The sequence below is a fragment of the Streptomyces sp. NPDC044571 genome, from assembly GCF_040647115.1.
Lineage (GTDB): Bacteria > Actinomycetota > Actinomycetes > Streptomycetales > Streptomycetaceae > Streptomyces.
Genome location: NZ_JBEZBN010000006.1, coordinates 55,713 through 164,434, shown reverse-complemented (window position 1 = coordinate 164,434; position 108,722 = coordinate 55,713). Strand labels below are relative to the sequence as shown.

The window sequence follows — 108,722 nt, the reverse complement described above, 5'->3', positions numbered from 1 at the left end:
CCCGTCACCGCGGTTGCGGTGGCGGGGCGCCGTCGCGCGGCCGTCACGCCGGGTGCGGCTGCGGGCCGTGCGGCTCCAGGAACTCAAGCCGGTTGCCCACGGGGTCCTCGGAGTAGAAGCGGCGGTGGCCCGGCAGGTCGTCGTCCCAGACGACCTTGGCGCCGCGCTGTTCCAGCCTGCTCGCGTACGCCTCGATGCCGGTCACGCGCAGGCCCGGGTGGGCTTTGCGGGCGGGCCGGAAGTCCTCCTCGACGCCCAGGTGCAGCTGCACGGGCCCGGCGGCGAACCAGCAGCCGCCGCGGGCGGCGAGGACGGGCGGCTTGGGGATCTCGGTCATGCCGAGGACGTGCGTGTAGTAGGCGCGCAGGTGGTCCTCCGAGCCCGGTGGCGCCGCGAGTTGGACGTGGTCGACTGCGGTCAGCATGCTCAGGGCTCCTTGCGGGCGACGGCGAAGATGCGCCGGAAGGGGAAGACGGTGCCGCGCGGGCCGGGCGGGTAGGCGGCGCGCAGCAGGTCGCGGTACTCGGCGACGAAGGCGTCGGCGGCGTCCTTGTCGTCGCCGAGGGCGGTCAGGACGGGCCGCATGGCGGTGCCCTTGACCCAGTCGAGTACGGGGTCGGGGCCGGACAGCATCTGGTAGTAGGTCGTCTCCCATGTGTCGGCGGCGCAGCCCAGCTCGGTGAAGCGGGCGAGGTATTCGGCAGGTTCGAGGATGTGGACGTAACGGGCGCCGTGCCCGGCCAGGCGGCCCCGCCAGCGCGGGGTGTCGCAGAGTTCGGCGAGGAGGGCGTGGCTGGGGGCGGTGAAGTTGCCGGGGATCTGGAAGGCGAAAGTGCCGCCGGGGCGCAGTCCGTTGATCCAGGCGGCGAAGGAGCCGGGATGGCTGGGGACCCATTGGAGGGCGGCGTTGGAGACGATGAGGTCGTAGGGCTCCTCGGGGAGCCAGTCGGCGATGTCGGCGTGGCGGAAGTCGATGCTGCCACCGCCGGGGGTGGGTCCGGCGTGCTCCTCGGTGGCGCGCAGCAGCATGTCCGGGGAGAGGTCGAAGCCGGTGATGCGGGCCTGGGGCCAGCGGTCGGCGAGGAGGGCGGTGACGTTGCCGGGGCCGCAGCCGAGGTCCGCGATGCGGGCGGCGGGGGTCTCCCCGGACGAGGTCCGGGGGAGGGCGGGGAGTTCGGGTATCCGGCTCAGGAGATCGAGGAAGGGGCGGGTTCGGTGTCCGGCGTGCCGGAGGTACTGCTGGGGGTCCCAGGTGGGCGCGGCGTGGGCGGTGGCGGTGGGGATCCGGGCCGACGCGATATCGGAATGCATGTTCGAGCCTCCCTGCTGGCGGGGCGGGCGGAAGCGGAAGCCGTTCCGGCCCCCTCCATGCCCATCGTCAGCCAAAATATATCTTGATGTCAAGATTCATGGTATCGAGATATCCACTGTCGAGATCCTTGCTTTGAAGAGACTTCACATCGACAGACCCCTTACACTGATCGGCATGGAGGACGAGGTCGACCGATTGGTCGCGGCATGGCGGCGGGAGCGCCCTGACCTCGACGTGGAACCGCTCGAAGTACTGAGCCGCGTCAGCAGGCTGGCCCGGCACCTCGACCGGGCCCGCAGGCTCGCCTTCTCCGAGCACGGCCTGGAGCCCTGGGAGTTCGACGTGCTGACCTCCCTGCGGCGCGCCGGCGCGCCCTACCAGCTCTCCCCCGGCCAGTTGCTGACCCAGACCCTCGTCACCTCCGGCACCATGACCAACCGCATCGACCGGCTCGCCAAGAAGGGCCTCGTCGAGCGGCTGCCCGATCCCAACGACCGGCGGGGCGTCCTCGTCCGCCTGACGCCCGAGGGCCGCGACCGCGCCGACGAGGCGCTCGCCGGCCTGCTGGCCCAGGAACGGGCGATCCTGGCCCAGCTCTCACGGGCCGAGCGCGGCGATCTCGCCGGGCTGCTACGCCAGTTGACCGCTCCGTTCGACAACATCCCCGGCTAGCTCCGCCGGCCGCACCCCGGCCCGCCGGGCCAGCGCCACCGCCGCGAGCGTGGAGTGCACCCCCAGCTTGCCCAGCACGTTCTGCATGTGCGTGCGGACGGTGTGCGGGGACAGGAACAGCCGCGCGGCCACGTCCTTGCGGCCCAGCCCCGCCACCATGCAGCGCAACACCTCGTGTTCGCGCGGCGTGAGGGACTCCACGAGCCGCTCGCTGTCACTGCGGTGCTTGCGCGCGGCCGTCAGCTCGCGCAGCACGCCGGTCAGCAGCGCGGGCGGCAGGTGGGTCTCCTCGCGCAGCACCCCCCGGATGACGGCGAGCAGCCGCGAGAGCGAGCAGTCCTTCGCCACCCAGCCGGAGGCACCCGCCTGCAGGGCGAGCGCCGCCCGGCGCGGATCGTCGCGCTCGGCCAGCACCACGGTGCGCACCCCCGGGTGGGAGGCCCGCACCCCTGCGACCAGCGCGATCCCGTCCGGACCGGGCGCGCCGGGCGCGCCCGGCGGCAGCGGGCCGGAGCCCGCCTCGCGCTGCGCGGGCACGGCACCGGCTGCGGCGCCGAGGTCGGAATCGACCAGCAGGACGTCGAAGCGGCGGCCCTCCGCCACCGCCCGTTCGAGACAGCGCAGCGCGGCGGGACCGCTGCCGGCCGCGGACACGTCCACGTCGGGCTCGGCCGCGAGCGCGGCGGCGAGCGATTCGGCGAAGATGCGGTGATCGTCGACCACGAGAACCCGGATACGAACCACAAAACCCCCAAGGGTCGGGGAACGGACGGACGACTGCGAGTACGGCGCACGGACCGGGTGATCCGCAGCTGCCGCGGCCGCCGCCGAGACACCTCTGCACTACCCCGGACCGGACGCCGTACCCGGCGTGTCTCGACCCCTGAAACAACACCGGCCCCCACCGGTGTCACGCATCAGCGTAGAGCGGGTCTCCCCTCGCGGTTGGCCGAATAGCAGAAGTTTTCCCCGCGATTTTCCGGCTCGAACCTGCCGAACGGGCGTGGCGGTGGCCTGAATTCGATGTCCGGGGGTGGCCCGTAAACGGGCCGGGCCCCCGGAGCGTGCCACGGGCAGGTGCGCGGGGGTCGGTTCACCCGGCGTGTGCACGCCGGGCGCCCGCGCACGGCGCCCGCCCGCGGCGCCGGCCGCCCTGCGCACGCCCCTGGCACAGCGCCCGTACGGGCCGCACGCCCTGCCGGTTGCCCGTACGCACCGCGCCCCCCGCACCGGTGCGGTGCGGGGGGCGCGGTGAGCGGGTGCGGCGCGGGAGGTCAGGAACAGTGGGCGCGGGTGAAGTTCCAGGCGTCCGTGATGATGCCGGTGAGGTCCGCGCGGGTCGGCGTCCAGCCGAGCCTCTCGTGCGCCCGGCGCGCGGAGGCCACGAGGACCGCGGGGTCGCCGGCCCGGCGCGGGGCGACGACCTCCGGGATCTCCTTGCCGGTGACCTTGCGGACGGTCTCGATGACCTCGCGGACCGAGAAGCCGTTGCCGTTGCCGAGGTTGCAGATCAGGTGCTCGCCCGCGGTGGCGGCCCGCAGCGCGGCCAGGTGGGCCTGCGCGAGGTCGGCGACGTGGATGTAGTCGCGTACGCACGTGCCGTCCGCGGTCGGGTAGTCCTCGCCGAACACCGAGATCGACTCGCGCCGGCCCAGGGCGACCTGGAGCACGAGCGGGATCAGGTGGGTCTCGGGGTCGTGGCGCTCGCCGAACTCCCCGTACGCCCCCGCCACGTTGAAGTAGCGCAGCGACACCGCCGCCACCCCGTGCGCCGCGCACTCCCCGGCGATCATGTGGTCGACGGCCAGCTTCGAGGCGCCGTAGGGGTTGGTGGGCTTGGTGACCGAGTCCTCGGTGAGCAGGCCCTCGGTGGGCTCGCCGTAGGTGGCGGCGGTGGAGGAGAAGACGAGGGTGCGCACGCCGGCGGAGCGCATCGCGGCCAGCAGGGCGAGGGTGCCGCCCACGTTGTTGTCCCAGTACTTGCCCGGGTTCACGACGGACTCGCCGACCTGCGAGGAGGCCGCGAAGTGCAAGACGCCGTCGTAGGAGGAGTCGAGGTACTTCTCGGCGTCCTGGATGCGGCCTTCGATGAAGGCGGCGCCGGCGGGGACGCTCGCGCGGAAGCCGGTGGACAGGTCGTCGAGGACGGTGACCTCGTGCCCGGCCTCCAGGAGGTGGGCCGCCACGACACTGCCGACGTATCCGGCGCCGCCGGTGACCATGTACTTGGAAGACGCCGTCTCACTCACTCGCCTACTACCTCTCCGAGGGGGATCGCACGCGCCGTGCGTGCACGTGCCGGTCACTGGCTTACCGGATTCCGGCCCTCCGGGGAAATCGGCGGGCGTCTCACTCCGGCGCGGAGGCCGCCCGCGGCAGGACCACCCGGTCCAGCAGACCGGTCCGGGCGGCCAGGGCGGCCGCCTCCAGCCGTGAGCCGACCCCCAGCTTCATCAGCACCCGCTGGACGTGCGTACGGGCCGTGCTCGGGGCGATCTCCATGCCCGCCGCGATGAGCCGGGTGTCCTCGCCGTCGGCGACCCGCAGCAGGACCTCCACCTCGCGCGGGGTGAGCAGCCGCAGCAGCCGGCTGCCCTCGTCGTCGGGCTGGACGGCGGGGTTCAGCAGCTCGGCGAAGGCCCCCTGGAGCAGCTGCGGGGAGACGGCGACTTCCCCCGCCCGGGCCTTGGCCAGCGCCCGCTCCACCCCTTCGATCCGCTCGTCGTGGCGTACGTAGCCGGACGCCCCCGCGGCGAAGGCGGCCGCGATCCCGCGCGGGCTGGGCACCGGTCCCAGGACGACGACGGCGATCTGTGGGCGCTCCCGCTTGATGCGGACCACCGGTTCGAAGACGCCCGGCTCGGCGGGCGTGGCGGTGCCGAGCAGGCACACCTCCGGGGACCGGCTGATGACCAGCTCGGCGGCGCCCGCGGCCGGTGCGGCCGCCGCGAGCACCCGGTGCCCGCGCAGTTTCAGGGCAGAGGCCAGCGCCTCGGCCAGCAGCCGGTGCTCGTCGACCACCATGACCCGTACGCCCATTGGGCACCCACCCCCGACCCTTCTGCCCCGGCAAGCTACACGCTTGTTCGACGGTGCGCGGCGGATACCGCGCAGAAGCCCCCGGAAGGCGGACCTTCCGGGGGCTCGGGGTGACTGCGCGGCTGACGGCGGGTGACCGCGTGGGCGGCCGGGGATCAGCTTGCGGTGAAGGAGACGAACAGGTACTCCGGGTCGCCCGTGGACGAGTACGGCTTGCGGGCCGTGGTACGGGAGATGAAGAGCTTGCCGTTGTGGTAGCGGTACTCGGAGTACTCGGGGGAGAAGGCGGTCTCGGCGGCCCGGCTGGTCTTCTCGGCCGGGTTCTCCATCAGGACGGTCTCCTTCATCGTCGTGCCGTCGATGCTGACGACCTGGCCGCCCTTGTCGTACGGGGGCTCCTTGTAGGCAATGATGTTCGACCCGTCCATGCGCAGCGGCCACATGGTGTACCGCTCGCCGGCGTCGGCGCGGTCGGTGGTCTGCTTGCCGGTCTCCAGGTCGAAGGAGAGGATCTCGTTGGTGCGGCCGACGGCGGCCTGGCCCTGGTGCTCGTACGAGGGCAGGTAGACCTTGCCGTTGCCGACGACGAAGCCGCTGCACTTCTCGACCTCGGTGGCCCCGCACTTGCCGGCGAAGTTGCCGGAGGCGAGCGAGATGCGCGTCTTCAGTTCGCCCTTGGCGTCGACGACGAACAGGTCGCTGACGCCCGTGGCGTTCTTCGCCGTCTTGCCGACGTCCGCGGCGACGATCAGGGGCTTGGTCGAGATGAGGGAGGCCCACTCGATGCCGGGCGAGAGCTTGTAGGAGGCGGTGGGGGCTCCGGTGGCCGGGTCCAGGCTCTGCGCGTACAGGGTCTGGGCGCTGCCGCGGCCGCACTTGCGGATCACGCCGAGGGCCTCGCCGCCCGCGTAGCCCATGTCGTAGCAGCCTTCGCCGTCGACCTTGGGCGTCCACAGGGGCTTGCCGTCGGCGAGGTTCCAGGCGGCGCCGCCGCTGGTGCCGCCCGCGGCGACGGTCTGGCCGCTGAGGGTGACCTCGTAGTAGGCGGCGGGCTTGTCGCCGGTGGTGGCGCCCTTGGCGTTGCCGGACCAGACGAGCTTGCCGGTGTTCAGGTCGATGACGCCGACCTCGGTGCACGGCGGGTACTTGTTCTCGGGCGTGGCCTGGGCCGGGCGGAAGAGCACCGCCGTCTTGTTGTCGGTGATGTGCTTGGTGGCGCCGCAGAGCTCGCCGGGGAACGGCAGCTCCCACTTCTTGCCGCCGTCGACGACGTTGTAGCCGACGACCTTGGCCACGTCGGACTTGATGTAGGTCGTGTCGGTGAGCCAGGAGCCCGCGACGCCGACGACGTCTTCCGGCGTCGGGTTGGGCTGGTTGAACAGCGTCTTCGACTTGGGGTTGGAGGGGACCTTCTCCGACCCGGGCGTGCCGCCGACCGGCTTGTCACCGCCGGTGCCGCCGCCGTTGGCGCTGGGCCGGGTGCCGCCGCCGTCGTCGCCGGAGACGTACCAGAACCCGCCGGCGATGATCAGGACGATGGCCAGGAGGGCCGCGCCGACGATCAACAGCTGGGTGCGCTTGTCGTTGCCGCCGCCCGTGGCGCCCGCGGGTGCGGCGGGCTGGGGGACGTACGTCGGCGCCTGCTGCTGGGGCGGGTAGGCGTAGCCCTGCTGGGGGTATCCGTACGCCGGCTGCCCGGGCGGGCCCGCGGGCGGCGCGGCCGGTACGGTCGGCGGCTCGGCCGGCGGCTGCGGGGGCCCCGGCGGTACGGGCGGCACCGGCGGCGGCGCGCCGAAGCCGCCGGGCGTGGGGGTCCCCCCGGCGTTGGCTGGGGGAGGATCCTGCGGTGCTCCGAAGCCGCCGGCGGGCGGCTGGGGCGGGGGCGGCGGGGTACTCATGGGTTGCTAAGCCTCTCGGTGGGCGGCTCGTTGGACGCGTTCACTTGCCGAAGACCATCAGGAGCTTCTCGTCCTTGCCCTTGGCGAGCAGGCGGGAGGCGGAGATGTACAGCCGGCCGCCCACGTAGTCGACCTTCGGGGCGTAGAAGGAGCTCTCGATCGGCGCGGCGGCGCCCGACGGGTTGCGCAGCAGCGCGGTGGGCTGCCCGCCGGCGGCGGGGATCGAGACGACCTCGCCGCCCTGGTCCTGCTCGGCGTGGCGGTAGGCGATCAGCTGCCCGTTCGCGGCGCCCAGCGGGGTGAGGGTGCGCTTGTCCCCGGCGGGGGTGCGCCACTTGACCTTGCCGGTGCCCAGGTCGAAGGCGACGATCTCGTTGGCCTTGCCGGGCTCCGCGACGGTCGGCAGGTAGAGGGTGTTCGCGTCGACGGCGGTGGTGGAGCAGACCTCGACGGACCGGAAGAGGCCGCCGCTGCAGTTGGTGGCGAAGCTGCCTTCGCCGCTGACGGTGGTGCGCTGCTTGCCGTCGGGTCCGAGGACCACGATGGAGCGTTCCTTCTTGTCCTCGTTGCCGACGTCGAGGACGAGCGGGTCCAGCGAGTAGACGGCGGTGACCTTGTACTTGGCGGGGAGCCGGTAGGTCCAGGTCTTCTTGCCGGTGACCGGGTCGGCGTCGGAGACCTCGGCGGTCATGTCGTCGTCGTAGCAGGTGGAGATGGCGATCATCTTGCCGCTGTGGGCGACGTAGGAGTCGGGCTTGCAGCCCTCGGCCGTGGCGCTGCCGAACAGCTTGTCGCCGGTGCTGACCTTGAAGGCGCTGGCCGTGCCGCTGCGGCTGACGGCGACGGTGTCGCCGGTGATGCCGAGGCTGGGGCTGGTCATGATGTCGAAGAGGCCCTCCTTGGGCACCTCCTTCGTCCAGCCCTCCTTGCCGGACTTGAGGTCGACCTGCCGCATCTGGTTGCAGCTGGCGCTGTCGCCTTCGCCGTCCTTGAACATGACGACGGTCTTGGCTTCGGCGGTGGTCTGGCGGGTGACGGCGCAGATCGGCGTGGGGAAGGCGAGCGTCCACTTCTCCTTGCCGTCGGTGGAGCCGTAGGCGGTGAGGTTCTTCCAGACGCTCTTGACGACGGTGTCGCCGACGACCCACTGGCCTTCGGAGTCCACGCCCAGGCCGGGGCCGTCGACCTTGGCGGTCTTCAGCCACAGGACCTTGTCCTCGCCCTGCTTGCGGCCGGCGTTGAGGTCCTCGTCGTCCTTCGAGCCGTTGCCGCTGCCGTCGCCGGTGTCGGCGGAGTTGGACGGCTTGTCATCGGGGCCCGGACTCTGCGCTACGGGCTTCTTCGGGTCCTTGTCGTCGCCGCCGGCGAAGGCGGCGTACGCGCCTGCGCCGAGGACGAGCACGCCGGCGACGGCCGCGGCGATGATGACGGTCATCCGCTTCTTCGGCGGCATGCCCTGGCCCTGCGGGGCCCCGGGCGGCGGATAGCCGTAGCCCGCCGGGGGTGCGGCCGGCTGGGGCCCCCAAGCAGGCTGGTGCATGGGCTGGGTGGGGGGCTGCTGGGCGTACGGGTTCTCGCCCTGCGGCGGGTGGCCGTAGCCGGGCGCGGACTGCGGCGGGCCGGGCAGGTGACCGTAACCGGACGGCGGGGGCGGCTGGTTCGGCGGCTGGGGCGGCTCGGTCATCAGCGCATACCTTCGGCGTCGGGTGATCGTGGAGGATCACCTTTGTATCACTGACGCCGTCCATACATCGGGCCGGTCCTGCCCCTGTTCCCAAGGGAGGACCGGCCCGTGACAACGCTGTTATCGGCCGGCGGGCTACGCCTCCTCGGCCAGCTCCAGCCAGCGCATCTCCAACTCGTCCCGCTCCGAGATGAGTTCGCGCAGCTCCGCGTCGAGCTTGGCGACCTTGTCGAAGTCGGTGGCGTGCTCGGCGATCTGGGCGTGCAGATTGCTCTCGCGGTCCGACATCTTGTTGAGCTGCCGCTCGATCTTCGCCAGTTCCTTCTTCGCGAGGCGGGAGTCCCCGGAGGCCGTCGACTTGGGGGCGGCGGGGGCCGGTGCCGGGGCGGCCGCCTCGATCATCTTCCGGCGGCGCTCCAGGTACTCGTCGAGCCCGCGCGGCAGCATCCGCAGCGTGGCGTCGCCGAGCAGGGCCATCACCGTGTCGGTGGTGCGCTCGATGAAGAACCGGTCGTGGGAGATCACGATCATCGAGCCGGGCCAGCCGTCGAGGAGGTCCTCCAGCTGGGTGAGGGTCTCGATGTCGAGGTCGTTGGTGGGCTCGTCGAGGAACAGGACGTTGGGCTCGTCCATCAGCAGCCGCAGGATCTGCAGGCGGCGGCGCTCACCGCCGGAGAGGTCGCCGACGGGCGTCCACTGCTTCTCCTTGGTGAAGCCGAACTGCTCGCACAGCTGACCGGCGGTCATCTCGCGGCCCTTGCCGAGGTCGACCCGGTCGCGTACGCGCTGCACGGCCTCCAGGACGCGCAGGGACGGGTCGAGTTCGCCGACCTCCTGGGAGAGGTAGGCGAGCTTGACGGTCTTGCCGACGGTGACGGTGCCCGCGACGGGCTGTACGTCGCCCTGGGTGCGGGCGGCTTCGGCCAGCGCGCGCAGCAGGGAGGTCTTGCCGGCGCCGTTGACGCCGACGAGGCCGACGCGGTCACCGGGGCCGAGGTGCCAGGTGAGCTGCTTGAGCAGGATCTTCGGGCCGGCCTGGACGGTGACGTTCTCCAGGTCGAACACGGTCTTGCCGAGGCGGGCGTTGGCGAAGCGCATCAGCTCGGACTTGTCGCGCGGCGGCGGCACGTCGGCGATGAGCTCGTTGGCGGCCTCGATGCGGTAGCGGGGCTTGGAGGTGCGGGCGGGGGCGCCGCGGCGCAGCCAGGCCAGCTCCTTGCGCATCAGGTTCTGCCGCTTGGTCTCCTCGGTGGCGGCGATCCGCTCGCGTTCGGCGCGGGCGAAGACGTAGTCGCTGTAGCCGCCTTCGTACTCGTAGACGGAGCCGCGCTGGACGTCCCACATGCGGGTGCAGACCTGGTCGAGGAACCAGCGGTCGTGGGTGACGCACACGAGCGCGGAGCGCCGCTCCTGCAGGTGGCGGGCGAGCCAGGCGATGCCCTCGACGTCGAGGTGGTTGGTGGGCTCGTCGAGGACGAGCAGGTCCTGGTCGGCGATGAGCAGCTTGGCGAGGGCGATGCGGCGGCGTTCGCCGCCGGAGAGCGGGCCGATGACGGTGTCGAGGCCCTGCGCGAAGCCGGGCAGGTCGAGGCCGCCGAAGAGGCCGGTCAGGATGTCGCGGATCCTGGCGTTGCCGGCCCACTCGTGGTCGGCCATGTCCCGGATCATCTCGTGGCGGATGGTCGCCGCGGGGTCGAGGGAGTCGTGCTGGGTGAGGACGCCCATGCGCAGGCCGCCGCTCTGGGTGACCCGGCCGGTGTCGGGCTCCTCCAGTTTGGCGAGCATGCGGATCAGGGTGGTCTTGCCGTCGCCGTTGCGGCCCACGACACCGATCCGGTCTCCCTCGGACACGCCGAGGGAGATGCCGTCGAGCAGGGCACGGGTTCCGTACACCTTGCTGACTGCCTCGACATTGACCAGATTGACGGCCATCAGACGCGCTCCAGGTGGGGGTCCCCCCGGTCCGGGCCCGGGGGGAAAATGTGGATCAGCCCCCCAGCCTAACCCTCCGGGCCGGGCCGCAAGGCGCCGCGGGCGGCCGGGCGACGGGGGACGCTAGGGCAGGACCACCGCTCCGGGGGACGGGCTGGTGGCCACCCGGGTGGTGCGGCAGGTGCCGGAGGCTTCGAGGGCCGCCGCCACCTTCAGGGCCGCTTCGGGATCGCGGACCAGGAACGCCGTGGTCGGGCCGGAGCCGGAGACCAGACCCGCCAGGGCGCCCGCCTCGGTGCCCGCGGCCAGGGTCTGCGCCAGCTGCGGGCGCAGCGACAGCGCGGCCGGCTGGAGGTCGTTGGCCAGGGTGGCGGCGAGGGCGTCCGCGTCCCCGGAGGCCAGGGCCGCCAGCAGGGCCGGCGAGGCCTCGGGCGCCGGGACCGGCCGGCCCGCGGCGAGCCGGTCGAACTCCCGGAACACCGCCGGGGTCGACAGGCCGCCATCGGCCACGGCGAACACCCAGTGGAAGGAGCCCGCCTCGACCGGGGTCAGCAGTTCCCCGCGTCCGGTGCCCAGGGCGGCGCCGCCCACCAGGCTGAACGGCACGTCGCTGCCGAGCTCGGCGCAGATGTCCAGGAGGTCCTCGACGGGGGTGTCCAGCCCCCACAGGGTGTCGCAGGCCAGCAGGGCCGCCGCGCCGTCGGCGCTGCCGCCGGCCATGCCGCCGGCGACGGGGATGCTCTTCGCGATGTGCAGGTGGACGTCGGGGGCCAGGCCGGCCCGGGCCGCCAGGAGCTCCGCGGCCCGCGCCGCCAGGTTCGTCCGGTCCAGCGGGACCTGGTCGGCGTCCGGGCCCGTGCAGCCGATGGTGAGGCCGTCGGCCGGCGTGGCGGTCACCTCGTCGTGGAGGGACACGGCGAGGAAGACGTTGGCGAGGTCGTGGAAGCCGTCGGGCCGGGCCGCGCCGACCGCCAGCTGGACGTTGACCTTCGCGGGGACCCGTACGGTCACCCCCGCGGCCGGTGCCGCGCTCACAGCGCCGGCCTTTCGGCGGCGGGCTTGTGCTCGGCGATCGCCGCGAACTCCTCGACGGTGAGGGACTCGCCGCGTGCCTGCGGGGAGATCCCGGCGGCGACGAGCGCCGCCTCGGCGGCCGCCGCGGAGCCGGCCCAGCCGGCCAGGGCCGCCCGCAGCGTCTTGCGGCGCTGCGCGAAGGCCGCGTCGACGACGGCGAAGACCTCCGCCTTCGAGGCGGCCGTCTTGATCGGCTCGGCGCGCCGCACGAGCGAGACGAGACCCGAGTCCACGTTCGGCGCGGGCCAGAACACGTTGCGGCCGATCGACCCGGCCCGCTTCACGTCCGCGTACCAGTTCGCCTTGACCGAGGGCACGCCGTACACCTTGTTCCCGGGCTTGGCGGCCAGCCGGTCGGCGACCTCCGCCTGGACCATGACGAGCGTGCGCTCGATGCTCGGGAACCGGTCCAGCATGGTGAGCAGCACGGGCACGGCCACGTTGTACGGGAGGTTCGCGACGAGTGCCGTGGGCGGCGGCCCGGGCAGTTCCTCCACCAGCATCGCGTCGGAGTGGACCAGTGCGAAGCGGTCCTTGCGCTGCGGCATCCGCGCCTCGATGGTGGCGGGCAGCGCCGCGGCCAGGATGTCGTCGATCTCGACGGCGGTGACCCGGTCCGCGGCCTCCAGGAGGGCGAGCGTCAGCGAGCCGAGCCCCGGCCCGACCTCGACGACGACGTCGTCGGGCCGCACCTCGGCGGTGCGCACGATACGGCGCACCGTGTTGGCGTCGATGACGAAGTTCTGGCCCTTCTGCTTCGTCGGCCGTACGCCGAGTACGGCGGCCAGTTCCCGGATGTCTGCCGGGCCCAGGAGGGCGTCTGAGGTGGTGCTGTCGGGCTGCTGCTCTGCGGTGCTCACCGGTAAAGCCTACGGCCGCAGTGCGGCCAGGGACTCGCCCCCCGCTGTACGTAGAGCTTCTTGGCCCGGTACGTCTGCTCGGCGGCCGATGCGTCCTGGGGGCGGCCGCTGCCGCCGAGGCTCTGCCAGGTGTGTACGTCGAACTGGTACAGCCCGCCGTAGTTGCCGGACGCGTCGGTGGCGGCGGGGCGGCCGCCGGACTCGCACTGGGCCAGCGCCGCCCAGTCCAGGCCGTCCGCGCCGGCGACGGAGGACGGCAGCGGCTTCGTGCCGACCTTGACGAGCTGGGTGACGGGCTCGCGGACGGTCTCCTCGGCGACCTGGCGGGGTTTTTGGCGGACGCCGTTGACGGTGCGCAGGACGTAGGTGACCCGGCGGGCACCGGGGCGGCCGATCCGTTCGACGACTTCGGTCCCGGCGAACAGGCTGTCGTCCTCGACCCTCTCCGTCGCGTACGGGATGCGTTCTTCGCGGACCTCGCGGGTGCCGGTGACGCGCAGGACGGTGACGGTCTGGCCGTCGCGGGGGAAGGAGGCGGGCGGGACGGAGGTGGTGTCCTGGCCGCGGAGGGTGATCCCCGCCTGGGCGAGGGCTTCCTGGACGGTGGCCGCGTTGGTGCGGATGGTGGTCTCCGCGCCGTCGGCCATGAAGGTGATGCTGCGTTCGGTGCGGACGGCGAGGGCGAGGCCGGTGCGGGGGACGGGGGCGGTGCGGGCAGTGGAGAGGTAGGCGCCCTCGACGCGGATCCCGAACTGGCGCAGTGCGCCCTCGACGGTGCGGGCGGTGGTCCACACCTGGCGGCTCTGCCCGTCGAGCGTGAGCTTCAGGGGGCGCCCGTAGTGGACGACGACCTCGTCCCCATCGCCGATGGCGGCGTTGCGGGCGGGGGCGACGAGGTCGTGGGGGCCGACTCCGAGTCCTTCGGCGGCGAGGAGTTCACCGACGTCGTCGGCGAAGGTGTGCAGGGTTCTGGGCTGCCCGTCGACGGTGAGCCGTACGGACTTGTCCGCGGCGACGAAGGCGGTGGTGCCGCCTGCGAGGACGGCGACGACGAGCGCCTGCGGCACGATCCGCCGCCAGTTGTCCCGCCCCGCGACCGCGGCTCCCGGGAGCCCGGCTCCCACGGCCCCGGCGGCTGCGAGCCCCGCTGCTGCGGCCCCGGTTGCTGCCGCGGTGGCCCCCTCACGCCGCCGCCTTCCGGTGCCGGGCTGGTCGGGGGCGGGGTCCCCGCTGCGGCGCCGCCCCGTGCCGGGCCCTGCGGGGGCGCTCCCGTACGCGGCCGGTCCGGCACCGGCGGCGGACTCGGGACCGCGGCGCCGCCCGGTGCCGGGCCCGGCGGGGGCGTACGCCCGGTCCGGCCCGGCGGGGGCTTCGGCCGCCGCCCTGCGGCGCCTGCCGCCGCGCCTCTCGCCGGGGCGGGGCGCCGGCACGCCGGGCTCGGGCTCGGCTCCGCCCTGCGCGGCCCCCGGATCCGCGGGCGGGCCGCCGGCCGGCTCCGGCCAGGGGTACGCGGGGCCGCCCGGCGCGAGCCACCGGGCGGCGGCGGCCGGGCCGGGATCGCCCTCCCGGGCGGGCTCCGACCAGGTCGCCGGCGCCGGCTCCGGGCGAGGGGCGGCTTCGGGCCACGGGCGGCGGGCCTGCGCGGCGGGATCCGGGTCTGGGCCCGGCCAGGGCAGGGCCGGCGCGGGCTCCGGGTCGGGCCACGGGGCCGGCTGCGGCGGTGCTTCGCGGTTCAGGTCCGGCCAGAACAGGCGCGGGTCGGACTCGCGTACGTACACCCCGGTGAAAGGAATCTCGCTCACGACGCTCGCTCCACTGGTCCGGCCCCATCGGTTCGGGCACGGCACCCTAGCGGAGCCTTCGTCACTCACCCAAGTCGACCGGCTACGCAGTGTGGCGAACGGTGGTTCAGTAGCCGAAGGCCCGCGCCGTGTTCGCCGCCAGGGCCGTGGCCATCGCGTCCTCGTCGATCCCGCGGACCGCGGCCATCGCCCGTACCGTCAGCGGAATGAGGTACGGCGCGTTGGGCCGTCCGCGATACGGCGCCGGGGTCAGGTACGGGGCGTCGGTCTCGACGAGCACCAGCTCCAGCGGGGCCACCGCAAGGGCGTCGCGCAGCGGCTGGGCGTTCTTGAAGGTGACGGTGCCCGCGAAGGACAGGTAGTAGCCCGCGGCGGCGCACTCCCGGGCCATGTCGGCGTCGCCCGAGTAGCAGTGGAACACCGTCCGCTCCGGGGCGCCCTCCTCGCGCAGGACGCGCAGGACGTCGGCGTGGGCCTCGCGGTCGTGGATGACCAGCGCCTTGCCCTGCCGCTTGGCGATCTCGATGTGCGCGCGGAAGGACCGCTCCTGCGCGGCCATCCCCTCGGGTCCGGTGCGGAAGTAGTCCAGCCCGGTCTCGCCGACGGCCTTCACGTGGTCCAGCTGCGCGAGGGCCTCGATCTCGGCCAGCGCCTCGTCGAGCGCGGCCTCGCCGCCCCCGGCGCGCGCGCCCTGCCGCGACCAGCCGTCGGGGTCCCCGTGCACGATGCGGGGCGCCTCGTTCGGGTGGAGGGCCACGGCGGCGTGGACGTTCTCGTACGCGGCGGCGGTCTCGGCCGCCCACCGGGAGCCCTTCACGTCGCAGCCGACCTGGACGACCGTGGTCACGCCGACGGAGGCGGCCTTGCGCAGGCCCTCCTCGACGGTGCCGGCCTGCATGTCCAGGTGGGTGTGGGAATCCGCCACCGCCACCCGGAGGGGCTCGGGCAGCGGCGGCGGTGCGTCCTTGGAGGCGTTGCTCATACGGCCGATCTTATGACCGGCCCCCTTGGCCCGCGGTCACCGGCGGAACAGGGCCGCCAGCCGGGACAGCCAGCCCCTGCGCTCCCCGATGTCGGCGTTCACGGGCACCGGCCCGGGAGCGTCGTGCAGCGGGGCCTTGCGCTGCTTCGGGGCGCGCGGCAGGTTCGCGCCGGCCGGCACGGGCCCTGCGATCCCGGGGGATATGCGGTGGTGGTAGAGCTTGTCGATCGTGCCGAGCACCGACGAGACCTGGCCCTCGCGCATGATCCGCACCACGTGCCCGCCGCAGTTGTGGCAGGTCGGGTTCGACAGCGGGGAGGGCACCCGCTCGCCCTTGACCGTGTAGATGATGAAGGGCTGGCCCTTGCCGTCGACGTGGTGCTCGATCTCGTAGCCCTGCTCCCAGGCGTAACCGCACTTCATGCACGCGAACGAGTACGCCTCGTGCACGGTGTGCACCCCGGGCGCGGTCTGCGCGGTCGGTGCCGTCGGTGCGGTCTGCGCGGTCGGTGCGATTGCGGGGGCCGGGGCGGGTGCCGAGGTGTCTGCGATCTCACTCATGCCAGCTCCTCTTGTTCCACTGGTGCCGTTGCCAGTGGACGCCTCTTCGGGCGGGAGCGCATCAGGCCCTGTCTACTGTTGGACGGACTTTGGGCGACTCATGCCCAAAGCGCCCGGTGCGCGGTCTGAGCTTTGCTTTTCAGGTTAGCTCTTTACCGTCTTACGGCGCCTTTTGTGTCGCATTCTTTGCCGCGACGACCGCGTCGAAGACCTCGCGCTTGGGTACGCCGGCCTCGGCCGCCACCGCCGCGATGGCCTCCTTGCGACGCTCCCCCGCCTCCTCGCGCACCCGCACCCTGCGCACCAGCTCCTCGGCGTCCACGTCGCCCGGTCCGGCCGCGGGGGCGCCCTCGACCACGATGGTGATCTCGCCGCGTACGCCCTCGGCGGCCCAGGCGGCCAGCTCGCCGAGCCCGCCGCGCTTGACCTCCTCGTACGTCTTGGTCAGCTCGCGGCAGACGGCGGCCCGCCGGTCGGCGCCGAAGACCTCGGCCATGGCGGCGAGGGTGTCGTCGAGCCGGTGCGGGGCCTCGAAGTAGACGAGCGTGCGCCGCTCGCCCCCGACCTCGCGCAGCCGGCCGAGGCGCTCGCCCGCCTTGCGCGGCAGGAACCCCTCGAAGCAGAACCGGTCGACGGGCAGCCCGGACAGGGCGAGTGCGGTGAGCACCGCGGACGGCCCGGGGACGGCGGTGACCTTGATGTCCTTCTCCACGGCGGCGGCCACCAGCCGGTAGCCGGGGTCGGAGACCGAGGGCATGCCCGCGTCGGTCACCAGCAGCACCCGCCTGCCGTTCTCCAGTGCCTCGACCAGCTCCGGGGTCCGGGCCGACTCGTTGCCCTCGAAGTACGAGACGACGCGTCCGGTGGTGTGCACGCCGAGCCCCTGGGTCAGCCTGCGCAGGCGCCGGGTGTCCTCGGCGGCGACCACGTCGGCGCGCTCCAGTTCGGCCGCGAGCCTGGGCGGGGCGTCGGCGAGGTCACCGATCGGGGTGCCGGCGAGCACGAGCGTGCCCGTCAGGCCTGCGGCCGGGCCTGCGGGCGTGGCTGCGGTGGCGGGGGTTTCGGGGCGGCGGGGCTGGTCAGTGGTCACCCGCCCATCCTCTCAGCCGTCCCGCCCGGCACGTCATGCGTCCCGTCCGGCGCACACCGGCCCGCCCCGGAGCTGGGGTTCGCACAGGCGCGTTCCCTACGATGACCCGGTGACCAGTACCGCGACGCCGCCGCCCAGCCCCGCGGGGGCCCCGCCCGCCCCCGTGGCGGGGCGCGAAGACCAGCCGTCCACCTGGCTGCGCCGCCTGCGCGCCTTCGGCTACGTGCCCCCCGCCCGGACCGGGCGCGGGGACGTCCGCTCCCGCCTGGTGCCCCCGTACGCCCGGCCCTCCGGCCAGTTGTGGACGGCGCTCGGCATCCACGAGTCGGCGGCGGACGGCTGGCAGCGCTTCCTGGCATGGGCCGGGCCGCTGCTGGTGGCGCTGGTGGCGGGAGTGCTGCGCTTCGTGCACCTGGGCAGCCCGAAGGCGGTGATATTCGACGAGACGTACTACGCCAAGGACGCCTGGGCCACCATCAAGCAGGGCTACGAGGCGAGTTGGCCCAAGGACATCGACAAGTCGATCCTCGCCAACCCGGACGGGGTGGCACTCCCCGTCGACCCCGGCTACGTCGTGCACCCGCCGGTCGGCAAGTGGGTCATCGGACTCGGCGAGTGGATGTTCGGCTTCACGCCGTTCGGGTGGCGCTTCATGACGGCCGTGCTCGGCACCCTGTCGGTGCTGATGCTGTGCCGGATCGGGCGGCGCCTGTTCCGGTCCACCTTCCTGGGCTGCCTGGCGGGCGCGCTGCTGGCGGTGGACGGCCTGCACCTGGTGATGAGCCGGACCGCCCTGCTCGACCTGGTGCTGATGTTCTTCGTACTGGCGGCCTTCGGGGCGCTGCTGATCGACCGGGACCGGGCGCGGGCCCGGCTCGCCGCCGCGCTGCCGGTGGACGAGGAGGGCCGTACCCACCCGGACGTGCGGATCGCGGAGACGCTGCGGCTGGGCCGGCGTCCGTACCGGATCCTGGCGGGGGTGTGTCTGGGCCTGGCCTTCGGCACGAAGTGGAACGGCCTGATCGTCCTGGCCTTCTTCGGGGTGCTGACGGTGCTGTGGGACGCGGCGGCGCGGCGCACCGCGGGCGCGGGCACCCCGTACGCGGCGATGCTGCGCCGGGACGCGCTGCCGGGCTTCCTGTCCACGGTGCCGGTGGCGGTCGCGGTGTACCTGGCGTCGTGGACGGGCTGGATCCTGAGCCCGGACAACGGCAAGGGCGGCTACTTCCGCGACTGGGCCGCCAAGCAGGACCAGCACAGCGCCCTGTCGTTCCTGCCGGAGTGGCTGCGCAGCCTGTGGCACTACGAGACCGAGGTCTACAAGTTCCACGTCGGTCTGACCTCGGGCCACACGTACGACTCGAACCCGTGGAGCTGGCTGGTCCTGGGGCGTCCGGTCTCGTACTTCTACGAGTCCCCCGAGCCCGGCACGGACGGCTGCCCGGCGACGGAGGCGGGCAAGTGCGCCCGCGAGGTGCTGGCCCTGGGAACGCCGCTGCTGTGGTGGGCGGGCTGCTTCGCCCTGCTGTACGTGCTGTGGCGGTGGTTCTTCCGCCGCGACTGGCGGGCGGGCGCGATCGCGTGCGCGCTGGGAGCGGGCCTGCTGCCCTGGTTCAACTACCAGGAGCGGACCATCTTCTTCTTCTACGCGGTGGTCTTCGTCCCGTACCTGTGCCTGGCGGTGGCGATGATGATCGGCGCCCTCCTGGGCCCGTCGGGCTCGACGGAACGCCGCCGCGCCCTGGGCGCGATCGCGGCGGGCGTACTGGTGCTGCTGATCATCTGGAACTTCATCTACTTCTGGCCGATCTACACGGGCCAGACGATCCCGATGGACTCCTGGCGGAACCGCATGTGGCTGGACACCTGGGTCTAGCAGGCAGAACGACGGGCCCGGCACCTCCTGGTGCCGGGCCCGTCGTGGTCGTCAGCGGTGGTCGCTGGCCGTCATGGGCCGCCCCTGACGGCCCACAGACGGCCCCGGCCGCCCCGGGTAGATGACCCTGTCGGCGCCACCGGGCAGCCCGACTTCCGACACTTCAGGCACCACCGCGATGTCACCCCTCACCGGTACCGCCCCCCTACGCCACCGTCGCCGACGGCCGTAAATCCGGGGGAGATGGAAAGCGGACCAACCGTGACCGACCGCCTCCTGATCCGTAGGCGCGGGCCACCGAGGCAAGTCCCTCCCCGGGTCTGGCCAGCCACGTGGCGCGGGCCGTACGAGCAGCGCCATGTTCATGGAGATCCACGGATGTACGGCTACGTTGATGTCAGGATGTCACCCGGCTGATGCGCGGGCGTGGTTTGCCCCCAATGTGCACCGAGAGCAATCGGCGATCAGCAAGGGCCCGACCCCGGTGCGCCCGGGCTCATCCCTGCGAATGCACGGAGCACGCCACGCGCCAAGCTCAGCGGCTTTCACCCGAGGCACAACTCCATCATGGATCCAGTCTGTACTCAACGCTGCTTGTGAATCCCCGACTGACGACGAAAGGGTCGATTTCTCCCAGCTGCGCGATTCCACGCAACCCCTTCTCATCAGCAACCTCACGATCGACGTATTGAAATCTCGTTTGCATGTACGGCTGGCCACGAGAAGGCTCCATGGGAAAAATTACTGCCGTGCGCGCAACGGGTCGGTCACCAAGCTCCAAACGAAGCCAGCTCTGCGCAGGTACCGCGGTCTGAAAGCATGCCTCCGGGAGCGTGATCTCCGGGTTCACTTTCGCCCCGTCCCGCCGCACATGCGATTCGCACGGCTTGAATGGCCCCAGGTCACTGCCGATACGAGTAAGCAGAGACAGGTGAACGGTTAGCCGGAGTTTCTCCTGCGCATCATTCTTCACATCAAATACAAACGATGTAGAAAACTTCTGACCGGGAGTCAAGTGGCCGCCGGGTCTCACCAGGCGACCGATTTTAACCAACCCTTTAAAAGGACTCAAATCTGCCGACGTCACACGCCAGGGCATACCTAGGTTGGCGCTCAACTCCCCATTCGTCAACACGTGGTCTGGCGACTCCACAGCGTGCCCTGTCACCGTGTACATGGCGCCGAGAACGTTCACCTCGGCTGCTCCGATATTTTCCAACTCCACGGTTGCGCGCATGTGAGTGACACCCTTATACCGACCCACATCATCAAGATGGGCGACCACATTTACCCGCGGGCGCTCGTAAGTTGGCTTGAAGAAAGTCAGATACCAAAACTGGATCGCCCCAGCCAACGGGAGAAGTGCCACGACTACCACCCACGCACCTTTCAGCAGGCCGGCCGGGTGCTCCATAATCGCACCAAAAAGCACGACAACTGCAACAATTAGCAATAGTAAAGTGATGCAGAATACGCCAATGTCCCAGCGATCGTGAACGCGACTGCTCAGCTCGATGCTGATTGGGATGAACAGGAGGGGGAGGGCGGACGCCTGGCTGGCAACAACGCTTGGAAACTCCCACGGTTTCCGCTGCCGACCACGCGAAAGCCGACCGACATCACGCCAGGCGACCAGACTGATGATCCCTACAGCGAATCGTAGTAGAATAGTGGCGGCTTGGGCGTCCCAGAAGCGAACAGTATCGACGAGAGCAGTTCCCGAAAAGGCGAAAAAATCAGACAAGAGGGCAAATCGAAGCGTCGCCAGAACTTTAGGAGAGTTCAGAGCCATGCCGTTATGTTAAAGGGTCGGATATGCTTCTACATAAGACGTCAGGCACGGCAAGTCTTTGGCCTTGCGTTCGTGGGGACGGCGAAGCGGGCGGCAGCCGCGAACTCCTCTTCGCATCCGGGCTGCCGTATGTGTTTTGTCGGGTTCACCGCCGCCCTCATGCTGGCCGTTCTCGGCGCCGCGGTTCCTGTTGCGCAGGCTGTCGTACCGGCCGTCACCGGGCCGACGTGCGTGAAGGCCAAGGGAAGTGTGGAGTACGACTCCGGTACCGGCCTGTGGACTTGCATAGGCGGCGAGTACGACGGCCAACCCATCACCACGAGCTGAGCGCCGGCCCGGCCCCGGGGGTTCGGGGCGGGCAACTCGGCGTACAGGCAGATTGACGGTGCGTCATCTCTGCAACTCGCGTGGCCGCAGGGGAGGCAGGAGTGCCCGGGGTGGTCGGGACGCAAGGGGCGGATGTTCCGGTCCGGTAACAAGAGTGACACCGTTCGCTCGCAGCGCGTAAGGTCTGCACCTGAGGTTCTTTGAACGCGTTCAGAGAACGGGGGATCCTGGGGAGGGGACGCAGTGAACGGGGCGGCGAAGGGTGCCATCGTCGGCGGGGTGTTTCTCGCGATGGTGGGCGGGGCCGGGTACGGGGTGTACGCCCTGGTCGGGGACAGCGGCCAGGGGCACGGCAAGGACGGCGGGGCAGCCGTCCGGGAGGAGAAGGCGAGCGGGCCGGTCACCGACAAGGAGGCCGCGCAGACCGCGAAGGCCTTTCTCGCCGCCTGGGCGGCCGGCGACGCGCGCGCGGCCGCCGACCTGACGAACAACGTGCAGGCCGCGCAGACGGCGGTGGCCGACTACCGGGCCAAGGCGTACGTGTCCAAGGCCGTGATCACCCCGGGGGCGCAGACGGGCACGACCATCCCGTTCGCTGTCGCCGCCGAAGTCACGTACGAGGGGGTGAGCAAGCCGCTCGCGTACGAGTCCAAGCTGACCGTCGTGCGCGGGCTCACCAGCGGCAAGCCGCTGGTCGACTGGCAGCCCTCGGTCATCCACCCGCAGCTCGGCAAGGACGAGAAGCTGCGCGCGGGGGCTCCAGCGGCCCCGCCGGTCAAGGCGGTCGACCGCTCCGGCGAGGAGCTGACCGCCGAGAAGTACCCCTCGCTGCGGCCGGTCCTCGACCAGCTGCGCCAGACCTACGGCGGCAAGGTGGGCGGCAAGCCGGGCGCCGAGCTGTGGATCGAGCCGACCGCGCAGGACGCGCCGAAGCGGACGCTGCTGACCCTGGTCGAAGGTGAGCCGAGCACGCTGAAGACGACGCTGGACGCGACGGTGCAGGCGGCCGCGGAGAAGGCCGTCGCCCGCTACCCCGAGTCCTCGGTGGTGGCCGTCAAGCCGAGCAACGGGCACATCCTGGCCGTGGCCAACAACCGCAAGGACGGCTTCAACGCGGCCATGCAGGGCACGCGGGCACCCGGCTCGACGATGAAGATCGTGACCTCGGCCATGCTGATCGACCGCGGCAAGGCGGCGGCCGACAAGCCGGCCGAATGCACCAGGGAAGCCTCCTGGGGCGGCCGCACCTTCCACAACCTGGACAACTTCGAGCTGCCCGGCGCCACTTTCGCGACCAGCTTCGCCAAGTCCTGCAACACCGCCTTCATCAAGCAGATCGACGACGTCAAGGACGACGCGGCGCTGTCGAAGGAGGCCCGGGAGGTCTTTGGCATCGGCCTGGACTGGAAGACGGGCATCAAGTCCACCGACGGCAAGGTCCCGGTGGCCGGCGGTGCGGAAGCGGCCGCCGCGTACATCGGGCAGGGCCAGGTCACCATGAACCCGCTGAACATGGCCTCCATCACGGCGACCGCGCGCAGCGGACAGTTCCACCAGCCGCTGCTGGTCGCGGCGGACCTGGACGGCCGTACGCTCGCGACCGCGGAGCGGCGCATGAAGCCGTCGGTGCAGCAGCAGCTGGTGCAGATGATGCGGCTGACGGCGACGAACGGCACCGCGGCGCAGGTGATGCGGTCGGTCGGCGGCTCGGACAAGGGCGCGAAGACCGGCTCGGCGGAGGTCGACGGCGCGGGCAGCCCCGACAGCTGGTTCACCGGCTACAGCGGTGACGTCGCGGCCGCCGCGATGGTCGAGGGCGGCGGCCACGGCGGGGACGCGGCGGGCCCGATCGTCGCGGCCGTGCTCAACTCCTGAGCCGGGGACCGGGTCCTGCGCCGAGCGGCAAGCAGGGCGCGGGCCACGCGGCGAAGGGTTTCGGGGCCCCGGAGGGGCACAGCGCCCCGGACCCGCGCTGCGACCGGGCCGCGTCAGAGGCTGGCGCGCACCGCCCGGACCAGTGCCTGGGCGCGGGGGTCGGCGGTGACCGACGTGGCGTGGGCGTTGGTGACGTAGCCGAAGCCGATGCCCGCCTCCGGGTCCGCGAAGCCGAGCGACCCGCCGCGGCCCGGATGACCGAAGGAGGCCGGGGACAGCAACGGCGAGGCCGGGCTGTGCAGCATGTAGCCGGGGCCGAAGCGGGTGTTGACCACGAGCACCCGGTCGGGCCCGGACGAGAGCTCCGTACCCGCCAGGCGGACCGTCTCCGGGGTGAACAGGCGCGGCCCGTCCTGCGTGTCGCCGAGCAGCGCCGCGTACAGGCCGGCCAGGCCGCGGGCGGTGCCGATGCCCGCCGAGGCCGGGAGTTCGGCGGCCCGGAACTCCGGGGCGTTCTCGTCCGCGAGCGGGGTGATCGCGGCGAAGGCGCGGCGGGTCAGCGAGGTGGGGTCCGCGTACGCCTCCGAAACGTTTCGCCGGGGCCGCGTCCGAAGACCTGCCGCCGTCTGCGGCGGCTCCACCGGACCCACCCGGCCCACCCGGCCCGACTCCGCCTCCGCCTCCGGCAGGCCGATCCAGAACTCCAGCCCCCTCGGGCCTGTCACCTCCTGCGCCAGCCACTGGCCCAGCGAGGCCCCGGTCGCCCGCAGCACCAGCTCCGACAGCAGCCAGCCGTACGTCTGCGCATGGTAGCCGTGGGCCGTGCCCGGCTCCCAGAAGGCCCGCTGCTCGGCGACCGCACGCGCCCCCGAGCTCCCGTCCACCGCCTCGGCGGGGGTCAGCGGCACGTCCAGCGCCGGCACCCCCGCCCGGTGGGCGAGCAGGTCCCGTACGAGGGCGTGCTCCTTGCCGCCCGCCTTGAACTCGGGCCAGTACGCCCCCACGGGCGCGTCCAGGTCCAGCAGCCCGCGCTGGTGCAGCAGCAGCGGTACGACGGCGGCCACGCCCTTGGTGGCCGAGCGCACCACCTGCGCGGTGCCCGCCGCCCAGGGCCGGCCGCCCTCCCCGCCGTCGACGTCCTGGGGGCCAGCCCACAGGTCCACGACCTTGCGGCCGTCCCGGTACACGGCCACCGCCGCGCCCCGGTCCCCGAGCACCTCGAAATTGCGTACGAAAGCGTCCCGGACGGCCTCGAAGCCCTCCGCCACCACACCCTGGATGTTCACGAGCGGTCCAACAATCGCCTGATCCGACTTATGCCACCGATACCGAACGCGGGTCGAAGCCGAAGGGCAGCTCCAGCCGGTGCGCCCGCATCAGCTCCTCGTCGCACAGCAGGTCCTGGGTGCGCCCGTCCGCGGCGATGACCCCCTCGCTGAGGATCACCGAGCGCGGGCACAGCTCCAGCGCGTACGGCAGGTCGTGCGTGACCATCAGCACGGTCACGTCCAGGGAGCGCAGGATGTCGGCGAGCTCGCGCCGCGACGCCGGGTCCAGGTTGGAGGAGGGCTCGTCGAGCACGAGGATCTCCGGCTGCATGGCGAGGACGGTCGCCACGGCGACCCGGCGGCGCTGGCCGAAGGACAGGTGGTGCGGCGGCCGGTCGGCGAAGGCCTCCATCCCGACCTGTTCGAGCGCCCCGCGCACCCGCGCCTCCAGTTCCGCACCCCGCAGGCCCGCGGCCGCCGGGCCGAAGGCCACGTCCTCCCGGACGGTCGGCATGAACAGCTGGTCGTCCGGGTCCTGGAAGACGATCCCCACCCGGCGCCGGATCTCGGCGAGGTTGCGCTTCTCCACCGGGAGCCCGGCCACCGCCACCGTGCCGACCCCGCCGTCGAGGATGCCGTTGAGGTGCAGCACCAGAGTGGTCTTCCCGGCGCCGTTGGGACCGAGCAGCGCCACCCGCTCCCCCTGTCCGACGGTGAGGTCCACGCCGAAGAGGGCCTGGTGGCCGTCCGGGTAGGCGAAGGCGAGGCCGCTGACCTCCAGGGACGGAGGAGAGGACGGGGGAAGGGAGGACGGAGGAAGGGAGGCGGAAGGAGTCACAGCGTCCATCCCATCAGACAGACGGCGAGGGCCGTCACGGGGAGGGCGGCCGCGTACGCCCACTGGGCGCGCGTGGCCGCGACGTCGTCGATCACCGGCATGGATCCGGTGTAGCCCCGGCTGACCATGGCGAGGTAGACCCGCTCGCCGCGCTCGTAGGAGCGGATGAACAGGGCTCCGGCCGTCTTGGCCAGGACCCCCCAGTGCCGGATGCCGGAGGCCTCGAACCCGCGCGAGCGTCGGGCGATCGACATCCGGCGCAGCTCGTCGGTGATCACGTCACCGTACCGGATCATGAACGAGGCGATCTGGACGAGCAGCGGGGGCAGCTTGAGGCGCTGCAGCCCGAGCAGCAGCGACCGCAGTTCGGTGGTGGAGGCGAGCAGGACGGAGGCGGCGACCCCGAGGGTGCCCTTGGCCAGCACGTTCCAGGCGCCCCACAGGCCGGAGACGCTGAGCGAGAGGCCGAGCACCTCCACCCGCTCGCCCTGCGCCACGAAGGGCATCAGCACGGCGAAGGCGACGAACGGGACCTCGATCAGCAGCCGGCGCAGCAGGAAGGCCGCCGGGATCCGGGCGGTCGCCGTGACCGCGGCGATGAGGACCGCGTAGAGACCGAAGGCCCACACCGCCTCGCGCGGTGTGGACACGACAACCACGACGAAGCCGAGCGCCGCGGCGATCTTGCAGTGGGGCGGCAGGGCGTGCACCGGCGAGTGGCCGTGCCGGTAGAGCTTGTGGGCGTGGCCGGCGCCCATGTCAGCCCGCCGCGGAGGGGCTCGCGGGCAGGGCTGCCGACTCGTCCGCGCGGCGACGGCGCACGGTCCAGAAGATCCCGGTGCCGACGGCGACGGTCGCGCCGACGCCGATGACCCCGGCGAGGCCGCCGGAGAGGCGGACGTCGTCGACGTCCTTGACGCTGTAGTCGGCGAGCGGGGAGTCGGCGGCGGCGTGCTCCTGGACCTTCTGGTCGATGCCCTGGTCGGCGGCGACCTTCTCCAGGCCGTCGGGGCTGGCGGAGGCGTAGAAGGAGACGAAACCGGCCAGCACGAGCGCGGTGACCAGGCCGGTGGCCCACACCTTCCGGGTCGAGCCGCCGGGGCGGGCCGCGGCGGCCGCGGGGGCGGCGACCGGGGCGTCGACCAGCTCGCCGCCCACGCGCAGCTTCAGCGGGGAGGCGAGCGTGCGGGCCCCGTGCACCAGGTCGGGCCGTACGGCGAGCACGGCGGCCACGGTCGCGGCGGTGATCACGGCCTCGCCGATGCCGATGAGGACGTGCACGCCCACCATCGCGGTGAACACCTTGCCGACGGACACGTCGGTGGTGCCGCCGAGGGCGTAGAGGAGGGTGAACGTGACGGCCGCGCCGGGCACCGAGAGCAGCGCCCCGGCGAAGGCGGCGACGGTGACGGAGCGGCGGGTGTCCGGCAGGAGCTTCAGCAGACCCCGGAAGACCGCGTAGGCGACGACCACGGTCACCACGGCCATGTTCACGACGTTCACGCCGAGGGCGGTCAGGCCGCCGTCGGCGAAGAGGACGCCCTGCATGAGGAGGACCACCGACACGCACAGCACGCCGGTGTAGGGGCCGACGAGGATCGCGGCGAGGGCACCGCCCAGCAGGTGTCCGCTGGTGCCGGCCGCGACCGGGAAGTTCAGCATCTGGACGGCGAAGATGAAGGCGGCGACCAGCCCGGCCAGCGGCGCGGCGCGCTCGTCGAGCTCGCGGCGGGCACCCCGCAGGCTCACGGCCACGGCTCCCGCGGCGGCGGCACCTGCGGCCAGTGACACGGGGGCGTCGATGAATCCGTCGGGCACGTGCATGGATGGGCTCCGCTTCTCCCCCGGACTCCTCCGGGGGGTACCCCGGGGCTGTCCGGGCCTTGACCTGAAAAACCTTTAACCGCTCAAGAATAGTGCCCTATTGCAAACCGTTGGCAAGAGCGTCCACCTCACAAAGACCGACGCGCGCAATGGTGGGAATGTGCGAGGCTGGGGGCAATACGGACGGATACGTTCCGATCTGAGGAGTCTTCTCGTGTCAGCCACCGCCGAGAATCCCCCCGCGACCGCAGCGACAGCGACCACGGCGACCGCGACCTCCCGGGCCGACGCCCCCGCGGCCCCCGCAGGCGCCACGGCCACGGCCACGGCCACCCCCACCGCCACTGCCACCGCCGTCGAGGAGCGCGTCGTCGCCCGTGTGATCAGCGACGATCCGCTCTACCGGAAGATCCCGGTCGCCCTGCGCTTCACTCCCACGGAGCCCCTGGCCGTCCGGATCGTCTTCCCCGCGGGCCTGTCGCCCGAGGGCACCGACAACGAGTGGGTCTTCCCCCGGGCCCTCCTGGAGTCCGGCCTCCAGATCCCGACGGGGACCGGGGACGTACGCGTCTGGCCCTGCGGCCGGGTCCAGGCGGTGGTCGAGTTCCACTCCCCCGAGGGTGTCGCCGTGATCCAGTTCGACATCGCCGCCCTGCGCCGCTTCCTGCGCCGTACGTACGCGCCCGCCGAGGCCGCTGCCCCCACCGCCACCCGGTAGGCCCAGCGGGCCGCAGGCAAAAACGGGCCCGGCCCCGCACCCGGTCATCGGGTGCGGGGCCGGGCCGTTCGCCACAGGGCGCGCGGGCGTCAGGCGTTGACCAGCTCGCGGTCCTTGTCCGGGCCCTCCGTGTCCTGCGCCGCTTCGCCGAGGTGCTTGCGCAGGCTCTCGCCCTCCACGTCCACGTTCGGCAGCAGCCGGTCCAGCCAGCGCGGCAGCCACCAGGCCTTGTGGCCGAGCAGCGCCAGCACCGCCGGGACGATCGCCATGCGGACGACGAAGGCGTCGAAGAAGACGGCGACGGCCAGGCCGAAGCCGATCATCTTGATCATCTGCTCGCTGGCGCCGATGAAGCCGGAGAACACCGCGATCATGATGACGGCGGCGGCGACGACCACCCGGGCGCTGTACTGGAAGCCGGTGACGACCGCCTGGCCCGGGCGCTCGCCGTGGACGTAGGCCTCACGCATCCGGGTGACCAGGAAGACCTCGTAGTCCATGGCCAGGCCGAAGACCACGCCCACCATGAAGATCGGCATCATGCTCATGATCGGGCCGGTCTGCTCCACCCCGAACAGCGAGCCGAGCCAGCCCCACTGGAAGACCGCGACGACCGCGCCGAGGGCCGCGACGACCGACAGCAGGAAGCCGAGGGCCGCCTTGAGCGGGACCAGGACCGAGCGGAAGACCACCATCAGCAGCAGGAAGGCGAGGCCGACCACGAGCGCCAGGTAGGGCAGCAGCGCGTCGTTCATCTTCTGCGAGAAGTCGATGTTCATCGCGGTCGCGCCGGTGACGAGGACGTCGTCCCCGCTGCCGTCGCGGATCGTGTGGACCAGGTTCTCGGTCTCCACCGAGGACGGGCGGTCCTTCGGGATGACCGTGATCACGGCGGCGTCGCCGGCCTCGTTGGGAGCCGGCGGGGTGACCGCGGCGACGCCCTCCAGGCCCTTGATCCGGCCCTGGGTCTCGTCGGCGAGCTTCTTGTCACCGTCGACGACCACGAGCAGCGGGCCGTTGAAGCCCGGACCGAAGCCCTCCGACAGCAGGTCGTACGCCTTGCGCTGGGTGGTGGAGACCGGCTGGGCGCCGTCGTCCGGCAGGCCCATCTCCAGCTTGCTCGCCGGGATGGCGATGGCGCCGAGGCCGATCACACCGACGAGCAGGACCATGACCGGGCGGCGCAGTACGAAGCGGGCCCAGCGAGTGCCGCCGTTGGGCTTGGGCGTGGCGCCGGCCGGGCGGCCCTTGCCGAACAGCCGGCTCTTCGTGCCCGCCGGCAGCACCTTCTTGCCCGCGAAGCCGAGGATGGCCGGGACCAGCGTCAGGGCGACCAGGACCGCGATCACCACGGTGGCCGCGGCCGCGAAGCCCATCTTGGTCAGCATCGGGATGTTGACGACGGCCAGGCCCACCAGGGCGATGACCACGGTCAGACCGGCGAAGACCACCGCGGAACCAGCGGTTCCGGCAGCGCGGCCCGCGGCCTCGTCCCGCTCCCGGCCCTCGGCGAGCTCCACGCGGTAGCGGGAGACGATGAAGAGCGCGTAGTCGATGCCGACCGCGAGGCCGATCATCATCGCGAGCGTGGAGGTGGTGGATCCGAGGTCCAGCACGTTGGCGAGCGCGGCGATCGAGGAGACGCCGATGCCCACACCGATCAGCGCGGTCAGCAGCGGCAGCCCGGCCGCGATCAGCGAGCCGAAGGTGATGACGAGGACGATCCCGGCGATCAGGATGCCGACGATCTCGCCCGAGCCCGTCTCGGGGGCCGTCATCAGCGCGTCGCCGCCGATCTCGACGGTCAGTCCCGCGGCCTTGGCCTGCGTGCCCGAGCCCTTGAGCGCATCGCGCGTCTCGTCCTTGAGCTCCATGCCGCTGACGTCGTACTTGACGCTGACGTAGGCGGTGGAGGCGTCCTGGCTCACGGCCTGGGCCTGGTACGGGTCGGTGACCGAGGCGACCTGGGCCGCGCCGGGACCGGACTTCAGGCCGGAGACGATCTTCTCGACCTCGGCCTTGTTCTTCGGGTCGTTGACCGTCGCGCCCGCGGGCGCCTTGATCACGATGCGGGCGGTGGCGCCGTCGGCGGCCATGCCCGGGAACTTCTTGTCCAGCAGGTCGAAGGCCTTCTGGGCCTCCGTGCCGGGTATCGAGAAGGAGCCCGACGTGGGGGCGGACGCCGTCGCGGCGCCGAAGCCGGCGGCGAACAGCAGCGCCACCCAGACGAGGGCGACGAGACCGCGGCGCCGGAAGGCGCCCCTGCCGAGTCGGTAGAGGAAGGTGGCCACTGAGGTGGTTCTCCCGTTCAGGTCGTGGGATGGATCCGGGATGGATCAGGGCGTGGAAAGCCGGCCCGACGACGAGAGCGGCGTGTCAGGAGCAGCAGAGGGACGTGCGCGAAGACTCAGACGCCGAGGGCGGGGAAGACCACGGCGTCGATGAAGTCCCCGAGGAAGGCCCGGTCGACGGACCGGTCCTCGATCAGCGGAAGCGCGATGAACGCGCCGACGAGCATGTGCGGGACGAAACAGAGGGCCGGACAGTCCGGGGCGACCTCGCCCCGGTCCACGGCCCGCTGGAGCATCAGCTGGAGACCGGTGATCTCCGGGTCGACCAGCAGGTCCCGCAGTGCCTTGTGAAGCTCCGGGCTCTCGTGGACCGCATGGGCCAGACCCCGCATCAGCGCGGTGTCCTTGGCCATCTGCGCATCGTCGGAGTGCTCGACCATGAGGTGGAAATCGCCGCGCAGGCTACCCGTGTCGATCTCCCGCAGGGACATCGGCTGGGTGCACCGCAGGGCCTTGGCGACCAGCTCCGGCTTGCTCCCCCACTGGCGGTAGAGGGTGGCCTTGCTGGACTTCGTACGGGCGGCGACCGCATCCATGGTCAACGCCTCGTAGCCGACCTCGCGCAGGAGGTCGAGGACCGCCCCGTGCAGCTCGGCTTCCCGCTCGGGGGTGATCCGGCTGCGCCGCGAGGGAACTTCGTCGATCATCTGCGACACCTCCTTGTCCATCCATCCGAACGAAACTGTTTCGTACGCCTCGATACTACTCCCCTCCCCTAGCGAAACGAAACCGTTCCGTTTCGCTGGAGGATGTGGCATGGATCACGTGTACGAGTTGCCAGGCCCCTGTCGCCCGGAAAGCATTGTGGGGTGAGTCACGACGCCGCGTACCTCCGATTCCCGCACCTGCACGGCGATCTGCTGTGCTTCGTCACCGAGGACGATCTTTGGGTAGCGCCCTTGGTTCCGCCTGGAGAACCGGTCGGCCGGGCCTGGCGGATCACGGTCGACCGGACCAGAGCCGGCCATCCGCGCTTCTCGCCGGACGGGCGGCACATCGCCTACACCACGTGGCGCAGCCTCGATCCGGAGATCCACTTGGCCCCCGTCGACGGCGGCCCGGCGCGCCAGCTCAGCTACTGGGGCTCCACCGACACCCGCGTCTGCGGCTGGACCCCGCCCGACAAGGACGGCCGCAGCGACATCCTCGCGGTGTCCTCGCACGGTCAGCCCTTCTCCTACTACGCGTGGGCCTACAGCCTGCCGGCCGACGGCTCCCCCGGCGGCCAGCTGCCCTGGGGCCCGGTCTCCGACATCGCCGTCCACGAGGAACCCGGCGGCGAGCGCCGCACGCTGCTGCTGACGGGCAAACCCCCGCACGAGCCCGCCGCCTGGAAGCGCTACCGCGGCGGCGCCACCGGCCGGCTCTGGCTGCACGGCACACAACTGCTGGAGCACATGGAGGGCCACCTCGACGCGCCGATGTTCGTGGACGGCAGGATCGCCTTCCTCTCCGACCACGAGGGCATCGGCAACCTGTACTCCTGCCTGCCCGACGGCACCGACCTGCGCCGGCACACCGACCACGAGGAGTTCTACGCCCGGCACGCCTCCAGCGACGGCTCGCGGGTCGTCTACCAGTGCGCCGGCGACCTCTGGCTCGTCGAATCCCTGGCCCCCGAGGCCGTCCCGCGCAAGCTCGACGTCCGGCTCGGCGGACCCCGCCCGGGCCGGCGCACCTACCAGGTCCCGGCCGCGCACCACGTCGACTCGCTCTCCGTCGACGCCACGGGGCGTGCCAGCGCGGTCGTCGTACGGGGCAGCCTGTACTGGCTCACCCACCGCGACGGACCCGCACGGACCATCGCCGACACCCCGGGCGTACGGGTGCGGCTGCCCGAGATGCTCGGCAGCGGCGGGCAGGTCGCGTACGTGACGGACGCGGAGGGCGAGGACGCGATCGAGATCGCCTACCTGCCGCGGGCCTCGGGGGAGCGGGAGCCCCGGCGGCTGGCCTCGGGGAAGCTGGGCCGCGTACTGGAACTGCTGTCCGATCCGGACGGCGAGCGGCTCGCCATCGCCTCCAACGACGGGCGCCTGCTGCTCCTCGACGCGGCGGAGGAGTCCGACGGCGAGGTGACGGAGCTCATCCGGTCCGTCAACGGGCCCGTCACCGACCTGGCCTTCTCCCCCGACGGAGCCTGGCTGACCTGGTCGCACCCGGGTATCGGGCGCTCGCTGCGGCAGATCAAGATGGCCAGGATCTCCGGCCCCGGGCCGCGCACCGTCGTGGACGTCACCAACGGCCGGTTCGAGGACGACCATCCGGTCTTCACCCGGGACGGACGCTATCTCGCGTTCCTGTCCTGGCGCGGTTTCGACCCGGTGTACGACGTCCACACCGGCGACCTGTCCTTCCCGCTGGGCTGCCGCCCCTACCTGGTGCCGCTGTCCTCGGCGACCCCCTCGCCCTTCGCGTACACGCCCCACGGCCGGCCGGCGGCGGGCGGACTCGACCCGGTGGAAGGCGAGTCGAGCGAGGGCGACGGCTCGGTGATCGTGGAGGTGGAGGGGCTGGAGAGCCGGGTCACGCCGTTCCCGGTCACGGCCTCGAAGTACTCCGCGCTCTACCCGGTGCACGGCGGCGGCCTGGTGTGGCTGCGCTGGCCGATCTCGGGCGCGCTCGGCGAGACCTTCGCCAACCCGGCCGACACCAGCGGCAAGCCGACCCTGGAGCACTTCGACATCACCAAGGCCCGCAAGAGTGAACTGGCCTCCGGGCTGGACTGGTTCGCGGTCAGCGGCGACGGCACCCGGCTGGTGATCAACGACGACGGCGACCTGCGCGCGGTCCCGGCGACCGAGTCGGGCGACAGCGACTCCACCGTCTACCTGGACCTGCGGCGCATCCACCACGAGGTGGACCCGGCGGCCGAGTGGCGCCAGGCCTTCGAGGAGGCCGGCCGGCTGATCCGTGCGTACTTCTGGGAGCCGAAGATGTGCGGCATCGACTGGGACGGGGTGCTGAGCCAGTACCGCCCCCTGGTCGAACGGGTCGCCTCACCCGACGAGTTCGCCGACCTGATGCGCGAGGTGCTCGGTGAACTCGGCACCTCCCACGCCTACGTCTCGCCCCCGCGCCGCAACGAGGGCCCGCCGCACTACCAGCGTCCGATCGGCCTGCTCGGCGCGAACCTGGTGCACCGCGAGGAAGGGTGGATGGTCAAGCGGATCCTGCCCGGCGAGTCCTCCGACTCCAAGGCCCGCTCGCCGCTGGCGGGGAGCGGGATCCGGGAAGGCGCCATCCTCACCCACGTGGACGGACGGCCGGTGGACCCGGTCACCGGGCCCTACCCGCTGCTCTCGGCGGCCGGCGGCACCACGGTCGAGCTGACCTTCCGGCCCGCCGACGGCGAGGGCCGGCCGCGGCGGGTCGCGGTGGTGCCGCTGATCGACGAGCGGCCGCTGCGCTACCACGACTGGGTGTCCAAGCGGCGGGCGGTGGTCCGCGAGCTCAGCGGCGGCAAGTGCGGTTACCTGCACATCCCCGACATGGGCGGCTCGGGCTGGGCCCAGTTCAACCGGGACCTGCGCATGGAGATGTCCCGGCCCGCCCTGATCGTGGACGTACGCGGCAACGCGGGCGGGCACATCAGCGAGCTGGTGGTGGAGAAGCTGAGCCGCTCGATCCTCGGCTGGGACCTCACGCGCAACGCCCAGCCGGTCAGCTACGCCTCGAACGCGCCGCGCGGTCCGATCGTGGCGCTCGCCGACGAGGCGACCTCCTCGGACGGCGACATGATCACCGCGGCGTTCAAACTGCTGGGGCTCGGCCCGGTCGTGGGCCAGCGCACCTGGGGCGGGGTGGTCGGCATGACCGGCCGGCACACCCTGGGCGACGGAACGGTGATCACGGTGCCGATGAACGCCGCCTGGTTCCCGGAGTACGGCTGGTCGGTGGAGAACCACGGCGTGGAGCCGGACCTCGCGATCATGCGCACCCCGCTCGACTGGGCGGAGGGACGGCACGCCCAGCTGGACGACGCGGTGTTCCTGGCGGTGGAGTTGCTGGAGCAGGAGCCGGCCGCGGTGCCGCCCGGCTATGCGGACGTACCGGACCTGCGGCGTCCGAAGCTGCCGCCGCGCGAGTAGGGCGTGCCCGAGGCGCCGGGGCATGCCCGAGGGGCGCGATCCGCGGCTGCGGGTCGCGCCCCTCGGCTCTGCTCCGGCCAGGGCTGCCGGCGACTCCCCTCCGCTACCGCGGGGAGGCGCCCCCGGTGCGCTCCTTTTCGTCGGCGGCGCCCCCGGCGCCCACGAGCCCCTTGGAGACGCCGGCGAGCCTCGGTTCGAAACGCTTCATCTCCCGCTGCCCGACGGTCGCGATGATCCCGGGCAGATAGCCGCGCACCCCCTGCATCCCGCGCAGCCACCCCTGCGCGTACACGTGCGCGGAGCGCCGCTCGATGCCCGCCACGATCCGGTCCACGGCCGGGCCCAGCGGGTACGTGCGGTTCGCCGGCCAGGGCAGCCGCCGGCGCAGCTCCCGCATCACCTCGTCCCGGTCGGCACCGCGCACCATGTCGGTGTCGGTCCAGGAGAGGTAGCCGACGCCCACCTTGACGCCCTTGTAGCCGACTTCGGCGCGCAGGCAGTGCGCGAAGGCCTCCACGCCGGACTTGGAGGCGCAGTACGCCGTCATCATCGGCGCCGGCGTGATCGCGGCGAGCGAGGCGATCTGCAGGAAGTAGCCGCGGCTCTCCGTGAGGACGGGAAGGAAGGCGCGGGCGGTGACGGCCCCGCCGATCAGGTTGACCTCGATCACCCGGCGCCAGGCGTCGGGATCGGACTCGGCGAACGGACCTCCCGCGGCAACGCCCGCGTTGGCGACGACGATGTCCACCTTGCCGAAGCGCTGCTTGACCTCCTGGGCCACCCGCGCCATGGCCTCGTGGTCGGTGACGTCGGCGTACCAGTGGTCGCTGTCGGAGTGCAGCCGCTCGGAGACCTCCTTGAGCGCCTCCGGCTCCAGACCCACCAGGGCCACCTTCGCGCCGCGCGCGGACAGCTTGCGGGCGAGCAGTTCGCCCACGCCGCGGGCTGCGCCGGTGACGACGGCGACCTGGCCCTCCAGACTCCTGCGAGCACTCACGGCGTCTTCTCCTTCTCCTGGTCGGTCACGTGGTCGGTCGTGTCTGCGGTGCCGGGCAGGTGGCGGGCGGCCAGTTCCCGCAGGGCTCCCGTGACGGCCCGCGGGGCCTCGATCGGGGTCATGTGGCCCATGCCGGTCAGCTCCGTCAGCCCCGCGCAGTGCGGGAGGGCGGCGGCGAGCCGGCGGGCGTGCACGAGCGGCGTCAGCCGGTCGTGCGTACCGCCGACGACCGCGGTGGGCACGGTGAGCGCGGCCAGGTCGGCGTCGAGGTCCAGCCCGGCCAGCACCTGGGACCAGGCGTGCCGGGGGCCGGTGGCGCAGGCGTGCACGATCCGGGCGCAGGCCTCGACCTGTTCGGGCGTCGCTCCGGGGCCCATGGTGGCGCACTTCAGCACCTTCGCGGCCACCGGCGTGACGGGCCCGAGCGGGGCGCGGGAGCCCAGGATCGCCCCGGTGGCGCGCGTCCTCAGACGCCCGGCACGCCAGGGCAGGACCAGCGACTGGGCGACCAGCTGCGAACTGCCGGTGCTGCACAGCAGCGCGGCGGCGGCGTGCTCCTCGAACTCGGGGCGCCCGGCCGCGGCCATGATCGTCATACCGCCCATGGAGTGCCCGGCGACCACGGCCCGTTCGCCGGGGGCGAGGGTGGTGCCCAGGACGGCGACCAGGTCGTCGGCGAGGGCGGAGGTGCTGTACCAGCGCCCGGCGGGGCTGCGCCCGTGCCCGCGCTGGTCGTACGCGACCACCCGGTGGCCGGCCGCGGCCAGGGCCCGGATCTGCGCGGCCCAGAAGGCGGTGGAGCAGGTCCAGCCGTGCGCCAGCACCACGGTCGGCGCCCCCTCCTCCCCGTGCACCTCCACGTGCAGCCGCGCCCCGTCGGCGGAGACCGCGGTCAGCTCGCGGCGGGGGACGGGCGGGGCGTACGGCCCCGTCGTGACGTGCGGCGGGCGGCTCACGCGGCGCCCTCCTCGACGCCGGCCTGCGCAGCGGCGGGCCGGGCGGCGGCGGGCCGGGCAGCCGCGGCCCGGGCGGCGCCGGCCCCGCCGGCTGCGGCCTGCGCGGGGACCCGCCCGGGCGTCGGCTCCCGTTCCTGCTCCTTCTCCCGCAGCCGTACGACCTCGTACTCGCCCAGGTCCACGGTCCGCGTCTCCTTGCGGAACTCGCCGGTGGTGCCCGGCCAGACGGTGGTGTTGCGGCCCTGCGCATCGAGGTACCAGCTGGTGCAGCCGCCGGTGTTCCACACCGTGCGCTCCATCCGGGTCTGCACGCGCCGGTTCCACGCGTTCACGGCCGACGGCCTGGCGGCGAGCGCGACCCGCCCGCCGAGCATGTCGAGCTGGCGCAGGTAGTCCGCCATGTAGTTCAGCTGCGACTCGATCATCAGGATCATCGAGCTGTTGCCGAGGCCGGTGTTCGGCCCGATGATCGTCATCCAGTTGGGGAAGCCCGCGGCCGTCGCCCCGCGCAGCGACTGCATGCCGTCCTTCCAGTGGTCGGCGAGGGTCCTGCCCTCCGCCCCCACCACCCGGTCGGCGATCGGCATGTCGGTGACGTGGAAGCCCGTGCCGAAGATGATCGCGTCGACCTCGGTCTCGGTGCCGTCGGCGGCGACCAGGACGGAGCCCCGGATCTCCTTCAGACCGGAGGCGACCAGGTCCACGTTGGGCCGGGCGAGCGCCGGGTAGTACTCGCTCGACAGCAGGATCCGCTTGCAGCCGATCCGGTACGAGGGCGTCAGCTTGGCCCGCAGCGCCGGGTCCTTGATCGACCGCGCCATGTTGGCCTTGGCCAGCGACTCGATCAGCCCGAGCTGGTTCGGGCGCTTGGTGAAGGCGCTCACCTGGAGCTCCCGGATGCCCCACAGCAGCCCGCGGCGCGCGGCACGGGTGAAGGGCAGCCGGCGGTGCAGCCAGCGCTCCGCGGTGCCGATGGCCCGGTCGGTGCGCGGCATGACCCACGGCGGGGTCCGCTGGAAGAGCGTGAGCCGCTCCACCTCGGGTGCGATGGCGGGCACGATCTGGATGGCCGAGGCGCCGGTCCCGATCATGGCGACGCGCTTGCCGCGCAGGTCGTAGTCGTGGTCCCAGCGCGCCGAGTGGAACACCTTGCCCGGGAAGCCGGCGAGCCCCGGAACATCCGGCACCTTCGGGTCGGACAGCGGGCCGGTCGCGGACACGACGACGTCCGCGGTGAGCTCGCCCGTCGAGGTCTCGATGTGCCACCGGAGCCGGTCGGCGTCCCAGCGGATTATCGTGACCTCGGAGTTCAGCCGGATGTGCGGGCGCAGCCCGAAGGTGTCGGCGACGTGCTCCAGGTAGGCGCGGATGTGCGGCTGCCCGGAGAAGGTCCTCGGCCAGTCCGGGTTGGGTGCGAACGAGAACGAGTACAGGTGCGAGGGAACGTCGCACGCGCACCCGGGATAGCTGTTGTCGCGCCACGTCCCGCCGACGGAGTCGGCCCGTTCCAGGACGACGAAGTCCGTGATCCCCTCCCGCCGCAGCCGGACGGCCGCGCCCAGCCCGCCGAAGCCGGATCCGATCACCGCCACTCGTACGTGCTCACGCCGTTCGGCGCCGCCCTTGCCCGCCATGCCCGCCATGCCCGCCGCCTTCCGCATCCGCTTGCGCAGTACCAGCCCAGCCCAGTCATCACCACAGCGCCACACTGCCAGCAATCACTGGCACAATCGGGAGAGTAGAGCAGCCCCGTACTCATGGGTAGGGGTCGCACCCGGAAAGTTACTCCCGGTACGCCATAGGCTTCGTCCGTGGCAGAGACGCAAGCGGCGAGGACAGTGCGCGAATACCGTACGGCGGAACTGGCGGAGGCGGCCGGCATACCCGTCCGCACCCTGCGCTTCTACCGCGAGCGCAAGCTCCTGCCGCCCCCGCGCCGCGAGGGCCGCATCGCCTGGTACGACGACCACCACCTGGCCCGGCTGCGCACCATCGCCGCCCTGCTCGAACGCGGCCACACCCTCGGCGGCATCGCCGAACTGACCGCCGCCTTCGAGAACGGCCGCGACGTGAGCCAGCTCGGCGAGCTGCTCGGCATGGGCTGGTCCGAGGAGACCCCGGTACGCCTGACGCCCGAGGCCCTGGCCGACTACTTCGAGGGCGAGGTCACCCCGGAGAACCTGGCGGCCTCCCTCGACCTCGGCTACCTCGCCACGGACGGCGACGAGATCGTGCACGTCAGCCGCCGCCTGCTGGACGTCTCCTCCGCCCTGGTCCGCGAAGGCGTCCCGCTCGCGGCGGTCCTGGAGACCGGCCGCCGGGTCCGCGCGCACGCGGACGCCCTGGCGGCCCTGTTCACGGAGCTCATCGAGGAGCACCTCTCCCCGGAGGCCGTGCCGCGCCTGCGCCCGCTGGCGAAGAGCGTGGTCGAGGCGGAGCTCGCGATGGCGATGGACCGCCTCCAGGCCTCCCGGTCCCGGCCCGCGGAGTCTCAGACCCCGAGCTCGTAGACGGCGGTCACCGGCGCGTGGTCGGACCACCGCTCCGGATGGGTCTCGGCCCGCTCGACGAAGGCCTTCACCGCCCGGGCCGCGAGGCCCGGGGTCGCGACCTGGAGGTCGATGCGCCAGCCGGCGTCGTTGTCGAAGGCCCGCCCGCGGTAGGACCACCAGGAGTACGGCCCCTCGGTGTCCGGATGCAGGGCGCGTACGACGTCGACGTACCCCGCCTCCTCGTACACCCTGCCGAGCCACTCGCGCTCCTCGGGCAGGAACCCGGCGCTCTTGCGGTTGGTCTTCCAGTTCTTCAGGTCGACCTCCCGGTGGCAGATGTTCCAGTCGCCGCACACCACGACCTCCCGCCCCTCGCCGGCCGCGCGCACCTTGAGCGCGGCGAGGTAGGGCAGGAACTCCGCCATGAACCGGTACTTCTCGTCCTGCTTCGCGGTTCCGGCCTCCCCGGAGGGCAGGTACAGGCTCGCCACGGTCACACCGGGCAGGTCGACCTCCAGGTACCGCCCGGAGCCGTCGAACTCCTCGCTCCCGAAGCCCACCTGCACCCGCTCGGGCTCCCGCCGCGTGTAGAGGGCCACCCCGGCCCGGCCCTTGACGGCGGCCGGCGCGAAGACCGTGTGCCAGCCCTCGGGCTCCCGCACCTCGGCCGGAATCTGCGCCTCCTCCGCCCGCACCTCCTGCAGGCAGACCACGTCGGCATCCGACCCGGCCAGCCACGGCGAGAAGCCCTTCTTGGCGGCGGCGCGGATCCCATTCACATTCACGGAGGTCACGGTGAGCATCCCAGCACCATAGCGGGAGGGTTCCGTACGATGTTCCGATGTCTCACGGGATCCAGCTCCGCTCCGTACCGTACGACCACCCGGACGCGGTCAAACTCAACGACCAGGTGCAACTGGAGTACCAGGCGCGCTATGACGGCGAGGGCGACGTCACACCTCTCGACCCGGCGATGTTCACCCCGCCGCGGGGGCTGTACCTGCTGGCGTACGACGCCTCGCAGAGCCCGATGGCCAGCGGCGGCTGGCGCACGCAGGACGAGAACGACGAGGGATACTCCGACGGCGACGCCGAGCTCAAGCGCATGTACGTCATCCCCGAGGCCCGCGGCCTCGGCCTGGCCCGCCGCATCCTCGCGGAGCTCGAAGCCGATGCCCGCGCGGCGGGCCGCGTCCGCATGGTCCTGGAGACGGGCGACCAGCAGCCGGAGGCGATAGCCCTCTATCTCTCCTCGGGCTACGCCCCCTCACCCAAGTTCGGCCACTACCGCTTCCACCACTCCAGCCGCTGCATGGCCAAGCCCCTGACCCCCTGACGCGGCAGAGCCCGCCCGGACCGCGGCAGCAAAGAGCGCTCGCCCGTACCGGAGTTGCCGCCGCGGGCTCCGGCGGCCGCGAACGGCCCGTAACCGCCCGGCCGTTCGGGCACCGGGCAGCCCGGACCCCGGAAACGCCGAGATCCCGCCCGGTCTTGCGACCGGACGGGATCTCGTGACGATTCCCGAGAGCTACTCGGAAACTGTCGTCTGTGGACCTGTGGGGATTTGAACCCCAGACCCCCTCGATGCGAACGAGGTGCGCTACCAGACTGCGCCACAGGCCCTTGCGACGTGTGAAACATTAGCATCCCCGCGGCGGTGCTCCAAAACCGGTATCGGGGAGCATCCGCGCAGGTCCGGTCATTCGTTCGCGGCGCGGGGGCGCTCGTCGCTCTCGTACTGGTCGAACAGCGGGGTGCGACCGCGGTCCCGGCCGCGGCCGGGGTGCTGGGGCTTCGCCTCCTGGGCGGGGGCCGGGGCGGGCTGGGCGCGCAGGCGGGGGTCCGTCGGTTCGGCTGCGCTGGAGCGGGCCGCGCTCCAGGCGTCCGGGGTCGCCGGGCCCGTGGCGCGCGGAGCCACCGGGGCCGTCACGTACGTCGGCAGCGGGACCGGGACCGGCTCCCAGCTGTCGCCGCGGGCGGGGCCGCGTTCGCGCTCGCGCTGCTGGTCCACCCACTCGGCGTGGTCGGTCTGCTCGACCAGCGCGCGCCGGCCGGCCTCCTGCGGGGAGACCGGCGGAGCGGGGTCGGGTTCGGCCGCGGCGGTCGGGGTGTCCTCGGGATGGCGGCGGCGCTGGCGGCTCTCGCGCAGCTGCCGGGCGGCGGCCTCGGCCCGCCGCCGGTCCATGGTGAACTCGTAGCGCCTGCGCTCCTGGACGCGCAGATGCATGATGTACGCGCTCAGCAGGAGGGCCGGCACGGCGGGCGCCCACAGGTACGCGAGACCGCCGACCGCGGCCACGACCGCGCCCAGCGTGAAGATCAGGAAGAGCAGCGCGGTGGTGCGCCGGCGCCGCGCGAGCACCTGCAGGCGCTGCTCGCGGCGTTGCCGTTCCGCCACGGCCGACCGCGGCTCCGCCCTGGTCGGGGGCACGGCAACGGCCCGGGCGTCGGCGTCCACGGAATTCACCGTTTCCGTCGCGGCGTCCGGGTCCGCGTGGTACTGGGTCTGCGCCTCCTGCTCGGCACGCTCACGCAGCCCCTTGGCGTAACGGCGCTCCATTCCCGCCCGGCCCGAAAGCAGCCGAATGGCAGTGGAGAAGCGTTCCGTCGGACGGGCCTCGTTCAGCTCGTCCTGCCTCCGGAGCCACATGGGCACCAAGTAGGCGGCCCAGGCCCCGACAATGACTGCGTAGATGAGGCCGCTGCTGCTCACACCCCACACCGTAGAGGGGCGCGGCCGAGCGGATCCGCCAATTGGGCCGGTGTGTCGCACGAACTGGCTGATATCACGGACTTTTTTTGTGATTCTTCGGATCAGGTTATGGGCGAATCGGTTTCCCGGCCCAGGAATTCGAACGGATATTCGTTTCCTATGAGGGCGAGGCCCCTTGGCTGCTCGCCCGGTGCCAGCGGCGCAGCAGCCCCTCCGGGATCTCCTCCGCGGTCAGCGCGTACACGAGGTGGTCGCGCCAGGCGCCGTCGATGTGCAGGTAGCGCGGACGCAGCCCCTCCTCGCGGAAGCCCAGCTTCTCGACCACGCGCCGGCTCGGGCCGTTCTCCGGGCGGATGCACACCTCCATCCGGTGCAGCCCGACCTTCCCGAAGCAGTGGTCCACCGCCAGCGCGACCGCCGTCGGCATGACCCCGCGGCCCGCCACCTCGCGGTCCACCCAGTAGCCGACGTGGCCCGCGCACATCGAGCCCCAGGTGATCCCGGCGACCGTCAGCTGGCCGACCAGGCGGCCCCGGTACTCGATGACGAAGGGCAGCATCCGCCCCGCGTTCGCCTCGGCCCGCAGGTGGCGCACCATCTGGCGGTACGTCGGCCGGTGGACCACCGGCCCCCAGGGCGCGGGCGGCGGGATCGTGGCCTCCCAGGGCCGCAGCCAGTCGCGGTTGCGCCGGTTGACCTCGCGCCAGGCGCTCTGGTCGCGCAGCTTTATCGGCCGGAGCGTGACGTCGCCGTCGCTCAGCACCACCGGCCAGGAGGGCCCGTTCAGCTGGGGCTCCCCGCAGGTCTGGGGTGATCGCCGCCCCGGATCTGGTCCACGGCGTGCGGCAGGATCCGGGTCAGGACCGCGAGGCCGTCGCGGACTCCGCCCGTGGAGCCGGGCAGGTTGACGATCAGGGTGCGGCCGGCCACCCCCGCCAGGCCCCGGGACAGGGCCGCCGTCGGCACCTTCGCCAGGCTCTCGGCCCGGATGGCCTGCGGGATGCCCGGGACCTCGTGGTCCAGCACCCGGGCGGTGGCCTCGGGGGTGCGGTCGGTCGGCGAGATGCCGGTACCGCCGGTGGTGAGGATGACGTCGTACCCGGCGGCCACGCCCTCGCGCAGCGCCTGCTCGACCGGGTCCCCGTCGGGGACGACCCGCGGCCCGTCCACGGTGAAGCCGAGTCCTTGGAGTCCCTCTGCGAGCAGGGGCCCGCCCCGGTCGGCGTACACGCCGGCCGAGGCCCGGTTCGAGGCGGTGACCACCAGGGCGCGAAGGGGGCGGGCGGGCTGCCCGCCCGGCGCCGCGTGCCGTGCATCGGCCGCGGCGGGTGCCGCCGTGCCGCCGGGTCCTGCGGACGCGCCGGTGCCGTCCGCGCCGGCCGGCGCAGGGCCGTGGCTGTGGCTGTGGACCTCGCCGCCGCGCGGGGCGTTCACGCCCGGCTCCAGTCGCCGGACTTGCCGCCGGTCTTCTCCTCCACCCGGACGTCGGTGATGACGGCGCCCTTGTCGACGGCCTTCACCATGTCGATGACGGTGAGCCCGGCGACCGCGACGGCCGTCAGCGCCTCCATCTCGACGCCCGTCCGGTCGGCGGTCTTGACCGTCGCGAGGATCTCCACGGCGTCGTCGGCGACCGAGAGGTCCACCTTCACGCCCGAGACGGCCAGGGGGTGGCAGAGCGGGATCAGGTCGGGGGTCTTCTTCGCCCCCATGATCCCGGCGATCCGCGCGGTGGCGAGGGCGTCCCCCTTGGGCACGCCCTCGCCGCGCAGCAGTTCGATCACCCGGGGGGAGACCAGCACGCGCCCGCTGGCCCGTGCCGTCCGCGTCGTGACGTCCTTCTCCGAGACGTCGACCATCCGGGCCGCACCGGCCTCGTCGATGTGCGTCAGCCTGCTCTGCGTACTCATATCTGCGTGCCGCTCCCGCTCCGGGCCCCGCAAGGGCCTGTGTGGTGCAACACGCTACCCGCACCGGCAGGACTTCAGCCGAGCAGGACCACTTCCAGCTCGTCCCCCGGCTGCACCGAGGTCACGTCCTCCGGCACGACCATCAGCGAGTCGGCGTGCGCCAGGGCCGCGATCAGGTGCGAGCCGGATCCGCCGACCGGACTGACCGTGCCGCTCTCCTTGTCGTACGCCCCGCGCAGGAACTGCCGGCGCCCCGCCGGGGAGCCCAGCGGCCGGTCCGCCTTGAGCACCGCCCGGACGCTCGGCCGGCTGACCTCGGAGGCGGGCAGCCCCATGAGCGCGCGGATCGCGGGCCGCACGAACAGCTCGAAGGAGACGTAGGAGGACACCGGGTTGCCGGGCAGGGCCAGCAGCGGGGTGTGGTCCGGGCCGATGGTGCCGAAGCCCTGCGGCTTGCCGGGCTGCATCGCGAGCTTGCGGAACTCCATCCGCCCGGCGTCGACCCCGGCCTCGGGATCGACGCCGACCGAGGACAGCGCCTCCTTGACCACGTCGTACGCCCCGACACTGACGCCTCCCGTGGTCACCAGCAGATCGGCCCGGATCAGCTGGTCCTCGATGGTGGAGCGCAGGGTGTCGGCGTCGTCCGCGACCGCCCCGACGCGGTAGGCGATGGCCCCCGCGTCCCGCGCGGCCGCGGCCAGCGCGAAGCTGTTCGAGTCGTAGATCGTCCCGGGGGCCAGCGCCTCGCCCGGCTGGACCAGCTCGCTGCCGGTGGAGAGCACCACCACGCGCGGCCGCGGCCGGACCCGGACGGTGCCCCGCCCGATGGCGGCCAGCAGCGCGATCTGCGGCGGGCCCAGCACCGTACCCGCGGCCAGCGCGAGGTCTCCGGCCTGGACGTCGCTGCCCCGTGCCCGTACGTGGGCCCGCGCCTCGGCGGCCCGGTGCACCCGCACCTCGCCGCCCGCGCCCTCGGGGGCCGCGCTGGCCGGGGTCATGCCGGTGGCCGCGCCCGCGCCCGCGCCGCCGTCGGTCCACTCGACGGGGACGACGGCCTCCGCGCCGGGCGGCAGCGGGGCGCCGGTCATGATGCGGGCGGCCTGGCCCGGGCCGACGGCGGGCAGTTCACCGCTGCCCGCCGCGACGTCCCCGATGACCGTCAGCACCGCGGGGAACTCCTCGCTCGCGCCCTGGACGTCGGCCGTGCGGACGGCGTACCCGTCCATCGAGCTGTTGTCGAAGGGCGGGAGGGCGACGGGCACGGTGACGTCCTCGACCAGGACACAGCCCTGGGCGTCGAGCAGCTGGAGCTCGATGGGCTCCAGCGGCCGGACGGCGGCGAGGACGTCCGCGAGGTGCTCGTCCACCGACCACAGACGCTGCTGGCCGGTGTCCTGCGGTGCGGCGGCGGGGCTGCTCAAGGTGCTACATCTCCTCCGTGACGTAACGGTGAAGCCAGGTGCGGAACTCCGGGCCCAGGTCCTCACGCTCGCACGCGAGGCGGACGATGGCCCGCAGGTAGTCCCCGCGGTCCCCGGTGTCGTAGCGGCGGCCCCGGAAGACCACGCCGTGCACCGGGCCGCCCACGCTCTCGTCGGCGGCCAGCTTCTGCAGGCCGTCGGTGAGCTGGATCTCCCCGCCGCGGCCCGGCTCGGTCTCCCGCAGTATGTCGAAGATCGCCGGGTTGAGGACATAGCGTCCGATGACGGCGTAGTTGCTGGGGGCGTCGGCGGCGTCGGGCTTCTCGACGAGGCCCGTGATCCGGACGACGTCCGCCTCGTCGGTGGGTTCGACGGCGGCGCAGCCGTAGAGGTGCACGCTGGCCGGGTCGACCTCCATCAGGGCGATGACGGTGCCGCCGGTGCGGGCGTGCACATCGGTCATCTGGCGCAGCAGGGGGTCGCGCGGGTCGATGAGGTCGTCGCCGAGCAGGACGGCGAAGGGCTCGTCACCCACGTGCGGAGCGGCGCACAGGACGGCGTGGCCGAGGCCGCGCGGGTCGCCCTGGCGGACGTAGTGCATGGTGGCCAGGTCGCTGGACTCCTGGACCTTCTTGAGCCGGTCGTCGTCGCCCTTGGCGATGAGGGCGGACTCCAGTTCGTAGTTGCGGTCGAAGTGGTCCTCAAGCGCACGCTTGTTACGCCCTGTGATCATCAGGACGTCGTCCAGGCCGGCCGAGACGGCCTCCTCGACGACGTACTGGATGGCCGGCTTGTCCACGACCGGGAGCATTTCCTTGGGCGTCGCCTTCGTCGCCGGGAGGAAACGTGTGCCAAGGCCTGCGGCAGGGATGACGGCCTTTTTGATCACGGGGTGCAACTGAGTCATGGGCAGAACCATAGTGGGTCACGCTCCCACCTAAGGATTCGGGCAAATAGATCCCCGATTGCCCCCTTTGAAAGGAAACCTGAGTCAGCCGTGGTAGTGAACGCACCCGATCCGTCCGCAAAGGCGCAGTTGCGCCGGGACCTCCTCGCCGCCCGCCGCGCCCTGTCCCCCGACTCCCTGCGCACGGCGGCCCGCGCGCTCTCCCGCTCCGCCCTCGGACTGCCCGAGCTCGCCGGGGCGCACACGGTGGCGGCGTACGTCTCCGTGGGGAGCGAGCCCGGTACCCGCGAGCTGCTCGACGGGCTGCGCACGGCCGGGAAGCGGGTCCTGCTGCCCGTCCTGCTGCCCGACAACGACCTCGACTGGGCCGAGTACGAGGGCCCCGGCAGCCTCGCCGAGGCCGCGCACCCGGGGAAGATGCGGCTGCTGGAGCCCGCCGGACCGCGGCTCGGTCCGGAGGCGGTCACCGGCGCCGACGCCGTCCTGCTGCCCGGGCTGGCGGTGGACCGGCGCGGGATGCGGCTGGGGCGCGGCGGGGGCTCGTACGACCGGGTGCTCGCGCGTCTGGAGCGCGCCGGGGCGCATCCCGCGCTGGTCGTGCTCCTCTACGACGAAGAGGTGGTCGCGCGGGTCCCGGAGGAACCGCACGACCACCCCGTTCAGGCGGTGGCCACCCCGTCGGGGGTGGTCCGCTTCACTTCTCCGGCCGGCGGCTCATGAACCCGGCTTCAGCGTGAGCGTCTCGACCGTCGCCTTGTCGACGGCCTCCTTGCCGAACGGCCAGTCCAGCAGCTCGCCCTTGGCCCACAGGGTCGTCTGGTCCGTGTAGTTGTCGTGGTAGGCGTGGCCCGAGGCGCCGGTCAGGTTGATCCAGCGGGACTTGTCCAGGTCGTTCAGGTTCACGACCATCCGCATTGACGGCACCCAGGTCACCCCGTAGCCGCCGGAGGCGTTCCAGCCGGTCGCGTTGACCGTGGCCTCGCCGCCGCCCAGGTTCCACGGGCCGCGGTTGAGGAGCCACTGCAGGAAGCCGGGGCCTTCGGTGCCGATGGTCTGGTTCTTCAGCGTCAGCTGGTGCAGGCGGCCCCAGCTCCAGGTGGCCTGGTCCTTGCCGAGCTTGGCGGTCAGCTCCCAGCGGGCGTCCTTCATGGCCCGGGCGAACAGCTCGTCGCGGGTGGTGGTCGCGGGCTGGTTGCGGGCGGCGGGCGTCTGCCACCACGCCGACTTCTCGTCCTTGACCAGGCGCCGGACCACCTCGAACCAGCGGTCCCCGCCGTCCGGCTGAGCCGAGTCCGAGCCGCGGGCGCCGCATTCGCGGACGGTCTTGGCGAGGTCGTCGACCGGCCCGGTGCTCTCGCCGCGGACGTTCATGCAGCTGCCTTCGACCCGCAGCTCCTTCGGCATCTTGTCGCCGAAGGACAGCTTGAGGATGTTGCGCCACACCGCGTTGAAGTAGGCGGCGGCCGCCGAGTCGGGCTCCTGGGTGTAGTTCCAGCCCTCCAGCAGCTTCTGCGCGGAGCGCACGTCCGGGTCCGAGACCTCGATCTTGGCCAGCATCGGGGTCAGCAGCGCGGCGATCTCGCTGCTGTTGTCCATCTGCATGGTGCGCATGTCGTCGGTGGAGATCTTCCCGCTGTCCTTGATCTTCGCCTCGATGAGGTCGTTGATCCGCTGGCTGCGGGCGCCGTAGCCCCAGTCCGCCGTCAGCAGGTACGGGTACTTGCCCTGGCCGGTCCCGGTCTCGGTCACGGCCTGGTTCGCGGTGACGATGTAGCCGCGGCCCGGGTTGTAGTCGTACGGCATCTCGTCCTGCGGGATGTAGCCCGCATTGCCGTCCTTGCCGCCCTTCCAGGCGTACTTGGAGTCCCAGCCGGGGGCGGGCATGCGGCCGTCGCCGGCGCCGCGGACCGGGATCCGGCCGGGGGCCTGGTAGCCGATGTTGCCCAGCGGGCCCTTGTTGTCGGCGTAGATCAGGTTCTGCGAGGGGACCTCGAAGTCGCGGGCGGCCTCGCGGAAGCCCGCGAAGTCCTTGGCCCGGTCGAGCTTGAAGACGGCGTCCATCGACTTGCCCGGGTCCAGGGCGGTCCAGCGCAGGGCGACGGCGTAGCCGTTGCCTCGGTCGGGGGCCGAGCTGGCGACGGGGGCGCGGCTGCCGACCGCGGCGAGCTCCTCGCTGCGGTCGGAGATCAGCGGACCGTTGTTGGTGGTGCGGACGGTGATCTTCTTGCTCTTCTTCTCGCCCGCGATCTTGATCTCCTCCTCGCGGGTCGTGAAGGGGACCACCTTGTTGTCGTAGACGTAACCCTCGGGCTTGACCTGCTCCAGGTAGAGGTCGGTGACGTCGGCGCCCAGGTTCGTCATGCCCCAGGCGATGTCGGCGTTGTGGCCGATCACCACGCCGGGCATGCCGGAGAAGGTGTAGCCGGCCACGTCGTACTGGCACTGCGCGGAGACCGCGCGGCAGTGCAGGCCCATCTGGTACCAGACCGAGGGAAGCTGCGGGGACAGGTGCGGGTCGTTGGCGAGCAGCGGCTTGCCGGTGGTCGTGTACTTGCCGGAGACGACCCAGGAGTTCGAGCCGATGCCGCTGCCGTTGGGGCCGAGTATCGCGGGGATCTGGTCCAGGGTCTTGGCGAGTGAGGTCAGCGAGGTGCGCAGGCCCACCGTCGCCCCCTGGGCGGTGGCGTCGTCGGCGAGGCCGGTGGGGGTCGTGGAGGCCGGCGATCCGTTCGCGGTGCCGGTGCCGGTGGTGGAGCCCTTGCCGGTGCCGGGTCCGGCTGCGGCCGAGCCGCCCTGGGGCGCGTACTTGCCGCCGTCGATCTTGCCGCCCTCGACGATCGGCCGGTTCCGGTCGAACGGGTAGGGCGGGTAGAGCTCGTCGATCTGCGCGGGCGTGAGCTTGTTCGCCATCAGTGCGCGGTCGATCTCGTCCTGCATGTTGCCGCGCAGGTCCCAGGCCATGGCCTTGAGCCAGGCCACCGAGTCCACCGGCGTCCACTGCTCGGGCTGGTAGTCGGCGCTGAGCTTGAGAGCGGCGTGCTCGACGGAGAGGTCCTTGCCGGACTTCCCCTTCAGGTACGCGTTGACCCCGTCGGCGTAGGCCTGGAGGTTCTTCTTCGTCTCCGGCGAGAGCTTCGTGTCGTACTCGGCCTGGGCGACCTGGCGCCAGCCCAGCGTGCGCAGGAAGGCGTCGGTCTCGACCTGGCCGGAGCCGAACATCTCCGAGAGCCGCCCCGAGGTCAGGTGGCGGCGTACGTCCATCTCCCAGAAGCGGTCCTGCGCGTGGACGAAGCCCTGCGCGCGGAAGAGGTCCTCGTCCTTGTCGGCGTAGAGCTGCGGAATGCCGTGCGCGTCGCGCTTGACCTCCACTGCCGAGGTCAGGCCGGGCACCTGGAGGGAGCCGGTCGCCTGCGGGAAGGAGGCGCGGACGGTGTCCAGGCCCCAGTACGTCCCGTATCCGAAGCCCGTGAGGAGCGCCAGGACCAGGACGAGCACGATCAGGCGGGCGCGTCGTCCCTTCTTCTTGACGGAAGGGGCGGTTTCGTTGGCGGGCATCGCTGTCCTTAGAGGGGCAGGGCGGTCCTGGGAGTGCTGGGAGCAACCATAGGCGCACGACCGTGTTCGTTGATCCGCCAGGGGTCAAGGTGCGAAGGACAAGGCCGAACGGCCGTTTCACAATGTGGTTATCGCGTAAAGGGTGCGTCAAATATTAGGTAAGGTAACGAAGTACCTGCCGATCTTGCCGGACCGGTCGCCCGCAGGAACGTTTTGCCGGGCGCCTAGAGGAAAGGGCCGCCCGCTGACTGTCCACACGCTCAATGAGCTTCTGCTGGTCTGCTCGCTCGTGCTGCTCGTCGCCGTGGCGGCGGTGCGCGTCTCCTCACGCAGCGGCCTCCCCAGCCTGCTCATTTACCTCGGCATAGGCATCGCGATAGGCCAGGACGGCATCGGCAACGTCGTCTTCGACAACGCCGAACTGACCCAGGTCATCGGCTACGCGGCGCTCGTCGTCATCCTCGCCGAGGGTGGTCTGGGCACGAAGTGGAAGCAGATCAGGCCCGCCCTGCCCGCCGCGATCTCCCTGTCGCTGGTGGGCGTCGCGATCAGCGTGGGCGTCACGGCGGCGGGCGCGTACTACGTGGTGGGCCTCGACTGGCGGCAGTCCCTGCTGATCGGCGCGGTCGTCTCCTCGACCGACGCGGCGGCCGTGTTCTCGGTGCTGCGCAAGGTGCCGCTGCCCTCACGGATCACGGGTGTGCTGGAGGCGGAGTCGGGCTTCAACGACGCCCCCGTGGTCATCCTGGTCGTGGCCTTCGCCACGGTCGGCCCGGTGGACTCCTGGTACGTACTCGTCGGCAAGATCGCGCTGGAGCTGGCGATCGGCGCGGCGATCGGCCTGACGGTGGGCTTCCTGGGGGCGTACGGCCTGCGGCACGTGGCTCTGCCCGCCTCGGGCCTCTACCCGATCGCCGTGATGGCGATCGCCGTCGTCGCGTACGCGGCCGGCGCGCTGGCGCACGGCTCCGGCTTCCTCGCCGTCTACCTGGCGGCCATGGTGCTCGGGAACGCGAAGCTGCCCCACTGGCCGGCCACCCGGGGGTTCGCGGACGGGCTCGGCTGGATCGCCCAGATCGGCATGTTCGTCCTGCTCGGCCTGCTGGTCACCCCGCACGAGCTGGCGGGCGACTTCTGGCCCGCCGTGGTCATCGGCCTGGTGCTGACGATGGTGGCCCGGCCGCTGGAGGTCTTCATCAGCCTGCTCCCCTTCCGGGTGCCCTGGCGGGAGAAGGCCCTGATGTCGTGGGCCGGCCTGCGCGGCGCCGTGCCCATCATCCTCGCCACCATCCCGATGGTGACGGGGATCGAGGGCAGCGACCGGGTCTTCAACATCGTCTTCGTGCTGGTCGTCGTCTATACCCTGGTCCAGGGGCCGACCCTGCCCTGGGTGGCCCGCACGCTCCGGCTCGGCGACACCGACGAGGCCGCGGACCTCGGGATCGAGTCGGCGCCGCTGGAGAAGCTGCGCGGCCACCTGCTGTCCTTCGCCATCCCCCGGGACTCGCGGATGCACGGCGTCGAGGTGAGCGAGCTGCGGCTGCCGCCCGGGGCCTCGGTGACGCTGGTGGTCCGCGAGGGCAAGAGCTTCGTGCCGTTGCCCTCGACCGTGCTGCGGCGGGGGGACGAGCTGCTGGTGGTGGCCACCGATCCGGTACGGGACGCCGCGGAGGCACGGCTTCGGGCGGTGGCCCGGGGCGGCAAGCTGGCCGGATGGCTGGGGACCGGGTCCAACGGTTCCTGAGCCCCGGCCGGGGCTCCAAAGGATGTCGACAGAGCATTAGAGCATCGTTCTAATTCGCTGTTTTCGGGGGTTTGGGAGGGCCTTTGCCCTGCTTCGACTGGGCATGGAATGCGAAATTCCAGTTAATCCCAGGTGAAGGCCCACCTTGTCGTCGGAATCACAGGGCGTGATGCCAGCTCTCCCTGTAAGATAAAGCCACACCACATCGAACCAACTCTGCCTGACGCAGAGCTGGCGCGACCGCAAAGCGGCCGTGGCACCCTCCCGCAGTGGGCGCCCAGGTATCACTCGGTTCTGCGCAAGAGGACAGCTCTCGGGGCTCCCACATGTACGGGTGCGGTCGCTCACAAGGCGGCACACCGTCCGCAGACGGGGACGCTCTACCAGGCAGCGGAAAGGCCAGGCCGTGACATCCGCGGTCACGACCGACACGTCCGCCCGACCCGGTTACGGGCAGCTCCTGCGCACCCCCCGCGCCCTCGGCTTCGTTCTCCCGGGCTTCGCCGCCCGCCTCCCCTTCGGCATGCTGACGATCAGCATCCTGCTGCTCGTCCAGCACACCACCGGCTCCTACGGCAGCGCGGGCATCGTCGCCGCCGTCACCGGCGTCTCCATGGCCCTGTGCGCCCCGGTGATGGGCAACCTCACCGACCGCTTCGGCCAGAGCGCCGTACTGACGCCGGTCGTCCTCGTGCACTCCGCCGCGGTCAGCACCCTGGTGGCCCTCGCCCTGCTCGGTGCCCCCGTGTGGGCCCTGGCGCTGGCCGCCGTCCCGGCCGGTGCCTCGGTGCCGCAGGTCGGCCCGATGGTCCGGGCCCGCTGGGCCGCCCGGCTGGAGGGCTCGCCGCTGCTGCCGACGGCCGCCGCCTTCGAGTCCGTCACCGACGAGTTCACCTTCGTCGTCGGCCCGGTCCTGGCGACCGCGCTGTGCACCGGCATCCACCCGGCCGCGGGCCTGGTCACCGAGGCCGCGCTGACGCTGGCCGGCGGCCTGGTCTTCGCCGCCCAGCGCGCCACCCAGCCCACGGTGCACACCCGGGCCGCGGGGGACGAGAAGCGCGCCTCCGCGCTGTCCTTCGCCGGTCTGCGCGTCCTGATCGTGGCCTTCCTCGGCATCGGCGCCGTCTTCGGCGGCATGCAGGTGTCGCTGGCCGCCTTCTCCAACGAGATCGGCAACCCGGGCGCCAACGGCCTGCTCTACGGCGTCTTCGCGGCCGGCAACATGATCGCGGGCATCGCCTGCGGTGCGATCGCCTGGAAGATCAGCCCGCGGCGCCGGCTGTTGCTGGGCTACGCCGGCCTGACCCTGGCCGCCTCGGTCCTGTGGACCGCACACTCCGTGATCCTGCTGGGCGCGCTCGGCCTGCTCGTCGGCCTGTGCATCGCCCCGGCGCTGATCACCGGTTACACCATGATCGAGTCGCTGATCCCGGCGAACGCCCGGACCGAGGCCTTCACCTGGCTGACCGGCGCGGTCGCCTTCGGCCAGGCCACGGCCGTGACGCTGGCCGGGCGGCTGACGGACGCCCACGGGTCCTCGTACGGCTTCCTCGTGCCCATGGCGGGCACGGCGCTGGCGCTGGTCACCCTGCTGGCGCTGCGGGCGAAGCTGGCCCCGAAGGCCCCGAGCCGGATCATCAACTCGTCCGCGCAGGCCGCCCAGCCGGCCCCGGCGGACTCGTCGGGGCGGGTGAACCAGCGTGGTCTGGGTCACCGCGTGCCGGTGACGGTGGACTGATCCGCCGGAATACGTCACCATGGATCGTCGTTAGCACTCATCGAGTCAGAGTGCCAGGAGGAAATTCGTGCCGACCTACCAGTACCAGTGCACCGAGTGCGGTGAGGGCCTTGAGGCCGTGCAGAAGTTCACCGATGACGCACTGACCGAGTGCCCGAGCTGCAACGGACGCCTGAAGAAGGTGTTCTCCGCGGTCGGCATCGTCTTCAAGGGTTCCGGTTTCTACCGGAACGACAGCCGTGGGGCCTCGTCGAGCAGCACCCCTGCCTCGAAGCCCGCGTCGTCCACTTCGACCTCGACGTCCTCGGCCCCCGCGCCCGCCGCGTCGACCGCGAGCAGCAGCACGAGCTCCAGCTCGACCTCGGCTGCCTGACCTCGTCACTTCCTCGCAAGGCCCTGCCTCCCTTCCGGGCGGCAGGGCCTTGCGCATGCCCGGTTAGGGTGACGGCATGGCTAACGCAGAGATCGGTGTCATCGGCGGTTCGGGGTTCTACTCCTTCCTGGAGGACGTCTCCGAGATACAGGTGGACACCCCGTACGGGCCCCCGAGCGACTCCCTCTTCCTCGGCGAGCTGGCCGGGCGGCAGGTCGCCTTCCTGCCGCGGCACGGCCGCAGCCACAAGGTGCCGCCCCACAAGATCAACTACCGCGCCAACCTCTGGGCGCTGCGCTCGCTGGGTGTGCGCCAGGTGCTCGGCCCGTGCGCGGTGGGCGGCCTGCGCGCCGAGTACGGTCCGGGCACGCTCCTGGTTCCCGACCAGCTGGTCGACCGTACGAAGTCCCGGGTGCAGACCTTCTTCGACGGGGAGCCGCTGCCCGACGGCTCGGTGCCGAACGTCGTGCACACCACGTTCGCCGACCCGTACTGCCCGGTGGGCCGCTCGGTGGCGCTGGCCGCCGCGCGGGGGCGCCAGTGGGAGGCGGTGGACGGCGGCACGATGGTCGTGGTCGAGGGGCCCCGCTTCTCCACCCGCGCCGAGTCGCAGTGGCACGCGGCGGCGGGCTGGGCGGTCGTGGGCATGACGGGCCACCCGGAGGCGGTCCTCGCCCGGGAGCTGGGACTCTGCTACACCTCGATGGCGCTGGTGACGGACCTGGACGCGGGCGCGGAGACGGGCGAGGGCGTGTCCCACACGGAGGTCCTGAAGGTCTTCGGCGAGAACGTCGGCCGACTGCGCGAGGTCCTCTTCGACGCGGTGGCGGCCCTCCCGCCGACGGAGTCCCGCGCCTGCCTGTGCACGCACGCCCACGACGGCTGGGACCTCGGCATCGAACTGCCGTAGCCGCCTGCTGTCACATTTCGCAGGGCTGTCCTGTCTGAGCGGATGGAGGCCCCGAACCGCGGGGCCGCATCCGCCCAGGAGGCGACCGCCATGCCGCGCATCTCCCTCACCCCGCCCCGTACGCCCCTCATGCGCCTGGGGGCCTGGTACTCGCGCCGCAAGTACGGCAAGGTGCTCGACCCCGGGCAGGCGTACGGGCACAACCAGCGCGTGCTGTTCGCGTACGTCCGCCTGGAGCAGCGGGCGGCGAAGTGGAACGCGCTCGACGCCGGGCTGAAGCACCTCGCGGTGATGGCGGCGGCGGCGCGGATCAACTGTTCGTGGTGCATGGACTTCGGCTACTGGGAAGGCCGGGAGCTGGGCCTGGCCGCCCACAAGATCGAGCGGGTGCCGCAGTGGCAGGAGTCCCGCGAGGTCTTCACCGAGGTGGAGCTGCTGGTCATGGAGTACGCCGAGGCGATGACGGAGACCGAGCCGGCGGTCACGGACGCACTGGCGGCGGAGCTGCTCGGACGGTTGGGCGAGGCGGCGTTCGTCGAGCTGACCGCGATGGTGGCCCTGGAGAACATGCGCTCACGCGCCAACAGGGCCTTCGGCCTGACCAGTCAGGGCTTTGCGGAGGCGTGCGCGGTCCCGCCCGGCCGGTGACCCGGGGGCCTGGCGCGGCCCGGGTGGTCGGTGGCGGGCGGCGGGTGACCCGGGCGGTCGGCTGCTCCTGGGGGTGACGGCGTTGTCCACAGGCTGGGGATTGTCCACAGGGTCGAGCGGGATCCTGCGGGTGGGCGGATCGTGAGGGGGTGTCCGGGCATCGGGTCCGGGCAGCGGAACTCACATCTCTGGTGGTGGTCGTCATGTCCAGGACCGCGCAGGTCTGCCCCGCTCCGCTCCCTTCGTGCCCTCCCGCGCGACCGGTCCCCTCCTTTCCCCCGCTCCGCGTCGGCCGGGGCGGGGACCGGCTGCGCCGGGCGGTGCGGCATAGGCGGCGGGCCGCGTCGGCCGGACTGGCCGCCGTGGCGGTCGCCCTCGCGGCGGTGGGCGCGGCGCAGGCACAGGCCTCGCGGGGCGGAGCACCGCCGGTGGTGAAGCCGCCGCCGGAGGCGGTGCGGACGGTGTCGGCGCCGGTGCGCATCGCGGACGCGGCGACGGTGCGGCTGCTGCGGCCCGGGGACCGGGTGGACGTGGTGGCGGCGGAGCGCGCCGGGGCGCCCAGGGTGGTGGCCGCGGGGGCACGGGTGGCCGAGGTGCCGGATCCGGGGAAGGCCGAGGGGGACGGCGGTGCGCTGGTGGTGCTGTCCGTGCCCCGGGAGACCGCGCGGGCGCTCGTGGGCGCAGGCGCCGTGGCTCGGCTGGCGGTGACGTTGTGCTGAAGCGGACTGCGGTTCCCTCATGTCGCCGTGAATTCAGGGCTGATTGGACACACGGGGCCCGTACTGCCGTAGTTTTCGGAACCGTTGGCTCCGTGTTTGGCAGTGAAGAAAAGAGGATCAGTGGTGAGCGCGAAGAACAAGGAGAGCGTCCTGGCGGGCTTCAAGGCCTTCCTGATGCGCGGCAATGTCGTGGACCTGGCCGTCGCCGTGGTCATCGGCGCCGCGTTCACGAACATCGTGAGCTCCGTGGTGAAGGGGATCATCAGCCCGGTGGTCGGTGCCGTCGGCACCAAGAGCCTGGACGTCTACTCCTCCTGTCTGAAGGCCCCTTGCGGCGTCGACGCGAAGGGCGAGCCGACGGGTGTGAACATCCTCTGGGGCTCGGTGCTCAATGCCACGCTGACCTTCCTGATCACCGCCGCAGTCGTCTACTTCCTGATGGTGCTGCCCATGGCGAAGTACCTCGCCAGGGTGGAGCAGCGCCGCCGCGCCCGGGAGGGCGTGCAGGAGACCATCGAGATCACCGAACTGGAGGTGCTCAAGGAGATCCGCGACGAGCTGGTCGCCCAGCGCGGCCAGGCGAGCGGCGCGGGGGTCCCCGGAGGCCGGTACTAGCAGCTCAGAGGTGGTGGGGCGGCTTCTCGTCGAGGAAGCGGGCCAGGTCGGCGGCGCTTCCGCCGGCGGCCGGCCGCTCGCCCCACCCACGGTCCGTGTCGTCCGCGGACTGCTGGTCCAGCGGGTCGTCGAAGTCGATCCTCGGCTTCGGCTTCGGCTCGGCAGCGGGCGCGGGCTGCGGCCGGGAGGCGTCGGGCGCGGACTGCGGGTCGGCGTCGGGGGCGGTGCTCATGCCTCCAGGGTACGGCCGCCCCCGCCCACGTCCCCGCTCAGCTGGGGGCCTCGGCGCCCTCGCGGGCGTAGAACCACCAGCACAGCGCCAGGCAGGTGGCATAGAAGCCGATGAACAGCCACAGCGCGTGCGGGACGGGCATGGCGGCGAACATCGCGGGGATGAAGAAGAAGCCGTAGGCGGCGATGGCGGAGGAGAAGCCGGTGACGGCGCCCGCCTCCATCTCCGACTGCCTGAGGGCCGCGGCCTGCGCCTCGGCGCCCCGGCCCTCGGCCTCCTGCATGTGCCGGTCCCGGAAGATCACGGGGATCTGGCGGAAGGTCGACCCGTTGCCCAGCCCGGAGAAGGCGAAGGCCGCGAGGAAGCCGGCGAAGAAGGTCCAGAAGCTGCCCCGGTCACCGCCGGACGGCAGCGCGGCGATCACCACGACCAGGGCCCCCGCCATCCCGGTGAACGACAGCATCGTGACGCGCGCCCCGCCGATCCGGTCGGCGAGCCGGCCGCCGGCCCAGCGCATCAGCGCCCCGATGAAGGGGCCGATCCATGCATAGGTCGTGGCCTGGTGGCCCTGCACCTCGAAGTCGTTCTTGATCAGCAGGGGCAGGCCCGCGGCGAAGCCGATGAAGGACCCGAAGGTGCCGACGTAGAGCCAGGTCATCAGCCAGTTGTGCTTGCGCCGGAAGATGACCTTCTGCTCGCGGAAGGGGGCCGCGGCCACCGTGAGGTCGTTCATCAGGAACCACGCGAGCAATGCCGTGACCACCAGCGGCAGCACCCAGAGGAAGGCGCCGTTCTGGAGCCAGATGTCGTTTCCCTGCTTGGCGTCGCGCTGCGGGCCGCCCGCCGGTGGACCCAGGACGCCCGCGGTCACCACCAGCGGGGCGACCAACTGGACCACGCTCACCCCGAGATTGCCGAGCCCGCCGTTGAGGCCGTTGGCCGTGCCCTTTTCCCGCCGGGGGAAGAAGAAGCCGATGTTCGCCATCGAGGAGGCGAAGTTCGCGCCGCCGATGCCGCAGACGGCCGCGATGAGGGCCAGCTCCCCGTACGGGGTCCCGGTGTCCTGGAGGGCGCAGCCGAGCCACAGCATCGGTGCCACCAGCACGATCGTGCTGAGCGCGGTGAACTTGCGCTCGCCCACGATGGGTCCGATGAAGGTGTAGAGGATCCGGAAGGTGCCGCCCGTGAGCCCGGGGATCGCGGTCAGCCAGAACAGCTGGGCCTTCGAGAAGCCGAAGCCGACGTCGTTCAGCCGGACCACGGTGACCGACCAGACCTGCCAGACCACGAAGCCGAGCATCAGGGCGGGGATGGAGACCCAGAGGTTGCGCCGGGCGACCCTGCGGCCGGTGGCCTGCCAGAAGTCCGGGTACTCGGGCCGCCATTCGCCGATGGAGGTTCCCGGCCCGTAGGACTCCGCGGGGTGCGGGCGCAGCCGCTGCGGGGTGGCGGTCGGGGTGGGGGCGGGACCGGCCATGGTCATCGGTCCCTCGGGGCAAGGAGCCACGGTGCCCAGCACGACGAGTAAGGACAGGACCCGGAACCCGGCCCCGGGACGGACCCGCACCGCGCGGGAGCGGGGGCCCGTTCGGACGGAGGCGGCGCCGCGGCGAGGGCTTCTGAGGGCTCGGACACGCCCCCACGCTAGGCGGTGTGAACCTCTATGACCTGTTGTGTCCGTCGAGTGGGTGAACCTCTCGGGCAACGGTCTGCCCCCGCTCCGCGAAGGCTCCCTCCGTCGGTGCGCGGCTGCTGTCCTGGGCGGTATGACGTACGTACCGATGACCTCCCGCAGCCGGGAGGAGGCACACCGCACCTCGACGTCGCTGGAGCTCTTCTTCGACCTGTGCTTCGTCGTCGCCGTGGCCCAGGCGGGCCGGCAGCTGGTCCATGCCCTCGCCGAGGGGCACACCGGCGCCGGGATCGCCGGCTACCTCTTCGTCTTCTTCGGCGTGTGGTGGGCCTGGATGAACTTCACCTGGTTCGCCTCCGCCTACGACGTCGACGACGTGCCCTACCGGATCGCGACCCTCGTACAGATCTCCGGCGTGCTCATCTACTCGGCCGGCATTCCCCGGGCCTTCAACGACAACGACTGGACCGTCGCCGTCGTCGGCTATCTGGTGATGCGCCTCGCGCTGACCGTCCAGTGGCTGCGCGCCGCCGCCGGGGAGCGCGGCCCGGCCCGGCGCTGCGCGCTCGTGTACGCGCTCGGGCTGGTGGTGTGCCAGGCGGGCTGGACCGCGATGCTCGCGGCCCCGGAGGCCGACCGCAAGTGGCTGTTCCTGGTCCTGGCGGCAGCGGAATTGTCGGTTCCGGTCTTTGCCGAGCGCAGCAGCCAGACGCAGTGGCACCCGCACCACATCGCCGAGCGGTACGGCCTGTTCACCATCATCGTGCTCGGCGAGACGATCGCCGCCAGCACGGTCGCGGTCCAGTCGGCGATCGACGAGCACGAGGCGCTGGGCCGGCTCCTGCCGATCGCCGCGGGCGGTCTCCTGCTGGTCTTCGCGGCTTGGTGGATCTACTTCGCGGTCCCCGTCCACGACCGGCTCCGGAGCAACCGCGAGGCCATTCCCTGGGGATACGGGCACTTCGTGATCTTCGCGGCGGCCGCGGCCATCGGAGCCGGCATCGAGGTGGCGATCGAGCACGCCGTCGGCAAGGCCCACATCTCCACCCGGGCCGCGAACCTCGCGGTCACCGTCCCCGCGGCGCTCTTCTTCGCCTTCGTCTGGCTGCTGCACTCCCGCCACTTCAAGCGCGGCCGCGCCCAGCAACTGACCCTGCCCCTCTCGGCCCTGGTCCTGTTCGCCTGCGCCTGGACCGGCGCGTCGGCGGTCCTCTGGGCCGGGCTGGCCGCCGCCGCCACCGTCGCGGTGGGCGTGACCTTGGCCCACCGCGAGCGTTCTGGTGCGTGAGGACGGAGGGCTGCGGCCCGGCGAACGGAAGAAGAAACGATGACGGTCCCGGCACAGCGGTACGAGAACGCAGACGCGGGCGCCCAGCTCGCCGACCCGGCTTTCTGGCAGCAGGCCCCGGCCGCGCGCCTGGCGGCCTTCGCCCGGTTGCGCGCCCTGGACTCCCCGGTCCACGTGCCCGAGGCGAAGGGCCCCGGGCACTGGGCCCTCGTACGGCACGCGGACGTGCAGGAGGCGAGCCGGCTGCCCAAGGTGTTCGCCAGCGCGCCCGGGGTGACCACGCCCGAGCCGGCGCGGTGGGTGCGGGCGCTGTTCGGCGACTCGATGGTCAATCTGGACGGCGCCGACCACGCCCAACTACGCAAGATCGTCCAGCGGGCCTTCACGCCCCGGCTGCTCGCCGCGGCGGAGGCGGACATCCACGCGGTGGCCGCCCAGATCGTGGACGACGTACTGGCCGAGCAGCCGGACGAGTTCGTCTCGGCCGTCGCCTCCCGGCTGCCTTTGGAGGTCATCTGCAACATGATGGGCATCCCGGAGCGCCACCGGGCCGAGATCGCCGACCGCGTCAACCACGCCTCCGAGAACATCGGTGTCGAACGCGGCCTGGCCTCGCGGCTGCGGATGCCCGGACGCGGACTGCGGGCGCTCGCCCGGATGCAGCGGATGGTCGCGGGCATCGGCCGGGAGCGGCGCAAGAACCCGACCGACGACCTGATCTCGGCGCTGGTCTGCGCGAACGTGGACGGCCAGGCCCTGGGCGCCCGGCAACTCGGGGCCTTCTTCTCGCTGCTGATGGTCGCGGGCGTGGAAACCACCCGCAACGCGATCACGCACGGGCTGACCCTGCTGACCGACCACCCCGACCAGCGGGACCTGCTGCTCTCGGACTTCGAGAAGTACGCCGACGGCGCGGTCGACGAGATGATCCGGCACTCGACGCCGATCATCCAGTTCCGCCGGACGGTGGCCGCCGAGCACACCCTGGGCGGACACCCGTTCCACCCCGGCGACAAGGTGGTGCTGTACTACGCATCCGCCAACCGGGACGAGGCGGTCTTCGCCGACCCCGACGCCTTCGACATCACCCGCTCACCCAACCCGCATCTGGGCTTCGGCGGCGGAGGCCCGCACTTCTGCCTGGGTGCGCACCTGGCCCGGGTGGAGATGAAGGCGCTGTTTCGGGAGCTGCTGACCCGGCCGGTCGGGCTGCGAGCGGTGGGCCTGCCGGACCTGGCGGGGTCGAACTTCGACAACCGGGTCCGTTCGCTGCGGTTCGCCTTCGAACGCCCGTAACACCCGCGACGCCCGTGATGGCCGCCGCGCCCCCGGCGGCCGTCGCTCCCGCGGCCTGCCGGCGGCGGGCCGGACGCGCGGGAACCGGCCGCCGGGCAGGACGGGGGCCCGGCGGCCGGGGACCGGGGCTACTGCTGCAGGCGCCGCACCGAGAGCACGCAGTGGGCGCTGCCCGTGAGCACCGCCTCGTCGCCGGCGAACTCCTGCAGGGTCTTCGCGTCGACCGGCCGGCCCGGGACGGCCTCGGGCCAGGCGCGCGTGGCGAACAGGAAGTAGGCCTGCCCGCTCTCGTTCGCCGCCGCGACCCACTCGTCGGGCGCCGTGCAGGTGGCGTTCAGCCCGGGCATGGTCAGCCCGATCTGGTTGTTCGCCAGCACGATCTGCACCGGGAAGGCGGACGGGTTGCGGGTGCCGTCCATGACCACGTCACCGATGGGCAGGCCGATCTCCTCCAGGAGTCCCCGCGCGGCCGCCTCGCCGGCCTCCCGGCCCTGCGGGCCGTCGCCGAGGGTGTAGGCGAGGAGGTAGGGGATGTCGTGTCCGTCGGAGGGGTCGCCGATCCATGCGAGCACCGAAAGGGTGCCGAGCTGGGACCGGTCGATTTCGGCTTGAGTTGAAGTCATGCGCGCACCCTAGTGCTCTCTTCCCCGCCGCCTTCACGGCCTTTCACCCGCGCGGGCTACGCACCCCGGCCACCGACGGACAAGCTCCCGCATCAGACCGCCCAGAATCCCCCTCCGGAATTCGGCTGCGTGTTCGCGTCCTGGTACTGGAGCCGCACGATGCGCGCGTTTTCCGGGATTTCGAACACCACCCAGCCCTCGGCCCGCTCCCCCACCGCGAGGGAATCGAAGACGAGGGGCTTTCCGGTGGTCAGTTCGCCGGTCGGTACCACCGGGTGCCGCTGCCCCGCACTGTCGTACGCCCACATGCGTCCGAGCGCCCCGTACGAGACCCCGCCGACGTTGACGAACGACATCGAGGCGGCCACCCAGCGCTTCCCGGCGGGCGGGGCGTAGTTCGCCTCCACACTGACCGCCGGGTCCACGTACGCGCCGAGCACGGCCTGCAGGTGCTTGCCCACCTGCTTGCCGTCCACCTGTACGGGCTCGCCCACGTGGGCGTCCTTCACGGCTCCCTGCGCAGCTCCCGCACCCGTGGCGGGATCCTCATCGGCTCCCGGCGCCCCGTCGTCCACCGGGACGGCGGGCGCCGCGGCGGGGGCGAGCGCGTCCCCCTCGGGCGCGCGGGAGCAGGCCGTGGCACCGGAGAGCAGGGACAGCAGGAGGGCGGCGGCGAGGACGGAAACGGACTGGCGCATGCGGGATCCCTTCGGGGACCTTCGGGGCTGTATTCCGGTCAGTTTCACGCGCCCGAGCGGGCAATTGCACACACCGACACGGGTGTCCGGAGCGAGTTACCGCCCAACTGCCAGCACAATTCGTTCCGACGGATTCCCGCCATCTGCATTCACCTGGAGGAACGATGGGTATGCTCGGCCGCCGAATGGCCCTGGCAGCGCTCTCCACCCTGGCCGCCACCGCGGCGTTCACCGCCCCGGCCACCGCCACGTCTTTCGATTCCGCTATTTCCGTACAGCCGTACGCTCATATCGGCGAGGACGGCACGATCACCCTTTCCGGGACGTACCGCTGCACCGACGCGTCACCCGTCGGAGGGATTCAGATCGCCGCCTCCCTCATCCAGGACAACACCCGCCTGACGACCGGCGCGGGCGGGGCCGTGTGCGACGGCGCCGAGCACGAGTGGGAGAGCCGCGCCTCCCTCAAGTGGACCCCGGGCATCCACCCGGGCCCGGCCCGGGCCGAGGTCAGGCTCCAGGAGGTCAAGCGCTCCGGGCTGATGCCGAAGTCGCTCCACACGCTCGCCGAGGACCAGCAGGACATCCAGGTCGTCGAGTAGCCACCCGGCGTCCGCGGATCCGGCCGTGCCGGTAGCCGCCGCTACCGGCAGGCGGGCTCCGCCCCGGTCATCGACATGAACGCGACCCGCTTGCAGCCCGGGTCCCGGTGCGGGCGCCCCGTCGTCCAGTCCACGACCGTCGGCACCCCGGCCACCAGCAGGAGCACCGCCGCGACGGCCGCGGCGGCGCCCTTGCCCGGCCGCCTGCCCGACCTTCCCTCAGTGGTCCGTTCCATGGACCGCATCATCACCCCGGTCCCCCGACCCCACAACTCGGAGTGGCGGGACGCTCACCCGAAGCCCGCCACACCGCCCGCCGCACTGAACTCGCACCACACCGCCTTGCCGTCGCCCCGGGACTCCACCCCCCAGTGCGTGGCCAGCGCGTCCACCAGCAGCAGCCCCCGGCCGGTGGTCGCCGACTCCCCAGGGGTCCGCCGGCGCGGCCACACGCTGGAGCGGTCCTTGACCCACAGCCGGATCCGGCGCACCGGCTCCGGCAGCACCTCCATGGTCAGCACCGCCCCGCCGTCCGTGTGCAGCAGGGCGTTGACCAGCAGCTCACCTGCCGCGAGCTCCACGTCGTCGGCGAGCTCCGGCATGCCCCAGTCGCGCAGGGCCTGCCGCAGCGCGTAGCGGGCCTCCGAGAGGCCCTCCGGGTCGGCCTGGTGGATGTACTGGTGGATCCGCGGCGCCCGGTGGGTGCCCGGGTCCGGGGCCCGGCGCAGCACCAGCAGGGCCACGTCGTCGCCGGAGCCCCAGCGCTCCCAGAGCCGGTCCGAGAGGTGGTCGGCGAGGGCGCCGGCGTCCTGGGGACCGGTCCTGACCGCCTGGGCGAGGGCCTCCATGCCCTGGGTGATGGCGGTCCCGGGCTCCTCCACGAGGCCGTCCGTGCACAGCACGAGCGTCTCCCCGGGCACCAGGTCGAGCCGGGTCTCGGGGAACTCCTCCTGCTCGAAGACCGAAGCCAGCCCGAGCGGGAGCCCGCCGCGCACGTTGGGCCAGCCCGTGCGCCCGTCGGTGTGGCGGATCAGCGGCCCGAGATGGCCCGCGCGGACCGCCCGTACGCCTCCGGTCTCCAGGTCCACCTGCGCGTACATGCACGTCGCGAAGCGTTCGGTGTCCAGTTCGGCGAGGAAGCGCGAAGCCCGCGCCAGTACGGTCGACGGGGGGTGGCCCTCCCCCGCGTACGCCCGCAGCGCGATCCGCAGCTGGCCCATGATCGCCGCCGCGTGCGTGTCGTGCCCCTGTACGTCGCCCACCACCAGGCCCACGCGGTCGCGGGGCAGCGCGATCACGTCGTACCAGTCCCCGCCGACCTCCCGCCCGCTCCACGCGGAGTGGTAGCGCACCGCGATCTCCCCGCCGGTGATCTCCGGGATCCGCCGCGGCAGCATCGAGGCCTGCAGGCCCGTCGCGAACTCCCGCTCCTGGTCGAACAGCAGGGCCCGCTGGAGCGACTGCGCCACGATGCCCGCGAGGCCGAGGCACAGGTTGCGCTCCTCCGGGCTGAATTCGCTGCGCCGCCGGTAGAACAGCACGAGCCCGCCGATGGCCTTGGCCTGCGCGATCAGCGGAAGGTAGGCGGCCGCGTCGAAGCGGATCCGGTTCAGGTAGTCGGACAGCAGCGGGAACTCGTCCGCCAGCTCGGTCAGCGAGGTGACGAACCGCGCCTTGCGGGTCAGCACCGCCTGCGACAGCGGCAGCGAACCGTCCAGCCGCGTGAACTTCCGCTCGCTGAGGATCTCCAGCGATTCCCCGCTCAACGCAATGATCTTGATGGCGCCGTTCTCGACCAGCCCCAGCGCCAGCCCGTCCGCGCCGAGCCGCTCCAGCGCTCCCGCCCCGGTCAGCGCGGCCGTCACATCGTCCACGGTCACCGCCCGCGACAGGGCCTCCGTGGTCCGCTGCACGATGGTGGCCTGCGCCGCCCGCGCCGCCTCCAGCTTGCGCAGCACCATGGCGTGGGCCAGCTCGGCCGTCGCGTCCCGGACGATCCCGACGATCCGCCGCGCCCGCCCGTCGGGATCCCGCAGGATCCGGCCCTGGGTGTGCGTCCACTGGCCGACACCGTCACGCCGCTGCACTGTGAAGTACGAACCGTACGTCTCCTCGCCGCTCTCCAGCGCGGCCTGCACCGAATCCTCCAGCCGGGCGCCGTCCTCCGCCGGGATCCGCAGCCCCAGGCCCTCCGGAGTGCAGTCGAACTCCTCCGGCTCCACGTCGAAGACCACGAGGCCGGCCTCGTCCACCATCAGCGTGCCGGCGTCCAGGTCCCACTCGAAGCTGCCCATACGGTTCAGGGCGAGCCGCTCTCCGGCCGCGGTCACCGGTTCCTGCGGGCCCTGCCCCGGTTCCTGCGGGTCCTGCCCCGGTCTGTCGTGCTCCGCCGCTGCCACGAGTCCCACCACCTAACGGCCGGGCCAGCACGGCTGGGAGATCAGCCGCTCCCACTCCTCGTCAGGATGCCCCGGAAGGGTCCGCCCGGCCTCCCGCCAGCGCTTGACGAGGGAGAGGTAGATCGTCGACTGGTCCGGCGCCGCGTACCCGGACGGGCCGCCGTACGGGCCGCCGTACGGGCCGCCCCGCGCCCCGGCTCCCCGCGCCGGGCCGGCGGGCTGCTCCGTCCGGCTGGCCGGAATGCGCACCCAGCCGCGGCCCTGTGCTCGCTGCTCCGCACTCATCGCGGACCCCTCTCACCGCAGAGACGTCTTCGGATGCCCCGGGGGCACCCCCGGACGGACTCCGGAGGCAGCCCGGTCGAGCCGGGCGGTCCCGGTGGAGCCCCGCCGCCGGCCCCGGTCGCCGAGGCGTTGTCGGACTCCTTTCACCAGTCTCCCCGCCGTGAACCCCGCACCGTGCACGAATCGCATGGAAGGGCCGAATGAGGGAGCCGTCAGCAGCCCCGCGAAGAACAGCCCGGGCCACGACGACTCGAAGCCGGGGCTCAGCTCCGGGGTCCCGCTGTCGCCCACCGTCTCCAGGGCGGCCCGCAGCCCCGCGTCCAGCAGCTCCAGGCGTGCCAGGTCCGGGGTGAACCCGGTGGCCGCGATGACGTGTGCGACGTCCAGTACGACGGATTCCCCGGCCCTGGTCGTCAGCCCGAGCCGGGTCCGCTCGCCCACCGCCACCGCCCGGTGCAGCCGGTGTCCCAGCAGCACGGGCACGCTCCGCTCGAAGCGGTCCCGCAGCCACCAGGCCCCCGCGGGCCCCAGCGCGGTCGCCGCGATCCGCTCCCGGGTCGGGGCGGGCAGCAGCCGCACCGCCCAGGGCAGCTCCGACCAGGCCCAGCTGCGCCACCCGGTGCCGAGCCCGCTGTGCGGAGCGCGCAGGGCCCGCAGGGCCGGCCGGTCCAGCGGCTGGGGCACGGTGTTCCAGTTCAGCCGGGACCGCCGGGCCACCAGGCAGGGCCGGGCCCCGTTCTCGGCCAGCAGGGCGGCGGTCTCCAGGGCCGCCTGCCCGGCGCCGATCACCGCGACCTCGCGGCCCGCGAAGCGGGCGAGGTCGCGGTGGCCGCTGCTGTGCGAGGCGTGCTCGGGAGGCAGGTCGCGCAGGGCCCGCGGATGGTGGACGAAGGGCATCACCCCGACCGCGAGCGCCACCGTGCGGGCGAGCAGCGGCGGCCCCTCGGCGGTGCGGATCCGGAATCCGTCGCCCTGCGGGGTGACCTCGGTGACGGTCACCTCCTCCACCTCGGGCGCCGCACGGTGGGCGAACCACATGCCGTAGGCGCTGAAGGTGCCGATCGGCAGCGGACGGCCGTGCTCCGCGACCAGGCCGCGGGTGGCGCAGTACTCGGCGAGGGTGTGCCGGCCGTCGGGCGCGGACAGGTTGGAGGACCAGGGCTCCGACTTCAGGTACATGCCCTCGGGCATGTGGTCCCGCCACGAGGCCATGGGCCGCCCGAGCACCCGTACACCGAGTCCGGCCGCCGCCGCATGCGCGGCGATCGAGAGGCCGTACGGCCCGGCGCCGACCACGACGAGATCGTCCATCCGCGTCACCGCTGTCCCTTCCGTCTCATGGATCCCCCTCGGCCCGGTCGCCGGGTCGTCACATGCCCCGTCGGCCCCAGCTGCCGCCTGTCACCCCGTCACCTGGAATCCCGTCACCTGGGACACCGCCGGCCGGCACGCCCGCCGGGCCGCGCATGCGGTCACCGGCTCACCAACTCGTCCGGTTCCGCCGGTTCGGCCGCCGCGGAGGGACCCGAAGGGGCAAGATCGCGGGCACGCTGGCGCGGGGCGCGGACCACCGCCCGCGCCGTGCGCCGGCCGTGCGCCGGGACACCGCGCAGGGCGCGCTTTCCCTTGTCGGCGCCCCGCCCCAGGAACGCGGCGAGCATCGCCAGGAAGGGCATCAGGTCGTCGGCGGCGAACCAGGCCGCCTCCACCCGCCCCCGCTCCGTACGCGGTGCCGGCCGCACCGGCCCGGACCCCGACCCGCCGGTTCCGCCCGTGGGCGCCGCATCCGGGCCGGACGCCGCCGCGGCCGGATCGCCGGAGCGCCCGGCCGGGCTGCCGCAGTCTCCTCCCGCGGCCCCGCCTGCCGACCGCGCCGACCGCGCCGACCGTGCGGGCCGCCAGGGCAGCTGACGGCCCCGGACCGATGCCAGCAGCGCGTAGTTCTCCGCCACGAACACCCGTCCCGGCCCGCCCGAGGGCTCCGGCACCCGCTGACCCGTCAGGTCCAGGTACATCGCCTGTACAACGTCCAGCCCGGCCGCGTCAGCGAACAGCCGGAACTGGGCGCCGGGCCGCGGGTTGAAGTCGACCAGCCGGAAGCACCCGTGCTCGTCCCGGCGGAAGTCCAGGTCCAGGATCCCCTGGTAGCCCAGCCGTGCGGCCAGCCGCAGCCCCGCCTCCTCCACCGCCGGATCGGGCAGCCAGCGCCCCACCGCCGTCAGGCCCGTGCGCACCGGCCACGACAGCTCCTTGCGGCCCGAACCGGCGAGCAGCGGCCGCCCGCCCCGGCCGAAGGCACCGTGGAAGAACCAGTCGGTGTCCGCCCCGGCCGGCAGGAACCTCTGCAGCAGCAGCCGGCTCCCCGCCTGCGGGGTGCGCTCGTACAATCCCCGCGCCTCGGCGGCGCTGTGCACGAGGGTGGTGCTGCGCAACCCGGCGCCCGCCGGAAGCAGCCAGGGCCGGCTCCACTTGGCGACCACCGGCAGCCCGAGGCGCCACGCGGCCTCCGCCGCCTCGGCTCCGCTCGCCGGGATCACGGTCTCCGGGTGCGGGATGTCCCAGCGGCCGCACAGCATCGACAGCTGCGCCTTGTCCGCCACCCGGGCCGGCAGCCCGTCGGGCTGATGGGGGATCCGGTACCGCCCGTCGAGCATCGGCGCGATCCGCGCCACGGCGATCGCGCTCAGGTCGTCCATCGCAACGAGCACCGCCGGCCTGCCGATCCGCTCCGACACCCCGACCAGGCACTCCAGGAGCGCCTCGGGCGCCTCGGGGTCCAGTCCGCCGACCGGTCCGGGATGCGCGGCGCGCAGGTACCGCGAACGTCCCATGGGACCTCCCCCGGCCTCGACGACGGCATGGACCTCCACGCCCTTGCGCCCAAGGGATCTGACGGCGCCGAGGGTTCCGTGGTGGAACGGATTCCGATCGAGTCTGAGCACAACAGCGGGCACATGGGCGTCGAACGCGTACATGGGAACGGTGTCTTTCACCTAGTCGGTCCAAGCAGGGAGGGTGCGCAACTGCGAATGGCCTAGAAAGCCCTCATCGGACAGGCCATTCGTCAGATGTGCTGCCTAACGTCTTTGGCAAGCACACCGATTCAGGAAGCCTCGGGAGACGCCATGTCCAGACCACGCCGCCGGCTGGCGAGCACCTGCATCGGTACGGTCACGGCCGGACTGCTCGCCACCGGCGCCGCGCTCGCGGCGCCGGAGGACGACGAGCCCAGGAGCTCCGACGTCGCCATGGGGGCCTACCTCGACTACGGGCCTCCCGGGGTCGCCCGCATCCCGTTCCTGTCGCACTGGCTGGGCGGCAGGGAGATCCGGGTCGGGCACACCTATCTGCCGGGCGACCGGTGGAGCGGCATCGAAGGGAACGTCCGCTTCCTTGACGAGTGGGCGGAATGGCGCCTGGACGGCAAGGACCGGATGTTCGTGCTCAACGTGCCCATGCAGGAGCGCAACGAGGGACGCGTCCCCGACCGCCAGGTCGCCCAGCTGATCAGGGCGGGCGCGCAGGGCGCCTTCGACGAGCACTTCAGGAGGCTCGCCGAACGGCTGGTGGACCTGGGCGTGCCGGACACGGTGATCGTGCTCGGCTGGGAGATGAACGGCTCCACGTACACCCACCGGTGCGGTCCGGACCCGGAGAACTGGAAGGTGTACTGGAAGCGCATCGTCAACACGATGCGCTCCGTTCCCGGTCAGAAGTTCAAGTTCGATTTCGCCCCGAACCGGGGTACGGACGCGATCGGCTGGACCAAGTGCTACCCGGGCGACGACGTGGTCGACATCATCGGCATGGATTCGTACGACCAGGCCCCCGGCCGCACCTTCGACGACCAGATCACCCAGCCGTACGGGCTCCAGCAGCACGTCGACTTCGCGAAAGCACACCGCAAGCAGATCTCGTACCCGGAGTGGGGGCTCTTCCGCAACGGGGACAATCCCGAGTACGTGCGGCGCATGCTGAAGTGGATCGAGCAGCACAAGCCGCTCTACCACACCATCACCGACTACTGCCCGCACGGCGTGTGGCAGTGCAAGCAGAACCCGCGCTCGTCGAAGGTGTTCCGCGAGGCGCTCACGCCCGAGAAGCCGGGCCCCGTGATCCCGACGCCGGTGGTCCCGACGCCGGTCGTACCGACTCCGGTCGTCCCCACGCCCGTGATCCCGCCCCCGGTCGTACCGAGCCCGGTCGTCCCGATTCCGGACGTACCGATTCCGGACGTACCGGCGCCGCAGATCCCGGCGCCCCAGGTCCCCGCCAAGCCGAGCCCCGCCAAGCCGGGTTCGGTCCCGAGCCCCGCGCCCCAGCCCTCGCACCCGGTCCCACAGCCGAAGCCCAGCCCGGTGCAGCCCAGCCCGGTCGAGCCGAGCCCCGTCGCACCGGGCCCGGTGGAGCCCAGCCCCGTGGAGCCCGGCCCGGTGGAACCGAGCCCCGTGGAGCCCAGTCCCGCCGCACCCGGCCCGGTCGAACCGAGCCCGGTGGAGCCCAGCCCCGTGGAGCCCGGCCCGGTGGAACCGAGCCCCGTGGAGCCCGGCCCGGTGGAGCCCAGCCCGGTCGAGCCGAGCCCGGTCCGGCCCGTGCCCTCGCCCGTGGTGCCGCCCCAAGCACCGGTCACCCCGGTCCCGAGCCCGGCCGTCCCGAGCCCGGTCGTGCCGGAGACCGAGCCGCCGCAGCCGCAGCCGCAGAAGCCGCACTCCAACAGCACGCAGTGGTGCGTGCCGCTCAACGTCGGCGAGTGGCTCTCCAAGCTCCTCGGCAAGGACTCGGTGTGCGTCACGCTCGACTGGGGCTGGGGCGAGGACTCCGGCTTCTGGCCCTTCTAGTCGCGGCGGGGTGGTCACCGGACGCGCAGTTCGTTGAGCCGTGCCCGCCAGTCCCTGGCGGCCGGCAGCGCCTCGCGCAGCGCCTCCACCGCCCGCTCGCGCCCCGCCGCCTGCCCTTCGTGCAGCCGCAGCAGGGGCGCGAGCGCCGTCCTGGCCAGCAGGAACCGCTGGTTGACCACGGTCTCCGGCCGCCAGTGGTTCTTGTACGGTTCGCTGCCGCGCAGGAAGCTCACCACCGGGCGGCCCTCCGCGAGGGCCCGGCCCGCTTCGTAGCGCAGCAGCAGCGTGGCCACGTCCACCTTGCGGGACCGCAGTTCCGGGTCCGCGCCGTACAGGTAGCCGCCGCTCAGCGCGCCCGACAACAGGGTGACGTTGGCCGCCACCACCTTCCCGTCCAGCCGGAACTCCGTCAGCCGCCCCTCGCCGGCCCGGACCATCCGCCGGGTGGCGCGGGTCAGGTGCTCGGCGAAACGAGGCTTGAGGTGCTCCGGGGTGACCCCGCGCCCGCGCCACTGCTTCTCGTGGAGCCGCAGCAGCGTCCGTACCGCGCGCGGCACTTCCTGCTCGGTGACCTCGTGCTCCTCGATGCCGGCCGCGTCGGTCTTGCGCAGCTTGGCCCGCACCCGCTGGGCGCCGGAGGCGGGCATCCGCTTGACCAGCTCGTCGAAGGGCAGGACGGGCAGCTCCATGCAGGTGGAGTCGGCCAGCTTGGTACGGACCCCGGGCCACTGCTCGTACAGGGCCTCGGCGGCCGCCCCGGGCCGCACCTCGCGCAGGTCGACCACGGCGCCGCGGGCCGCCCGGTGCAGCCCGTGGGCCAGCGCCGGGACGACCTCGGAGGCGTACTCCGCGGCCACGAGCACGTCGGAGTAGTCCGTGATCCCACCGCCGAGCGGCACCAGCAGCGGCAGCGGCCGGTGTACGAGCATCAGCGGGGCCGCGCCGACCAGCTCCCCGCCGCGCCGCACGAGGACGATCCGCAGCCGCCCGTCCCGGCCGTAGGAGAGCCACCAGGAGTGCAGCCAGGCGTGGCTCTGGAACGGGGTGGCGGTGGGGCAGGAGCGGAAGAGTCGGTTCCACGGCTCCTCCATCGCGGCGAACTGCCGGGGATCACGGCACAGCGTCACCGTCAGGGCCCCTGGGGAGCCCGCGGTCATCGCACGGACTCCTTCTCCTTGGCCGAGCCCGGCTCACCCTGGGCGGGCAGCGAGGCGTACTCCTCCACCACCGGGTCCGCGGCCTCGGCGCCCGTGCTCGCGGTCGGGGCCGCGCCCGCGCCCGAGTCGGTGCGGGTGTTCGGGTCCGCGTCCTTGCGGCGCGGCCGCGCCAGCAGCCACAGCCCGCCCAGCAGGCCTCCCGCACACAGCCCGACGGCGCCGCTGACGGCCGCGGACGGCGAGGCGGGCTCGGTCGGCGCCACCGCCTGGTTGAACAGCAGCAGCTGGACACCGGTGTTCTTGGCGGCCTGGTTGCTGCTCAGCGACAGCGCGTCGGCGACCGCGTTGGCGATGTCGGCGGCCTCGCCCGGGCTCTTGGAGGTACCGGTGATGGCGATCATCGGGGACTCGGGAGAGGTCTCGGCCCGCACCCGGGTGCGCAGTTGCCGGGCGGGGATGCCGGCGCGGGGCTGCGCGTAGGCGAGGGTGGAGCTGCTGGTGGCGATCCGGGCGTACGCCTGGGCGAAGCCGAGGGCCGTGGCCGGCTCGGTGGTGTCGTCGGGCACGGCGACGACGTAGCTGGTGGCGGCGTACTCGGGCGCCTTGAGCACCCCGTACGCCCCGCCGGCGGCCAGCCCCAGCAGGGCGGCGCCCGGCAGGGCCCACCATGCGGGCGGCGGCAGCAGCCTGGCTCGGCGGCGTCGGCGGTCGGTCTTCTTCTGGTCGGCGGTGTCGGCCATGTGCGTGCTCACTTCCTGGGTGAAGGGTTCTTGTCTCGGGCCCGCTTGTGGGCCCCGTACGGCGGTTCGGCTCAGCCGTTCTCCCCGCCCCCGCCCGGTGCGGCCGGGCCCGGAGCCACTGCGCCGGGAGCCGGCCGCCGCCCGGGCACGGACGCCGCCTCGTACGGCTCGCCCCCCGGCGCCCCCGCTTCCGGCCGGGGCGGGGTCGCGGGGCTGCCGGCCCCGTGGCCCCCGTCCGCGCGGTCCGCGGCGTCCGGGCGGGACAGGACCAGGCGGTAGACGTCGAGCAGGAGTTCCGCGCTGTGCGCGATGTCGTAGCGTCGGGTCACCGGCGGCGGCGGCAGCCGGCGCACACCTGCCTCCATGTGCCCGCGCAGGGCGGCCACCAGTTCCTGCTCCCCCGTCCCGATCCGCCGCGCCCCCGGCGCCTGCGCCGCGGGCAGGTCGTCGATCGCCGGACAGGTGACGTGCAGCACCGGCAGGCCCGCCGCCAGCGCCTCGACCACCGCCAGCCCGAAGGCCTCCTCCCGCGAGGCGGAGACGAACACGTCCATCGCCGCGAGCAGCGCCGGGATCCCGGGCGTGCGCCCGTCCGCGCTGTCGCCCAGCGGGTCCCGCTCCCCCAGCAGGTGGATCCGGCCCTGCGCGCCCAACTCGGCGGCCAGCCCCCGCAGCGCGGCCCGCTCGGGGCCCTCCCCGGCGAGCAGCAGGTGCGCCCCCGGCAGGGCCGCCACCGCCCGGACCAGCGCGTCGAACCGCTTGCCCGGCACCAGCCGGCCCACCCCGCCGACCACGAACGCGCGTGCGGGCAGGCCGGTTCGGGCCCGGGTGGCCCGCCGCACCTCCTCGTCGAAGCGGAAGCGGGCGGCCTCGATCCCGTTCGGTACGACGTGCACCCGCTCGGCGGGCACCCCCCACCCCTCCAGCCGGGCCGCGACGGTGTCCGAGACCGCCACGGTCGCCGCGCCCAGCCGCTCACCGGCCAGGTACAGCGCCCGGACCCCGCGCGACAGCGGCCGTCCCTCGATCTCGCCGTGGCCCAGCGAGTGCTCGGTCGCCACGACCGCGCCCACGCCCGCGATCCGGGCCGCGAGACGCCCGTACAGGCAGGCCCGGTACAGGTGGGTGTGCACGAGGTCGTAGCGTCCGCGCCGGATGAACCGCACCAGCCTCGGCAGTGCCCCCAGGTCGCGGTTGCCCCGCATCCCCAGGTGCGCCACCCGCACCCCGTCGGCGCGCAGCCCCTCGGCGACCGGCCCGGGGTTGGTCAGCGTCAGCACGTCGCACTGCATCGGCATGTGCCGCAGTAGCAGCCGCAGTTGCTGCTCGGCGCCGCCGACGCCCAGGCCGGTGATGACGTGCAGGACCCGTACGTCCTTCACCGGTGCACCGCCCGGCGCCGCAGCTCGTGCGCCTGGTGGCGCAGCTGCTTGATCCGCAGCCGGGCGCTGCCGTCCGCCTGGCTGACGTGCGTGCGCGGCAGGGCGTGCGGGCCCGCGAGGTGCCCGGGGTCGATGGCGCAGGCGTAGCCGTAGCCGGCGTCGCGGGTCGCGGCGACGACCCGGGCGTCGAGGTGCCCGTACGGGTAGCAGAAGCCCTGCGGGAGGGTTCCGGTCAGCTCGCGCAACAGGTCCCGGCTGCCCCGCACCTCCTGCTGGAGGACGGAGTCGGCGGCTGCGGTGAGGTCCTGGTGGAGCAGCCCGTGCGAGCCGATCTCCTGTCCGGCGGCGGCGACCTCGCGGATGCCCTCGGCGGTCAGCAGGGCCTTGCGCGGGCCCAGCGGGTCCCACACGTTGTCCACCCCGAGGCGTCCGGGCAGGACGAACAGGGTGGAGGTGAACTCGTGGCGCCGCAGCAGCGGCAGGGCGTTCGCGAGGTAGTCGGTGTAGCCGTCGTCGAAGGTCAGCCCGACCAGCCCGGCTCCGCGCCCGGCGGCCCGGGCCCGCAGCAGCTCCCCCACGGACACCCCGCGCAGCCCCCGCGCGCGCAGCCACAGCAGCTGGGCCTCCAGCGTCCGCGGGGTGACGGTGATGCCGTACGGGTCCTCGGCGGGATCGGTGAACTCGGTGACCGAGTGGTACATCAGGACCCACGGCGAGGCGGTCCGTCGGGCGGGAGCCCTCACGGCGGCCGGCGCCGCGGCGGTGTCAGCGGGCATTGCGGAACCTCTGGGTCATCTGGGAGAGCTGGGCGGGCAGGGCGGTGATTTCGAGCGCGCGTATGGCCAGGCCGCAGGCCCCGAACATGGCGGGGATCAGCAGGCAGCCGAGCGCGGCGCTGAGCAGGGGGTCGGGGATCTTCGGTGCGGCGATCCAGCCGGTGGCGCAGGCGGCGACGGCGGCGACGGCCAGCCGGCCGATGCTCAGGGCGACGCGGCGGACCTGGATGGCGATGATCCGGGAGCCGAGGCCGGTGAGCAGCAGGGCCGCCGTGGTGGTGATGCCCGCGGCGTTGGCGGCGGCGATGCCGTGGGTGCCCCACCCGCGGACGGCGAAGGCTCCGGCGACGATGTTGACGAGCAGTCCGGCACCCATCGCGAGCGCCGGGAACCAGGTGGGCCGGGCGGTCGAGAAGAAGGGCCGGGACAGCGCGCCGACGAGGCAGTGGCCGAGGAGCCCGAGGCCGTAGATCCGCATGACGGAGGCGGTGGCCAGGGTGTCGCGGTGGGTGAAGGCACCGCGTTCGAAGAGGACTTGGATGATCTGGGGGGCGTACGCGATGACGAGGGCGCTGCCCATGAGGACGGCGAGGGAGGCGAGCGCCAGATCACGTTCGACGCGCCGACGGGCCTTTTCGAGTTCCCCGCCGGCCATGGCCTGGGCGACGACGGGGAAGGTGACGGTGCAGATCATCAGCGACAGCACCATCGGCATCTGCGCGACCTTCTGCGCGTAGTTGAGGTGCGAGATGGCACCGGGCGGCAGCGAGGCGGCCAGGAACCGCTCCACCAGGACCTGGGACTGCCGGCAGACGGCGAACAGGATGACGGGCGCGATCAGGCCGAAGGCGAGCAGGGTGGGCCGGTCCCGGTCGCGCTGGCTGCGCGGGGCGCCCCGGGGGACCGCCGCCCGGTCCGGACCGGACCGCCGGCGCCCGGCGCGGGACGTCCCGAAGCCCACGTTCCGCACGTAGGCGGGCAGTTGGACGAGCACCATCAGCAGGCCGCCGACGGCCACCCCGGCGGCGGCGGCCCGCACCCCCCACAGGGCGTGCAGGGCGATCATCGTGCTGATGATCCCGACGTTGTACGAGACGTAGATCGCGGCCGGCGGCACGAAGGAGCGGTGCGCCCGCAGGGCCGCGCTGAAGTACCCCGCCACCCCGAAAGACAGCACGGTCAGGGCGGTCAGCCGGGTGCACTCGACGGCCAGTCCGGGGTCCGGCAGGCCGGGCGCCAGCACGCCGACGACGAGCGGCGCGGCGACGATCAGGAGGGAGGCCACGGCGGCCAGGAACACCACCAGCCGCGGCAGCGTCGCCCCCACGAGCAGCCGTACGGGGTCCTGTGCGCGGGCCTCCTTGCGGGTGAGTCCGGCCCAGGTCGCCGCCCGCCGGGCCAGGGCGTGGCTGAAGGCGGGCACCATCAGCAGCGCCATGGCGTCCTCGATCAGCAGGGTCGAGGCCATCTCGGGCACGGTCCAGGCGATCAGGAAGGCATCGCTGTCGTGCCCGGCGCCGAAGAGGTGGGCGATCGTCTGGTCGCGCACCAGCCCGAACACCGCCCCCGCGGCGGTCAGTCCGGCGGTGACGGCGGCGGCCTTGGCCAGGAACCGCCCGAGCGGCGCGGCTGCGCTGCCGCCCCCCGAGCCGCCGGGGTCCTCGCCCCGGCGCCGCGGTGGCGGGGGCCCGCCGGCCGCCCGCGAGCGTACGGGGCCGCCCCGGCCGGGGGCGTTCGCGGGGCCGGACGCGGCCGCCCCGCCGGGCACCGGTGGCCCCGGGCGTGCGGCGGAACCGGGCTCGGGCAGGCGCGGCGGACGGCCCGCAGCCTCGGCGACTTCGGTCGCCGAGGCCGCGGGCCGCCGCCAGGGCGTCGTATCGGTCACCGGGCCGCCGTACCCGCGGCGCCGGCGAGGCGCCCGGCCGGGACGGCGGAGCCGGTGCGCACCCGCCGCCGACCGCGGCCGTCCGCACCCGCGTCGTCCGGGGCGGGGAGCGCCCACCACGCCGCCAGGCCGATGATCACTCCGGTCAGGACGGTGGACGGCCCCCCGATGTCCGCGTACAGGAAGTCCGTCAGCTGCCACACCAGCAGGCCGACGGCGATCACCCCGCAGTCCCGGGCGGCCCCGGGGCCGACGCACCGCCGCAGCCCCGCCACCAGCAGCGCCGCCCAGCCGCCCGCCAGTGCGGTCAGCCCGATCAGCCCCTGCTCGCTCAGCACCAGCAGGTACATGTTGTGCGGGGAGAGCAGCGGCTGGCGGATGTACGCCTGGCCCGCGCCCGCGGTGTCACTGCCCGAGGACAGCCCCAGCGAGGCGTGACCGTCCCGGTTGGCCGGGAAGCCCTTGAGACCCACCCCCACGGCCGGCCGCTCCCGCCACATCGACTCGGCGGCCGCCCACATCGTGTACCGGTCGGTGACCGACTGGTCGGGGGCGCTGGACACCTGGGTGATCGAGGTCAGCCGCTCGGCGACCATCTCGGAGCCGACCCCGAAGCCGCCCACGAGCACCACGCCCGCCGCGGTCAGGGCCGCCAGCACCTTCAGGGCCCGCCGGATCCCCGACAGCCCCATCACCAGCACCGCGGCGCCCGCGGTCGCGATCCAGGCGCCCCGGCTGAACGACAGGACGAGCGGCAGCACCAGGACCGGCGCCGCGGCGGCCGCCCACCGCCGCACCCGACGCGGCAGACCCGGCGCCAGCGCCGCCGCGGTGGCCACCACCAGCCCGTACGCGACGACCGTGGCCATGCCCATCACATCGCCGGGACCGAAGGTCCCCACGGCCCGGACGTCCTCGCCCTGGTACGAGGCCCCGGTGTGCGTCACGTACTGCACGACCCCCACCGCGCCCTGCACCAGCGCCAGCACCACGAAGCACCCGGCGGCCAGCCGGAACTCCCCGGCGTCCCGCACCAGCAGCACGATCGCCGCGGGGACGAGCACGAACACCTGGAGGTAGCGCACGAACCCCGGCAGGGCCGCGAACGGATCCCCGGCGGTCGCGGTCGCCACGGCCAGTCCCAGCGCGGGCACCCCGAGCACCAGTACGGCGAGCGGGCTCAGCTCCCGCACCCGCCCGCGCAGCGCCTGCACCGCGCACACGAACACCAGCAGCAGCGAGGCGGCGTCGGCCGGGCCGACCTTGCCCGAGGTGCTCGCATCGCCCGCCGGAACGGGGGCGAGCAGCATCAGGACGGTCGCGGCGAGCGGCAGCAGCGGCCAGTGCCGCCGCAGCAGGGCCGGCACATCGGGCCCGGGCCGGGCCCGGGTACCGGAAACGGCAAGGCTCATGCTCAGCTGCCTCCCAGCCGGAAGCGGAAGAAGGAGGCCGCGGTGCGGGCCAGGATCCACAGGTCCTGCCACAGCGACCAGGTGTCGATGTAGTGGTTGTCGAAGCGGGCCCGGTCCTCGATGGAGGTGTCGCCCCGCAGGCCGTTGATCTGTGCGAGGCCCGTGATGCCGACGGGCATCCGGTGGCGGGCCTCGTAGCCGGGGTGCACGGCGGAGAACTTGGCCACGAAGTAGGGCCGTTCCGGCCGGGGGCCGACGAGGCTCATGTCGCCGCGCACGACGTTCCACAGCTGCGGCAGCTCGTCCAGCGAGGACTTGCGCAGGAAGGAGCCGATCGGGCTCATCCGGTGGTCGCCGGCGACGGTCCACCGGGTCGCGGACTCGTGCGCGTCGGCGCGCAGGGTGCGGAACTTCAGCAGCGTGAAGGGCCGCCCGTACAGGCCGACCCGCTCCTGCCGGAAGATCACACCGGGCCCGTCGGAGACCCGTACGGCCAGGGCGCACAGGCCCATCACGGGCGCGGCGGCGAGCAGGGCCAGTGCGGCGAGGGCCCCGTCGATGACCCGCTTCAGCCCGCGTTCAACCGGCCGGGCGGGCCGCGGCAGCAGCGGCTGCACGGCGTACCCCCACAACTGGTCGGCGGGTTGGGCGACCCGCATGCCGGTGACCTTGGCGGTTCCGGTCGGGTCGGCGAGCCAGAGCCGGCAGCCGTGGTCGTGGAAGAGCCGGACCAGGGAGGCGGTGCGCTCGTCGGCCTCCGGCGGGCGGGTGAACACCGCGTGCCGCACGGAGTTCTGGATGACCGCGCGCCGGATGTCCTCGTGGGTGGCGAGCACCGGCATCCCGCTGCTGCCCTCCTCGGCGGGCCCGGTGTCCGCGAGGCCGACGGGCCGCAGCCCGTACTCGGGACGCCCGTGCAGGGCGGCGGCCACGGCGCTCGCCCCGGCGCCCGGTCCCACGACGAGGGTGGAGGCGGGCCTGCGCCGGGCGGACCGGCGGCGCAGCTGGTTGACGTACCCGCGCGCCGCGCAGGCCAGTACGGCCTGGACGCAGACGGCGGTGAGCAGCGCCGACCAGCCCAGGGCCTGGCGCGGGACCACGGCCGCGACGACCGCCGCGGTCCCGAGCCACAGGACGGCGGCCCGCCCGGCCAGGACGGGCAGTTCGCGCAGCGCGGAGGGGGCGAGGCGCGGGCGGTAGAGCCCGGCCTGCGCGTGCAGCAGGGCCAGCAGCACGGCGATCGGCCCGGCGGCGGCGGCTTGGAGGGCGGGGGCGGGCAGGGCCGCGGTGGTGACCACGGTGGCCAGCGCGTCGGCGGTCAGCAGCGGGAGGACGCCGTCGCGGGGGCGGCCCCGCTGCGGCCGGACGAGCGGCCGGGCCCGGTCGGTGTCGGGTCGGCGTGGGGGGTGGATGGCGGTCACGGACCGTCGGACGGCCGCGGTGCCGGCGCTGGCGCCGGCGGGCCCCGTTCCGCCCTGCCCGGTGTGCCGGGCGGGTGCGCTGTCCATCGTCATCGGCTGATGCGCTCCTGGTTAGAGGGCCGGGGCCTGCCCAGCAGTTCGTGGTACAGACCGGTGACCGCGTCCGAGGTCCGCCGTACGTCGAAGTCGGTCCGGGCGTGCTGCCCGGCCTGCTCCCCGAGTTCGGCCAGCAGCCGCGGTTCGGCGAGCAGCCGTCCCAGGGCCTTGGCCAGGGCCGTCGGATCCTCCGGCGGCACCAGGCACAGCCGTCCCTGGCCGGGCGGCAGGCTCTCCCGGGCACCGCTGACGTCCGAGACCAGGACCGGTCGGCCGCAGGCCATGGCTTCGAGCGGGGCGAGCGCCATGCCTTCCCACCGCGACGGCAGTACAACGAGATCGGCGGCCCGAAGCCACGGTCGGATGTCGGAGGCGGCGCCCGCGAAGAGCACTCCGGGCGGCGCGGCGCGGCGCAGCCGCTCGGTGTCGGGGCCGTCGCCGACCAGCGCCAGTCGGGCGGTGGGCAGGTTGCCGAGGACCTCCCGCCAGGCCTGGAGCAACACGTCCTGGCCCTTCTGCCGGCACAGGCGGCCCACGCAGACGGCGAGCGGCCCGTCACCCTGCACGGCGGCGGGCCAGGGCAGTTCGGAGCGGGCGCGGGCCCGGTCCTGGTCCCGGTCCGGTCCGCCGGGGCGGAAGTGATCGAGGTCAACGCCGTTGCGGATGACCGACCAGTGGGCGGTGATCCGCTCTGCGGCGCCCGCGCGGCGCTCGGCCTCGCTGACGCAGAGCACCCGGTCGGCCCAACGGGCCCCGAACCGCTCCCAGCGCAGGGCGAGGGCCGCGGTGGCCCCGCCGACGGCGTCGAAGGACCAGGCGTGGGGCTGGAAGACCGTGGGCACGCGGCCGCGGGCGGCGAGCCGCCCGGCGAGCCCGGCCTTGGCACTGTGGCAGTGCAGGACGTCGGGCCGGACCCGGCGGATCACCCGCCGGGCGCCGAGCACCTCGGCGGGCAGTTCGGGGCCGGGCGCCCGTCCGGCGCGCCAGGTGACCACCTCGGCCCCGGCCGCACGGACGTCGTCGCCGAGGCGGCCGCCGCGGGGGCAGCCGACGACGGCGCGCAGTCCGGCCGCGGACTGGGCGCGGACGAGGTCGATGACGACGCGGGCCACGCCGCCGTCCACGGGTTGGACGAGATGGAGGACGGTCAGGGGGGAATGCTGTGTCGGCACGCGGAGCGGTCTCCTACGTTCAGCGGCGCGCATCTGTCTGAACGAAGAGCACGCCGAGGAATTGACCCTGGCTTTCACCCGTGAACCTGAAATTCAGGCTGCGGGCGCCACCGGACAGGGCGGGACTCAGGTCGAACACGTCCGCGTCATATCCGAGATTATTCACATGTTCGGGCTGTCGCGCGAACGAGGGACGTCCGAATTCCGTGATCGTGGAATTCATAACATCATTAAAAGGATTTTCAGCATCGCTGACGCTGACTCGGCGACCACTGTCCGCGGTCACCGTGAGTGAGTCCCCGAGGGTCCCTCGGTCCCCGTCGTACGCGACCACGCCGGCCTTCCCGGCCGCCCCGGGCGGAGCGTCCAGGCCGGTGAGCTCGACCGTGTCGCCCGCCGCCCCGGCGGCGCGCTCGGCGAGCCCCTCGAAGCCGTCCCACAGCGAGATCCGGCGGACCGGCTCCTGCGGGTGCTCGTAGGCGACGACCAGCGTCCACCCGCCCCAGGCCCCCACCGCGGAGTGCCCCATGGCGATGTTGAGCTGGGCGACCGTCCACATGCCCGCGCCGCCCTTGCGCACCATCGGGGTCACGTCGGCCGAGGCCTGGTAGGCGTCGCTGCCCGCGTCCGTACGGTGCCCGATGACGGTGTCGGCCAGGACCTCCTTGTAGGCCCCGCCCGGCTCGGCCACCAGCACCCGGCCGTTGTCCTCCGGCGGCTTCTGCTCACCCACCCGCAGATTGCCGCCCCAGTACAGGCGGGCGTACGCCACCTTCGCGCCCTCCGGGACCTTCAGCTCGGCCCGCGTGGAGTTGTAGGTGTCCGGGTCCTTGTCGACCTCGCTGTAGAACATCTCGAAGTCGCTGTTCACCCCGGCCGCACCCTGCTTGACGTCGGCGCACGACTCGGCGTCGGGGGACTCCTCCCGCCGGCACGCGATGGACGAGTTGGAGGCCCGCACCAGCCCTCCGTGCAGCACGGCCTGGTAACGCTGGGTAAAAGGGACCTTGGGGGCTTCCCCCAGCCCCGGCGGGGCGGCGCCCGCGACGGGAGCGTTGGCCGAAAGTGCGAGGCAGGACAGCAGACCGAGCGTGCCGAGGATTCTGCGGGAGGAACCCATGACCCCGTCTCCATTTTCGATCAAGGGGACAAAACAGGAGTGAACTTTGGCAGATATCGTGCCGGAAATCACGCCGGACTCGCTCGTACGGCCTTTTGGGCGATGGCACGCACCCTCGTAGGCGGCGAGTCGTTATGCGGATGGACCATTGTTCGAACGGAAAGAAAATGCGGAGATGAAGAAGAGGCTGATGCGCGGCACCGCCACGGCGGCCGCGAGCGCCGCCCTGCTGGTGGGCGGCGCGGGCCTCTCCTCCGCACTCGACGGGGACGGCGCGACCGCGGAAGGCGTCGCGGCACAGTCCCCGGCGTGCTCAGCGGCAACCTGCTCCGTGTTCCGATCGACATCCCGGTGAACGTCTGTGGCAACAGCGTGAACGTGATCGGGCTGCTGAACCCGGCGTTCCGCAACGTCTGCGTCAACCGCTGACCGCCGACCCACCGTCAACCACGGCGCCCGAAACGTCGGCATCCGGGTGAATCCACGCAACCCCGCCGATGCGCGGCCGTTGATCCGGGTGCTTCAAGTACCGGGCAATCCTGCAAATAAGGGACGACAATGATCAAGAAGATGATGGCCTCGGCAGCGGTTGCGGCCTCGGTCGTGGGCATCGGCGCCGCCATGGCGCCGCAGGCGATGGCCATCGGGAACGACAACGGCGTCAACACCGTCAACGGCAACGGCGCTGCGCAGATCTACGGCAACCAGGCCACGTACGGCACCATGAGCCCGCAGATGGCGCTCATCCAGGGCTCCTTCAACAAGCCCTGCATCGCCCTGCCCGCCAAGGCCAACGTGCAGAACCTGGTCTCCCTGCTCAACATCGGGCTCCAGGACTTCAACGTTCTGTCCAACCCGCAGAACCAGCAGTGCACCGAGAACTCCACCCAGGCCAAGGGCGACGAGCCGCTCTCGCACATCCTGGACAACATCCCGATCCTCTCCGGCAACGTCTCCTCCGGCAGCTGATCGCGCCCCGCACCCCGCGAGGCCGCCGCACCCCCGGGCGCGGCGGCCTCGCCGCTTGCCGGCCCGCGAATTCTCGATAAATTACTCGGCGAATTTCAGCCGACCGGCCCCTCGGGGTAAATACGGAGCCGTCTTGAAATAGCCGGTTTCTTTTCCCGGACCCGCTCGTTGTTATTACTGCAGCGGACAAGCCGCTGCGGGAAGGATTTAAATCAAATGACGTACAAGAAGGCAGTGGTGCTGGCCGCCGGCGCTCTGATGGCTGCCGGTGCCGCCTCCCCCGCCATGGCCGACTCGGTGGCGGACGGTGCCGCCGTCGGCTCCCCCGGCGTGCTCTCCGGCAACCTGGTCCAGGTGCCGATCCACGTCCCGGTCAACGTCTGCGGCAACACCGTCAACGTGATCGCCCTGCTGAACCCCGCGTTCGGCAACGTCTGCGTCAACGACTGACGAAGCGCCGGTGCCCGCAAGGGCAACCTCCTCGGGGTGGCCTCGGAGTGCACGGCGGTGCACTCCGAGGCCACCTTCGATTCAGCACCGGCGGCAGAGCCGGTAGACAGGGAAGGACCCATGCGACAGGTACTGAGCCGACAGGTACTGGGCAAGGGGGTGCTCACGGCGGCGGCCGCCTCAAGCCTGCTCTCGATCGCGACCGGCGCGGCCTACGCGCACCCGGGAGCGGTGGCCGAGGCCTCGCATTCACCGGGCGTGCTGTCCGGCAACAGCGTCTCGGTACCGGTCACCTTCTCGCCGAACGTGTGCGGCAACAGCGTGGACGGCGGGGCGGCGCTCAACCCCACGTTCGGGAACACGTGCGCCAACACCACCGGCTCGGACGACCGCCATGCCGGCCGCGCCTACGAGCGCTACCTGAGCCCCGAACAGGCCGAGGCCTTCGAGCGCTACCTCCAGGAGCGCGAGGGCCGGCACGCACGGCCGCAGCAGCACCCGGAGGAGTCCGGGTACGGGGGCCAGGAGGACGAGGGCAACCGGCACGAGCAGAGCCGGCACGAGGAGAACCGGCAGGAGGAGCCGCGGCATCCGGCACCCCGGCACGCGGCTCCGCGCCACGCCGCCCCCCGGCATGCGGCCCCCCGCCACGAGCAGCCCCCGCACCAGGAGACCCGGCACGAGCAGCCGCGGCACCAGGAGCCCCGCCACGAGCAGCCCCGGCACCAGGAGTCCCGGCACGAGGGCGGTTACGGCGGCTCCGGGCCGCACGAGGAGGAGTGCGACGACCATCCGCACACCCTCCCGGCCCCCGCCCCGCACCCGGCCCCGCCGGCTCCCCGCCCGGCGCCGCGCCCGGCCCCGCAGCCCGCTCCCCCGCCGGCTCCGGTGGAGGAGGCGCCGCCGGTCCACGAGGCACCCGCTCCGCCCCCCGCCCCGGTCGAGGAAGCCCCCCGGCCGCTGCCCGCTCCCGCTCCGGTCGAGGAGGCCCCCCGGCCGCTGCCCGCTCCCGCTCCGGTCGAGGAGGCCCCCCGGCCGCTGCCCGCTCCCGCTCCGGTCGAGGAGGCGCCCCGTCCCCTCCCGGCCCCCGCGCCGGTCGAGGAGGAGCCCGCCCCCGCGCCGCCGCACGGCAGCCGGGTCGTGGAGCACCCGGCACCGGCTGCGCCGGCGCCCGAGATCGTCCCGCCCGCCGAACAGCCGCCGGCCGCACCGGCCGTCGACACACCGGTCCGGCTGACCCCCGCGCCCGCTCCGGCGCCGGCTCCGGTGGGTCCCGCCCCGGCTCCCGCCCCGGCCCCGGCGTACGTCACCGCTCCGGCGCTGGCCGAGACCGGCGCGGGTCAGCCCGGAGCCGCGGCGGCCCTCGCCGCGGCCCTGGTGCTGGGCGGCGCGATTCTCTACCGGAGGTCCCGGAACACCTGACCGGCAATACCGGTAATCGGAAGAAGTATCGGCCGGAGAGCCCCTGGTGGATTCTCCGGCCGTTGCCGTACGCGTTTCCGCAGCCGTGGGGAATCGTTACCAGAGCGAAAGCGGCGCGACAGTCGCCGCTGACGCCTCTGTCCATGAAAGAAGAGGATTTCGATATGAAGCTCTCGAAGGCCGCCGCAGTCGTCGCCGGTTCCGTTGCCGCGCTCGGCGCCTCCGCCCCTGCTTTCGCCGCCGATGCCGCGATGCCCCCCATGAGCGTGACGAGCGGAGCCACGGACGCCATCAACGCCTTCGCTCCCGTGACCGAGTCGCTCCCGCAGACCCTGGGCAACGGCCTCGCCGAGCAGGGTCAGACCGTGGAGAAGGTTCTGGTCACCGCCCAGCAGGTGAACAAGCTCCGCAACAACGCGCCGGGCGAGCTGCTCGGCCTGGCGAACGGCGCCACCCAGGCCTCCCCGCTGCTCGGCGGTGTGAAGCTCAACGGCGGCGCCCACTGACCCGCCTCGCCCCCGACACGCACTGTGGGCGCCACCGGCGAGGCCGGTGGCGCCCACAGTCACGTGGAGCGCTGACGTCAGTCGTTGACGCAGACGTTGCCGAACGCGGGGTTCAGCACACCGATGAGCACGTTCACGGTGTTGCCGCAGACGTTGACCGGGACGTGGACCGGGACCTGGACCAGGTTGCCGGAGATGACGCCGGGGGAGCCCACGGCTGCGCCCTCGGCCGTCGCGTCGGCCAGGGCGGAGCTGGTGGCACCGGCCGCAGCGAGACCAGCGGTGGCCAGGACCAGGGCGGCCTTCTTGGCAGAGTTCATGGGAAGTGCACCTTCTGTTCGATGTTCTGCCCCGATCCGGGGCTCACACCGAGCGAAACGGTCCAGCCTCCCATGAGGACACGGCTCCGCGCGCAACCAGACCTGTTCAGCTCAATAGTCGTAATCACGAGCGGTTTCCGGCCGCCCTCCGCGGCCCTCCGGCCTCCGTCACGGCAGGCGCGGGATCTCCGGCACGATCTTCACCGGCGCCAACACCGGGGCTGCCGGGGAAGGTTGCACCGGCTTGGAGACCGGGATCTCGGGGACCTCGGGAATCTCGGGGATCTCCGGGATCGGGATGTCGGGGATCTCGATGGGCAGTTCGGGGATCGCCGGGATCTCCGGCAGGTCCGGGAGGGTCGGCAGTTGGATCGGTGGCAGCGTCACCCCGGGCAACAGGGTCTGCAGGCTCTTGAGGAGGTCCTCCAGGGTCTTGGAGACGCCCGCCAGGAGGTCGTCGAGCGGACCGGCCGCAGCCGCCTGCCGGTTGATCTCCTGCTGGGCGGCCGCCACTCGTCTGTCGAGGGCTGCGCTGCCGCCACCGTCCGCGGCGCCCGCGGGGGCAGCCGCGCCGGTGAGTATGACGGCCGCGAGGACCGACGGGACAAGGACGCGGATCCGGGACGGCTTCGTGCGGTGCATGGGGGTTCCTTCGTGGTCGCACAGGAGCGGACCCGAGCGATCCGCCTCCTTACCCACCGTGAGAACACCTTCTACGGAGCGCAACAGGATCTTGGATGCCGGCGCCGGCGATGAGGGCTGCGTACGGGCTTCGTGCAGGCGTCCGGGGGCGGATCACCCGGGCCGGGGAAAACCCCGCCACGATCGGGCCGTTTGAGTGAACGAGCGGAACCAACGCCGTGGCAGCCCAGTTGACCAGGGCGCTCCACTAGCGGGCACTCGTGCGACAAAAGGACCAATGATGCTCAAGAAGATCATGACTGCTGCCGCGGTCACCGCCGCCGCCGTGGGCGCGACCGCCGCTATTGCGGCCCCGGCCATGGCCATCGGCAACGACAACGGGATCAACACCGTCAACGGCAACGGTGCCCAGCAGATCTACGGCAACCAGAAGACCAACGGCGACATGAGCCCGCAGCTGAGCCTGGTCCAGGGCACCCTGAACAAGCCCTGCATCGCCGTGCCCGCGAAGGTCAACGTGCAGAACCTGGTCGCGGGCATCGCCAACGTCGGCCTCCAGGACATCAACCTCCTGTCGAACCCGCAGAACCAGCAGTGCACCGAGAACTCCACCCAGGCCAAGGGCGACGAGGCTCTGTCGCACATCCTCGACAACATCCCGATCCTGTCGGGCAACCTCTCCCAGGGCAGCTGATCTCCGCTCCTCCTCCCCTTTTATGCGGCCGGGCCACGCGCCCGTGGAGCGAAGTGAAGAGGGCCCCGGCAGCTTCCGGCTGCCGGGGCCCTCGGCCGTGCCGGCGCCCGCGGGGGCCGGCCGGGCGCCGTCAGCCGGTCCAGAACTCCCACCACCGGGTGAGCACCAGCATCCCGATCGCACCGATGTGCAGGACCGGCGGGGCCCAGCCGAACTCGGTGAAGAAGCCCTGCACGGGCCGGGGCGCCGGAAGCAGGCCCGTGCGGACGGTGTGTGCGGTGACCGCCCAGAACATCAGCAGCGTGGCCACCCAGGCCAGCGAGCACCACAGGCAGAGCGCGTTGATCTCGTAGAGCGACTGGACCATGAGCCAGGCGCAGAACCCGGTGCCGAAGAGGGTCCCGGCGTTCAGTCCCAGCCAGAACCAGCCGCGGTAGCGGGCGCCGGCCAGCAGGCCCGCGCCGACGCACACGACGACCCCGTACCCGACGAGCCCCAGCATGGGGTTGGGGAACCCGAAGGCGGCGGCCTGCTCGCTCTGCATGACGCTGCCGCAGGAGACGACCGGGTTGAGACTGCAGGCGGGCTTGAAGTCCGGGTCCTCCAACAGCAGGAACTTGTCGAGGGTGATCACCCAGGAGGCCAGCAGCCCGGCGGCGCCGGTGAGGACCAGCAGCCAGCCCAACCGCGCGGGGGCTGCGGCCGGTTCGTCTTCGTGAGGGCTGCGGGGGCGGCTCTGCTGGCGGGGGACGCCCACTGTGTTCGTTGCCATACGGCCCATCGTCCCGCGCTTCACCACAGACCGGGGCGAACCATGCTCGTCCCTCGACAAGTTGACCTGAAGGGGTGGCGGGAACCGCCGGTGGTTCCCGGACGTTTTACCGAACCCCGGACGTGATGTCAGAGCCAGGGGCTACGTTGTGCTTCCGCGAAGTGACAAGCTGCGACGGCCTGGAGACCCACCTTGAGCGATCCGTACGAGACAACCGAGGCGCACCTCGCGCGACTCCTGGGCCGCGCCCTCAACTCCTTCGACCTGCCCGACCGGTTGGTCGAGCGCCTCGGCACGGCGCTCGCCCACAGCTCTTCGCTCTACACCGCCCACCACAGCCCGGCGGCGGGACTGTGGCGGGAGACCCACCGGCACACCTACCTGCTGGCCGACGGCGGGTCCGCCTCGCTGTGGGAGTTGGTGTACCGGCTGCGGGACGACCGGGCCGTCCGGCACGAGCTCTTCACGAGCAAGGCGGAGGCCTGCCTGGCCGTGTCCCGACTGTTCGGGGAGGGTGCGGTGGCCGATCCCGCTGCGGCCGCGGGCCAGGAGGAGCCGGACGGCGAGGCGCCGGCGCTGAGTGCGCTGTTCGCCGCCTCCACTCCGGCCCACCGGCACCGGGAGTACGCGATGGAGCAGTCGGCGGACCACGCCCGGCGGGTGCTGCGCCGCGCGGAGAACGCGGACCGGCCCGGCGAGCAGGTGGCCGCGCTGCTGCGCTCGGCGTACGCGCACCAGATCACCCAGGCGTTCGGCACCCGGCAGTGCCTGCCGGACGGGCGGGGCGCCGGATTCAGCCTGTACGAGCACTCGTTCGTGCTGCTGGACGGCAGCGAGGTGAGCCTGTGGGAGGTCGAGCACACGGCGACGCCCGACGGCCGCCACATGTGCGAGGTGTACGAGAGCGAGGCGGCGGCCCGGGGCGCCATGGAGCACCGCGCCCGCGTGCGGTGAGGCGCACGGCGACGGGCATGCCCGCCGGGGAGGCGGACATGCCCGTCGGTGCGCACGCGGGCGGAGCCTAGGCGGCCGGGGCCGCGGCCGGCTCGGGGGCCGACCCGGCGGGCTGCGTGGCGCCCTCGCGCTGCTCCGGCGGGAGCGCCTTGCGCGGCAGCATGAACATCACCGCGAAGATCACGACGAGGACGGCGACGATCCACCACAGCGCGCCGTGGAAGGCGTCGACGTAGGGCTTGCCGAGGACCATGTCGTCGTCGATCAGGCCGAAGAAGACGACGGAGGTCAGGCCGAGGCCCAGGGCGTTGCCCATCTGGCCGGTGGTGTTGATGAGCCCGGATGCGGAGCCCGCGTGCTCACGCGGCACCTCGGACAGCACGGTGTCGGTGAGGGGGGCGACGATCAGGCCCATGCCGATGCCCATGACCACCAGCGGCGCGGCCATCTGCCAGGAGGCGATGTCCATGCCGTAGTGCCCGGACTCCCAGATGTAGAGGAGCAGGCCCGCGGCCATGGTCAGGGCGCCCGCCTGGAGCACCTTGCGGCCGAAGCGCGGTACGAGCTTCTGCACCGAGATGCCCGCGGCGGCCGAGACGGCGATGGAGAAGGGGATACCGGTGGTGCCGGCCCGCAGCGCGCTCCAGCCGAGGCCCATCTGCATGTAGAGGGTCCACACCAGGAAGAAGATGCCGGTCGCGATGCCGAAGGTGAGCTGGACGGCGATACCGCCGGCGAAGCTCTTGACCTTGAACAGGGACAGCTCGACCAGCGGGGAGCCGTCCTTGCGGATCTTGTACTTCTCGTAGGCGATGAAGCCCGCGAAGACGAACGGCACGGCGCCCATGCACAGGAAGCCCCACAGCGGCCAGTCGTTCTCCCGGCCGTGGGTCAGCGGGAAGATCAGCATGACCAGGCCGAGGGTGGCGATCACGACGCCGACCAGGTCGAGACGCAGGGCCTTGGGGGCCTTGGACTCGGTGATGTACTTGCGGCCGAGGATCACGCCGGCGATGCCCACGGGCAGGTTGATCAGGAAGATCGGGCGCCATTCGAGGCCGAGGATGTTGCCCTCGCTGAGCAGCGCGCCGAGCATCGGGCCCGAGACGGCGCCGAGCCCGACGATCGCACCGAACATGCCGAACACCTTGCCGCGCTCGTTCGGCGGGAAGGTGACGTGGATGATCGCGAGGACCTGCGGGACCATCAGGGCCGCCATGCCGCCCTGGAGGATGCGGGAGGCGACGAGCATGTCGGGGTTGGCGGCGATCCCGCACAAGAGGGAGGCGGCGGTGAAGCCGGAGATGCCGATGAGGAAGAGGCGCTTGCGCCCGTAGATGTCACCGAGACGGCCGCCGGTGATCAGACCTGCGGCGAACGCGAGGGCGTATCCGGCGGTGATCCACTGGATGGCGCTGGTGGAGGCGTGGAAGTCCGTGCGCATCCGGGGTATCGCGATGTTGACGATCGTGACGTCGACCAGGTCCATGAAGGCCGCGGTCATCACGATCGCGAGAGCGAGCCAGCGGCGTCGGTCGGCCGGCGCCGGGTCGGCTGCTGCGGGTGGGGCGTGGTCGGGCAGAGGGGAGTTCCGCTCTTCTCGTACGGGCCCGTTCTTTCTTTCGGGCGATGTCTGGGACGTCTCGGTGGTCATGGAAGGAAACCTAGACGGCATGTAGGTCAGTTGGTGTCCTAATGCGCTGGCAGGCTGGTGACATGACCGACACTCCGGCTCGCCTGCTGACCCTGCTCTCCCTCCTCCAGACCCCTCGCGAGTGGCCGGGGAGCGAGTTGGCGCAGCGGCTGCGGGTCAGTGCCCGGACGATCCGGCGCGATATCGACCGGCTGCGGGAGCTCGGCTATCCGGTGGAGGCCACGCTGGGCCCGGAGGGCGGGTACCGGCTGGTGGCGGGGGCCGCGATGCCGCCGCTGCTGCTGGACGACGAGGAGGCGGTGGCCATCGCGGTGGGCCTGCGTGCGGGGGCCGGGCACGCCGTCGAGGGGGTGGACGAGGCGTCCGTACGGGCCCTGGCCAAGCTGGAGCAGGTGCTTCCGAGCCGGCTGCGGCACCGGGTGAGCTCGCTCCAGTCGGCCACGGTCGCCCTGGCCCGGGGCGACGGGGCCCGCGTGGATCCTCGGACGCTGACGACGATGGCGTCGGCGGTGGCGGGGCGGGAGCGGCTGCGGTTCGCGTACCGGGCGCGGGACGGGGTGCAGTCGCGGCGGCTGGTGGAGCCGTACCGGCTGGTGAGCACGGGGAGCCGGTGGTACCTGGTGGCGTACGACCTGGAGCGGGAGGGCTGGCGGACGTTCCGGGTGGACCGGGTGGCGGAGCCGTTCGCGACGGGCGCCCGGTTCGCGCCGCGGGAGCTGCCGATGGACGCGCAGGAGTTCGTACGGCGGGGGGTGCGTGGCGCGGAGACGTACCGGGTGGAGGTCGTCTTCGCGGCGGAGGCGGAGGCCCTGCCGCCGTGGCTGCGCGATGCGGCGGTGGCGGAGCCGGGGGGTACCAGGGTGTGCTTCGAGAGCGGGGACTCCCCGGAGTGGCTGGTGGCCAGGCTGGCGCTGATCGGGGTGCCGTTCACCGTGCACGCGCCGGAGTTCCTGGCGGTGGCGGCGCGGGAGCTGGCCGCGCGGCTGGCCTCCGCGGCGGGGGCGTAGCCGGAGAGGGGGCGTGGTCCGGAGAGGGGGGCGTAGTCCGGGAGACGGAGAGAGCCCCCAGCGCCTGGGGGGATAGGCACCGGGGGCTCGTACAGGGGGGCTCGCGCGGGCCCTGCTAGGCCACTGCGTCGAAGCCCGACGCGCCGGCCATCCGCTTCAGCTCCAGCAGCGCGTGCTTCTCGATCTGGCGGATCCGCTCGCGGGTCAGGCCGTGCTGCTTGCCGACCTCCGTCAGGGTCCGCTCGCGGCCGTCGTCGATGCCGTAGCGCATCTTGATGATCGACGCCGTGCGCTGGTCCAGCTTGCCCAGCAGGTCCTCCAGCTCCTCGCTGCGCAGCAGGGACAGGACGGACTGCTCCGGGGAGATCGCGGACGTGTCCTCCAGGAGGTCGCCGAACTGGGTCTCGCCCTCGTCGTCCACGGACATGTTCAGGCTGACCGGGTCGCGCGCCCAGTCCAGTACGTCGCTAACGCGCTTCTCCGTCGAGTCGAGCTCGGCGGCGATCTCGGCGTGGTCCGGGTCCCGGCCGTTCTCGCGGTTGAACTCGCGCTGGATCCGGCGGATCCGGCCGAGCTCCTCGACGAGGTGGACGGGGAGGCGGATGGTGCGGGACTGGTCGGCGATGGAGCGGGTGATGGCCTGGCGGATCCACCACGTGGCGTACGTGGAGAACTTGAAGCCCTTGGCGTAGTCGAACTTCTCGACGGCACGCACCAGGCCTGCGTTGCCCTCCTGGATCAGGTCGAGCAGGGGCAGGCCGCTGCGCGGGTAGCGGCGGGCGACGGCCACGACGAGGCGGAGGTTGGAGCGGATGAAGATCTCCTTGGCCCGCTCCCCCTCGGCGGCCAGGGCTTCCAGCTCCGCACGCGAAGGGGAGTCGCCCTCGCGCTCTATCTCGCCGTCGAGGATCTCCTGGGCGTAGACGCCCGCCTCGATGATCTGCGAGAGCTCCACTTCCTTGGCGGCGTCGAGCAGCGGGGTGCGCGCGATCTCGTCCAGGTACATGCCGACCAGGTCGCGGTCGGCGATCTCCCCGCCTGCAGCGCGGGCGCTGCCCGTGGACTGACGGCGGGCGACGGCGCGGGTTGCCATGCGTGCTCCCTTGCAAAAGTTCGGTCGCGGTGCGGCTGCTGGAACGCGGCTGAGCGTTCCCGGACACTCTCCCGAGTGCCCCCTACCGAAGGAAACAACGACTGGAAACGGGACAGAATTCCCACGCTGGTCCCTCTTTTTCGAGATCTTGCAGTATCCTGCCCCGCCACCCGCTTCCCCGGAGGGCGCACAGCACCGTGAGAGCTCGTAGAGGTGCAGGTCAGGCGCGGGGTCGAGACCCGGGTGCCGCTCCTCGGAACAGCGCCGGCCGTGGCTGCACTCCCGTCCTTGAAGACGGGGCCCGGCGCCGTCCGGTTGCCTGCGCGGTCATCCGAACTGGAGGGAGCGCTTCGAGAGGCCCATCCAGAAGCCGTCCACCGCGTCCGTGCGGCGGCCGAGGTCACCGGTGGCGTCCGCCGCGCCGAGGGTGACGAAGAGCGGGGCGAAGTGTTCCGTGCGGGGGTGGGCCAGGCGGCCCGCCGGGGACTTGGCCTCGAAGTCCAGGAGGGCGTCGATGTCGCAGGCGGCCAGCGCCTCGCGGCCCCACGCGTCGAACTCCGCCGACCAGGACGGCACGCCGGGACCGGAGTGCCGCAGGGCCGCCAGGTTGTGGGTGAAGAAGCCGCTGCCGACGATGAGCACGCCCTCCTCGCGCAGCGGCGCCAGCTTGCGGCCGATGTCCATCAGGCGGCGCGGGTCGAGCGTCGGCATCGACATCTGCAGCACCGGGATGTCGGCCTCCGGGAACATCTCCACCAGCGGGACGTACGCGCCGTGGTCGAGGCCGCGGTCCGGGATGTCCTGCACCGGCGTACCGGGGGCCTGAAGCAGCGCCCGTACGGAGGCGGCCAGTGCGGGGGCGCCGGGGGCGTCGTAGCGCACCCGGTAGTAGTGCTCCGGGAAGCCCCAGAAGTCGTAGACCAGGGGGGCCGGCTCCGTCGCGCCGAGGGCGAGCGGGGCCTCCTCCCAGTGCGCGGAGACCATCAGGATCGCCCGGGGGCGGGGCAGGCCCGCGGACCAGGCCGCCAGTTCGCCCGGCCAGACCGGGTCGTCGGCCAGTGGCGGAGCGCCGTGGCTCAGGTACAGCGCGGGCATGCGGGCCGGGGCGGGGCTGCGGTGCTCGGTGGTGGTCACGGGGTGCTCCTCGGACGTCGGCACGGGCCTGGGATGCGTCGGCACGGGCCGGCGGTCGCCTGCACGGGCCCGGAACGGGCCCTGACAACAGACTAACCCCGTGTCGTTCAAATTTGAACGACACGGGGTCATCAGTCATTCCCGGCAGCCCCGGGCTCCCGTCAGTGGGCGATCACCGGCACCGGGAACTCGGCGTCCGCGTCCGCACCCTTCATGCCGCCGGAGGCGACCGGGCCACCCGCGCCCGGACGGCCCGTGGTGATCAGGGTGAGGGCGATGGCCGCGCTGGCGACCAGGATCCCGACCGCCCACCAGATGGCGCTGGAGTAGCCCTCCACCATGGCCTGGGCCTGGATCAGCTTCGCCGCCGGGCCGCCCGCCGCCGCCTGGGCCGCGTGGTCGGTCAGGTACGCGGTCGTCGCCGAGGCGGCGATGGTGTTCAGCAGGGCGGTGCCGATCGCGCCGCCCACCTGCTGCGAGGTGTTGACCATGGCGGAGGCGACACCGGCGTCGGCCGGCTGCACGCCGTGCGTGGCCATCGACATGGCCGGCATGAACGCCGTACCCATGCCGAGGCCCAGCAGCAGCTGCGCGGGCAGGATCAGCGCCAGGTAGGAGGAGCCGACCTCCAGCTGCGTCAGCATCAGCATGCCGGTGGCGGCGAGCAGGAAGCCCGGGCCCATCAGGAGCCGCGGCGCGACCCGCGTCATCAGGCGGGCGCCGATCTGGGTGGAACCCGTGATCATGCCCGCGATCATCGGCAGGAAGGCGAAGCCGGTCTTGACGGGCGAGAAGCCCTTCACGACCTGCAGGTAGTAGGTGAGGAAGAGGAACAGGCCGAACATCGCAATGACGGCGAGGCCCAGCGAGAGGTACACGCCGCCGCGGTTGCGCTCCAGCAGGACGCGCAGCGGCAGGAGCGGGGACTTCACCTTGGACTCGACGAAGACGAAGGCCGCGAGGAGCAGAGCGGAGCCGATGAACATGGCCACCGTCACCTGGTCCGACCAGCCGGCCGACTCGGCGCGGGTGAAGCCGTACACCAGGGCGACGAGGCCGAGGGTGGAGAGGATCACGCCGGGGATGTCGAGCGGTGCGCGGTTGCGTCCGCCGACGGGCTCGCGGATGATCAGCCAGGCGCCCACGGCCGCGACGATCGCGAACGGGATGTTGACGAAGAAGGTCCAGCGCCAGTTGAGGTACTCGGTGAGGAAACCGCCGAGGATCAGGCCGACGGCGCCACCGCCGCCGGCGATCGCACCGTAGATGCCGAAGGCCTTGGCGCGCTCCTTGGCGTCGGTGAACATGACGGCCAGCAGGGACAGGGCGGCCGGCGCCAGCAGTGCGCCGAAGGCACCCTGGAGGGCGCGGGCACCCAGCATCATCGCCTCGCCGTTGGCGGCGCCGCCGAGCGCGGAGGCGAGGGCGAAGCCGATCAGGCCGACCACGAAGGCGTTCTTGCGCCCCCACTTGTCGGCGATGCGGCCACCGAAGAGCAGCAGGCCGCCGAAGGCCAGCGCGTACGCGGTGATGACCCACTGGCGGTTGCCGTCGGAGATGCCGAGGTCGGTCTGGGCGGACGGGAGGGCGATGTTCACGATCGTCGCGTCGAGCACGACCATCAACTGCGCCAGGGCGATGAAGACCAGGGCCTTCCATCGACTGGGGTCGGCCACCGGTACGGGCGCCGCGGCTGTTTTTGGCATGGGGGTACCCACTTCACTATGCGGAATGACTGAAAAAAGCGTGTTTTGATCGGGATTTCGACGCTATCGGGCGCGACCCCGGGGCGTCACATGGTTTTCTGCCTCAGGTCCTCAAGGGTGGCCGCCGAACCCGGCAGCACGGAGCGGGCCGGGGCCCTCAACCCGTCGAGGAACAGCTGGAGATGACGGTGGACGAACATGTCCCCGTCCACGCAGGTGATGTCGGGGAGGGGCCGGCTGAGCTGGGACAGGGCGACCATCAGGTCGCCGACCCCGACGTCGGTGCGGATCAGGCCGGCCTCCTGGCCCGCGGCCACCAGGGCCTCCACCGCCCCCTCCAAGCCCGCGCGGGCGGCGAGGAGTTCGGGGTGCTCGCGGTCGAAGTCCCCGGCGAGCATGGGGCACAGGGCGCCGATCCGCTCGTCCGCGGCCGCGTGCGTGAAGCGGCACAGCGCGGCGAAGGGGTCGGCCTCGACGGCGAGGGACTCCTCGGCCTCGGCGGCCACCCGGCCCATCACGTAGAGCACGACGTGGTGGACGAGCGCGGCCCGGTCGGGGAAGTGCCGGTACACGGTGGCGTTGCCCACGCCCGCCCGGCGGGCGATCTCGTCGAACGGGGCGCTGCAGCCGGTCTCCACGAACATCTCGCGGGCCGCCACCAGGATCCGCTCCCGGTTGCGCACGGCGTCCGCGCGCGGGCGCGGGACCCGCTCGGCGGCCGGAGCCGCGGCGGACAGGTCCGCGGGCGCCGGAGCCGCCGGGTCCGCGGGCGCCGCGGGGGCGACCGGGGCCGACGCGACGGACCGGGCCGGGGCGGCGGACACGGCCGCCGGGGCGGTGGCGGAGCGCTTCATTCCGGGGCCTCCCTGGACCTGGGGCTCGTACGGGACCGTACGGAGGGGTCCGGCGGACCCCCCCTAAACGGGGAGCCGGTCCCCGCTTCGTGGACCCTCGTACAAACGGGGATTGCGTCCCCGGTTATTTCACCCCCACGTGTGACCTGAGTCACTTCCCCGTTCCCGTTCGGCCGCACCCGGCGCGCGGGTGAGCGGCTGTCGACAGAGGGTGATCGCACGGAGAGCAGACCGGGCCCGGCCGGCTGCCGCGGACCCGAAGGCGATCTCCATGACGCAGACCCGCCACCGGATACGCCGACATCACCGCGCCTGCGCCTACATCGGCCTCACCGCGCTGGCCCTGGGGATCACGGCCACCGCGAGCACCGGAATCGCCGGGCACAGCCACTCCGCGGCCGGCCCGGTGGCCGCGAACGCCGAATCGGCACTGGCACCCTGCCGGATCACCGGCACCATGGGCGTACAGATGTCCGAGGGCCTGCCGACGCCGCCCGGCTACTCCCGCTCGACGGGTGAGGTCCGGGCGCTGAACCTGATGATCGACTTCCCCGACGCCAAGGGCGAGGGCGCGGCCATGGACCGGATGGCGGAGTTCTTCCCGCGGACCTCCGACTGGTTCCGCACCAGCTCCTACGGCCGCCTCAGCTACCGCCCCGAGGCGCCCATACGGACCTGGCTGCGCATGCCGATGCCCTTCGCCGCGTACGGGATCGGCCGCGGCTCCGCGTACGAGCCCGGCTACCGACAGCTCGTCGAGCACATCGCGAAGGCCGCCGACTCCGAGGTGGACTTCAGCCGCTACGACCTGATCAACATCCTGGTCACCCCGAACGCCGGGCCCTCCGCCCTGGACACCGTCCTGTCGGTGACCTTCTCGGGAAACGCCGAGGCCCCGACGGCCGACGGGGTCCCGCTCGCGAACACGTCCTTCGTCTACAGCCGGCAGGACGACGGCTCGGGCTCCTACCGGGAGACCGGCTACCGGGTCCTGCCGCACGAGAACGGGCACGTCTTCGGCCTGCCCGACCTCTACACCGCCGACGGCGGCGGCGCGGTCGGGCACTGGGACATCATGAGCGAGGACTGGGGCGCCAACAACGACCTGCTGGGCTGGCACAAGTGGAAGCTGGGCTGGCTGGACAGCTCCCAGATCAGCTGCGCCTCGAAATCGGGCGTCAGCGACCACGTCCTCACCTCCCTGGCGGTGGAGGGCGGCACCAAGCTGGCCTTCGTGCCGCTGACGGAGAGCTCCGGATACGCGGTGGAGGTGCGCACCCGCGCCGGGAACGACGAGGCCGTCTGCAAACCCGGCGTCCTCGTCTACAAGGTCGACTCGCAGGTGGACACCGGGCGGGGGCCGGTGACGGTCGCGGACAGCTCGGCTGCGAGCGGCGGCTGCACACGGCGGCCCAATGTGCACGGAGAGCTGTCGGACGCCCCGTTCCGGCCGGGTGAGACCTTCACCGACGAGAAGGCCGACATCAGCATCTCGGTGGTGGGCGAACTGCGAGACGGCAGCTTCCAGGTCCGGATCACCCGCCCGTGACGGCCGTGACGGCCCCCGGGCCGTGACCGCCCGCCCTACCCCAAGGAGTCCCACCATGACCAGTACCCCGGAGGAACGTCTCGCCGCGGCCGGGTTCACCCTCCCGCCGGCTCCCGCGCCCGTCGCCGTGTACGTACCCGCGGTGCTCAGCGGGCACTACGTCCACACCTCCGGGCAGCTCCCGATGGTCGACGGGGCGCTCCCGCTGACCGGCAAGGTCGGCGACGGGATCACCCAGGAGCAGGGCAAGGAGCTGGCCCGGCAGTGCGCGCTGAACGCGCTCGCCGCGATCTCGTCGGTCGCCGGTGACCTGTCGGCCGTCAAACGCGTGGTCAAGGTGGTCGGCTTCGTCGCCAGCGCCCCCGGCTTCACGGGCCAGCCGTACGTGGTCAACGGCGCGAGCGAGCTCTTCGGGACCGCCTTCGGCGACGCGGGCATCCATGCGCGCAGCGCGGTCGGCGTGGCGGTGCTGCCGCTGGACGCACCCGTGGAGGTGGAGGTCACGGTCGAACTGCACGTCCCGATGGGGCTGTAGGGCCGCGGCCGCGGTACTCGTCCCAGGTCCACACGAGCTGGCGGCGGGCCAGGACGCCGACCGCGTGGCGGCGGTAGCGGGCCGTGCCGCGAACATCGTCGATCGGGTTGCAGGCGGCGGCCGCGAGGTCCCCGAACTGCCGCGCGACCGAGGGGGTGATGGCCCCGCCGGACTCCCAGAGGCCGCCCTCGTCGAGCGCCGCGGCGAGGAACTCCTCGGCGGTCACGGCCCGGACCGGGGTCGGCGCCGCCGAGCCGATGCCCGTACGCACGGTGCGCGTCGCGGGGTGCAGGGCCAGGCCGAAGGCGCAGACGGCGATGACCATGGCGTTGCGGGTGCCGACCTTGGAGAACTGCTGGGGGCCGTCCGCGGTGGCGATGTGGACGGTCTTGATGAGCTCGTCGCCGGCGAGGGCGTTGCGCTTGACGCCGGTGTAGAACGCGTCGATCGGGATCAGCCGGGAGCCCCGTACCGACTCCACCTCCACCTGCGCTCCCGCGGCGAGCAGCGCGGGGTGCGCGTCACCGGCCGGGGAGGCCGTGCCGAGGTTCCCGCCGACGCTGCCTCGGTTGCGGATCTGCGGGGAGGCGACGGTGTGCGAGGCGAGCGCGAGCCCCGGCAGCTCCCCGCGCAGGTTCTCGATGATCTCCGTGTACGTCACGCACGCCCCGAGCCGGACGGCGTCCTCGCCGACCTCCCACTCCCGCAGGCTCCGGATGCGGTTCAGGTCCATCAGGTACTCGGGGCGGCGGTGGTCGAAGTTGATCTCCACCATGACGTCGGTGCCGCCCGCGATCGGCAGGGCCGTGGGGTACTCGGCCTTGGCGGCCAGCGCCTCCTCCCAGGTGGCAGGGCGCAGGAAGTCCATGCGGGGCTCTCCTTCGTCGTCCGGCGGTCACGGGTCCCATCGACCGGGCCCGTCGCCGTCAAACCGAATCCCGCGGAATTGCGCTGATCGCGCGGCCCGGCGGCGGCCGGCTGATCGGGGCGCTCCGCCGCCCCGGCGCGGCCGCTCCGGGCGTCGGGCCGGAGCACGGCGGGGTTCGAGGACGGCTGCCCGCCCGGCCCTCGCCTAGCATGCAGACCAACAACCGCTCCCGCGAGGGGACTTCAGTGACCCGACCGACCGACGACGACCGCCCCCGGGCCCTGGAGCCGGCGCTCGCGTCGATGACCCTGCTGGTGGCCGCCGTCATCGTCCACGACAGGGCCGCCCGCCGTGTCGTCCTGCTCCAGCGCGGCGAGAACGCCAAGTTCGCCCCGGGCAAGTGGGACCTGCCCGTCGGCAAGAGCGAACCGGGCGAGCCCATCACGGAAACCGCGGTCCGCGAGCTCTACGAGGAGACGGGCCTCACCGTGAAGCCCGAGTCCCTCACCCTCGCGCACGTCATCCACGGCGCCTGGGGCGTCGAAGCCCCGGGCGGCTTCCTGACCGTCGTCTTCGCCACCCGCGAATGGACCGGCGAACCGGAGAACCGCGAACCCCACAAGCACTCCGCGGTCCGCTGGGCCGACACCGACGACCTCTCGTTCGACTTCGTCCCCTCAGCACGGAGCGCCTTGCTGTCCTACCTCACCGCCGGCCCGCAGATCACTCTCAGAGGCTGGCCCCGGTAAGGGCTGTGCACTCTGATCAACGAATAAGTGCACCCACCCGCGGGGTCCGGTGCATCGTCACCGCATCATGATTTCTGCTGCCGTCGTCGCGGCAGCCATTGGTCTCGTGCCGGCCACGGCCCAGGCAGCCGGCCCCGTCCGCGGCCAGCGCTCACGGCGTGTCCGCCAATGCCGCTTCGGCGAAGGCGGGTTCGGCGAACGACGCAGCCGTGAAGGCCGCAGCGGCCAAGTCCGCCACCTTCCGCAGCCCTGCCGAGCGTTCCGTCCGCAAGGCCGTCTCCGCCCCGTCCGGCAAGGGGAGCGCGGCGAACGCCGCTCCGCAGTCGGCGAGCGTGCGGGACAACCCGGGGCTCGTGATCGGCCTGAGCGCCTCCGGCACCAGCGCGCACGGCATCGAGCTCACGTCCTCCATCAGCACCAGCTTCGTCACCGCGATCCGCATCAAGATCAACTGGGGTGACGGCCAGACCGAAACCGACTACACCACCGACAACAAGACCCTGGACACGAAGCACACCTACGCCGAGGTCGGCGCGCCCACACGGTCACGGTCACCCTGACCGACCTGAACAACAACGTGACCGACACCAACAGCATGGACATCACGGTGGCCGGTTCGGAGTTCATCCCGCACGCCCCGACCCGGCTGCTGGACACCGGGGACGGCACCGGTGCGGCCGGCGCCCAGGCCGTCGCCCCGAACGGCGCCACCCGGGTGAAGGTCGGCGGCAGCAGCGGCATTCCGGCCGGCGTGACGGCCGTGGCCCTCAACCTGACCGTCACCAACGCCGCCACCGACGGGCACATCTCGGCCTACCCGTCGGGCACGGAGCGGCCGAACGCGTCGAACGTCAACTTCGTGGCAGGGCAGACCGTTCCGAACCTGGTGATCGTGCCGGTCGGCGCGGACGGTTACGTCGAGCTGGCCAACCGCAGCCGGGGCACGGTGGGCCTGATCGCGGACGTCACGGGGTACTTCACCCGCTCCGCCGCCAGCGGCTCACCTCGCTGGACCTGACCCGCGTCGTCGACACCCGGGAAGGGCTGGCACCGCCAGGGGCCAGGTCGCCGGACAGGACTCCTTCGGCGTCCAGATCGCCGGCCAGGCCGGCGTGCCGGGCACGGGCGTCACGGCCGTGGCCCTCAACGTCACCGTCACCGACCCCAAGAGCTCCGGCCACCTGACCGTCTTCCCGGGCGGCCGGCAGGCGCCGTCCACGTCGAGCCTCAACTTCACCGCCGGCCTGACGGTCGCCAACTCGGTGATCGTGCCGGTCGGTCCGGACGGGGAGATCAACTTGGGTAACGGCTCCTGGAGCCCGACCGACGTGATCGTGGACGTCGTCGGCTACTACAGCGCCGACAGCAAGGCCGCGTACCTGCCGGTGGCACCGACCCGGCTGTACGACTCCCGGGACCGGCTCGCCCCGGTCCCCCGGGCAGGACCGCATCCACCTGCCGCTGGCCGACGACCGCCCCTCGGTCAAGGGCTACGTCCTGAACACGACGGTCACCGACACACAGGGCGACGGCCACCTCACCGTCTCCCCCGACCCGAACACCAGCGGCCAGTACGACAACGACACCGCGAGCATGCCGATTCCGCCGAACTCCTCCCACCTGAACTGGACGAAGGGCGCGACCGTCCCGAACCTGGTCCAGGCGGGCACCGGCAAGAACGGCATCATCGACTTCTCTAACCGGGGTTGGCAGCCCACCACCTGGTGATCGACATGTTCGGCCTGTACGACAACCGCTGATCCACCGACAGCCGCACCACGCACGGTGCCCCGGAAGCAGCCACCCGGCCGCTCCCGGGGCACGCCCCACCCGAGCCAAGATCGCCCGCGCGCCCGCGGCCCGCGCCGGCATGCCCGTATCTCTGCGTACGGATCATGCGCCACCCGCTACACTGACCGCGGTGGCCAGGCCTCACAGCCCGGCCCTGCCTTCGTAGCTCAGGGGATAGAGCACCGCTCTCCTAAAGCGGGTGTCGCAGGTTCGAATCCTGCCGGGGGCACCAGATCAGAGGGGGTCACATACCGATTTCGGTATGTGACCCCCCTCTGACATCTATGCCTGACATCAACGGCGGCGGTCAGGGGCGGCTGGGACGCTTCCTGAGCAGCTGGTCCATGTGGCTCATGGCCTGCCGCTGCGTGTCCTGGACCACGTGTGTGTAGACGTTCATGGTGACGCTGATCTGGCTGTGCCCGAGGATCTCCATGACGACGCGGGGTGCCACGCCGGCGGCGGTGAGCAGTGTCGCGGTGCCGTGGCGGGCGTCGTGCAGCCGGATCACCCGAAGCCCGGCGGCCTCGGCGACCCGGGTGAAGGAGCGGTAGACGTTCCGCGGCTCGACCGGACGCCCACTCCGAGTGACGAAGACATGCCCGGTGTCCTCCCACCCCTCCCCCGCCTTGGCCCGGATCTCGGCCTGCCGCATGCGGTGCCAGCGCAGCGGAGCAACGCACAGCCCGGGGAGCGGGACGACCCGGCGTCGGCGACTCTTCGGATCCCCGTCGTAGAGCACCCCGCGTCGGCGCTGGGTCTGGTTGCGCACGTGGAGGACCCTCTTGTCGAGGTCGATGTCCGACCACCGGAGCCCGACGATCTCCCCGCGCCGCAGGCCCATGGCGATGGCGAGGACGAAGGCCGCGTAGAGCGGGTCCCGGCGGGAGGCGGCGAGGAAGTCGAGCGTCTCGTCCAGCGACCACGGGGACAGCTCCCGCGAGGCTGCCCGGGGCGGCTCGACCAGCTTGGCCACGTTGCGCGTGATCAGCTCCTCCCGGCACGCGGCGGAGAGCGCCGAGCGCAGTACCCGGTGGGACTCCTTCGCCGTGGCGGCCGTGGTGCGCGCCTCCAGCCGCTTGAGGAAGCCGCGGACGTCGGTCACGCCCAGGGATTCGAGCCGCTTCGAGCCGATCATGGGTTCCAGGTAGAGACGGGCGTGTGCCTCGTACTTCTCGTACGTGGCGGGGGTCCGCCGGGGCGGCTGGATGTAGTGGTCCAGCCAGTACGGCAGCCACTCGGACAGCTTGGCCGACCGCGTGGGCACGGGCACGCCCTGGTCCACCTTGGCGAGCAGCTCCCGGCGCTTGGCGTCGCACTCGGCCCAGGTCTTGCCGTAGGCGAACTTCCGAGCGCGGGTGCCGTCGGGTTGGAGCACGTAGACGGCGGCCTGGTAGCGGCCGTCCTTGCGCTTGGTGATCGTCCCGGCGCCGTTCGGGTTGCGCTTGCGCGGGGTGGCCATCAGGCGGCCTCCTCGATCTCGTGGTCGATGAATTTCCGGACGGCATCGGCGGGGATGCGGCGGGCCCGGCCGATGGTGATGGAGACGAGGCGCCGGGAGCGGATGAGGTCGTAGACGGTCGAGCGACCGAGCTTGAGCCGCCCCATGACCTCGGGGACGGTCAGCAGCTCGGGGGTGGCGGTGGTCATGACGCGGCTCCTTCCAGGGCGAGTTGGTCGGGCATGGCTTCGCGGGCGGTCTGGCGGTTGAGCTGGATCCCGCGGGCGATGGTGGCGGCGAGGACGGACTCCCCCGGGCTGTGGCCGTGGCCGGCGTACTGCCAGGAGGCGAGGACGAGCACGGTGTCCGGCTCTACTGCGCCGAGCCCGCGGGCTTTGCGTTCCTGGGCGGCGCGGTAGTCGGCGCGGGTCTGACGGAGTGCACCGAGGGTGGTGGAGTACTGGCGGGACTTGGTGGAGAAGTGGCCGCGGAAGCCGAGCATGTGGGCCCAGGCAGCGAGGCGGCGGTCCGGGTAGAGCGGGTCCAGATCGAGGCAGGCCTCGATCAGGCGGGCGGCGTGGTCGGGCACGTCGAGGAGGACCAGGGCCTCGCGGTTGCCGATGCGACGGTCGAGGGTGCCCGTGTTCTCGGCTGCCTTGGTCGCGTACTTGGCGACGTAGGAGGCGACGGCCTGTTCGGTGATGTCGGAGCCGTCCCCGAAGGCCTTGATGGGGCGGACGTCGAACTGCATGCCCCACCGGAAGGTGCGGGCGGGCTGGTCGGCGGCGGCCGGGACGGTGACCGAGGTGTAGGAGTGGGCGACCGCGGCGCGGATCGAGCGGTCGAGGAGCTCCGTGGTGGCCCAGGCGGGCGGAGGGCTGGCAGGTCCGTCAGGTCCGTCGATGCGGATCACGGCGTGGAAGTGGATGGCGCCACGTTTTTGGAACTCAGCGACCTTGCCGTAGGAGATTCGGGCTTCCTCCCTGAGTTCGCGTTGGGTCAGTCCGGCGTAGGCGGCGATCTCACGGCGCAGGCGGGTCGTGAAGCGTTGCCACAGCTGTCCGGCGTGGTTGTTGAAGAGGACGGCGGCGGCGTAGTCGTACGTACTCGGGTCGAGGGCGGTGCCGAGTTCGGGCGCGTCCTCCTGGTGGTGCTTGCCGCAGCGGCAGGGACGGCCGGCGGGACGGTTGTGGACGGGGCCGAAGGAGGGAGCGGTGAGCGTGGCGAAGACGCGTGGGTGTTCTCGGACGGTGGCGGGGATGTCGCGGCGGTCGTCTCCGGCGAGACCGGCACGAATGAGGTGGTAGGTGTCTCCGGCGTAGGTCCAAGCGCAGGCCGGGCAGCGGGAGGCGCGGCGGTTGCCGCAGGCGATCCGGAGGCGGGCGCCGGGTTCGTCCGCGGTCGAGTAGCGGTGCAGGATCTCGCCGGAGGTCTTGTCCTTGGCGACGGTCCAGCCGGTGATGTGGATGGGATCGGAGCAGCCGCCGGTGCGGCGGATCTGGTCTTCCCACCGGGCGTAACCGGGGGCCCCGGCCACCTTCAGCATGTCGCCGAGGAGGCCAGGGCCCAGGTCCGCGGCGGTCGCGGGGTTGGTCACGCGATCACCGTCCGGCGTGCCCGGCGGACGGAGCGGTGGCCGGTGCCGTGGCAAGTCGGGCAGTGGGCGGTGATCGTGCGCAGGGCGCCCGTACGGTCACGGCCGCCGAGGGTGATGTGCACGGCGGAGAAGCCGTCGCAGTCGGGGCAGACCTGGGCGGGCGAGGCAGTGGGCTGGTCCATGATGGTGCTTCCTTCCGGTTCGTTGGATCGGGCAGGAGCGCGGCGCCGGGACGGCGGAGACTTGGCGGTTGAGGCCGTCCCGGGGCCGGTCAACGGCTCTTGAACTCCTGGCGCAGGGCGCGGACGAGGAAGAGCAGGACGACGGCACTGACCGACAGGGCGACCGCGGTGACGGCGACGGCCAGGAGCAGCGAGACGGCGACGGAGGCCAGGGCGAGGACTCCGGCGATTCCGCCGGCGGCGAGGGCCAGCGCGGTACCGGGTGAGTTCTGAACGAGGCCGCCGAGGGCGCTGGAGGGCTTGGGGATCGAGGCCGACGCGGAGCGCTCGGCGGGCGCAGGGGCCGGGCGGATGGTCGCCGGGGTGTACGTGTCGGGGCTGGGGTACTTGGGCTTGAACACGGTCGTTCTCCTTCCGGGGCGGGCTACTTGTTGATCGCGGTGTCGATGGCGGGGGCGAGGAAGCTGTCCGCGAGGAGGAAGCCGCCGAGGAGGATCACGGCGACGAGCCACCAGGGCGGTCGGATGAGCTTGATGCCGAGAGCGCCGACGACGATCAGAGCGAGCCAGAGCGGGACGTCCATGAGGTCGGGCCTTTCAGTCAGCTGACGCGGCAGCGGTGGGAGCGGGCGGCGAGCTGGGCGGCGGTCGAGGAGCTGTAGTCGGAGGACCAGCCACAGGAGTCGGCGGTGCAGACGGCGGCGTCCTTGGTGCGGCCGTGGCGGTCGCGGTAGGTGCCGATCTGGACGGGACCGATCTTCATGAGCGAGCGGAAGTTGATCCGGGCGGGCATCGGGTCTCCTCAGGCGAGCTGGGCGGCGATGGCCTCGGCCATCGGGGACGGGACACCGAGCCGGGCGCGCAGAGTCTCGGTGTCGATGTCCGAGCCGGTACGCGTTCGGTGGTCGGCGGCGATCTTCTGTGCGTGGGCGACGAGGGCGGGCGGCGCAGTGACCGGCGCGGGCAGGGCCGGGGCAGGAACCGGCGGAGCCTCGGCTTCGCGGCGTGGCTCCCGCTCGACCACGGGCGGGGGTGCCGGGGCCGGCTCTGGGTCCGGGTCACCTAGCGAGGTAGGCCGGTGGACCAGGAGCGTGCCGCCGAGGAAGGCGAGCGCGGGCCAACCGGCGACGAGGATCCGGAGCCAGGCCGGGACGTCCCTCAGATCGAGAAGGCCGGCAGTTGCGACGTTCGCGCCGAGCGAGGCCGCGAGGGCGACAGCGAACCAGGACCAGGCCGAGCACGAGGGCTCCCCGGCGGCCCGCAGGGTGCGCAGGCGGTGCCAGGCGGCGACGAGCAGCAGATCTACGCTGACCGGGTAGGCCCAGGCCTTCCAGCCGCGCTGTCCGGCCGCTTCGGCGAGGTCGTGTAGATGGGCGAAGGAGAGAGCTCCGGCAATGACGGCCTGGACGAGGACGGCGTCCGGGCGAACCAGGCGGGTCATGGTCTTCACCTCCTTTCAGGCATGGGGTGGGTAGGGACCTGGCGCGATGAGGCCGCGCCGACCGGGTGGGACGAGTGATCAGAAGGCAGGCGCCGAGGCGGACTTCGGCTGGACCTTGCCGACGAGGACACGCACGGGGACCGCAGGCCGGAAGGGGTCCAGCTCCGGAATGCTCGGGGTGCGGTGCGCGTGGGTGTTGCAGGTGTCCACGGCCTGGCGGAGCGTGGTGTGCGGGGCCCGGATGCGGGACCAGCCGCCGGAGGAGTCACCGGCCACGGCGGTACCGGGGCGGTCCTTGTCGATCTGGACGGCGGCGAGGACGGCGTCCGGGGAGATGTCCCCGAAGGCCATGTTCGCCGAGGTCTCGTCGTTGACGCGGTGGGCGGTACGGCCGGTGAGCTGGGCGCGGAGCATGGTGATGCCCTTACCAAGTTCGGAGCCGAAGCGCTGACCGCAGATCTCCAGATAGATGCCGGCGGCGCGGCCGAGCTGGGAGAGACGAACCAGGTGGGTGACGATCTGGTCCCGCCGGGCCTCCTCCGCCTTGTTGGCGGCGAGGGCCAGTTCCGCGACTTCGTCCACCAGGAGCACGACGGGTACGGGACGCAGGTGCGCGGGCAGATCCCAGATATCGGCGGTGATCTCCGCGTCCGGCAGGCCGACGCTGATGCGCTGCTCGGTCCGGATGAGCTGATAGACGCGGCTCATGTACTCGACGAGCGCAGCGAGCAACTCGGCCGCGGTGTCCGGGTTGTCCGCCAAGGCAGTGAACCGCGCTGCCAGCGGGGCGAGCTCTACGCCGTTCTTGCAGTCGATGCCGGCGAGGGCGACGTTCTGCGGTGCGAGACCGGCGACGAGGGTGCGCTGGTAGACGGACTTCCCCGACTGAGTCGCGCCGACGTTCAGGGCGTGGGGGACCTGTCGGTAGTCCCGGTAGTGCACCTCCCCGTCCTCCCGCAGGGCCACCGGCACCCGGAGCACGTCAGAGGGCAGGACCGCAGGCATGCGCACCCGCTTGAGTACGTCGTATCCGGTCATCCGCAGCTCTACGACGCCGGAGCGGATCTCCCGCGAGACGACGTTGTGGAGGGCGAAGGAGTGCCGTAGGCGGTCGGAGGAAGCGGAGAAGTCGAACGTGTCTTGTCCGGGGCGGAGTTTCAGCCGAAGGACGAGGCCGGTCGCGGTGGGGCGAAGCCGCAGGATGCGCGGCGAGCGGGCTTCGGGGACGGGGCGGTTGCTGACCCGGGCGAGCGCCAACCGCCAGCGGGAGGGCGGGACTGTGAGCCCGCAGGCATCCATCACCGAGCGGTAGCGGATCAGGACGCGGATCGTCGCGAAGGTGACCCCGAAGGTCATCCAGTACCAGGTGGGCCGCAGCCATCGCAGGAGGGGCGCGAGGGCCAGGACCACCAGCAGCGTGATCCATAAGGCGTTCATGCTCAGCCCGCCTTGGCCAGCGAGGTGACGGCGACGGCGCGGAAGCTGATGCCGTGGCGCTTCTGGCCGTTGAACTCGTTCTCCCAGGGGCGGGCCACCAGGCCGGTGAGCGCGACGGGGGTGCCCATGGCCAGTTCGCCGGAGACGTCGGGCTCCGCCACGGTCACGGAGATGACCTCGGCGTTGCCGTTCATCACGAACAGCACGTCAACGGTCATGAGATTGCTGCCGGTCTCGGTGTCCTGCGCGACCTGACCGGTCTTCTTGTCGCGCATCTTGAGCTGCGGGGGCTGGGCAACCATGACGGTCGCGCCGCTCGTGTCGACGGGAATCTGACGCACAACAGATCACTCCTCTATAGAGGTCGGACTCCGTCACTCATGTACATGAGTGACAGGAAGAAGAGTGCCTGACTCCTATACATGAGTCAACCCGCTACGAGGAGAAACTCGTAGCGGGCCGCGGGGAGTTGAGCGGGCGTCAGTCGCGCGCAGGGATCCTGTACTCGAAAACAAACTGGTCAGCGGCCATGAGGGTGTCGCAGACCTCGACCACACGACCTTCCTCGGTGACGGCGTCACGAAGGAGGTGAACCACCGGCGCGCCGGGACTCAGCGACAGCTCCGACGCCTCGGCCTTGGCCGCCGGCCGGGCCTGGAGCGTCTCCACGAACTCGGCGAAGACGTGGCCGTGGTCCTCCAGCCGCGCATAGATGCCGCCGGGACCGGGGTTCTCGGCGAACAGCTCGGGGATGTCCTTGACGACGTCCCACGGCAGGTACGAGGTGGCGGTCTCCACGGGTGTCCCGTTGCGGAAGTACAGCCGTCGCCGGGCGAGGACTTGCGTCCCCGCGGTGACTCCAAGCCGCTCTGCGATCTCTTCGGGCGCCTCCATGGGCCCGATAAACAGGACGCTCACTTTGGCCTCGGCCCCGGACTGCGCGGACTCTGCGAGGTAGGCGGCGCGGCCCTCCTGCCGGTGCGTACGCCGGAAGCGGTCCGAGGACCGGTGGCGTACGGGCGGCCGGGCCTTCACCATCGATCCCTTGCCATGCCGAGTCTCCACGAGCCCACTGGCCCGAACCTCCACCATGGCCTTACGGATCGTCCCGCCGGAGACGCCGTAGCGCTCCACGAGCTCGGACTCACTCGGCACCATGTCGCCGGCGCCCAGCACCCCGGCCCGGATCTGCTGCACGATGTCATCGGCGATCTGCACGTACCTCGGTACGGCGCGGCCACCTCCCACTGCGGTTCCCATAGTCCTTCTCTTCCTCCTATGCTCCTGTACATGAGTACGGGTTCCCCGCAGGCCAAGTCAACGCCACTGCACTCCGTGTCCGTAGCCGGGGCAGTGTTGCGCGAGGACGGCCGACTCCTGGCAATCCGTCGCGCCGACAACGGAACTTGGGAGCTCCCTGGCGGTGTCCTCGAACTCACCGAGTCCCCGGAGGCCGGCGTCCGCCGCGAGGTCCTGGAGGAGACGGGCATCGAGGTCGACGTCGCCGAGCTCACCGGGGTCTACAAGAACACCACCCGGGGCATCGTCGCCCTGGTCTTCCGCTGCAAGCCATCCGGAGGCACCGAGCGCACCTCGGAGGAATCAACCGAGGTTGCCTGGCTCACCCCTGAGGAGATCTCCGAGCAAATGTCCGAGGTCTTCGCGATCCGCCTCCTGGACGCCCTGGACGACGCAGGCCCCCACGTCCGCAGCCACGACGGCCGCCACCTGATCGCCAGCGTGCACTGAAAGAGGACGTCATGCCCGCGGACATCGCTCTGCACTTTGATCGCGTCCGCACGCGAGGGGCGCACAACGACCTCCGGCTACGCCTCGGCTCCTACCAGCACCAATGCGATTCGTACTACCTCGCGATGGAGGACCCGTCCACTGCCCCGGGCGGCCTGGGTGCACGGCTCGCTCGTCTCCTGGAGCAGTGGGGAGCACAGATCGTCGGGCTCCAGGGTGTCGGCGGCACCGCATACCTGCCGTACGACTTCTCGGACCAGTGCACGGCATGGCTGCGCGTGTCATCCCCAGACGGACAGACCGCCGAGGTCCAAGCAGGCTGGAGCCTGATCGAAGCCTGGGGGATCGAACCCTCCAACTACCTCGCCGCAGCACCCGAAGTAGCGGACTTCGACCCGATCACCAGCGCCCGCATCGAGTGCTCACTCACCGAACTGGCCGCGCACATCGACGCCAACCGGGCCGACCTCGCTGCCACAGGGCCATAGCGCGATAAGAGTTTCCCTACTTCATCAAGGCACCCGCCGCGCACAGCGCGGCGAGCGCGCCCGTCGCCCGGGCCTGCGCTCCTGTCTGCGCCCCGCT

Annotated in this window: 103 protein-coding genes, 2 tRNA genes and 2 pseudogenes; 36 read left to right on the top strand and 71 right to left on the bottom strand. The window is 72.3% G+C overall.

Features of this window, described 5'->3' with window-relative positions; all coding sequences use genetic code 11:
- Window positions 1-43 precede the first annotated feature (43 nt).
- Together AB0B01_RS05445 and AB0B01_RS05440 are read right to left on the bottom strand one after the other, a co-directional pair.
- Window positions 44-424: a VOC family protein gene (locus AB0B01_RS05445; RefSeq protein WP_361713129.1), complete on the bottom strand. Its 381-nt coding sequence runs from the start codon at window positions 422-424 to the stop codon at window positions 44-46.
- Window positions 425-426: 2 nt separating this feature from the next.
- Window positions 427-1,311 carry a trans-aconitate 2-methyltransferase gene (locus AB0B01_RS05440; RefSeq protein WP_361713127.1) on the bottom strand — a complete coding sequence of 295 codons (885 nt, stop codon included), beginning with the start codon at window positions 1,309-1,311 and terminating at the stop codon, window positions 427-429.
- 175 nt (window positions 1,312-1,486) lie between these two features.
- Between AB0B01_RS05440 and AB0B01_RS05435 the strand changes: the two genes are divergently transcribed.
- Complete coding sequence (locus tag AB0B01_RS05435; RefSeq protein WP_356853042.1) at window positions 1,487-1,984, top strand: MarR family transcriptional regulator; 498 nt, start codon at window positions 1,487-1,489, stop codon at window positions 1,982-1,984.
- Here AB0B01_RS05435 and AB0B01_RS05430 read toward each other — a convergent pair.
- From AB0B01_RS05430 to rsmI, 12 genes are all read right to left on the bottom strand, one after another.
- Window positions 1,943-2,728 carry a response regulator transcription factor gene (locus tag AB0B01_RS05430; RefSeq protein ID WP_361713125.1) on the bottom strand — a complete coding sequence of 262 codons (786 nt, stop codon included), beginning with the start codon at window positions 2,726-2,728 and terminating at the stop codon, window positions 1,943-1,945. The two genes, AB0B01_RS05435 and AB0B01_RS05430, sit on opposite strands and share 42 nt — an antisense overlap.
- Before the next feature lie 530 nt (window positions 2,729-3,258).
- Window positions 3,259-4,206, bottom strand: coding sequence for a UDP-glucose 4-epimerase GalE (gene galE / locus AB0B01_RS05425; RefSeq protein WP_361713157.1), 948 nt, complete (start codon window positions 4,204-4,206; stop codon window positions 3,259-3,261).
- Between the two features lie 127 nt (window positions 4,207-4,333).
- On the bottom strand, window positions 4,334-5,023 hold the full coding sequence (locus tag AB0B01_RS05420) for a LuxR C-terminal-related transcriptional regulator (protein ID WP_361713123.1): 690 nt from the start codon (window positions 5,021-5,023) through the stop codon (window positions 4,334-4,336).
- Window positions 5,024-5,178: 155 nt separating this feature from the next.
- Window positions 5,179-6,921, bottom strand: coding sequence for a PQQ-binding-like beta-propeller repeat protein (locus tag AB0B01_RS05415; protein ID WP_361713121.1), 1,743 nt, complete (start codon window positions 6,919-6,921; stop codon window positions 5,179-5,181).
- A 40-nt stretch (window positions 6,922-6,961) separates the two neighbouring features.
- Complete coding sequence (locus tag AB0B01_RS05410; protein ID WP_361713119.1) at window positions 6,962-8,605, bottom strand: PQQ-binding-like beta-propeller repeat protein; 1,644 nt, start codon at window positions 8,603-8,605, stop codon at window positions 6,962-6,964.
- Between the two features lie 135 nt (window positions 8,606-8,740).
- Entirely contained in the window at window positions 8,741-10,537 is a 1,797-nt protein-coding gene (locus tag AB0B01_RS05405; RefSeq protein WP_361713117.1) for an ABC-F family ATP-binding cassette domain-containing protein, read from the bottom strand.
- Window positions 10,538-10,660: 123 nt separating this feature from the next.
- Entirely contained in the window at window positions 10,661-11,572 is a 912-nt protein-coding gene (locus AB0B01_RS05400) for a 4-(cytidine 5'-diphospho)-2-C-methyl-D-erythritol kinase (RefSeq protein ID WP_361713115.1), read from the bottom strand.
- Window positions 11,569-12,471 carry a 16S rRNA (adenine(1518)-N(6)/adenine(1519)-N(6))-dimethyltransferase RsmA gene (gene rsmA / locus AB0B01_RS05395; RefSeq protein ID WP_361713113.1) on the bottom strand — a complete coding sequence of 301 codons (903 nt, stop codon included), beginning with the start codon at window positions 12,469-12,471 and terminating at the stop codon, window positions 11,569-11,571. Before rsmA ends, AB0B01_RS05400 begins: the two co-directional genes overlap by 4 nt.
- The gene (locus tag AB0B01_RS05390; RefSeq protein ID WP_361713111.1) at window positions 12,468-14,273 is read right to left on the bottom strand and encodes a ubiquitin-like domain-containing protein; all 1,806 of its coding nucleotides are present in this window, start codon (window positions 14,271-14,273) and stop codon (window positions 12,468-12,470) included. Before AB0B01_RS05390 ends, rsmA begins: the two co-directional genes overlap by 4 nt.
- 106 nt (window positions 14,274-14,379) lie before the next feature.
- Entirely contained in the window at window positions 14,380-15,255 is an 876-nt protein-coding gene (locus tag AB0B01_RS05385; RefSeq protein WP_361713109.1) for a TatD family hydrolase, read from the bottom strand.
- 36 nt (window positions 15,256-15,291) lie between these two features.
- Window positions 15,292-15,678 carry a hypothetical protein gene (locus tag AB0B01_RS05380; RefSeq protein ID WP_361713155.1) on the bottom strand — a complete coding sequence of 129 codons (387 nt, stop codon included), beginning with the start codon at window positions 15,676-15,678 and terminating at the stop codon, window positions 15,292-15,294.
- Between the two features lie 298 nt (window positions 15,679-15,976).
- Window positions 15,977-16,834 carry a 16S rRNA (cytidine(1402)-2'-O)-methyltransferase gene (gene rsmI / locus AB0B01_RS05375; protein ID WP_361713153.1) on the bottom strand — a complete coding sequence of 286 codons (858 nt, stop codon included), beginning with the start codon at window positions 16,832-16,834 and terminating at the stop codon, window positions 15,977-15,979.
- A gap of 235 nt (window positions 16,835-17,069) precedes the next feature.
- Between rsmI and AB0B01_RS05370 the strand changes: the two genes are divergently transcribed.
- Window positions 17,070-18,782: a phospholipid carrier-dependent glycosyltransferase gene (locus AB0B01_RS05370; RefSeq protein WP_361713151.1), complete on the top strand. Its 1,713-nt coding sequence runs from the start codon at window positions 17,070-17,072 to the stop codon at window positions 18,780-18,782.
- A 565-nt stretch (window positions 18,783-19,347) separates the two neighbouring features.
- Here the strand turns inward: AB0B01_RS05370 and AB0B01_RS05365 are convergent.
- The gene (locus AB0B01_RS05365; protein ID WP_361713107.1) at window positions 19,348-20,574 is read right to left on the bottom strand and encodes a hypothetical protein; all 1,227 of its coding nucleotides are present in this window, start codon (window positions 20,572-20,574) and stop codon (window positions 19,348-19,350) included.
- Window positions 20,575-21,144: 570 nt separating this feature from the next.
- Here AB0B01_RS05365 and AB0B01_RS05360 point away from each other — a divergent pair.
- Window positions 21,145-22,776, top strand: a complete 1,632-nt coding sequence (locus tag AB0B01_RS05360) for a penicillin-binding transpeptidase domain-containing protein (protein WP_361713105.1) — start codon at window positions 21,145-21,147, stop codon at window positions 22,774-22,776.
- A 113-nt stretch (window positions 22,777-22,889) separates the two neighbouring features.
- On the opposite strand, the gene AB0B01_RS05355 is transcribed toward AB0B01_RS05360, so the two are convergent.
- From AB0B01_RS05355 to AB0B01_RS05340, 4 genes are read right to left on the bottom strand one after another with little or no spacing between them, the layout of a single operon-like run.
- Entirely contained in the window at window positions 22,890-24,062 is a 1,173-nt protein-coding gene (locus tag AB0B01_RS05355; RefSeq protein WP_361713104.1) for a serine hydrolase domain-containing protein, read from the bottom strand.
- Window positions 24,063-24,090: 28 nt separating this feature from the next.
- Window positions 24,091-24,882, bottom strand: a complete 792-nt coding sequence (locus tag AB0B01_RS05350; RefSeq protein ID WP_361713102.1) for an ABC transporter ATP-binding protein — start codon at window positions 24,880-24,882, stop codon at window positions 24,091-24,093.
- On the bottom strand, window positions 24,879-25,640 hold the full coding sequence (gene cbiQ, locus AB0B01_RS05345; protein ID WP_361713100.1) for a cobalt ECF transporter T component CbiQ: 762 nt from the start codon (window positions 25,638-25,640) through the stop codon (window positions 24,879-24,881). Before cbiQ ends, AB0B01_RS05350 begins: the two co-directional genes overlap by 4 nt.
- A gap of 1 nt (window position 25,641) precedes the next feature.
- Complete coding sequence (locus AB0B01_RS05340) at window positions 25,642-26,706, bottom strand: energy-coupling factor ABC transporter permease (protein WP_361713098.1); 1,065 nt, start codon at window positions 26,704-26,706, stop codon at window positions 25,642-25,644.
- 214 nt (window positions 26,707-26,920) lie between these two features.
- On the opposite strand from AB0B01_RS05340, the gene AB0B01_RS05335 reads away from it, so the two are divergent.
- A complete protein-coding gene (locus tag AB0B01_RS05335; protein WP_361713096.1) occupies window positions 26,921-27,424 on the top strand; it encodes an SsgA family sporulation/cell division regulator in 504 nt (167 codons plus the stop codon).
- Between the two features lie 89 nt (window positions 27,425-27,513).
- Here the strand turns inward: AB0B01_RS05335 and AB0B01_RS05330 are convergent, their stop codons facing one another.
- A complete protein-coding gene (locus AB0B01_RS05330) occupies window positions 27,514-29,715 on the bottom strand; it encodes an MMPL family transporter (protein ID WP_361713094.1) in 2,202 nt (733 codons plus the stop codon).
- Window positions 29,716-29,831: 116 nt separating this feature from the next.
- Window positions 29,832-30,422: a TetR/AcrR family transcriptional regulator gene (locus AB0B01_RS05325; protein WP_361713092.1), complete on the bottom strand. Its 591-nt coding sequence runs from the start codon at window positions 30,420-30,422 to the stop codon at window positions 29,832-29,834.
- A gap of 162 nt (window positions 30,423-30,584) precedes the next feature.
- Between AB0B01_RS05325 and AB0B01_RS05320 the strand changes: the two genes are divergently transcribed.
- A complete protein-coding gene (locus AB0B01_RS05320) occupies window positions 30,585-33,866 on the top strand; it encodes a S41 family peptidase (RefSeq protein WP_361713090.1) in 3,282 nt (1,093 codons plus the stop codon).
- 103 nt (window positions 33,867-33,969) lie between these two features.
- On the opposite strand, the gene AB0B01_RS05315 is transcribed toward AB0B01_RS05320, so the two are convergent.
- Genes AB0B01_RS05315 through AB0B01_RS05305 form a run of 3 tightly spaced genes read right to left on the bottom strand, consistent with a single transcriptional unit; the run spans window position 33,970 to window position 37,453 of the window.
- Window positions 33,970-34,863: an SDR family oxidoreductase gene (locus AB0B01_RS05315; protein WP_361713088.1), complete on the bottom strand. Its 894-nt coding sequence runs from the start codon at window positions 34,861-34,863 to the stop codon at window positions 33,970-33,972.
- The gene (locus AB0B01_RS05310; RefSeq protein ID WP_361713086.1) at window positions 34,860-35,819 is read right to left on the bottom strand and encodes an alpha/beta hydrolase; all 960 of its coding nucleotides are present in this window, start codon (window positions 35,817-35,819) and stop codon (window positions 34,860-34,862) included. Before AB0B01_RS05310 ends, AB0B01_RS05315 begins: the two co-directional genes overlap by 4 nt.
- Window positions 35,816-37,453 carry an NAD(P)/FAD-dependent oxidoreductase gene (locus AB0B01_RS05305; protein ID WP_361713149.1) on the bottom strand — a complete coding sequence of 546 codons (1,638 nt, stop codon included), beginning with the start codon at window positions 37,451-37,453 and terminating at the stop codon, window positions 35,816-35,818. Before AB0B01_RS05305 ends, AB0B01_RS05310 begins: the two co-directional genes overlap by 4 nt.
- Window positions 37,454-37,630: 177 nt before the next feature.
- On the opposite strand from AB0B01_RS05305, the gene AB0B01_RS05300 reads away from it, so the two are divergent.
- Window positions 37,631-38,329 (top strand): MerR family transcriptional regulator, encoded by a 699-nt coding sequence (locus tag AB0B01_RS05300; protein WP_361713084.1) that lies wholly within the window; start codon window positions 37,631-37,633, stop codon window positions 38,327-38,329.
- Here AB0B01_RS05300 and AB0B01_RS05295 read toward each other — a convergent pair.
- Window positions 38,311-39,114, bottom strand: coding sequence for an exodeoxyribonuclease III (locus AB0B01_RS05295; RefSeq protein WP_361713082.1), 804 nt, complete (start codon window positions 39,112-39,114; stop codon window positions 38,311-38,313). The two genes, AB0B01_RS05300 and AB0B01_RS05295, sit on opposite strands and share 19 nt — an antisense overlap.
- 38 nt (window positions 39,115-39,152) lie before the next feature.
- Between AB0B01_RS05295 and AB0B01_RS05290 the strand changes: the two genes are divergently transcribed.
- The gene (locus tag AB0B01_RS05290; protein ID WP_361713080.1) at window positions 39,153-39,647 is read left to right on the top strand and encodes a GNAT family N-acetyltransferase; all 495 of its coding nucleotides are present in this window, start codon (window positions 39,153-39,155) and stop codon (window positions 39,645-39,647) included.
- Between the two features lie 213 nt (window positions 39,648-39,860).
- On the opposite strand, the gene AB0B01_RS05285 is transcribed toward AB0B01_RS05290, so the two are convergent.
- From AB0B01_RS05285 to galU, 7 genes are all read right to left on the bottom strand, one after another.
- Window positions 39,861-39,934, bottom strand: a tRNA-Ala gene (locus tag AB0B01_RS05285).
- A 76-nt stretch (window positions 39,935-40,010) separates the two neighbouring features.
- Entirely contained in the window at window positions 40,011-41,024 is a 1,014-nt protein-coding gene (locus AB0B01_RS05280; RefSeq protein WP_361713078.1) for a hypothetical protein, read from the bottom strand.
- A gap of 157 nt (window positions 41,025-41,181) precedes the next feature.
- Window positions 41,182-41,790: a GNAT family protein gene (locus AB0B01_RS05275; protein ID WP_361713077.1), complete on the bottom strand. Its 609-nt coding sequence runs from the start codon at window positions 41,788-41,790 to the stop codon at window positions 41,182-41,184.
- A gap of 17 nt (window positions 41,791-41,807) precedes the next feature.
- Complete coding sequence (locus tag AB0B01_RS05270; protein ID WP_361713147.1) at window positions 41,808-42,290, bottom strand: MogA/MoaB family molybdenum cofactor biosynthesis protein; 483 nt, start codon at window positions 42,288-42,290, stop codon at window positions 41,808-41,810.
- A 164-nt stretch (window positions 42,291-42,454) separates the two neighbouring features.
- The gene (gene moaC / locus AB0B01_RS05265; RefSeq protein WP_361713075.1) at window positions 42,455-42,934 is read right to left on the bottom strand and encodes a cyclic pyranopterin monophosphate synthase MoaC; all 480 of its coding nucleotides are present in this window, start codon (window positions 42,932-42,934) and stop codon (window positions 42,455-42,457) included.
- A 74-nt stretch (window positions 42,935-43,008) separates the two neighbouring features.
- Window positions 43,009-44,358 (bottom strand): gephyrin-like molybdotransferase Glp, encoded by a 1,350-nt coding sequence (gene glp, locus AB0B01_RS05260; RefSeq protein WP_361713073.1) that lies wholly within the window; start codon window positions 44,356-44,358, stop codon window positions 43,009-43,011.
- Window positions 44,359-44,362: 4 nt separating this feature from the next.
- The gene (gene galU / locus AB0B01_RS05255) at window positions 44,363-45,265 is read right to left on the bottom strand and encodes a UTP--glucose-1-phosphate uridylyltransferase GalU (protein ID WP_356852310.1); all 903 of its coding nucleotides are present in this window, start codon (window positions 45,263-45,265) and stop codon (window positions 44,363-44,365) included.
- Window positions 45,266-45,355: 90 nt separating this feature from the next.
- Between galU and AB0B01_RS05250 the strand changes: the two genes are divergently transcribed.
- Window positions 45,356-45,985 carry a 5-formyltetrahydrofolate cyclo-ligase gene (locus AB0B01_RS05250; RefSeq protein WP_361713070.1) on the top strand — a complete coding sequence of 210 codons (630 nt, stop codon included), beginning with the start codon at window positions 45,356-45,358 and terminating at the stop codon, window positions 45,983-45,985.
- On the opposite strand, the gene AB0B01_RS05245 is transcribed toward AB0B01_RS05250, so the two are convergent.
- On the bottom strand, window positions 45,980-48,820 hold the full coding sequence (locus AB0B01_RS05245; protein WP_361713068.1) for a penicillin acylase family protein: 2,841 nt from the start codon (window positions 48,818-48,820) through the stop codon (window positions 45,980-45,982). The two genes, AB0B01_RS05250 and AB0B01_RS05245, sit on opposite strands and share 6 nt — an antisense overlap.
- A gap of 184 nt (window positions 48,821-49,004) precedes the next feature.
- Between AB0B01_RS05245 and AB0B01_RS05240 the strand changes: the two genes are divergently transcribed.
- From AB0B01_RS05240 to mscL, 7 genes are all read left to right on the top strand, one after another.
- Entirely contained in the window at window positions 49,005-50,564 is a 1,560-nt protein-coding gene (locus AB0B01_RS05240) for a potassium/proton antiporter (protein ID WP_361713066.1), read from the top strand.
- Between the two features lie 406 nt (window positions 50,565-50,970).
- The gene (locus AB0B01_RS05235) at window positions 50,971-52,302 is read left to right on the top strand and encodes an MFS transporter (RefSeq protein ID WP_361713064.1); all 1,332 of its coding nucleotides are present in this window, start codon (window positions 50,971-50,973) and stop codon (window positions 52,300-52,302) included.
- 67 nt (window positions 52,303-52,369) lie between these two features.
- Window positions 52,370-52,675: an FmdB family zinc ribbon protein gene (locus AB0B01_RS05230; protein ID WP_361713062.1), complete on the top strand. Its 306-nt coding sequence runs from the start codon at window positions 52,370-52,372 to the stop codon at window positions 52,673-52,675.
- Window positions 52,676-52,751: 76 nt separating this feature from the next.
- On the top strand, window positions 52,752-53,585 hold the full coding sequence (locus AB0B01_RS05225) for an S-methyl-5'-thioadenosine phosphorylase (protein WP_361713060.1): 834 nt from the start codon (window positions 52,752-52,754) through the stop codon (window positions 53,583-53,585).
- Between the two features lie 90 nt (window positions 53,586-53,675).
- A complete protein-coding gene (locus AB0B01_RS05220) occupies window positions 53,676-54,233 on the top strand; it encodes a carboxymuconolactone decarboxylase family protein (RefSeq protein ID WP_361713058.1) in 558 nt (185 codons plus the stop codon).
- 203 nt (window positions 54,234-54,436) lie between these two features.
- Window positions 54,437-54,952, top strand: coding sequence for a hypothetical protein (locus AB0B01_RS05215; RefSeq protein ID WP_361713056.1), 516 nt, complete (start codon window positions 54,437-54,439; stop codon window positions 54,950-54,952).
- Window positions 54,953-55,072: 120 nt separating this feature from the next.
- Window positions 55,073-55,567: a large conductance mechanosensitive channel protein MscL gene (gene mscL / locus AB0B01_RS05210; protein ID WP_361713054.1), complete on the top strand. Its 495-nt coding sequence runs from the start codon at window positions 55,073-55,075 to the stop codon at window positions 55,565-55,567.
- Window positions 55,568-55,571: 4 nt separating this feature from the next.
- Here the strand turns inward: mscL and AB0B01_RS05205 are convergent, their stop codons facing one another.
- Together AB0B01_RS05205 and AB0B01_RS05200 are read right to left on the bottom strand one after the other, a co-directional pair.
- Window positions 55,572-55,799: a hypothetical protein gene (locus AB0B01_RS05205; RefSeq protein WP_361713052.1), complete on the bottom strand. Its 228-nt coding sequence runs from the start codon at window positions 55,797-55,799 to the stop codon at window positions 55,572-55,574.
- 37 nt (window positions 55,800-55,836) lie between these two features.
- The gene (locus AB0B01_RS05200; RefSeq protein WP_361713050.1) at window positions 55,837-57,276 is read right to left on the bottom strand and encodes a NarK family nitrate/nitrite MFS transporter; all 1,440 of its coding nucleotides are present in this window, start codon (window positions 57,274-57,276) and stop codon (window positions 55,837-55,839) included.
- Between the two features lie 289 nt (window positions 57,277-57,565).
- Between AB0B01_RS05200 and AB0B01_RS05195 the strand changes: the two genes are divergently transcribed.
- Together AB0B01_RS05195 and AB0B01_RS05190 are read left to right on the top strand one after the other, a co-directional pair.
- Window positions 57,566-58,720 carry a low temperature requirement protein A gene (locus AB0B01_RS05195; protein WP_361713048.1) on the top strand — a complete coding sequence of 385 codons (1,155 nt, stop codon included), beginning with the start codon at window positions 57,566-57,568 and terminating at the stop codon, window positions 58,718-58,720.
- Between the two features lie 39 nt (window positions 58,721-58,759).
- The gene (locus AB0B01_RS05190) at window positions 58,760-60,016 is read left to right on the top strand and encodes a cytochrome P450 (protein WP_361713046.1); all 1,257 of its coding nucleotides are present in this window, start codon (window positions 58,760-58,762) and stop codon (window positions 60,014-60,016) included.
- Between the two features lie 128 nt (window positions 60,017-60,144).
- On the opposite strand, the gene AB0B01_RS05185 is transcribed toward AB0B01_RS05190, so the two are convergent.
- Both AB0B01_RS05185 and AB0B01_RS05180 read right to left on the bottom strand, forming a co-directional pair.
- On the bottom strand, window positions 60,145-60,639 hold the full coding sequence (locus AB0B01_RS05185; protein WP_361713044.1) for a DUF5949 family protein: 495 nt from the start codon (window positions 60,637-60,639) through the stop codon (window positions 60,145-60,147).
- A gap of 92 nt (window positions 60,640-60,731) precedes the next feature.
- Window positions 60,732-61,337, bottom strand: a complete 606-nt coding sequence (locus AB0B01_RS05180) for a hypothetical protein (protein ID WP_361713042.1) — start codon at window positions 61,335-61,337, stop codon at window positions 60,732-60,734.
- A 170-nt stretch (window positions 61,338-61,507) separates the two neighbouring features.
- Between AB0B01_RS05180 and AB0B01_RS05175 the strand changes: the two genes are divergently transcribed.
- The gene (locus tag AB0B01_RS05175) at window positions 61,508-61,939 is read left to right on the top strand and encodes a DUF6299 family protein (protein WP_361713040.1); all 432 of its coding nucleotides are present in this window, start codon (window positions 61,508-61,510) and stop codon (window positions 61,937-61,939) included.
- A gap of 41 nt (window positions 61,940-61,980) precedes the next feature.
- Here AB0B01_RS05175 and AB0B01_RS05170 read toward each other — a convergent pair whose 3' ends face one another.
- The 5 genes from AB0B01_RS05170 to AB0B01_RS05150 all read right to left on the bottom strand — a co-directional run bounded on the left by AB0B01_RS05170 (window position 61,981) and on the right by AB0B01_RS05150 (window position 67,454).
- On the bottom strand, window positions 61,981-62,175 hold the full coding sequence (locus tag AB0B01_RS05170) for a hypothetical protein (protein WP_361713038.1): 195 nt from the start codon (window positions 62,173-62,175) through the stop codon (window positions 61,981-61,983).
- A gap of 54 nt (window positions 62,176-62,229) precedes the next feature.
- Window positions 62,230-64,269, bottom strand: a complete 2,040-nt coding sequence (locus AB0B01_RS05165) for a SpoIIE family protein phosphatase (RefSeq protein ID WP_361713145.1) — start codon at window positions 64,267-64,269, stop codon at window positions 62,230-62,232.
- 81 nt (window positions 64,270-64,350) lie between these two features.
- Window positions 64,351-64,623 (bottom strand): hypothetical protein, encoded by a 273-nt coding sequence (locus AB0B01_RS05160; RefSeq protein ID WP_361713036.1) that lies wholly within the window; start codon window positions 64,621-64,623, stop codon window positions 64,351-64,353.
- A 12-nt stretch (window positions 64,624-64,635) separates the two neighbouring features.
- Window positions 64,636-65,934, bottom strand: a complete 1,299-nt coding sequence (locus AB0B01_RS05155; RefSeq protein ID WP_361713035.1) for an NAD(P)-binding domain-containing protein — start codon at window positions 65,932-65,934, stop codon at window positions 64,636-64,638.
- A gap of 161 nt (window positions 65,935-66,095) precedes the next feature.
- Window positions 66,096-67,454: an ATP-grasp domain-containing protein gene (locus AB0B01_RS05150; RefSeq protein WP_361713033.1), complete on the bottom strand. Its 1,359-nt coding sequence runs from the start codon at window positions 67,452-67,454 to the stop codon at window positions 66,096-66,098.
- A gap of 417 nt (window positions 67,455-67,871) precedes the next feature.
- Between AB0B01_RS05150 and AB0B01_RS05145 the strand changes: the two are divergent.
- Window positions 67,872-68,705, top strand: a pseudogene (locus AB0B01_RS05145) (glycosyl hydrolase); the annotation flags it as partial.
- Window positions 68,706-69,475: 770 nt separating this feature from the next.
- Here the strand turns inward: AB0B01_RS05145 and AB0B01_RS05140 are convergent.
- The 9 genes from AB0B01_RS05140 to AB0B01_RS05100 form a co-directional block, all read right to left on the bottom strand.
- Window positions 69,476-70,618, bottom strand: a complete 1,143-nt coding sequence (locus AB0B01_RS05140; protein ID WP_361713031.1) for a GNAT family N-acetyltransferase — start codon at window positions 70,616-70,618, stop codon at window positions 69,476-69,478.
- A complete protein-coding gene (locus tag AB0B01_RS05135) occupies window positions 70,615-71,370 on the bottom strand; it encodes a lipopolysaccharide biosynthesis protein (protein ID WP_361713029.1) in 756 nt (251 codons plus the stop codon). The genes AB0B01_RS05140 and AB0B01_RS05135 overlap by 4 nt, the downstream gene beginning before the upstream one ends.
- Window positions 71,371-71,429: 59 nt before the next feature.
- On the bottom strand, window positions 71,430-72,740 hold the full coding sequence (locus AB0B01_RS05130) for a glycosyltransferase (protein ID WP_361713027.1): 1,311 nt from the start codon (window positions 72,738-72,740) through the stop codon (window positions 71,430-71,432).
- Window positions 72,737-73,516, bottom strand: a complete 780-nt coding sequence (locus AB0B01_RS05125) for a polysaccharide deacetylase family protein (RefSeq protein WP_361713025.1) — start codon at window positions 73,514-73,516, stop codon at window positions 72,737-72,739. The genes AB0B01_RS05130 and AB0B01_RS05125 overlap by 4 nt, the downstream gene beginning before the upstream one ends.
- Window positions 73,506-75,401 (bottom strand): lipid II flippase MurJ, encoded by a 1,896-nt coding sequence (locus AB0B01_RS05120; protein ID WP_361713023.1) that lies wholly within the window; start codon window positions 75,399-75,401, stop codon window positions 73,506-73,508. The genes AB0B01_RS05125 and AB0B01_RS05120 overlap by 11 nt, the downstream gene beginning before the upstream one ends.
- Window positions 75,398-76,711, bottom strand: coding sequence for an O-antigen ligase family protein (locus tag AB0B01_RS05115; RefSeq protein WP_361713143.1), 1,314 nt, complete (start codon window positions 76,709-76,711; stop codon window positions 75,398-75,400). Before AB0B01_RS05115 ends, AB0B01_RS05120 begins: the two co-directional genes overlap by 4 nt.
- 104 nt (window positions 76,712-76,815) lie before the next feature.
- A complete protein-coding gene (locus tag AB0B01_RS05110; RefSeq protein WP_361713141.1) occupies window positions 76,816-78,321 on the bottom strand; it encodes an exopolysaccharide biosynthesis polyprenyl glycosylphosphotransferase in 1,506 nt (501 codons plus the stop codon).
- A 2-nt stretch (window positions 78,322-78,323) separates the two neighbouring features.
- Window positions 78,324-79,535 carry a glycosyltransferase gene (locus tag AB0B01_RS05105; RefSeq protein WP_361713021.1) on the bottom strand — a complete coding sequence of 404 codons (1,212 nt, stop codon included), beginning with the start codon at window positions 79,533-79,535 and terminating at the stop codon, window positions 78,324-78,326.
- A complete protein-coding gene (locus AB0B01_RS05100) occupies window positions 79,522-80,694 on the bottom strand; it encodes a DUF3344 domain-containing protein (RefSeq protein ID WP_361713019.1) in 1,173 nt (390 codons plus the stop codon). Before AB0B01_RS05100 ends, AB0B01_RS05105 begins: the two co-directional genes overlap by 14 nt.
- Before the next feature lie 103 nt (window positions 80,695-80,797).
- On the opposite strand from AB0B01_RS05100, the pseudogene AB0B01_RS05095 reads away from it, so the two are divergent.
- The 5 genes and pseudogenes from AB0B01_RS05095 to AB0B01_RS05075 all read left to right on the top strand — a co-directional run bounded on the left by AB0B01_RS05095 (window position 80,798) and on the right by AB0B01_RS05075 (window position 83,969).
- Window positions 80,798-81,051 (top strand): annotated as a pseudogene (locus AB0B01_RS05095) (chaplin).
- Between the two features lie 129 nt (window positions 81,052-81,180).
- On the top strand, window positions 81,181-81,591 hold the full coding sequence (locus AB0B01_RS05090) for a rodlin (protein ID WP_361713017.1): 411 nt from the start codon (window positions 81,181-81,183) through the stop codon (window positions 81,589-81,591).
- A gap of 216 nt (window positions 81,592-81,807) precedes the next feature.
- Complete coding sequence (locus AB0B01_RS05085) at window positions 81,808-82,041, top strand: chaplin (RefSeq protein WP_361713015.1); 234 nt, start codon at window positions 81,808-81,810, stop codon at window positions 82,039-82,041.
- A 120-nt stretch (window positions 82,042-82,161) separates the two neighbouring features.
- Entirely contained in the window at window positions 82,162-83,463 is a 1,302-nt protein-coding gene (locus AB0B01_RS05080; protein ID WP_361713013.1) for a chaplin family protein, read from the top strand.
- A 164-nt stretch (window positions 83,464-83,627) separates the two neighbouring features.
- Entirely contained in the window at window positions 83,628-83,969 is a 342-nt protein-coding gene (locus tag AB0B01_RS05075) for a hypothetical protein (RefSeq protein WP_361713011.1), read from the top strand.
- A 77-nt stretch (window positions 83,970-84,046) separates the two neighbouring features.
- On the opposite strand, the gene AB0B01_RS05070 is transcribed toward AB0B01_RS05075, so the two are convergent.
- Entirely contained in the window at window positions 84,047-84,289 is a 243-nt protein-coding gene (locus AB0B01_RS05070; RefSeq protein WP_361713009.1) for a chaplin, read from the bottom strand.
- A gap of 168 nt (window positions 84,290-84,457) precedes the next feature.
- Complete coding sequence (locus AB0B01_RS05065; RefSeq protein ID WP_361713008.1) at window positions 84,458-84,931, bottom strand: hypothetical protein; 474 nt, start codon at window positions 84,929-84,931, stop codon at window positions 84,458-84,460.
- Window positions 84,932-85,211: 280 nt separating this feature from the next.
- Between AB0B01_RS05065 and AB0B01_RS05060 the strand changes: the two genes are divergently transcribed.
- Window positions 85,212-85,625, top strand: a complete 414-nt coding sequence (locus tag AB0B01_RS05060) for a rodlin (RefSeq protein WP_361713006.1) — start codon at window positions 85,212-85,214, stop codon at window positions 85,623-85,625.
- 130 nt (window positions 85,626-85,755) lie between these two features.
- Here AB0B01_RS05060 and AB0B01_RS05055 read toward each other — a convergent pair whose 3' ends face one another.
- Window positions 85,756-86,397 (bottom strand): vitamin K epoxide reductase family protein, encoded by a 642-nt coding sequence (locus AB0B01_RS05055; protein ID WP_361713004.1) that lies wholly within the window; start codon window positions 86,395-86,397, stop codon window positions 85,756-85,758.
- A 192-nt stretch (window positions 86,398-86,589) separates the two neighbouring features.
- Between AB0B01_RS05055 and AB0B01_RS05050 the strand changes: the two genes are divergently transcribed.
- Window positions 86,590-87,351 (top strand): DUF6227 family protein, encoded by a 762-nt coding sequence (locus AB0B01_RS05050; RefSeq protein ID WP_361713002.1) that lies wholly within the window; start codon window positions 86,590-86,592, stop codon window positions 87,349-87,351.
- 67 nt (window positions 87,352-87,418) lie between these two features.
- On the opposite strand, the gene AB0B01_RS05045 is transcribed toward AB0B01_RS05050, so the two are convergent.
- Window positions 87,419-89,005 (bottom strand): MFS transporter, encoded by a 1,587-nt coding sequence (locus AB0B01_RS05045; RefSeq protein ID WP_361713000.1) that lies wholly within the window; start codon window positions 89,003-89,005, stop codon window positions 87,419-87,421.
- 62 nt (window positions 89,006-89,067) lie between these two features.
- Here AB0B01_RS05045 and AB0B01_RS05040 point away from each other — a divergent pair, with 62 nt between their 5' ends.
- Window positions 89,068-90,012: a YafY family protein gene (locus AB0B01_RS05040; protein WP_361712998.1), complete on the top strand. Its 945-nt coding sequence runs from the start codon at window positions 89,068-89,070 to the stop codon at window positions 90,010-90,012.
- Between the two features lie 115 nt (window positions 90,013-90,127).
- Here AB0B01_RS05040 and AB0B01_RS05035 read toward each other — a convergent pair whose 3' ends face one another.
- From AB0B01_RS05035 to AB0B01_RS05020, 4 genes are all read right to left on the bottom strand, one after another.
- On the bottom strand, window positions 90,128-91,105 hold the full coding sequence (locus tag AB0B01_RS05035; protein WP_361712996.1) for a sigma-70 family RNA polymerase sigma factor: 978 nt from the start codon (window positions 91,103-91,105) through the stop codon (window positions 90,128-90,130).
- A gap of 327 nt (window positions 91,106-91,432) precedes the next feature.
- A complete protein-coding gene (locus tag AB0B01_RS05030) occupies window positions 91,433-92,200 on the bottom strand; it encodes a class III extradiol ring-cleavage dioxygenase (RefSeq protein ID WP_361713139.1) in 768 nt (255 codons plus the stop codon).
- 200 nt (window positions 92,201-92,400) lie between these two features.
- Window positions 92,401-93,945 (bottom strand): MFS transporter, encoded by a 1,545-nt coding sequence (locus AB0B01_RS05025; protein WP_361712994.1) that lies wholly within the window; start codon window positions 93,943-93,945, stop codon window positions 92,401-92,403.
- A gap of 86 nt (window positions 93,946-94,031) precedes the next feature.
- Window positions 94,032-94,682: a TetR/AcrR family transcriptional regulator gene (locus AB0B01_RS05020; protein ID WP_361713137.1), complete on the bottom strand. Its 651-nt coding sequence runs from the start codon at window positions 94,680-94,682 to the stop codon at window positions 94,032-94,034.
- Window positions 94,683-95,070: 388 nt separating this feature from the next.
- Between AB0B01_RS05020 and AB0B01_RS05015 the strand changes: the two genes are divergently transcribed.
- Both AB0B01_RS05015 and AB0B01_RS05010 read left to right on the top strand, forming a co-directional pair.
- A complete protein-coding gene (locus tag AB0B01_RS05015; protein ID WP_361712992.1) occupies window positions 95,071-96,348 on the top strand; it encodes a M6 family metalloprotease domain-containing protein in 1,278 nt (425 codons plus the stop codon).
- A gap of 55 nt (window positions 96,349-96,403) precedes the next feature.
- The gene (locus AB0B01_RS05010) at window positions 96,404-96,883 is read left to right on the top strand and encodes a RidA family protein (protein WP_361712991.1); all 480 of its coding nucleotides are present in this window, start codon (window positions 96,404-96,406) and stop codon (window positions 96,881-96,883) included.
- Here the strand turns inward: AB0B01_RS05010 and AB0B01_RS05005 are convergent.
- Window positions 96,849-97,751, bottom strand: a complete 903-nt coding sequence (locus tag AB0B01_RS05005) for an FAD binding domain-containing protein (RefSeq protein WP_361712989.1) — start codon at window positions 97,749-97,751, stop codon at window positions 96,849-96,851. The two genes, AB0B01_RS05010 and AB0B01_RS05005, sit on opposite strands and share 35 nt — an antisense overlap.
- A gap of 209 nt (window positions 97,752-97,960) precedes the next feature.
- On the opposite strand from AB0B01_RS05005, the gene AB0B01_RS05000 reads away from it, so the two are divergent.
- From AB0B01_RS05000 to AB0B01_RS04980, 5 genes are all read left to right on the top strand, one after another.
- A complete protein-coding gene (locus AB0B01_RS05000) occupies window positions 97,961-98,500 on the top strand; it encodes an NUDIX domain-containing protein (RefSeq protein WP_361712987.1) in 540 nt (179 codons plus the stop codon).
- Between the two features lie 158 nt (window positions 98,501-98,658).
- Window positions 98,659-99,060 (top strand): hypothetical protein, encoded by a 402-nt coding sequence (locus tag AB0B01_RS04995; RefSeq protein ID WP_361712985.1) that lies wholly within the window; start codon window positions 98,659-98,661, stop codon window positions 99,058-99,060.
- Between the two features lie 17 nt (window positions 99,061-99,077).
- Entirely contained in the window at window positions 99,078-99,518 is a 441-nt protein-coding gene (locus AB0B01_RS04990) for a hypothetical protein (protein ID WP_361712984.1), read from the top strand.
- A gap of 575 nt (window positions 99,519-100,093) precedes the next feature.
- The gene (locus AB0B01_RS04985) at window positions 100,094-100,228 is read left to right on the top strand and encodes a hypothetical protein (protein ID WP_361712982.1); all 135 of its coding nucleotides are present in this window, start codon (window positions 100,094-100,096) and stop codon (window positions 100,226-100,228) included.
- Window positions 100,229-100,447: 219 nt separating this feature from the next.
- A tRNA-Arg gene (locus AB0B01_RS04980) sits at window positions 100,448-100,523 on the top strand.
- Window positions 100,524-100,598: 75 nt separating this feature from the next.
- Here AB0B01_RS04980 and AB0B01_RS04975 read toward each other — a convergent pair.
- The 11 genes from AB0B01_RS04975 to AB0B01_RS04925 form a co-directional block, all read right to left on the bottom strand.
- Complete coding sequence (locus AB0B01_RS04975; RefSeq protein ID WP_361712980.1) at window positions 100,599-101,753, bottom strand: site-specific integrase; 1,155 nt, start codon at window positions 101,751-101,753, stop codon at window positions 100,599-100,601.
- Window positions 101,753-101,941, bottom strand: a complete 189-nt coding sequence (locus tag AB0B01_RS04970) for a helix-turn-helix domain-containing protein (RefSeq protein WP_361712978.1) — start codon at window positions 101,939-101,941, stop codon at window positions 101,753-101,755. Before AB0B01_RS04970 ends, AB0B01_RS04975 begins: the two co-directional genes overlap by 1 nt.
- Window positions 101,938-103,329, bottom strand: a complete 1,392-nt coding sequence (repSA, locus tag AB0B01_RS04965) for a replication initiator protein RepSA (RefSeq protein WP_361712976.1) — start codon at window positions 103,327-103,329, stop codon at window positions 101,938-101,940. The genes AB0B01_RS04970 and repSA overlap by 4 nt, the downstream gene beginning before the upstream one ends.
- Window positions 103,326-103,511, bottom strand: coding sequence for a hypothetical protein (locus AB0B01_RS04960; RefSeq protein WP_361712974.1), 186 nt, complete (start codon window positions 103,509-103,511; stop codon window positions 103,326-103,328). Before AB0B01_RS04960 ends, repSA begins: the two co-directional genes overlap by 4 nt.
- Before the next feature lie 89 nt (window positions 103,512-103,600).
- On the bottom strand, window positions 103,601-103,912 hold the full coding sequence (locus AB0B01_RS04955) for a SpdD protein (RefSeq protein WP_361712972.1): 312 nt from the start codon (window positions 103,910-103,912) through the stop codon (window positions 103,601-103,603).
- A gap of 23 nt (window positions 103,913-103,935) precedes the next feature.
- Window positions 103,936-104,094 carry a hypothetical protein gene (locus tag AB0B01_RS04950; RefSeq protein WP_107087187.1) on the bottom strand — a complete coding sequence of 53 codons (159 nt, stop codon included), beginning with the start codon at window positions 104,092-104,094 and terminating at the stop codon, window positions 103,936-103,938.
- Window positions 104,095-104,111: 17 nt separating this feature from the next.
- A complete protein-coding gene (locus AB0B01_RS04945; RefSeq protein ID WP_361712970.1) occupies window positions 104,112-104,303 on the bottom strand; it encodes a mobile element transfer protein in 192 nt (63 codons plus the stop codon).
- Window positions 104,304-104,312: 9 nt separating this feature from the next.
- On the bottom strand, window positions 104,313-104,951 hold the full coding sequence (locus AB0B01_RS04940) for a DUF2637 domain-containing protein (RefSeq protein ID WP_361712968.1): 639 nt from the start codon (window positions 104,949-104,951) through the stop codon (window positions 104,313-104,315).
- Between the two features lie 78 nt (window positions 104,952-105,029).
- A complete protein-coding gene (locus tag AB0B01_RS04935) occupies window positions 105,030-106,388 on the bottom strand; it encodes an FtsK/SpoIIIE domain-containing protein (protein WP_361712966.1) in 1,359 nt (452 codons plus the stop codon).
- A gap of 2 nt (window positions 106,389-106,390) precedes the next feature.
- Window positions 106,391-106,729, bottom strand: coding sequence for a hypothetical protein (locus AB0B01_RS04930; RefSeq protein ID WP_361712964.1), 339 nt, complete (start codon window positions 106,727-106,729; stop codon window positions 106,391-106,393).
- Between the two features lie 139 nt (window positions 106,730-106,868).
- Window positions 106,869-107,648, bottom strand: coding sequence for a GntR family transcriptional regulator (locus AB0B01_RS04925; RefSeq protein WP_361712962.1), 780 nt, complete (start codon window positions 107,646-107,648; stop codon window positions 106,869-106,871).
- A gap of 18 nt (window positions 107,649-107,666) precedes the next feature.
- Here AB0B01_RS04925 and AB0B01_RS04920 point away from each other — a divergent pair, with 18 nt between their 5' ends.
- Window positions 107,667-108,137 (top strand): NUDIX domain-containing protein, encoded by a 471-nt coding sequence (locus AB0B01_RS04920; RefSeq protein ID WP_361712960.1) that lies wholly within the window; start codon window positions 107,667-107,669, stop codon window positions 108,135-108,137.
- A gap of 11 nt (window positions 108,138-108,148) precedes the next feature.
- Window positions 108,149-108,625 carry a hypothetical protein gene (locus AB0B01_RS04915; protein ID WP_361712958.1) on the top strand — a complete coding sequence of 159 codons (477 nt, stop codon included), beginning with the start codon at window positions 108,149-108,151 and terminating at the stop codon, window positions 108,623-108,625.
- Window positions 108,626-108,722: the final 97 nt, after the last annotated feature.

Coding starts and splice junctions, on each gene's coding strand:
- AB0B01_RS05445 (WP_361713129.1), bottom strand. CDS start 424: ATGCTGACCGCAGTCGACCACGTCCAACTCGCGGCGCCACCGGGCTCG.
- AB0B01_RS05440 (WP_361713127.1), bottom strand. CDS start 1,311: ATGCATTCCGATATCGCGTCGGCCCGGATCCCCACCGCCACCGCCCAC.
- AB0B01_RS05435 (WP_356853042.1), top strand. CDS start 1,487: ATGGAGGACGAGGTCGACCGATTGGTCGCGGCATGGCGGCGGGAGCGC.
- galE (WP_361713157.1), bottom strand. CDS start 4,206: ATGGTCACCGGCGGCGCCGGATACGTCGGCAGTGTCGTGGCGGCCCAC.
- AB0B01_RS05420 (WP_361713123.1), bottom strand. CDS start 5,023: ATGGGCGTACGGGTCATGGTGGTCGACGAGCACCGGCTGCTGGCCGAG.
- AB0B01_RS05415 (WP_361713121.1), bottom strand. CDS start 6,921: ATGAGTACCCCGCCGCCCCCGCCCCAGCCGCCCGCCGGCGGCTTCGGA.
- AB0B01_RS05410 (WP_361713119.1), bottom strand. CDS start 8,605: ATGACCGAGCCGCCCCAGCCGCCGAACCAGCCGCCCCCGCCGTCCGGT.
- AB0B01_RS05405 (WP_361713117.1), bottom strand. CDS start 10,537: ATGGCCGTCAATCTGGTCAATGTCGAGGCAGTCAGCAAGGTGTACGGA.
- AB0B01_RS05385 (WP_361713109.1), bottom strand. CDS start 15,255: ATGAGCAACGCCTCCAAGGACGCACCGCCGCCGCTGCCCGAGCCCCTC.
- AB0B01_RS05380 (WP_361713155.1), bottom strand. CDS start 15,678: ATGAAGTGCGGTTACGCCTGGGAGCAGGGCTACGAGATCGAGCACCAC.
- AB0B01_RS05365 (WP_361713107.1), bottom strand. CDS start 20,574: ATGGCTCTGAACTCTCCTAAAGTTCTGGCGACGCTTCGATTTGCCCTC.
- cbiQ (WP_361713100.1), bottom strand. CDS start 25,640: ATGGGCGCCGGCCACGCCCACAAGCTCTACCGGCACGGCCACTCGCCG.
- AB0B01_RS05340 (WP_361713098.1), bottom strand. CDS start 26,706: ATGCACGTGCCCGACGGATTCATCGACGCCCCCGTGTCACTGGCCGCA.
- AB0B01_RS05325 (WP_361713092.1), bottom strand. CDS start 30,422: ATGATCGACGAAGTTCCCTCGCGGCGCAGCCGGATCACCCCCGAGCGG.
- AB0B01_RS05305 (WP_361713149.1), bottom strand. CDS start 37,453: ATGGCGGGCAAGGGCGGCGCCGAACGGCGTGAGCACGTACGAGTGGCG.
- AB0B01_RS05295 (WP_361713082.1), bottom strand. CDS start 39,114: ATGCTCACCGTGACCTCCGTGAATGTGAATGGGATCCGCGCCGCCGCC.
- AB0B01_RS05290 (WP_361713080.1), top strand. CDS start 39,153: ATGTCTCACGGGATCCAGCTCCGCTCCGTACCGTACGACCACCCGGAC.
- moaC (WP_361713075.1), bottom strand. CDS start 42,934: ATGAGTACGCAGAGCAGGCTGACGCACATCGACGAGGCCGGTGCGGCC.
- galU (WP_356852310.1), bottom strand. CDS start 45,265: ATGACTCAGTTGCACCCCGTGATCAAAAAGGCCGTCATCCCTGCCGCA.
- AB0B01_RS05245 (WP_361713068.1), bottom strand. CDS start 48,820: ATGCCCGCCAACGAAACCGCCCCTTCCGTCAAGAAGAAGGGACGACGC.
- AB0B01_RS05225 (WP_361713060.1), top strand. CDS start 52,752: ATGGCTAACGCAGAGATCGGTGTCATCGGCGGTTCGGGGTTCTACTCC.
- AB0B01_RS05220 (WP_361713058.1), top strand. CDS start 53,676: ATGCCGCGCATCTCCCTCACCCCGCCCCGTACGCCCCTCATGCGCCTG.
- AB0B01_RS05215 (WP_361713056.1), top strand. CDS start 54,437: ATGTCCAGGACCGCGCAGGTCTGCCCCGCTCCGCTCCCTTCGTGCCCT.
- AB0B01_RS05205 (WP_361713052.1), bottom strand. CDS start 55,799: ATGAGCACCGCCCCCGACGCCGACCCGCAGTCCGCGCCCGACGCCTCC.
- AB0B01_RS05200 (WP_361713050.1), bottom strand. CDS start 57,276: ATGGCCGGTCCCGCCCCCACCCCGACCGCCACCCCGCAGCGGCTGCGC.
- AB0B01_RS05195 (WP_361713048.1), top strand. CDS start 57,566: ATGACGTACGTACCGATGACCTCCCGCAGCCGGGAGGAGGCACACCGC.
- AB0B01_RS05190 (WP_361713046.1), top strand. CDS start 58,760: ATGACGGTCCCGGCACAGCGGTACGAGAACGCAGACGCGGGCGCCCAG.
- AB0B01_RS05185 (WP_361713044.1), bottom strand. CDS start 60,639: ATGACTTCAACTCAAGCCGAAATCGACCGGTCCCAGCTCGGCACCCTT.
- AB0B01_RS05180 (WP_361713042.1), bottom strand. CDS start 61,337: ATGCGCCAGTCCGTTTCCGTCCTCGCCGCCGCCCTCCTGCTGTCCCTG.
- AB0B01_RS05175 (WP_361713040.1), top strand. CDS start 61,508: ATGCTCGGCCGCCGAATGGCCCTGGCAGCGCTCTCCACCCTGGCCGCC.
- AB0B01_RS05170 (WP_361713038.1), bottom strand. CDS start 62,175: ATGGAACGGACCACTGAGGGAAGGTCGGGCAGGCGGCCGGGCAAGGGC.
- AB0B01_RS05160 (WP_361713036.1), bottom strand. CDS start 64,623: ATGAGTGCGGAGCAGCGAGCACAGGGCCGCGGCTGGGTGCGCATTCCG.
- AB0B01_RS05155 (WP_361713035.1), bottom strand. CDS start 65,934: ATGGACGATCTCGTCGTGGTCGGCGCCGGGCCGTACGGCCTCTCGATC.
- AB0B01_RS05150 (WP_361713033.1), bottom strand. CDS start 67,454: ATGGGACGTTCGCGGTACCTGCGCGCCGCGCATCCCGGACCGGTCGGC.
- AB0B01_RS05140 (WP_361713031.1), bottom strand. CDS start 70,618: ATGACCGCGGGCTCCCCAGGGGCCCTGACGGTGACGCTGTGCCGTGAT.
- AB0B01_RS05125 (WP_361713025.1), bottom strand. CDS start 73,516: ATGCCCGCTGACACCGCCGCGGCGCCGGCCGCCGTGAGGGCTCCCGCC.
- AB0B01_RS05115 (WP_361713143.1), bottom strand. CDS start 76,711: ATGCTGCTCGCCCCCGTTCCGGCGGGCGATGCGAGCACCTCGGGCAAG.
- AB0B01_RS05110 (WP_361713141.1), bottom strand. CDS start 78,321: ATGGACAGCGCACCCGCCCGGCACACCGGGCAGGGCGGAACGGGGCCC.
- AB0B01_RS05105 (WP_361713021.1), bottom strand. CDS start 79,535: ATGCGCGCCGCTGAACGTAGGAGACCGCTCCGCGTGCCGACACAGCAT.
- AB0B01_RS05090 (WP_361713017.1), top strand. CDS start 81,181: ATGATCAAGAAGATGATGGCCTCGGCAGCGGTTGCGGCCTCGGTCGTG.
- AB0B01_RS05085 (WP_361713015.1), top strand. CDS start 81,808: ATGACGTACAAGAAGGCAGTGGTGCTGGCCGCCGGCGCTCTGATGGCT.
- AB0B01_RS05080 (WP_361713013.1), top strand. CDS start 82,162: ATGCGACAGGTACTGAGCCGACAGGTACTGGGCAAGGGGGTGCTCACG.
- AB0B01_RS05075 (WP_361713011.1), top strand. CDS start 83,628: ATGAAGCTCTCGAAGGCCGCCGCAGTCGTCGCCGGTTCCGTTGCCGCG.
- AB0B01_RS05070 (WP_361713009.1), bottom strand. CDS start 84,289: ATGAACTCTGCCAAGAAGGCCGCCCTGGTCCTGGCCACCGCTGGTCTC.
- AB0B01_RS05065 (WP_361713008.1), bottom strand. CDS start 84,931: ATGCACCGCACGAAGCCGTCCCGGATCCGCGTCCTTGTCCCGTCGGTC.
- AB0B01_RS05060 (WP_361713006.1), top strand. CDS start 85,212: ATGCTCAAGAAGATCATGACTGCTGCCGCGGTCACCGCCGCCGCCGTG.
- AB0B01_RS05055 (WP_361713004.1), bottom strand. CDS start 86,397: ATGGCAACGAACACAGTGGGCGTCCCCCGCCAGCAGAGCCGCCCCCGC.
- AB0B01_RS05045 (WP_361713000.1), bottom strand. CDS start 89,005: ATGACCACCGAGACGTCCCAGACATCGCCCGAAAGAAAGAACGGGCCC.
- AB0B01_RS05040 (WP_361712998.1), top strand. CDS start 89,068: ATGACCGACACTCCGGCTCGCCTGCTGACCCTGCTCTCCCTCCTCCAG.
- AB0B01_RS05035 (WP_361712996.1), bottom strand. CDS start 91,105: ATGGCAACCCGCGCCGTCGCCCGCCGTCAGTCCACGGGCAGCGCCCGC.
- AB0B01_RS05030 (WP_361713139.1), bottom strand. CDS start 92,200: ATGCCCGCGCTGTACCTGAGCCACGGCGCTCCGCCACTGGCCGACGAC.
- AB0B01_RS05025 (WP_361712994.1), bottom strand. CDS start 93,945: ATGCCAAAAACAGCCGCGGCGCCCGTACCGGTGGCCGACCCCAGTCGA.
- AB0B01_RS05015 (WP_361712992.1), top strand. CDS start 95,071: ATGACGCAGACCCGCCACCGGATACGCCGACATCACCGCGCCTGCGCC.
- AB0B01_RS05010 (WP_361712991.1), top strand. CDS start 96,404: ATGACCAGTACCCCGGAGGAACGTCTCGCCGCGGCCGGGTTCACCCTC.
- AB0B01_RS05005 (WP_361712989.1), bottom strand. CDS start 97,751: ATGGACTTCCTGCGCCCTGCCACCTGGGAGGAGGCGCTGGCCGCCAAG.
- AB0B01_RS05000 (WP_361712987.1), top strand. CDS start 97,961: ATGCAGACCAACAACCGCTCCCGCGAGGGGACTTCAGTGACCCGACCG.
- AB0B01_RS04985 (WP_361712982.1), top strand. CDS start 100,094: ATGCCGATTCCGCCGAACTCCTCCCACCTGAACTGGACGAAGGGCGCG.
- AB0B01_RS04975 (WP_361712980.1), bottom strand. CDS start 101,753: ATGGCCACCCCGCGCAAGCGCAACCCGAACGGCGCCGGGACGATCACC.
- AB0B01_RS04970 (WP_361712978.1), bottom strand. CDS start 101,941: ATGACCACCGCCACCCCCGAGCTGCTGACCGTCCCCGAGGTCATGGGG.
- AB0B01_RS04960 (WP_361712974.1), bottom strand. CDS start 103,511: ATGGACCAGCCCACTGCCTCGCCCGCCCAGGTCTGCCCCGACTGCGAC.
- AB0B01_RS04950 (WP_107087187.1), bottom strand. CDS start 104,094: ATGGACGTCCCGCTCTGGCTCGCTCTGATCGTCGTCGGCGCTCTCGGC.
- AB0B01_RS04945 (WP_361712970.1), bottom strand. CDS start 104,303: ATGCCCGCCCGGATCAACTTCCGCTCGCTCATGAAGATCGGTCCCGTC.
- AB0B01_RS04940 (WP_361712968.1), bottom strand. CDS start 104,951: ATGACCCGCCTGGTTCGCCCGGACGCCGTCCTCGTCCAGGCCGTCATT.
- AB0B01_RS04935 (WP_361712966.1), bottom strand. CDS start 106,388: ATGAACGCCTTATGGATCACGCTGCTGGTGGTCCTGGCCCTCGCGCCC.
- AB0B01_RS04925 (WP_361712962.1), bottom strand. CDS start 107,648: ATGGGAACCGCAGTGGGAGGTGGCCGCGCCGTACCGAGGTACGTGCAG.
- AB0B01_RS04920 (WP_361712960.1), top strand. CDS start 107,667: ATGCTCCTGTACATGAGTACGGGTTCCCCGCAGGCCAAGTCAACGCCA.
- AB0B01_RS04915 (WP_361712958.1), top strand. CDS start 108,149: ATGCCCGCGGACATCGCTCTGCACTTTGATCGCGTCCGCACGCGAGGG.